The sequence below is a fragment of the Stenotrophomonas nematodicola genome (assembly GCF_009467805.1).
Taxonomy (GTDB): domain Bacteria; phylum Pseudomonadota; class Gammaproteobacteria; order Xanthomonadales; family Xanthomonadaceae; genus Stenotrophomonas; species Stenotrophomonas nematodicola.
Genome location: NZ_WIAY01000001.1, coordinates 314982 through 429996 on the forward strand (window position 1 = coordinate 314982; position 115015 = coordinate 429996).

The 115015-nt window shown below is 67.8% G+C and carries 107 protein-coding genes (1 of these 107 running past the window's edge); 77 read left to right on the plus strand and 30 right to left on the minus strand.

Annotated elements, in window-relative coordinates; genetic code table 11:
• Window positions 1-465: 465 nt before the first annotated feature.
• The 5 genes from GDJ08_RS01355 to GDJ08_RS01375 all read right to left on the minus strand — a co-directional run bounded on the left by GDJ08_RS01355 (window position 466) and on the right by GDJ08_RS01375 (window position 5883).
• Window positions 466-1236 carry a heme ABC transporter ATP-binding protein gene (locus tag GDJ08_RS01355; RefSeq protein ID WP_136004143.1) on the minus strand — a complete coding sequence of 257 codons (771 nt, stop codon included), beginning with the start codon at window positions 1234-1236 and terminating at the stop codon, window positions 466-468.
• Window positions 1233-2276 carry a FecCD family ABC transporter permease gene (locus GDJ08_RS01360; protein WP_136004141.1) on the minus strand — a complete coding sequence of 348 codons (1044 nt, stop codon included), beginning with the start codon at window positions 2274-2276 and terminating at the stop codon, window positions 1233-1235. Before GDJ08_RS01360 ends, GDJ08_RS01355 begins: the two co-directional genes overlap by 4 nt.
• Window positions 2273-3316 carry a heme/hemin ABC transporter substrate-binding protein gene (locus GDJ08_RS01365; RefSeq protein WP_136004139.1) on the minus strand — a complete coding sequence of 348 codons (1044 nt, stop codon included), beginning with the start codon at window positions 3314-3316 and terminating at the stop codon, window positions 2273-2275. The genes GDJ08_RS01360 and GDJ08_RS01365 overlap by 4 nt, the downstream gene beginning before the upstream one ends.
• 45 nt (window positions 3317-3361) lie before the next feature.
• Window positions 3362-4744, minus strand: coding sequence for a YncE family protein (locus GDJ08_RS01370; protein ID WP_153164124.1), 1383 nt, complete (start codon window positions 4742-4744; stop codon window positions 3362-3364).
• 119 nt (window positions 4745-4863) lie between these two features.
• A complete protein-coding gene (locus tag GDJ08_RS01375; RefSeq protein ID WP_229296420.1) occupies window positions 4864-5883 on the minus strand; it encodes an alpha/beta hydrolase in 1020 nt (339 codons plus the stop codon).
• Window positions 5884-6229: 346 nt separating this feature from the next.
• Here GDJ08_RS01375 and GDJ08_RS01380 point away from each other — a divergent pair, with 346 nt between their 5' ends.
• Window positions 6230-8704 (plus strand): autotransporter family protein, encoded by a 2475-nt coding sequence (locus GDJ08_RS01380; RefSeq protein ID WP_153164126.1) that lies wholly within the window; start codon window positions 6230-6232, stop codon window positions 8702-8704.
• A 57-nt stretch (window positions 8705-8761) separates the two neighbouring features.
• On the opposite strand, the gene GDJ08_RS01385 is transcribed toward GDJ08_RS01380, so the two are convergent.
• The 6 genes from GDJ08_RS01385 to GDJ08_RS01410 all read right to left on the minus strand — a co-directional run bounded on the left by GDJ08_RS01385 (window position 8762) and on the right by GDJ08_RS01410 (window position 16315).
• Window positions 8762-10000 (minus strand): hypothetical protein, encoded by a 1239-nt coding sequence (locus GDJ08_RS01385; protein WP_153164127.1) that lies wholly within the window; start codon window positions 9998-10000, stop codon window positions 8762-8764.
• On the minus strand, window positions 9997-12531 hold the full coding sequence (locus GDJ08_RS01390; RefSeq protein WP_153164128.1) for a TcfC E-set like domain-containing protein: 2535 nt from the start codon (window positions 12529-12531) through the stop codon (window positions 9997-9999). Before GDJ08_RS01390 ends, GDJ08_RS01385 begins: the two co-directional genes overlap by 4 nt.
• An 81-nt stretch (window positions 12532-12612) precedes the next feature.
• A complete protein-coding gene (locus GDJ08_RS01395) occupies window positions 12613-13113 on the minus strand; it encodes a CS1 type fimbrial major subunit (RefSeq protein WP_153164129.1) in 501 nt (166 codons plus the stop codon).
• A gap of 70 nt (window positions 13114-13183) precedes the next feature.
• Window positions 13184-13930: a CS1 fimbrial subunit B flags: Precursor gene (locus tag GDJ08_RS01400; RefSeq protein WP_206147281.1), complete on the minus strand. Its 747-nt coding sequence runs from the start codon at window positions 13928-13930 to the stop codon at window positions 13184-13186.
• A gap of 232 nt (window positions 13931-14162) precedes the next feature.
• A complete protein-coding gene (locus tag GDJ08_RS01405) occupies window positions 14163-15611 on the minus strand; it encodes an amidohydrolase family protein (protein ID WP_136004127.1) in 1449 nt (482 codons plus the stop codon).
• A gap of 98 nt (window positions 15612-15709) precedes the next feature.
• A complete protein-coding gene (locus GDJ08_RS01410) occupies window positions 15710-16315 on the minus strand; it encodes a glutathione S-transferase family protein (RefSeq protein WP_136004125.1) in 606 nt (201 codons plus the stop codon).
• A gap of 118 nt (window positions 16316-16433) precedes the next feature.
• Between GDJ08_RS01410 and GDJ08_RS01415 the strand changes: the two genes are divergently transcribed.
• The 4 genes from GDJ08_RS01415 to GDJ08_RS01430 all read left to right on the plus strand — a co-directional run bounded on the left by GDJ08_RS01415 (window position 16434) and on the right by GDJ08_RS01430 (window position 21560).
• On the plus strand, window positions 16434-17414 hold the full coding sequence (locus tag GDJ08_RS01415; RefSeq protein ID WP_153164130.1) for a helix-turn-helix transcriptional regulator: 981 nt from the start codon (window positions 16434-16436) through the stop codon (window positions 17412-17414).
• Window positions 17415-17484: 70 nt separating this feature from the next.
• Window positions 17485-18366: a LysR family transcriptional regulator gene (locus tag GDJ08_RS01420; protein WP_153164131.1), complete on the plus strand. Its 882-nt coding sequence runs from the start codon at window positions 17485-17487 to the stop codon at window positions 18364-18366.
• A 210-nt stretch (window positions 18367-18576) separates the two neighbouring features.
• Window positions 18577-19203, plus strand: a complete 627-nt coding sequence (locus tag GDJ08_RS01425; RefSeq protein WP_153164133.1) for a response regulator — start codon at window positions 18577-18579, stop codon at window positions 19201-19203.
• An 8-nt stretch (window positions 19204-19211) separates the two neighbouring features.
• Window positions 19212-21560 (plus strand): ATP-binding protein, encoded by a 2349-nt coding sequence (locus GDJ08_RS01430; protein WP_165699750.1) that lies wholly within the window; start codon window positions 19212-19214, stop codon window positions 21558-21560.
• Here the strand turns inward: GDJ08_RS01430 and GDJ08_RS01435 are convergent.
• The 4 genes from GDJ08_RS01435 to lolA form a co-directional block, all read right to left on the minus strand.
• Complete coding sequence (locus tag GDJ08_RS01435) at window positions 21505-21777, minus strand: hypothetical protein (RefSeq protein WP_038688374.1); 273 nt, start codon at window positions 21775-21777, stop codon at window positions 21505-21507. The two genes, GDJ08_RS01430 and GDJ08_RS01435, sit on opposite strands and share 56 nt — an antisense overlap.
• A 91-nt stretch (window positions 21778-21868) precedes the next feature.
• Complete coding sequence (crcB, locus tag GDJ08_RS01440) at window positions 21869-22267, minus strand: fluoride efflux transporter CrcB (protein WP_153164137.1); 399 nt, start codon at window positions 22265-22267, stop codon at window positions 21869-21871.
• A complete protein-coding gene (locus GDJ08_RS01445) occupies window positions 22264-23547 on the minus strand; it encodes a replication-associated recombination protein A (protein ID WP_229296463.1) in 1284 nt (427 codons plus the stop codon). Before GDJ08_RS01445 ends, crcB begins: the two co-directional genes overlap by 4 nt.
• Before the next feature lie 112 nt (window positions 23548-23659).
• On the minus strand, window positions 23660-24298 hold the full coding sequence (lolA, locus tag GDJ08_RS01450) for an outer membrane lipoprotein periplasmic chaperone LolA (RefSeq protein ID WP_153164140.1): 639 nt from the start codon (window positions 24296-24298) through the stop codon (window positions 23660-23662).
• A 282-nt stretch (window positions 24299-24580) separates the two neighbouring features.
• Between lolA and GDJ08_RS01455 the strand changes: the two genes are divergently transcribed.
• Window positions 24581-24823, plus strand: a complete 243-nt coding sequence (locus GDJ08_RS01455; protein WP_153164142.1) for a hypothetical protein — start codon at window positions 24581-24583, stop codon at window positions 24821-24823.
• A gap of 8 nt (window positions 24824-24831) precedes the next feature.
• Here GDJ08_RS01455 and GDJ08_RS01460 read toward each other — a convergent pair whose 3' ends face one another.
• Both GDJ08_RS01460 and GDJ08_RS01465 read right to left on the minus strand, forming a co-directional pair.
• Complete coding sequence (locus GDJ08_RS01460) at window positions 24832-26763, minus strand: DUF3857 domain-containing protein (protein ID WP_229296421.1); 1932 nt, start codon at window positions 26761-26763, stop codon at window positions 24832-24834.
• Window positions 26764-26806: 43 nt separating this feature from the next.
• Window positions 26807-29167, minus strand: coding sequence for a DNA translocase FtsK (locus tag GDJ08_RS01465; RefSeq protein ID WP_136004111.1), 2361 nt, complete (start codon window positions 29165-29167; stop codon window positions 26807-26809).
• Window positions 29168-29435: 268 nt separating this feature from the next.
• Between GDJ08_RS01465 and trxB the strand changes: the two genes are divergently transcribed.
• The 5 genes from trxB (at window position 29436) to GDJ08_RS01490 (ending at window position 33306) form a co-directional block, all read left to right on the plus strand.
• Window positions 29436-30407 carry a thioredoxin-disulfide reductase gene (gene trxB / locus GDJ08_RS01470; RefSeq protein ID WP_153164144.1) on the plus strand — a complete coding sequence of 324 codons (972 nt, stop codon included), beginning with the start codon at window positions 29436-29438 and terminating at the stop codon, window positions 30405-30407.
• A gap of 79 nt (window positions 30408-30486) precedes the next feature.
• Window positions 30487-31614, plus strand: coding sequence for a GNAT family N-acetyltransferase (locus GDJ08_RS01475; RefSeq protein WP_153164145.1), 1128 nt, complete (start codon window positions 30487-30489; stop codon window positions 31612-31614).
• The gene (gene aat, locus GDJ08_RS01480) at window positions 31611-32345 is read left to right on the plus strand and encodes a leucyl/phenylalanyl-tRNA--protein transferase (RefSeq protein WP_153164147.1); all 735 of its coding nucleotides are present in this window, start codon (window positions 31611-31613) and stop codon (window positions 32343-32345) included. The genes GDJ08_RS01475 and aat overlap by 4 nt, the downstream gene beginning before the upstream one ends.
• Before the next feature lie 158 nt (window positions 32346-32503).
• Window positions 32504-32722, plus strand: a complete 219-nt coding sequence (infA, locus tag GDJ08_RS01485) for a translation initiation factor IF-1 (RefSeq protein WP_005409596.1) — start codon at window positions 32504-32506, stop codon at window positions 32720-32722.
• 218 nt (window positions 32723-32940) lie between these two features.
• On the plus strand, window positions 32941-33306 hold the full coding sequence (locus GDJ08_RS01490; RefSeq protein WP_017354417.1) for a hypothetical protein: 366 nt from the start codon (window positions 32941-32943) through the stop codon (window positions 33304-33306).
• Window positions 33307-33392: 86 nt separating this feature from the next.
• On the opposite strand, the gene clpA is transcribed toward GDJ08_RS01490, so the two are convergent.
• Window positions 33393-35675, minus strand: a complete 2283-nt coding sequence (gene clpA / locus GDJ08_RS01495) for an ATP-dependent Clp protease ATP-binding subunit ClpA (protein ID WP_017354418.1) — start codon at window positions 35673-35675, stop codon at window positions 33393-33395.
• A gap of 129 nt (window positions 35676-35804) precedes the next feature.
• Between clpA and GDJ08_RS01500 the strand changes: the two genes are divergently transcribed.
• A complete protein-coding gene (locus GDJ08_RS01500; RefSeq protein WP_153164599.1) occupies window positions 35805-36620 on the plus strand; it encodes an aminoglycoside phosphotransferase family protein in 816 nt (271 codons plus the stop codon).
• A gap of 15 nt (window positions 36621-36635) precedes the next feature.
• Here GDJ08_RS01500 and clpS read toward each other — a convergent pair whose 3' ends face one another.
• The gene (clpS, locus tag GDJ08_RS01505) at window positions 36636-36968 is read right to left on the minus strand and encodes an ATP-dependent Clp protease adapter ClpS (RefSeq protein WP_017354420.1); all 333 of its coding nucleotides are present in this window, start codon (window positions 36966-36968) and stop codon (window positions 36636-36638) included.
• A gap of 95 nt (window positions 36969-37063) precedes the next feature.
• Here clpS and GDJ08_RS01510 point away from each other — a divergent pair, with 95 nt between their 5' ends.
• The 6 genes from GDJ08_RS01510 to GDJ08_RS01535 all read left to right on the plus strand — a co-directional run bounded on the left by GDJ08_RS01510 (window position 37064) and on the right by GDJ08_RS01535 (window position 41421).
• Window positions 37064-37528 carry a hypothetical protein gene (locus tag GDJ08_RS01510; RefSeq protein ID WP_017354421.1) on the plus strand — a complete coding sequence of 155 codons (465 nt, stop codon included), beginning with the start codon at window positions 37064-37066 and terminating at the stop codon, window positions 37526-37528.
• A 1-nt stretch (window position 37529) separates the two neighbouring features.
• Window positions 37530-37991, plus strand: a complete 462-nt coding sequence (locus tag GDJ08_RS01515; protein WP_153164149.1) for an NUDIX hydrolase — start codon at window positions 37530-37532, stop codon at window positions 37989-37991.
• Window positions 37988-39127 (plus strand): tRNA 2-thiouridine(34) synthase MnmA, encoded by a 1140-nt coding sequence (gene mnmA / locus GDJ08_RS01520; RefSeq protein ID WP_017354423.1) that lies wholly within the window; start codon window positions 37988-37990, stop codon window positions 39125-39127. The genes GDJ08_RS01515 and mnmA overlap by 4 nt, the downstream gene beginning before the upstream one ends.
• A complete protein-coding gene (gene hflD, locus GDJ08_RS01525; RefSeq protein ID WP_017354424.1) occupies window positions 39124-39738 on the plus strand; it encodes a high frequency lysogenization protein HflD in 615 nt (204 codons plus the stop codon). Before mnmA ends, hflD begins: the two co-directional genes overlap by 4 nt.
• Before the next feature lie 94 nt (window positions 39739-39832).
• Window positions 39833-41023: a methyl-accepting chemotaxis protein gene (locus tag GDJ08_RS01530; RefSeq protein WP_017354425.1), complete on the plus strand. Its 1191-nt coding sequence runs from the start codon at window positions 39833-39835 to the stop codon at window positions 41021-41023.
• 104 nt (window positions 41024-41127) lie between these two features.
• Window positions 41128-41421 (plus strand): hypothetical protein, encoded by a 294-nt coding sequence (locus GDJ08_RS01535; protein WP_017354426.1) that lies wholly within the window; start codon window positions 41128-41130, stop codon window positions 41419-41421.
• A gap of 738 nt (window positions 41422-42159) precedes the next feature.
• Here GDJ08_RS01535 and GDJ08_RS01540 read toward each other — a convergent pair.
• Window positions 42160-44952: a bifunctional diguanylate cyclase/phosphodiesterase gene (locus tag GDJ08_RS01540; RefSeq protein WP_136004104.1), complete on the minus strand. Its 2793-nt coding sequence runs from the start codon at window positions 44950-44952 to the stop codon at window positions 42160-42162.
• 183 nt (window positions 44953-45135) lie between these two features.
• Between GDJ08_RS01540 and GDJ08_RS01545 the strand changes: the two genes are divergently transcribed.
• Both GDJ08_RS01545 and GDJ08_RS01550 read left to right on the plus strand, forming a co-directional pair.
• The gene (locus tag GDJ08_RS01545; protein WP_136004102.1) at window positions 45136-47244 is read left to right on the plus strand and encodes a sensor histidine kinase; all 2109 of its coding nucleotides are present in this window, start codon (window positions 45136-45138) and stop codon (window positions 47242-47244) included.
• A 4-nt stretch (window positions 47245-47248) separates the two neighbouring features.
• A complete protein-coding gene (locus GDJ08_RS01550; RefSeq protein WP_153164151.1) occupies window positions 47249-49006 on the plus strand; it encodes an EAL domain-containing protein in 1758 nt (585 codons plus the stop codon).
• Between the two features lie 193 nt (window positions 49007-49199).
• On the opposite strand, the gene GDJ08_RS01555 is transcribed toward GDJ08_RS01550, so the two are convergent.
• The 4 genes from GDJ08_RS01555 to flgA form a co-directional block, all read right to left on the minus strand.
• Window positions 49200-50423: an ATP-binding protein gene (locus tag GDJ08_RS01555; protein ID WP_026070497.1), complete on the minus strand. Its 1224-nt coding sequence runs from the start codon at window positions 50421-50423 to the stop codon at window positions 49200-49202.
• Between the two features lie 80 nt (window positions 50424-50503).
• A complete protein-coding gene (locus tag GDJ08_RS01560; RefSeq protein ID WP_484600336.1) occupies window positions 50504-50836 on the minus strand; it encodes a flagellar protein FlgN in 333 nt (110 codons plus the stop codon).
• Window positions 50837-50838: 2 nt separating this feature from the next.
• A complete protein-coding gene (gene flgM, locus GDJ08_RS01565) occupies window positions 50839-51141 on the minus strand; it encodes a flagellar biosynthesis anti-sigma factor FlgM (RefSeq protein ID WP_017354432.1) in 303 nt (100 codons plus the stop codon).
• Window positions 51142-51251: 110 nt separating this feature from the next.
• Window positions 51252-51902 carry a flagellar basal body P-ring formation chaperone FlgA gene (gene flgA / locus GDJ08_RS01570; protein ID WP_017354433.1) on the minus strand — a complete coding sequence of 217 codons (651 nt, stop codon included), beginning with the start codon at window positions 51900-51902 and terminating at the stop codon, window positions 51252-51254.
• A gap of 116 nt (window positions 51903-52018) precedes the next feature.
• Here flgA and GDJ08_RS01575 point away from each other — a divergent pair, with 116 nt between their 5' ends.
• From GDJ08_RS01575 to GDJ08_RS01765, 39 genes are all read left to right on the plus strand, one after another.
• On the plus strand, window positions 52019-52963 hold the full coding sequence (locus GDJ08_RS01575) for a chemotaxis protein (protein WP_017354434.1): 945 nt from the start codon (window positions 52019-52021) through the stop codon (window positions 52961-52963).
• A 213-nt stretch (window positions 52964-53176) separates the two neighbouring features.
• Entirely contained in the window at window positions 53177-53572 is a 396-nt protein-coding gene (gene flgB / locus GDJ08_RS01580; protein ID WP_017354435.1) for a flagellar basal body rod protein FlgB, read from the plus strand.
• 3 nt (window positions 53573-53575) lie between these two features.
• Window positions 53576-53983, plus strand: a complete 408-nt coding sequence (gene flgC / locus GDJ08_RS01585; protein WP_017354436.1) for a flagellar basal body rod protein FlgC — start codon at window positions 53576-53578, stop codon at window positions 53981-53983.
• Window positions 53984-54009: 26 nt separating this feature from the next.
• On the plus strand, window positions 54010-54693 hold the full coding sequence (locus tag GDJ08_RS01590) for a flagellar hook capping FlgD N-terminal domain-containing protein (protein WP_017354437.1): 684 nt from the start codon (window positions 54010-54012) through the stop codon (window positions 54691-54693).
• Window positions 54694-54725: 32 nt separating this feature from the next.
• On the plus strand, window positions 54726-55949 hold the full coding sequence (gene flgE, locus GDJ08_RS01595; RefSeq protein WP_017354438.1) for a flagellar hook protein FlgE: 1224 nt from the start codon (window positions 54726-54728) through the stop codon (window positions 55947-55949).
• Between the two features lie 32 nt (window positions 55950-55981).
• On the plus strand, window positions 55982-56734 hold the full coding sequence (locus GDJ08_RS01600) for a flagellar basal body rod protein FlgF (RefSeq protein ID WP_153164153.1): 753 nt from the start codon (window positions 55982-55984) through the stop codon (window positions 56732-56734).
• A gap of 128 nt (window positions 56735-56862) precedes the next feature.
• On the plus strand, window positions 56863-57648 hold the full coding sequence (gene flgG / locus GDJ08_RS01605) for a flagellar basal-body rod protein FlgG (RefSeq protein ID WP_017354440.1): 786 nt from the start codon (window positions 56863-56865) through the stop codon (window positions 57646-57648).
• A 23-nt stretch (window positions 57649-57671) separates the two neighbouring features.
• Window positions 57672-58364 carry a flagellar basal body L-ring protein FlgH gene (flgH, locus tag GDJ08_RS01610; protein WP_153164155.1) on the plus strand — a complete coding sequence of 231 codons (693 nt, stop codon included), beginning with the start codon at window positions 57672-57674 and terminating at the stop codon, window positions 58362-58364.
• Window positions 58365-58371: 7 nt separating this feature from the next.
• Entirely contained in the window at window positions 58372-59523 is a 1152-nt protein-coding gene (locus GDJ08_RS01615) for a flagellar basal body P-ring protein FlgI (RefSeq protein ID WP_136004094.1), read from the plus strand.
• Window position 59524: 1 nt separating this feature from the next.
• A complete protein-coding gene (gene flgJ / locus GDJ08_RS01620; protein ID WP_153164157.1) occupies window positions 59525-60751 on the plus strand; it encodes a flagellar assembly peptidoglycan hydrolase FlgJ in 1227 nt (408 codons plus the stop codon).
• An 8-nt stretch (window positions 60752-60759) separates the two neighbouring features.
• Window positions 60760-62640, plus strand: a complete 1881-nt coding sequence (gene flgK / locus GDJ08_RS01625; protein WP_017354444.1) for a flagellar hook-associated protein FlgK — start codon at window positions 60760-60762, stop codon at window positions 62638-62640.
• Complete coding sequence (flgL, locus tag GDJ08_RS01630; RefSeq protein WP_017354445.1) at window positions 62637-63839, plus strand: flagellar hook-associated protein FlgL; 1203 nt, start codon at window positions 62637-62639, stop codon at window positions 63837-63839. Before flgK ends, flgL begins: the two co-directional genes overlap by 4 nt.
• 468 nt (window positions 63840-64307) lie before the next feature.
• The gene (locus GDJ08_RS01635; RefSeq protein ID WP_153164158.1) at window positions 64308-65471 is read left to right on the plus strand and encodes a flagellin; all 1164 of its coding nucleotides are present in this window, start codon (window positions 64308-64310) and stop codon (window positions 65469-65471) included.
• Between the two features lie 72 nt (window positions 65472-65543).
• Window positions 65544-66740: a flagellin gene (locus GDJ08_RS01640; protein ID WP_153164159.1), complete on the plus strand. Its 1197-nt coding sequence runs from the start codon at window positions 65544-65546 to the stop codon at window positions 66738-66740.
• Between the two features lie 87 nt (window positions 66741-66827).
• Window positions 66828-67985, plus strand: a complete 1158-nt coding sequence (locus GDJ08_RS01645; RefSeq protein ID WP_153164161.1) for a flagellin — start codon at window positions 66828-66830, stop codon at window positions 67983-67985.
• 79 nt (window positions 67986-68064) lie between these two features.
• Complete coding sequence (locus tag GDJ08_RS01650) at window positions 68065-69237, plus strand: flagellin (protein WP_136004082.1); 1173 nt, start codon at window positions 68065-68067, stop codon at window positions 69235-69237.
• Window positions 69238-69688: 451 nt separating this feature from the next.
• A complete protein-coding gene (gene fliD, locus GDJ08_RS01655) occupies window positions 69689-71071 on the plus strand; it encodes a flagellar filament capping protein FliD (RefSeq protein ID WP_017354508.1) in 1383 nt (460 codons plus the stop codon).
• A 139-nt stretch (window positions 71072-71210) separates the two neighbouring features.
• Complete coding sequence (gene fliS, locus GDJ08_RS01660; protein ID WP_017354509.1) at window positions 71211-71627, plus strand: flagellar export chaperone FliS; 417 nt, start codon at window positions 71211-71213, stop codon at window positions 71625-71627.
• Window positions 71627-71935, plus strand: a complete 309-nt coding sequence (locus GDJ08_RS01665) for a hypothetical protein (protein ID WP_017354510.1) — start codon at window positions 71627-71629, stop codon at window positions 71933-71935. The genes fliS and GDJ08_RS01665 overlap by 1 nt, the downstream gene beginning before the upstream one ends.
• Window positions 71932-72513, plus strand: coding sequence for a PilZ domain-containing protein (locus GDJ08_RS01670; RefSeq protein ID WP_017354511.1), 582 nt, complete (start codon window positions 71932-71934; stop codon window positions 72511-72513). The genes GDJ08_RS01665 and GDJ08_RS01670 overlap by 4 nt, the downstream gene beginning before the upstream one ends.
• A gap of 87 nt (window positions 72514-72600) precedes the next feature.
• Complete coding sequence (locus tag GDJ08_RS01675; RefSeq protein ID WP_026070519.1) at window positions 72601-73233, plus strand: response regulator; 633 nt, start codon at window positions 72601-72603, stop codon at window positions 73231-73233.
• A gap of 264 nt (window positions 73234-73497) precedes the next feature.
• A complete protein-coding gene (rpoN, locus tag GDJ08_RS01680; protein ID WP_153164163.1) occupies window positions 73498-74907 on the plus strand; it encodes an RNA polymerase factor sigma-54 in 1410 nt (469 codons plus the stop codon).
• Between the two features lie 13 nt (window positions 74908-74920).
• On the plus strand, window positions 74921-75298 hold the full coding sequence (locus tag GDJ08_RS01685) for a response regulator (protein WP_026070520.1): 378 nt from the start codon (window positions 74921-74923) through the stop codon (window positions 75296-75298).
• The gene (locus GDJ08_RS01690; RefSeq protein ID WP_017354515.1) at window positions 75295-76788 is read left to right on the plus strand and encodes a sigma-54 dependent transcriptional regulator; all 1494 of its coding nucleotides are present in this window, start codon (window positions 75295-75297) and stop codon (window positions 76786-76788) included. Before GDJ08_RS01685 ends, GDJ08_RS01690 begins: the two co-directional genes overlap by 4 nt.
• Window positions 76789-77092: 304 nt before the next feature.
• The gene (gene fliE, locus GDJ08_RS01695) at window positions 77093-77455 is read left to right on the plus strand and encodes a flagellar hook-basal body complex protein FliE (RefSeq protein WP_017354516.1); all 363 of its coding nucleotides are present in this window, start codon (window positions 77093-77095) and stop codon (window positions 77453-77455) included.
• A 12-nt stretch (window positions 77456-77467) separates the two neighbouring features.
• Entirely contained in the window at window positions 77468-79111 is a 1644-nt protein-coding gene (fliF, locus tag GDJ08_RS01700) for a flagellar basal-body MS-ring/collar protein FliF (RefSeq protein WP_017354517.1), read from the plus strand.
• Between the two features lie 10 nt (window positions 79112-79121).
• Entirely contained in the window at window positions 79122-80108 is a 987-nt protein-coding gene (gene fliG / locus GDJ08_RS01705) for a flagellar motor switch protein FliG (protein ID WP_026070521.1), read from the plus strand.
• The gene (locus GDJ08_RS01710) at window positions 80105-80740 is read left to right on the plus strand and encodes a FliH/SctL family protein (RefSeq protein ID WP_017354519.1); all 636 of its coding nucleotides are present in this window, start codon (window positions 80105-80107) and stop codon (window positions 80738-80740) included. The genes fliG and GDJ08_RS01710 overlap by 4 nt, the downstream gene beginning before the upstream one ends.
• Window positions 80737-82119: a FliI/YscN family ATPase gene (locus tag GDJ08_RS01715; RefSeq protein WP_153164165.1), complete on the plus strand. Its 1383-nt coding sequence runs from the start codon at window positions 80737-80739 to the stop codon at window positions 82117-82119. Before GDJ08_RS01710 ends, GDJ08_RS01715 begins: the two co-directional genes overlap by 4 nt.
• 3 nt (window positions 82120-82122) lie before the next feature.
• On the plus strand, window positions 82123-82581 hold the full coding sequence (gene fliJ, locus GDJ08_RS01720) for a flagellar export protein FliJ (RefSeq protein WP_136004070.1): 459 nt from the start codon (window positions 82123-82125) through the stop codon (window positions 82579-82581).
• Entirely contained in the window at window positions 82578-83705 is a 1128-nt protein-coding gene (locus GDJ08_RS01725; RefSeq protein WP_153164167.1) for a flagellar hook-length control protein FliK, read from the plus strand. Before fliJ ends, GDJ08_RS01725 begins: the two co-directional genes overlap by 4 nt.
• A gap of 108 nt (window positions 83706-83813) precedes the next feature.
• Entirely contained in the window at window positions 83814-84344 is a 531-nt protein-coding gene (locus GDJ08_RS01730) for a flagellar basal body-associated FliL family protein (protein ID WP_017356078.1), read from the plus strand.
• 9 nt (window positions 84345-84353) lie between these two features.
• Window positions 84354-85361 carry a flagellar motor switch protein FliM gene (fliM, locus tag GDJ08_RS01735; protein WP_017356079.1) on the plus strand — a complete coding sequence of 336 codons (1008 nt, stop codon included), beginning with the start codon at window positions 84354-84356 and terminating at the stop codon, window positions 85359-85361.
• Entirely contained in the window at window positions 85358-85696 is a 339-nt protein-coding gene (gene fliN / locus GDJ08_RS01740; protein WP_136004066.1) for a flagellar motor switch protein FliN, read from the plus strand. The genes fliM and fliN overlap by 4 nt, the downstream gene beginning before the upstream one ends.
• An 11-nt stretch (window positions 85697-85707) precedes the next feature.
• Window positions 85708-86094, plus strand: a complete 387-nt coding sequence (gene fliO / locus GDJ08_RS01745; protein WP_026070776.1) for a flagellar biosynthetic protein FliO — start codon at window positions 85708-85710, stop codon at window positions 86092-86094.
• Window position 86095: 1 nt separating this feature from the next.
• The gene (gene fliP / locus GDJ08_RS01750) at window positions 86096-86878 is read left to right on the plus strand and encodes a flagellar type III secretion system pore protein FliP (protein WP_017356082.1); all 783 of its coding nucleotides are present in this window, start codon (window positions 86096-86098) and stop codon (window positions 86876-86878) included.
• Window positions 86879-86885: 7 nt separating this feature from the next.
• Window positions 86886-87155, plus strand: a complete 270-nt coding sequence (locus GDJ08_RS01755) for a flagellar biosynthetic protein FliQ (protein WP_017356083.1) — start codon at window positions 86886-86888, stop codon at window positions 87153-87155.
• 13 nt (window positions 87156-87168) lie between these two features.
• Complete coding sequence (fliR, locus tag GDJ08_RS01760; RefSeq protein WP_017356084.1) at window positions 87169-87960, plus strand: flagellar biosynthetic protein FliR; 792 nt, start codon at window positions 87169-87171, stop codon at window positions 87958-87960.
• A 203-nt stretch (window positions 87961-88163) separates the two neighbouring features.
• Window positions 88164-90317 carry a putative bifunctional diguanylate cyclase/phosphodiesterase gene (locus GDJ08_RS01765; RefSeq protein WP_153164169.1) on the plus strand — a complete coding sequence of 718 codons (2154 nt, stop codon included), beginning with the start codon at window positions 88164-88166 and terminating at the stop codon, window positions 90315-90317.
• Window positions 90318-90332: 15 nt separating this feature from the next.
• Here GDJ08_RS01765 and GDJ08_RS01770 read toward each other — a convergent pair whose 3' ends face one another.
• The 6 genes from GDJ08_RS01770 to GDJ08_RS01795 all read right to left on the minus strand — a co-directional run bounded on the left by GDJ08_RS01770 (window position 90333) and on the right by GDJ08_RS01795 (window position 94310).
• Complete coding sequence (locus tag GDJ08_RS01770) at window positions 90333-91100, minus strand: Imm52 family immunity protein (RefSeq protein WP_165699751.1); 768 nt, start codon at window positions 91098-91100, stop codon at window positions 90333-90335.
• Window positions 91097-91477 carry a Tox-REase-5 domain-containing protein gene (locus GDJ08_RS01775; protein WP_229296422.1) on the minus strand — a complete coding sequence of 127 codons (381 nt, stop codon included), beginning with the start codon at window positions 91475-91477 and terminating at the stop codon, window positions 91097-91099. Before GDJ08_RS01775 ends, GDJ08_RS01770 begins: the two co-directional genes overlap by 4 nt.
• 109 nt (window positions 91478-91586) lie before the next feature.
• Complete coding sequence (locus GDJ08_RS01780) at window positions 91587-92345, minus strand: Imm52 family immunity protein (protein WP_153164173.1); 759 nt, start codon at window positions 92343-92345, stop codon at window positions 91587-91589.
• Window positions 92342-93058: a Tox-REase-5 domain-containing protein gene (locus GDJ08_RS01785; protein ID WP_229296423.1), complete on the minus strand. Its 717-nt coding sequence runs from the start codon at window positions 93056-93058 to the stop codon at window positions 92342-92344. Before GDJ08_RS01785 ends, GDJ08_RS01780 begins: the two co-directional genes overlap by 4 nt.
• Window positions 93058-93906 (minus strand): DUF4123 domain-containing protein, encoded by an 849-nt coding sequence (locus GDJ08_RS01790; protein WP_153164174.1) that lies wholly within the window; start codon window positions 93904-93906, stop codon window positions 93058-93060. The genes GDJ08_RS01785 and GDJ08_RS01790 overlap by 1 nt, the downstream gene beginning before the upstream one ends.
• The gene (locus GDJ08_RS01795) at window positions 93903-94310 is read right to left on the minus strand and encodes a PAAR domain-containing protein (protein ID WP_136004059.1); all 408 of its coding nucleotides are present in this window, start codon (window positions 94308-94310) and stop codon (window positions 93903-93905) included. Before GDJ08_RS01795 ends, GDJ08_RS01790 begins: the two co-directional genes overlap by 4 nt.
• A 252-nt stretch (window positions 94311-94562) precedes the next feature.
• On the opposite strand from GDJ08_RS01795, the gene flhB reads away from it, so the two are divergent.
• The 18 genes from flhB to GDJ08_RS01885 form a co-directional block, all read left to right on the plus strand.
• The gene (gene flhB / locus GDJ08_RS01800; protein WP_153164176.1) at window positions 94563-95693 is read left to right on the plus strand and encodes a flagellar biosynthesis protein FlhB; all 1131 of its coding nucleotides are present in this window, start codon (window positions 94563-94565) and stop codon (window positions 95691-95693) included.
• 17 nt (window positions 95694-95710) lie between these two features.
• Window positions 95711-97792: a flagellar biosynthesis protein FlhA gene (gene flhA / locus GDJ08_RS01805; RefSeq protein WP_165699771.1), complete on the plus strand. Its 2082-nt coding sequence runs from the start codon at window positions 95711-95713 to the stop codon at window positions 97790-97792.
• Window positions 97793-97944: 152 nt separating this feature from the next.
• Window positions 97945-99651 carry an AAA family ATPase gene (locus tag GDJ08_RS01810; RefSeq protein ID WP_153164180.1) on the plus strand — a complete coding sequence of 569 codons (1707 nt, stop codon included), beginning with the start codon at window positions 97945-97947 and terminating at the stop codon, window positions 99649-99651.
• Window positions 99638-100525 carry a MinD/ParA family ATP-binding protein gene (locus GDJ08_RS01815; RefSeq protein WP_017357463.1) on the plus strand — a complete coding sequence of 296 codons (888 nt, stop codon included), beginning with the start codon at window positions 99638-99640 and terminating at the stop codon, window positions 100523-100525. The genes GDJ08_RS01810 and GDJ08_RS01815 overlap by 14 nt, the downstream gene beginning before the upstream one ends.
• Window positions 100522-101268 carry an RNA polymerase sigma factor FliA gene (locus tag GDJ08_RS01820; RefSeq protein ID WP_017357462.1) on the plus strand — a complete coding sequence of 249 codons (747 nt, stop codon included), beginning with the start codon at window positions 100522-100524 and terminating at the stop codon, window positions 101266-101268. Before GDJ08_RS01815 ends, GDJ08_RS01820 begins: the two co-directional genes overlap by 4 nt.
• A gap of 16 nt (window positions 101269-101284) precedes the next feature.
• Window positions 101285-101677, plus strand: a complete 393-nt coding sequence (gene cheY, locus GDJ08_RS01825; RefSeq protein ID WP_017357461.1) for a chemotaxis response regulator CheY — start codon at window positions 101285-101287, stop codon at window positions 101675-101677.
• Window positions 101677-102291, plus strand: coding sequence for a protein phosphatase CheZ (locus tag GDJ08_RS01830; protein ID WP_017357460.1), 615 nt, complete (start codon window positions 101677-101679; stop codon window positions 102289-102291). Before cheY ends, GDJ08_RS01830 begins: the two co-directional genes overlap by 1 nt.
• 4 nt (window positions 102292-102295) lie before the next feature.
• Window positions 102296-104107, plus strand: a complete 1812-nt coding sequence (locus GDJ08_RS01835) for a chemotaxis protein CheA (RefSeq protein ID WP_153164182.1) — start codon at window positions 102296-102298, stop codon at window positions 104105-104107.
• 115 nt (window positions 104108-104222) lie between these two features.
• Entirely contained in the window at window positions 104223-104963 is a 741-nt protein-coding gene (locus GDJ08_RS01840; protein ID WP_017357458.1) for a flagellar motor protein, read from the plus strand.
• Window position 104964: 1 nt separating this feature from the next.
• Window positions 104965-105969: a flagellar motor protein MotD gene (gene motD / locus GDJ08_RS01845; protein WP_136004051.1), complete on the plus strand. Its 1005-nt coding sequence runs from the start codon at window positions 104965-104967 to the stop codon at window positions 105967-105969.
• 5 nt (window positions 105970-105974) lie between these two features.
• Entirely contained in the window at window positions 105975-106757 is a 783-nt protein-coding gene (locus GDJ08_RS01850; protein WP_136004050.1) for a ParA family protein, read from the plus strand.
• Entirely contained in the window at window positions 106754-108055 is a 1302-nt protein-coding gene (locus tag GDJ08_RS01855) for a chemotaxis protein CheW (protein ID WP_153164183.1), read from the plus strand. Before GDJ08_RS01850 ends, GDJ08_RS01855 begins: the two co-directional genes overlap by 4 nt.
• Window positions 108056-108135: 80 nt before the next feature.
• Window positions 108136-108444: an STAS domain-containing protein gene (locus GDJ08_RS01860; RefSeq protein WP_136004046.1), complete on the plus strand. Its 309-nt coding sequence runs from the start codon at window positions 108136-108138 to the stop codon at window positions 108442-108444.
• A complete protein-coding gene (locus GDJ08_RS01865) occupies window positions 108441-108806 on the plus strand; it encodes a response regulator (protein ID WP_136004044.1) in 366 nt (121 codons plus the stop codon). Before GDJ08_RS01860 ends, GDJ08_RS01865 begins: the two co-directional genes overlap by 4 nt.
• Before the next feature lie 56 nt (window positions 108807-108862).
• Window positions 108863-110854, plus strand: a complete 1992-nt coding sequence (locus tag GDJ08_RS01870; protein ID WP_136004042.1) for a chemotaxis protein CheA — start codon at window positions 108863-108865, stop codon at window positions 110852-110854.
• 533 nt (window positions 110855-111387) lie between these two features.
• The gene (locus GDJ08_RS01875) at window positions 111388-113637 is read left to right on the plus strand and encodes a methyl-accepting chemotaxis protein (protein WP_153164184.1); all 2250 of its coding nucleotides are present in this window, start codon (window positions 111388-111390) and stop codon (window positions 113635-113637) included.
• A 172-nt stretch (window positions 113638-113809) separates the two neighbouring features.
• The gene (locus GDJ08_RS01880; RefSeq protein ID WP_017354389.1) at window positions 113810-114592 is read left to right on the plus strand and encodes a flagellar brake protein; all 783 of its coding nucleotides are present in this window, start codon (window positions 113810-113812) and stop codon (window positions 114590-114592) included.
• Window positions 114593-114688: 96 nt separating this feature from the next.
• Window positions 114689-115015, plus strand: the 5' portion of a protein-coding gene (locus GDJ08_RS01885; RefSeq protein ID WP_017354388.1) for a chemotaxis protein CheW. 165 nt of this gene lie beyond the right edge of the window; only the first 327 of its 492 coding nucleotides appear in the window; it begins with the start codon at window positions 114689-114691; the stop codon falls past the right edge of the window.

The window sequence follows — 115015 nt, forward strand, 5'->3', positions numbered from 1 at the left end:
TCGGCTGCTGTGGACGGTGATCGTGCGTCGGTGGCCACAGCCAGGCAGAGCCCGGCTCTACGGGGTTGGCGGCGCGTCGCGCTGGTGTAGAGCCGCCCTCTGGTCGGCTGCTGTGGACGGTGATCGTGCGTCGGTGGCCACAGCCAGGCAGAGCCCGGCTCTACGGGGTTGGCGGCGCGTCGCGCTGGTGTAGAGCCGCCCTCTGGTCGGCTGCTGTGGACGGTGATCGTGTGTCGGTGGCCGCAGCCGGGCAGAGCCCGGCTCTACGTGGGTGGCGGCGCGTCGCGCTGGTGTAGAGCCGCCCTCTGGTCAGCTGCTGTGGACGGTGATCGTGTGTCGGTGGCCACAGCCGGGCAGAGCCCGGCTCTACGGGGTGACGGTGCGCCGCGCCGTAGCGCCGCCCTCTGGTCGGCTGCTCTGGACGGTGATTGTGCGTCGGTGGCCGCAGCCGGGCAGAGCCCGGCGCTACGTGGGGTCTGCTACTACTACCAGGGGTACGCCGCGCTGCGGATGCTGCAGCACGATCACCGGTTGCTGGTAGACGCGACCCAGCGTCGCCTCGGTCAGTACGTCGGCCGGGGCGCCATCGGCCGCCACCCTGCCCTGCTCCAGCAGCACGATGCGGTCGGCATGGCCCGCCGCAAGATTCAGGTCGTGCAACACCACGATCACGCACGCACCGGCGTCGGCCAGGGCGCGCACGCTGCGCAGCGTGCGCTCCTGGTGGCGCAGATCCAGTGCCGCGGTAGGTTCGTCCAAAAGCAGCAACGGCGTCTGCTGGGCCAGGACGCGCGCGAAGGTGGTGCGTGCCGATTCGCCGCCCGACAACTGCTGCACCTCGCGCAGGCGGAGGGCCTGCAGTTCGGCGGCGTCGATGGCCTGCTCCACCTGCGCATCATCCACCACGGGATCCGGCGGATGCGGCAAGCGCCCCATCGCCACCACCTCCTCGACGCTGAAGGCGAACCGCACGCCGTGCTCCTGCGGCATCACTGCGCGCTCGCGGGCCAATGCGCCCGCCGTATAGCCGGCCAACGGCCGACCCTGCAGCAGCACCTCCCCCGCGTCGGGCCGCAGGTCGCCTGCCGCCACCGCCAGCAATGTCGATTTGCCGGCGCCGTTCGGACCCACCAGGGCGGTCACCGTGCCTGGCACGAAATCCAGCGCGATGCCGTGCAGAATCTCCCGCTGCTGGCGGCGCACGATCACTCCGCGCATCCGCAGCAGCGCGCTCATGGGGTGTCCTTGCGGCGCTGCTGCAGCACCAGCCACAGGAAGAACGGCGCGCCCAGCGCGGCCGAGAACAGTCCAAGCGGAATCTCCGCCGGCGGATCCAGCGTGCGCGCGGCGGTATCGGCAATCACGATCAGCACCGCGCCGAGGATGCCCGATACCGGCAACAGCCAGCGATGCCCCGGACCCACCAGCATCCGCGCCACGTGGGGCACCACCAGTCCAACGAAGCTCACCGAGCCCGCGAAGGCGACCGCCGCGCCAACCAGCAGTGCGCTGAAGGCCACCAGGCGCCGCCGCGTGCGTGCCACGTCCAGCCCCAGGTGCTGCGCCTGGCGCTCACCGAGGGCCAGCATGTCCAGCGGCGTCGCCAGACGTTGCAGGGCCAGCGCACCGATCGCGAAGAACGGCACCACCGCCACCACATCAGGCCAGCTTGCGCGCGCCAGTGAACCCATCTGCCAGAACACCAGCGACTGCAGCTCGCTTTCGCTGGCGATGTACGTAAGGAATCCGATCAGTGCCGAGCAGAACGCCGCCATCGCGATGCCCACCAGCAACAGCGTGGCATTGCCACTGCCCTTGCCCGGCCGCGCCAGCGCGTAGGTCAGACCGATGGCCAGCGCGCCACCGACAAAGGCGGCTACCGGCACGATCCACCCCGCCGCCCCGGCCGCGCCCAGCACGATGGCGGCCACCGCGCCCAGCGCCGCGCCCTGGCTGACACCCACGATGCCCGGATCAGCCAGCGGGTTGCCGAACAGGCCTTGGAGGCTCGCACCGGCCATCGCCAGTGCCGCGCCGACCATCGCGCCGAGCAACGCGCGCGGTATGCGCAGTTGCCAGACCACCGCGAGATCCCGGGCGCTGACCGATTGCGGGTCCGCCAGCCCCAGCTTCACGCCGATCGCCTGCAGCACCTCCAGCGGCGGCAAGCGCAACGGCCCCACCGCGAACGAGGCCAGCACGGCCAGCAGCAGCGCCGCGGCAGCCAGCAGCAGCATGCCGCGGCCCCGGCGACGACGGCGGTCGGCAGGACTCATGCCGGCGGCAGCGCCGCCAACGCCTTGGCCAGCGCAAGCGCCCCGACGCCCGACCCGACGCTCGCGTACTTGAGCTGCACGTCCGGCATCACCCAGACGCGATTGGCCTGCCCGGCCGGCGTCTGCCTGAGCGTGGGATACGCCTTCCACAGGCCCTCGGCGCCGCCGAACAGGGCCAGATCGTGCCCGGTCACCAGAATCACCTCAGGTGCCGCCGCGAGCACGCCTTCATTGCTCAATGCCGAGTAATTCGCCACCCCGGCCTCGGTGCCGATGTTGACCCCACCGGCCAGCGCGATCAGTCTGGCCGACGCGCTGTCCGCACCGGCGACGGTCGGTGCGCCACCGGCACCGGTCGCCGATACATGGATGACCCGCGCGGCGCGGCCGCTGGCCGTGCCGATGGCGGCGGCCTCGTCCAGCTGCTGCTGCACCTGACCGGCCAACTGCACACCCGCGTCGGCCAGACCGACGGCGGCGGCAATCTTGCGCACCTTGTCCGGCGCGGCCTGCAGATCGTCCACCACCACCGCCGGCTCACCGACCGCACGCAGCTTCTGCGCCAGTTCGGTATGGCGGCGCAGACTGTTGCCCAGGAACAGCGAGCCCTGCAGGCTCAGCACGCCCTCCACACCCGTGGTGCGGTTGAACAGGAACTGATGCGGCGCGGCGCGACCGCTTTCCGTGGTGGTGTTCTTCGGTGCGGCAAACACCTGCTTGCCCAGTCCCAGCGCATCGAGCACCGCGATCACGTCGTCGCCGCCCACAATGATCCTGCTGGTGTCGTCGACCGTGACCGTGGCACCGTCGTCGGACTGCACCGTGGCCGGCAATACGGCGGCCTGCCCTGCCAGGGTCGGCAGCGCCCCGCCGTCCACACGCGTCCAGCCCGCCGGCAAGGCGCCGGCATCCTCGGCCGTCGTCGCCTGGGGCGTGGCGGCAGCCGTGTCGGCCGCCGGCGGCGTCGCCGTTCCACCACAGGCCGTCAATGCGACTGCCAGCGCAAGCGGCAGCAGCCGCATGGAACCCATCGTTTTCATCATTGCTCCTTCGGCAGGGCGGCCGGCGGCCGCCCTGCACGGTAGTTACTGGCTGCGCAAAGCAAGGCGCGTGATGCGGTCACCCTTGGGGTCTTCGGCGCCACGCGACTTGTTCACAGCGAACACGTTGCCCTTGCCATCGGCACGCACATGGTTGGGGAAGGTGCCACCGTCGAGGTTGCCGACGATCCTGCCCTCGCCATTGACCACGGTCACCGTGCCGGCACCGCGATTGGTCACATAGGCCAGGCCGGAAACCGGCTCGAAGGCCACGTTGAGCGCGCCTGCACCCACCGGCACGTCATGCAGCACCTTGCCACTGGCGACATCCACGATCAGCAGGTTGTCGCTGCCCTGCGAGGCCACGAACAGGCGATCGTGCCTGGCGTCATAGGCGACACCGGAGGCGCTGATCGAATTGCCGAGCGCGATGACCTTGTCGACCTTGCCGCTGGCCACATCGATGACCGCCGCTTCCGGCGTGCCGATACTCACGGTGAACAGCTTGCCGCTGGCCTCGTCGAGCACCAGACTCATCGGCACGAACTTCGCGTCGTCCACGCCAGAGGCCAGCGTGATCGGCTCCAGCGCCTTGAAGGTTTTCGCATCGAACACCGACAGATGGTCTTCGCCGGTAGCCGAGGCGATCACCTTGCCGCGTTTGGTGTCCACGACCACGTCGCGGGCGTGCGGCACGGTGCCGACCGGGAACTGGTGCACCAGGCCCAGATCCGACTGCCGGTACACCGCCACAGTATCCTGGCGGGTATTGGTCACCCAGACATGTCCATTGGCATCGTCCACGCCCACGCCGTACACGGCGAACACGCTGCCGCCCTTGGCGTCGGGCACCTGCGCCGGGGTGATCGCCTTGATCACGTTCAGACGCGTCGGGTCCACCTTGAGCAGCTGCGACTGGGTGACCGGCGGGCGGCCGACTGCCGACGTGACGAACACGGCGTTGCTGGCCGGGCTGTATGCGCTCTGATACAGCCCCTGCACGAGCTTCGCCGACGACTGGTTGAATGCCTGCTGGCCACTCAACGGCAGGTTCGGCGACACCCGCAGCGACAGCACGGCCGCCGCATCGGGCTGGCTGGCGCGCACCACCACCGGGTGCTGGCCCGGCACTGCGTCGGCCGGGATGGCGATGGTGGCCTTGAAGTTGCCCTGCTCATCGACCACGTACGGGGTTGCGTTGAGCACGGTGTCGCCGCGCAGCAGGGTCACCCGCTGGCCCGGCACGAACTGGCGACCGGTCACATCGGCCTGGGTGCCAGGCACCACATTCTCGCCGCGGCTGCTGACCTGGCCGCGGAAGCCATTGGCAGGCGTGTCGAACACCGGCTGCGCGAATGCGCTGCTGGTGGCCATCGACAGCGCGAGCGCAAGGGTGGCCAGGCGCGGCAGGGAGTTGGGTTTGTACATGGCAGTAACCTTCTGTTGGGGGCGCGCATCCGGCGCGTTGTCACAGGGATTGCCTCGGCGTGGCCGCGATCCGTTGCGGCGGTGGCACGGGGCCACGGGTCTGCCTGGGTAGGAAAGACTCAATCGTCGGTGTGCGTCGCCGGCGTCGCCGCAGGCATCGCGCTGCGGTCGGCGATGCCGTACAGCGCGGTGAGCGCGGCCTTCAGGGATGCCGGCAACATCGGGCCGTGGCCGAGACCGGCGAACTCGCGATACGTGACGTGAAGGCCAGGCACCTCCTCCAGGCGTCGGCTCAGCTGGTAGGCCGCGTCCGGCGCGGCCCCCCCGATGCGGCGCAGGTGCGCCACCACGCGGGGGTTGGTGAGATCGCGCACACCGCGGTTCCCGCGGCGCTCATCACCGCCAAGCATCAGCGTGAGCTGCGCCGGCGTGCCGCGATAGCTCCCCAGGAACTGCTGCTCCATCGCACCCTGCGGTGCACCCTGGCTCCACCACAGCGAGGGGCTGGCACTGATGTAGTGCTGGAATGCGGTCGGGTGCGTGTACAGCGTGCTGAGCACGAACAGGCCGCCCAGCGAATGGCCCCAAAGCGACTGCTGCTGCGTATCGATCGGCGTGCGGCGCTGCACCTCGGGCTTGATGCGCTGCGCGATCACGTCGTAGAACGCGGCCGCGCCTCCCCCAACGGATTGCACGCTGCCGTTCCCGTCGTCGGCCGTATCGACCCAGGCCGTGTAATCGAGCGTGCGTGCCTGTGAATCGATGCGCAGGTGGTTGTCGTAGCCGATGAACACCAGTACGGGCGCCTTGCCCGCGGCCAGCTCGCTGAGAATGCCCTGGTCGAACACCATCGCTGCAGCGTTGCCGTCTAGCATGTACAGCACCGGCGCGGGTGCGGTCGACGATGCCGTCGGCACCCCCAGATGGATACGCCAGCGACGGGTGTGGTCGGCGTTGTCGATCACGAAACGCTCGAAACGATAGCTCTGCGCCGGCTCGTCCAATACGGTGTGGCCGACCTTCTGCAGCGGATTGCGCTGCTGGGCCGCAGCGGGGGTCGAAACCGACAGGCCGATGGCGCACGCCAGCACGGCAAAGCAGTGCCATGCGGCCAACGGGGCAATCAGGATTCTGGACACGACAGGACACTCGTTCAGGGGCGCGGATCGCACCGCCCGCCGTGACGCGCGAGCGGAATTCATGACGCCAGTGTAACCTACATGCGAATGGGTATCACTGGCATCGATGTAATCACGGTGGCGGCGTCATGCCGTGTTCACCCGTTCATCACGACGACGCGCGCATTAGTCTTCGCGCCTGCCGGGGGGAGGCGTGCCACACCTCGCTCATCTTCGAGCGACGCGGCACAGCATCGCGTCGCCGACATCACTGTGCACCGGTCGTTCTTGTCATCAGGAGCCCGTCGTCATGGTACCAGCGCACCCGCGTTCCCCCACACGCTCAATCACCCGGGACCTTCGCCCCATGCGCGGATGCACCGCGCTTGCCTCGGCCATTGCCCTGAGCCTCCTCTTCGCACACAAGGCAGCCGCCCAGGCAGTGGTGGTGCAACCCGGCCAGACGGTCACACTGGTACCGGGCAGCGCGAATGAAGGGCGCGACTTCAACGTGCTCGGCACCCTCACCGTTCGTGGCGCACGCGTCGGTGCGATCGAAACCATCAACGGCAGCGGCGCGGTTGTGACCCTCGATGGAGCCACTGCCAGTGGCAGGGTAGCGTCCTATCAGGCCACGGTGACCGTTCGGGATTCGGTCATCACCACCACCGACACCAGCCCCGGGATCAGCGGCTATGCCACCATCACCCACGGCCTGGCAAGCGGCGGCGCCGACGCGCCCAGAAGCGTCCTCACGCTGGTCAACAGCCAGATCACCGGCGGCACCGGCGGGCTGCAGTTCGCCGCCGGCGGAATCGTCAACGTGGCGGGCAGCACGCTGACCGGCGGCGTCAACGGCGCCCGTGCCATTGCAGGCTCCGCCGAGTTCCGCGCGGGCTCCAGGGTCATCGGCGGCACCAACGGCCTGCTGATGACGGTCACGGCCAGAAACCAGCCCATCAATTCCACGCCCGACGACTGGTACGTGCTCGTCGATGGAAGCACCGTGCAGGGACAGACGGGCAGCGCCATCCGGGTCAACCCGAACCTCACGCCGGAACTGGCGCGCATCACGGTGCAGAACGACGCAACACTGCTGGGCGGGAACGGCAACCTGGTCGAGGTGGCCGCCAATGCAGCGCTCGACTTCACGGCCCGCACCAGCACTCTCGCGGGCGATTTCATCATGGATGCCGCCGCCGGCGACACCACGCTGCGGTTTCTGGACGGTCTGCGGCTGACGGGCCGCGTGCGGGGTGGCGCAGACGTCATCGTCGACCAGGGCGGCCGCTGGCTGCTCAGCGGGAACAGCAACACCGGCAACCTGACCCTGGGCGCAGGCAGCGACATCCTGCTGGGCGACGCGGGCCAGTTCGCACAGCTCACCGTTGTCGGCAACTACATCGGCCAGGGCGGCACGCTGCATTTCAATACCGTGCTTGCCGACGATGCGGGCGACACGTCCACGTTGCGCGTGACCGGTGCGACGGGCGGCACCACGCAGGTCGCCGTGACCAACATCAACGGTGCCGGCGCACAGACCGTCAACGGCATCCGCCTGGTCCGGGTCGAAGGAGCCTCCAACGGTCGATTCGTGCTGCAGGGACGTGCCATCGGTGGCATGTACGAGTACTTCCTGCACAAAGGCACCGATGCCGCGCCGGCCAATGGCAACTGGTACCTACGCTCGACCTATACCGGCAACCCCTGCGATATCAACCCGGATGCGCCGGGTTGCGTGCCGGTGATACCTGTCGATCCGGTGGATCCCGTCGATCCGGTGGACCCGGTGGACCCCGTGGACCCCGTGGACCCCGTCGATCCAGTAGATCCGTCGGATCCGGTCATCCCGGTGGATCCCGTCGACCCCGTTGATCCGGTCGACCCCATTGACCCCGACCCTGCCGACCCCGTTCCGGTGCTCCGCCCCGAACCGGGGGCGTACCTGGCCAATCAGGCGGCCGCTGTGCAGATGTTCCAGCTGCGCCGCCACGACCGCGGCGCGCCGGGGCTGGATGGCGAAAGCAACGGCACCTGGATCCTGGGCAGGCGCGATCAGCTGCAGGCCACCATCGCCGGCCAGGTGGACACCACCACCCACACCGATGCAGTGCATCTGGGTACCGATCTCTGGCGGTGGGGCCAGCGCGGACGCGGCCAGATCGGACTGATGCTGGCCACCGGCCAGGCACGGACCGAGGCGCGCTCGCAGCTCTCCGGTTACCGCACCCGCGGCAAGGTCCGCGGCGACGCGGTCGGCCTGTACGCGGGCTGGGTGCAGGACAGCGACAGCCGTCGTGGCGCGTATGTGGATGCCTGGGCCCAGTACGCGCGCTTTGACAACGAGGTGCAGGGCGACAGCCTGACGAAGGAGACCTACGACGCCCGCAGCCGCAGCGCATCGCTGGAAGCAGGCTACGCCTGGCGGCTGCACGCCTCGGATGAGGGCGAACTGTATCTGCAGCCGCAGGTGCAGCTGGTCTATACCGACATCACCAGCGATCGCGTGCAGGAGGCCAACGGCACCCTCGTCGAAGACGACACCGCCGGTGGCCTGCAGAGCCGCGTGGGCCTGCGCCTGTTCGGCAATCGCATCGGTGCGGGCAACCGGGTCCAACCGTTCCTGGCGATCAACTGGCTGCACAGCGCCCGCGCTGAAGTGCTGCGTTTCAATGCCGAACGTCTCGATGCGGATCTGCCTGACAGCCGCTATGAGGCCCAGGCCGGCGCCCAGCTGCAGCTGGGTCAGCGGTGGCTGGCGTGGGGTGACCTGCGGGTTCAGCGCGGCAACAACGGCTATCGCGATGCCGCCGCGCAGATCGGCCTGCGGGCGGCATGGTGACGTGAACGGCCGGAGCGTGCGCGCTCCGGCCAACATCAGTGCGCAATCCAGACGCCGTTATGGATCCGCGTCGAAGATCACGGTGACATCACCCCGATAGTGGCTTCCGGGATGATCCAGCATCCGCAGTACAGGCGCCCCGTTGACAGCAAAATCCAGGCGCGAGGGCCGACGGATGACGAACGAATCGGCGGCAAACACCGGTGCGGTCATGATGCTCGTCAGGGGTACAAGCACAGCTTCCTCACCTGCGCCGAGGCGATGGAAGCCTGGCATTGTCAGCCGGATATCGAGCGGGACATCGTCAGCGGCGACCGTCTGGTTCCGCAGCGCGCATCGCCCGTCAGGGAACACGTGTTCGCATGTCAGCGAAACACTGAACCGGCCCGAGCTGCTGATCTGGAATGGAAGCTCTTTTTCCAGTGCCTTGGGCGCGATGCCGTGGTCGCTCCACTGGGTCCACCCTCCTCGCGGCATCAGAACGGCGCGGTCGCTGCCCGGCGCAAGATCGAGCTGGAAGGCGTGGCGGACCTCCAATGAAAAGTGGATGTTGACGACGGAATCATCGAGCACCACCCCGTCGCCGAGATCGAAGTCCGCGCCCTCCCCTGTGCCGCCGACCCGGAACGTCGTCTGTCCCGTATAGAGACCGCTACGCATCGACAACGGAGCAGGCGTGGTCAGGCTGTAGGTGATGTCGAACTGGTTCATGTCGTAGTTGTTCGCCGTGATCCAGTCCAGCCCACAGGCCACGCTCCCTTCGCCACCGTCGCGACGAAGCAGCATCCGCATGATCGTGCGGTTGTGCGAATTGGTATTTCTCAGCCCGAACGTGCAGTTGCGTGCGCCACCGGTCGATGCCGGCTCCGTCGGGCCATCGCCGTCCGTGTCCCGAAGTCGCATCGCTGCACCGATGATCCGGAAGGTAAGATCGAAGCTGTGGGCACCATCCTCCGACGTGACGCGTACGATGCGCGGCGGGGGCATGCCGATGTAGAACGACCCTCGACCATAGCCACTGCGCCCATCCCCCTGCTTGGTACCGCGGATCTTGGTGTCGATGCTCCACCAGTTGCTGGCGATGCAGGAGGGAAGATGCGTGCCCGCGCATACCCCCGACCAGGGGGTCGTGTTGACGAACTGACGCTGGTCGGGATTGCCGATGTCCGGCTTGAACTCGGCGCTGATGTAAATATCGGCCGCCTGTGCGGCAGTCAGGAACAAGCAGATCGGCAGGGCGACCAGCACGCGCGCCAGGCAGCGCATCAGCGTGCGGGATGGTTGGGGCCGGTTCATGGCAGCGCGTCTCCTCGGGAAGCATCGGATGCGACGGTGGTCGCGGTGAGGCGGTTGTCCGGACACTGGAGAATGCCGGCCATCCAGGTATCGTGAGGCGGTCGCGTGGCCGTTCCATCCAGCACGAACGTACAGTCCTGCACGCGCGGGTGGCGCACCTGCAGAGCAGGAGAACGCACACTCAACTCCAGTGTGAAGAAGCCATCGGCTTCGGCGACGCTGCGCCCGGCGTGGTTGTGGATGTGCGCGCCGGCGAGCGGCTGACCGCCAGCATCCTGCAGCCGTCCCATGACAGTGACGGTCGAGACGATATCGACCTTTCCATAGGCCACCCCACCCTTGTTGAGATGGTAGGACAGACGGCCGGGCTGGATAGCGGCGGCCGGCGCGGCGCGCCCCTCGAAGTCGATCTGAAGCGCGCCACTGCCGTAGGCGGCGACCGGCACGAAATTGCGTCCCGGCCGCAGAACATGCGAGCCACCCCGACTGTCGTCCGCGCGAAGCGCTACGTCGGGAAGGTCGGAGCTGACGTCCACGATCATGCCCGTGTCGGCGCTTCCGCCCGGTGCCGCGCCGATGACCGCCAGCCTCCCGGCACCGAGGGCGATGGTGCTCTCCAGATTGAGCCCACCCCCGACATGCCCTTCCTGCGACGTCCTCTGCGCGTACACATCGCCGTGCACGAGCGGGTGTTCAAACCGCGCGTTGCCGCTGAGCCCAAGGCCCTCGCGGTCCACCGTGGCCTGCCCGGCGAGACTGCGCAGCGTATGCGCCTCGAAGGTCTGCTGGACACCGGCAGCGGCGTACAGGTCCCGGCCGCCGGCGGTACCGGTGCGGCTGCCAAGGCTGCCGCTGTAGCGGCGCCCATGCTCGCCCAGCGCCAGACTGAGGGTGAAGTCAACGCCGCGATCCCGTCGCGCGCCGGTGCCGAGGTTGGCCGGGCGCTCGAAGATCGATGTCCGCCACGTCGCGTCCGTGCCGAACAGCTGCTGACGCCGGCTGAAGGACAGGTCCATCCCCACGCCCCTGCTCACACCCTGATGACGCGATACGCGGCCGGAGAGATGACTGCGGTCATCAACGCGATGGCTCACACCCACTGCACTGGTCTGCAGCCAACCCGCTCCGCGCTCCTGCACGGGCAGCGCCGCCGGGGATGGATCGTCTGATGACCGGCGCGCCTGCCAGCTGCGATTGTGTGATGCCGTCACGGTGCCACGCCGGTAGCGCAGCAGCCCGTGGATATCCAGCCCCCGCCCTTCGTGTCGCGTGGCGTAGGCATTGGTGTACAGGTTGGCCCAGTCGTTGGCGTGCCAATCCACCGACGCGGCCACTGCCGCGTGATCGCCCACCTGGTGGGCGGACAACCCGAGCACTGCCCGCGCATGGGCCAGATAGTTGACGATGGCACCTGCCGCCAGACGCCCCCTGTCCGGGTCTCCCGCACTGTCGAACAGGCTCCGCTGCTGTCCAACGAACGCGCTGTAGCGCCAACGCCGGCTCGGATCGCCCCAATGGCTCGGCTTGTGAATCAGCGCGGTTTCGCGGGAGGTTTCGCGCCCGTCTTCGATGATCCGCAGCTCGACGTCGTAGATGCCCCCCGGCAACCGGCGGGTGTCGACCTGCTGGAGGCCTGGCTGCAAGGCCTGGGACAGGATCAGGGCACCGTCGCGGTACACCTCGAGCGCGCCTTCACGACTGGCGGTGACATACACCGGATACAGGCTGGGCGCCCGGGTATCCACCACGAGGCTGTCCGAGGAGCCGGCCATGACACCGATGGCGGTATGGCGGCTGCTGCCAGGCCCCCGCGGCTGCCGGGTGACCCCTTGGTAGGTCGGCAGAAAGTAGCCCGCGCGCACGAACGCATCGCCCAGCTCGCGCTGGGCGTAGAGGCTCTGCACTGCATGGCGCATGCCGTTGCGCGCTTCACTGCCACGGTCCGCCTGGTAGGCACCCACCGTGGTCCATGCGCCGAGACTGCCCTGCAGATCCAGGGCATAGCGGCCTGCGGCATCGGCACCCTCGCCAGCGTGGACATTCAGCTGGTGCCGCAGGATAAGGCCGCGACTCCCGCCGTCCGGCAAGGCATGGTGCCGCGGCCGCTCCGATGCGCCACCCTCACGGGTCGCGATGGACACCAGCGAGCTTTCCAGGCTGTAGTGAAGCCGCTCCAGGCCTTCCCGGCAGTCCCGATGGCACGGACCGAGCGGTCGTGGATCGCGCAGGACGGCCAGCCAGCGGGCGCGTTCCGGCTCCGGCAAGGGGCTGTCGTGGCTCGCGGCGAAGTCGATCAGCGACAGGGTGCTGTCGCGCGAGACCAGTGCCCGCGCATCACCGAGATGGCGGCCATCCTTCTCCACACGCACCACCAGAGGGACGTCGAAAAAGTGATCGCGGAAGTCGTCGGGGAGCGTGCCGGCCTGGTCCATCACGCTGATGCTCTCCAATGCAGCCGGCGCCGCCTGTGCCGCCGCGCAGCCGCAATACAGGATCGCAGCGGTGGCAAGGGGACGAAGACGCAGCAGCATTGGAGTTCCTCTGAATGGAGGGAGGGGCGCATGCGCCCCTCCAGACGGGCAGCCGAAGCGGCCCGGGTGACGCGGCGTGCCTTACGGGGTGCCGCTTTCGAACATCATGAAAACGTTGCCCTGGTAGTTGCCCTGCGCGAACTCGGCACCAGCGGGTGCTGCGGCGGCGATGACCACGGCGGCGCGCTTGCTGGCCGATGCTTCGATCGCACTGGCGACCTCGACTGCGTTGGCCGCGCCGACCTCCAGCGCCTGACCGGCCACGGTCACGGTCATGTCGATGCTGTCACCGGCACTGACCAGCATCGCGTCGGTGCTGAGGTAGGCATTGATCGCCCCGAGGCCGCTCTTCATGTCGAGCTGCTGCTGGATCGGGTCCAGTCGCTGCGCGGCGATATCCCAACGCATGGCCTGGACCTGGCCCGCCCAGTCGCCGACCGGCGAAATCTGCAGGCCGGTGGCGGAAGGAACGATGGCTTCGACGGTGACCTGCAGCGGGAACTGCTCCGGTGCGGCCATTGCAGCGGACGGGGCCATGATCATGGCAGCCACGAGAGACAGGGTGGTGGTGTTGATACGCATTGCGGTGTTCTCCAACGGTGGAATGTGCCGCCGGTGCGTCCGGACGGCGGATGATGGTTCCTCCCGGAACCTACGGGTTGAGCAGGACGCGCTTACGTGCGTCCCCCTCGACGATCTCGAAGCGATGCGTCTGACCGGGACCGTGCGAGAAGGTCTCCACGCGCTGCGGCAGCAGGTGGATCCTGCGCGGCGGTGAGCAGGACTCGGCTTTGCCGTCAATGCCGCACTGACGCACGTCGTCAAGCACCACGGTGGTGTTGCCGGCATTGCGGACGACTGTCTGAGCGTCGCTGGCATCCACGCGCGTGTCGTAGGTCGTGCCATCGGGATGCACAATCACGAATACCCCGTATCCGGTAAGCACATTGACCCCGGCCAGCAACCCCTTGCGGTAGTCGTCGGCCTCGGCGTCGGTCAGCGCGAACTCGTCTTCGCGCTTTGGCATCACCGGAACGAAGCGCACCCGGTAGTAGCGTTCGGCGGAGCGATCACCCTGGAACAGCAGGCGGGTAGCCTGCTGCCCCTGCGCAGGGACGATCAGACGCGACGGGCTGGCAATCAGAGCGTTGCCCTGCCCGTCCACGCGCGCGGTATCGACCGGGACTTCGGTTGCCTTGCCATCGGGTCCGTAGCGCACCTCAGCAATCTCCACCCGCACGAACGCGGTGGCATTGCCGGTGTTGCGTACGCGCTTGAGCAACGCACCCTGTCCGGGAGCGGCGTACTCGTACATCGCACCGACATTGATCGACGGCGTGCCGGCAAGCGACGGCGCAGCCAGCACGGCCGAGGCCGCGAGCAGAAGGAGGCGCTTCATGGGTGGAAACTCCACGAAAGAGAAAGAAGTCGATGCAGGCCGGCGCACGGCGGCAGCCTTGCCAAGGAGCGCCACGTTACGCCCCGCCCCGGCGGGTGCGTATGCAATTTGTTTCAACGCGCACTGCAACTACTTGCAAGTCCGGCGAAGGCGTTCACGTCAGGCAGCCAGAAAAAGAAACGCCCCGCAATGCGGGGCGTTGGCGCGTTCCTGCGGCTGTGGCAGTCGTCGGCTATTGCGTGGCGTCCTTCTTCCATGCTGCAACGTCGGCACGCACTGCGGCGAGCAGCGCATCCAGTGCCTCGCGGTCGTACATCCGGCCGCGCAGGACCACCGAATCGATGGCACGCGTGGCGGAAATGTCCTGCAGCGGATTGCGCTCCAGCAGCACCAGGTCGGCGGCCTTGCCTGCGGCCACGCTGCCGTAGCGGTCCAGCCTGCCAAACCACGCCGGGCCGGCGCGGGTGGCGGCAGAGAGTGCCTGTGTCGGCGTCAATCCTTCCTTGACGAACAGCGCCAGTTCCTCGTGCAGTCCGATGCCCGGATAATTGAAGGAGTTGAGGAAGCCGGCATCGGTGCCGGCCATGAGCGTCACGCCGGCCTCCTGCAGCAGCGGCAGCACGGCGGCCACTTGGTGGTACTCCCGATGGCGCGCCTCGATCTGCGCCGGCGTCGCCTTGGCCGCACGCTCCACGCGCCAGGCATAGGTGGCCTGCAGCTTCGGGCCGATGTAGGCCAGATACGGATCGTGCGCGTGGTCGTCCTCATCCAGGAAGTCGAGAATGCGCCCGCCGTTGAGTGTCGGGGTGACATACACGCCCTTGGCGGCGAAAGCGCGATAGGCCGCCATTGCGGTGTCACGATCAAATCCGGCCGCGAGCCGGCGGTTGGCTTCCGCACGGTCGATGCGCTTGGCGGCAACGTCGGCCGCGATGGCCGCCTCATCCTTCACGCCCGCCTTGTACGCATAGTCGAGGTGCTCGATCGAGCTGATCCCGGCATCCACCGCCTGCTGCACGGTCAGCGCCATCGGGATATGGCCCGACGCACGCAGTCCGTTGGCGCGCGCGCCCCGGACGGCGGCCAGGAACAGGTCCGGGGTGAGCGTGCTGTCCGTGATCTTCACGAAATCCACCTGGTCGCGCTTGAGCCGCACGAATGCCGCATCGAGATCGGCCGGGCTGCCTACCTCGATCGTGCCCTTCCAGACCGGCTTGATGCCCTCGATCTTGGCGCCGGAGGTGAACAACTGCGGTCCCGCCAGCTCCCCGCGACGGATCTGCCCGCGCCACGCCAGCACCTGCCCGGGCAGATCGCCGGAGGCATCGCGCACGGTGGTGATGCCGTGCGCGATGTACAGCGGCAGCAACGCCTTGTTCTCTTCGATCAGCGCAGGACCGCCACCAAAGTGCACGTGCATGTCCCACAAGCCGGGAATCAGGTAGCGTCCCCTGCCCTCGACGCGGCGCGACGCCGTCCACTCCCTGGCGATGGCACGGTCTTCACCGACCGCCACGATGTCCTCCCCGCGCACCACCACGCTCTGGCCGGGGATCGTGCGGCCGTGTTCGACGTCCACGATCGTGGCGTGCTGGATCATCAGGTCGGCATGTTCGGCCGCGGCGGCCGAGGCGGACAGCGTGAGCAGGACAGGCAGGGCAAGGCGGAATGTGGCGTTCATGGCTACCGGGAAAGAAGACTCCCCGGCACCTTAAAGCGCCGGGGAGGCCATTCACCAGTTAAATTTTGCACTGCTGCATATTCAGCCAGCCACTGCGCTTACGCTTCGCCCTGCATCGCCGGGCGCGCCTGAACCTGCGCCAGCCAGGCCTGCACATGCGCATGCCCCTCCACGCCCGCCCCCACATACGTGCCATAGCCGACCACCTGCGCAACCACCAGATCCGCCAGCGAATAGGCCTGCCCGAGCATCCACGGCCTGTCTGCCAGGCGCGCGTCGAGGATGTCGAGCAGTTGCCGTGCGTCATGCAGCGCTACGGACGCGTGGTCGGCACTGCGCAAGGGGCCGTCCATCGTCGCCAGCCGCAGCGCGTGGATGGCGGCCATGTAGGTCACATAGGCCCATGCACACCAGGACATCGCCTGCAGCCGCTCCGGCGTGTCCTCGGCCGGCCACAATCCCTTGGCCACGCCAAATCGCGCGCCGAGCCACAGATGGATGGCCAGGCCTTCGAAGATCGGGGTGCCATCCACCACCAGGCAAGGCACCTTGCCGTTGGGATTGATCGCCAGATACTCCGGGGTGCGCTGTTCGCCGTTGCGGATGTCGATGCGCACACGGTCATGCGGCACATCCAGTTCGGCCAGCGCGCAGGCCACCGGGGTGGCGCTGGACATGGGGTGCCAATAGAAGACGAGGGACATGCAGAACTCCTGGGTCAGGAACGGAGGAAAGGTGCGCCGCCGATGGGCTTGCACCGCCAGCACAGGCTAGCGACCATTGCGGACAGCTTTTGTCCTCGATAGGCGGCACCCTGCCACCATGCTCACCACCTCCGCCCGCCTCCTGCGCCTGCTCGCGCTGCTGCAATCCCGCCCGCATTGGACCGGCGCCGGCCTCGCCGAGGTCATGACAGTGCACCCGCGTACCCTGCGCCGCGATATCGACCGCCTGCGCGCACTCGGCTACCCGATCCAGGCCAGCAGCGGAGTGGCGGGCGGCTACGCTTTCCGTGCCGGTCGCGCGCTTCCGCCGGTGCTGCTGGATGACGAAGAGGCGCTGGCGGCAGCACTGGCACTGCGCACCGCCGTCACCGGCACCATCAGTGGCATCGAGCAGACCGCGATCACCGCGCTGGTCAAACTGGAACAGGTGATGCCGCCGCGGCTGCGCCGGCGGCTGGACGCGCTGCGATCGACGATCCTGCCGCTGGGCCAGCGCGGCCCCGTGGTGGATGCCGCGCTGCTGGCCACCCTGGCCGGCGCCTGCCGCGACCAGCTGCACCTGCACTTCGACTACGCCGACAAAAAGGGCGACGCCAGCCATCGCTGCGTCGAACCGCACGGCGTGGTCAACGCCGAACGCCGCTGGTATCTGGTGGCCTGGGATACCGCCCGCACCGACTGGCGCACCTTCCGCATCGACCGCATCACCGCGGCCCCATCGGTCGGCGCACACTTCCGGCCCCGCCCCCCGCCCGACGATGGCGACCTGCGCGGATTTGTCGATCGTGCGCTGACGCTCGGCGGCCGCAGCGACGGTGCCGAGGTGATCCTGCATGCACCGCTGGCGGAGATGCGCCAGCGCATTCCCGCCTCGGCCGGCGTGCTCGACGCCGTGGATGCGCAGCGCTGCCGGCTGCGCTGCACGGCCTACCCGATGGGCGAAGTGGTGTATTGGCTGCTCGCCCTGGAGCTGGAGTTCGAGGTGGTGGGCCCACCGGCGCTGCGCGAGCGTCTGCGCGAGGCGGGTGACCGCGTGGCGCGCAGTCTCGCGGACGCCGCAACAGACGCCAGCCGCTAGCTGCGCCGCCATTTGCTGCCAGCCGGTGCCCATGCTAGAACGCAGGCCCATGCCGAAGTTGGATGCCACCATGTCCGCCAGTGCGAAAGCGAATCGAACGCTGTTCGACCTGGATCTGCTGCGGGCGATGGTCACGGTCGCCGACTGCGGCAGCTTCACCACCGCCGCCGCGCGCCTGCACTCGACCCAGTCAACCGTCAGCCAGAAGATCCGTCGCCTGGAAGACATGGCCGGGCATGCCCTGTTGATCCGGGCCAATCGCGACGTTCATCCCACCGACGCCGGCCAGACCCTGCTCGCACATGCCCGCCAGATGCTGGCCCTCAACGATCAGCTGCGCGAAGCGCTGGCCGGCGCCACCGTGGCGGTCACCGTCCGCCTCGGCGTGCCCGAGGACTTCGTCAGCGCCCGCGTCACACAACTGCTGGGGGCCTTCAACCGCCGGCACCCGCAGGTGAAGCTGGAGGTGACCAGCGGCCTGAGCCGGGATCTGGCCAACGGCTACGACCACGGCGAACTGGACCTGGTGCTGGTCAAGCAGCGCCGGCACGCCCGCGCCGCGAACGCCTGCTGGCCCGAGACGATGCGCTGGGTGGACAGTGCGCGCAGCCCCTGCTTCCAGCAGGATCCTGTGCCGCTGGTGACCTTTCCGCCGCGCGGCCTGTACCGTGACGAACTGATCGATGCGATCGAAGCGCTGGGACGCCGGTGGCGCATCGCCTTCACCAGTTCCAGCCTTGGCGGCATCCAGGGCGCGGTTGCCGACGGCATGGGCATCAGCCTGCTGCCGGCCCGCGCGGTCACCCGTGAGCACACTCCGCTTGGCGCCCGGCAGGGGCTGCGCACGGTGGACAGCATCGAAATCGCCATGCTGCACCGGACCAACGCCGACCCGCTGGTGCTGGCGCTGGCCGACCGGCTCGCCCGCCTGCTGGAACGCCCGTCACGCTGATGCGATCACGCATCTGCATCGTCCCGATGGGTGCGGATACGAAGTGCTTCCTGCACAAGGCGCAAGCACTTGGACAGTGACGGACACCTCCTTTAGCACATAGGAATCGTCCTAAAGTCGCTATCGGGCGTCTCGGGGATCGGGCGGAAAAGGGAGAATGTGTCACCTCCCAGATCGCGCGACCCCCTTGTCCAACGACATCCTGATCGCATGAACGGACACCCTGCCGACGCCACACTCAAGATCGCCCTGCTGGACGATCACGACGTCGTCCGCCACGGCACCCGCATCCATCTGTCCAACGACTGGCGCTTCGACGTCGTCGGCAGCCACGGACACAGCAACGCACTGCTGACCACACTGGCAAGCCGCCCCGTGGATGTCGCCATCGTGGATTACGCGCTGTCGGCCACCGATGTCGAGGGGCTCGCGCTGGTCCGGCAGATCCGTCAACGCCATCCCCGGGTCGGCATCCTGGTGTTCTCGGCGCACGTCAACCGGGTGATCATCACCAGCGCACTGCACGCCGGCGCCAATGGCGTAGTGACCAAGAACGACCGCCTGGACGAGCTTGCCCGCGCGATCGTGCAGATCACCCAGGGCGAGAGCTACCTGCCGCCCGAGTATGGCTGCGACCCCGACGAGAGCCACCTGTCCAACGCCGAGCGCGAGGTGCTGCAACTGTGCATGACCGGCATGACAGTGTCGGAGATCGCACTCAAACGCCACCGCAGCATCAAGACCATCAGCACCCAGAAGCACGCCGCGTTCCGCAAGCTGGGGCTGCGCAGCGATGGCGACCTGTACACCCTGCGGCACCAGCTGGGCAACCTGTGAAACAGGCATTGGCCTGCTGGCTCCTGCTGCTGGCGGCAGGATGCTCGCGCGATGCGACCGAGACCACCACCGCCGGCCGGCGCGAGGTGAACGTGGCAGTGGACCCGGCGCAGCGCAACCTCCTGTCCGCGCCGGATGCGCCGGCCAGGCACGCCAACCTCGCTGACGGCTATGCACAACTGGTGGCAGCCCATACCGGCCTTCGCTTCATCGAACGACCTCAACCGGATTTCAACAGCGCCGTGCAGTCCATCTGCGACGGGACGACCGATGTGATGCTCCTGGTGGGCCCGCTCGACGAGCACCCGTGCAGCGGCCTGCTGTTGTCCACCCCGTACTACCGTGGACGCGCGGTGCTGGCCGTCCGGCGCGGAACCACCGTGCCTGCGTCGCTGGAAGCGATGACCACACAGCGGATCAGCGTGGTCAAAGGCGGCCGGCACGAAGCATGGCTGCGACGGCACCACCCCGCTGTCCAACGGGTTCCGCTACCCGACCTGCGCGCAACGCTGGCGGCGGTGGAGGCCGGCGCCGTGGATGCGAGCATGGGCCTGGACGCAACCACCCATCCGATCGTGCGCCGCGACTACGCCGGCAGCATGACGCTGGAGCTTCTGCCCGATACGGTGCCGGCGAGCCTGTACCTGCTGATGCACGACCGCAACAGGGACATCAAGCGACGCATCGAGGTGGCAATGGCCGCCATCACCCTCGAACAGCACACCGGACTGCTGCATCACTGGTCGCAGGCCACGCACATGATGCCGCCGACCTCGACGGCGGTACTGCATCATTTCCGTTGGGCGCTGATCAGCATCGTCTGCGCGGTCCTGCTCCTCGCTGCGGCCACCCTGTGGCTGCATGTCACCCAGCGTGCCGCGCTGCGCTCGCAACGCCGCCAGGCACGCTTCATCGGCGTGATGAGCCACGAAGTGCGCAACGCCAGCCAGGCACTGGTCAGCACGATCGACCTGCTGGGGCAGTCGCGGCTGGACCAGACGCAGCGGCAACTGGTGGATGCCGCCCACGCCGCAGGCGCCGGCCTGCGCAGCCTGCTGGGGCATGCCCTGGACTATTCGCGCATGCGCAGCGGGCGATTCCAGCCGTCCCTCGGCAATCATGACGCGCAGGCGCTGGCCCGGCAGTGCGTGATGTCGGTGCGCCCGCTCGCCGAGAAGAAGGGGTTGATCCTCACATTGAATGTGAAGCCCGATCCCCTGCCCACGCTGAAGCTGGACGCCGACAGCCTTCGCCAGCTCCTGAACAACCTCCTCGGCAATGCCCTCAAGTTCACCCATCAGGGCCGGATCGTGGTGAGCCTGGCACTGCAGTCGCCAACCACCGGCATGCAACTGCGGCTGAGTGTGAGCGACACCGGCATCGGCATCGCGCCGGACCGGCTGCCCCGCGTATTCGAGGCATTCACCCAGGCGCACGATTCGGATGCACTGACCAGCGGCGGCTCCGGCCTGGGCCTGTCGATCTGCCGCGACCTCGCCCGCGCGCTCGGCGGCGAAATCCTCGCCCACAGCGAGCCAGGCCAGGGCAGTCGCTTCGACGTCGTCCTGCCGGTGTCGCTGGCCAGCGACGCCCTCGAAGCCACCCCGGGACCGGACCTGTCGCTGCCGCTTTCGATGCGCACACTGCTGCTGGTGGAAGACCACGCCATCAACCGCGCGGTCGTGGCCGAGCAGCTGGCGGCGCTCGGCGCCCGCGTCACCTCGGTGGGCGAAGGCACGGCTGCGTTGGCCGCGTTCGCGGTCACCCCGTTCGCTGCGGTCCTGCTCGATTGTGGCCTGGCCGACCTCAGCGGGTACCACGTCGCCACCACCATGCGCGAGATCGAGCGTCGCCTGGATCGTGCGCCGTGCCGGATCGTGGCCTTCTCGGCTGCGCGCTCCTCCCGCCACACCACACGCTGCGAGGATGCCGGGATGGACGCCGTGCTGTGCAAGCCACTGCATACCGCCGACCTGCTGGCGGCGCTGCAGTTGGCCGACAGCGACAATCCCGCGGCCGCATGCCTGCACCCGCAGACCCAGCTGCTGGCGCGTTATGCCGCGTCGATGGAGGAGGATGCGGCGTCACTGGCCCAGGCGGTGGAAACAGGTACGCTGCCGCTTCTTCGCTACCGCGCCCACCGGCTGGCGGGCGTGCTGCGCATTCTGGGGCATCCCGATCTGGCCGATGTCGCCAACGACCTGCATGAGCTGGATGCGGACGACCCGGCGTTGTGGGCCGAGTCGGCGCGCCTGTGCAGCTATCTGCAGCCGCGCATCGCCGCGCTCGCGGACGGCGCGATCACTTCAGCTGCAGCGGGTACCGCTGCCACAGCACATGTACCAGAAACCCCGTGAGTTCCGGGTCCTTGCTGCTGATCGCTGCGCGGATCTTGTCGAGCAGAACCATGTCGCTGCAGCTGCGCACATCCGCGTGATCGGCCTGGCCGGCGCGGCGCGCGCGGTAGCGTGCCGCACGCTGGGCATCGGTCATGGCGTAGCCGAACGTGGGCGGACGGCCGCGCTTGCGCGGCAGCATCAGCTCCAGGGTGCCGGGGTCTTGTTCATCGCGCATGACGGACGAGGATGCGAACGGGGGCGCGCACGATATCGTGAGACATCACTTTAATCCAGCGTTTCGCGCGCTTTTTTTCATCCCGCCGCCGTCAACGCCATGTCTCGGCCACGCGCGCGCCCGCCCACACCAGCAGCATGCCGCCGGCCAGGCTGATGCCGAGGTACAGCGGCACCATCGGACTGCGGTCGGCGCGGACGAAAACCAGACTTTCCAGCATCATCGAGGAAAACGTGGTCAGCCCGCCGACCATGCCCACGATCAGGAACGCGCGCCAGTACAGCGCCGCACTGCCGCGGCTCTGCAGCCAGATCATGACGTAGCCGGCCACGAATGCACCCACCAGGTTGACCGTCAGCGTGCCCCACGGAAAGCCGGCACCAAACTGCCTCAGCAGCGCATCGCCGAGCATGAAGCGCAGTGCGGCGCCGAGAGCGCCGCCCGCCATCACCAGCCCAAGCTGCTGCCACCACACGGACATGCCACTCATTGCCCCGCCTCCCTGGCGGCGCGCGCCTCGGCACGCGCGGCGCGCAGGCGGTCGAGCTTATCCTTGAGTTTGATCTCCAGCCCGCGCGGTACCGGCTCGTAGTACACCCGTTCGCCCATCGCGTCGGGGAACCCGGTCTGGTCCAGCGCGATACCGCCCTCGGCGTCGTGGTCGTACTGGTAGGTCTTGCCGTAGCCCAGTTCCTTCATCAGCTTGGTCGGCGCGTTGCGCAGGTGCAGGGGTACTTCCTGGGTGCCGGATTCCCGGACGTCCTGCCGGGCACGGTTGAAGGCGGCGTAGCCGGCGTTCGACTTGGCGGTGCTGGCCAGGTACAGCACCAGCTGCGCGAAGGCCAGCTCCCCTTCCGGACTGCCCAGGCGCTCGTAGATATCCCAGGCCTCCAGCGCCATCGACTGCGCACGTGGGTCGGCCAGGCCGATGTCCTCGATCGCCATGCGGGTCAGGCGGCGCGCCAGGTAGGACGGATCGCAGCCACCGTCCAGCATGCGCGTCAGCCAGTACAGGGCCGCATCCGGGTTGGAGCTGCGCACGGACTTGTGGAGTGCCGAGATCTGGTCGTAGAACTGCTCACCGCCTTTGTCAAAGCGCCGCGTGCGGTCGGCCAGCACCTGCAGCAGCATCTCCGGCGTGATCCGCCCGTCGTCGCCGACCGCCAGTTCGGCCGCGATTTCCAGCAGAGTGAGTGCGCGGCGGACATCGCCGTCGGCGGCCGTGGCAATCTCCAGCAGGGCGTCGGGCGATACGTCCACGGCCTCGCCACCGAGGCCGCGCCGATCGTCGCGCAGGGCGCGCTCGAGCGCGTCGACGATGTCGCCCGGCGACACCGCCTCAAGCACATGCACGCGGCACCGCGAGAGCAGCGCCGAGTTCAGTTCGAACGAGGGGTTTTCAGTGGTGGCGCCCACGAACACGATGGTGCCGCGTTCGATGTGCGGCAGGAACGCGTCCTGCTGGGCCTTGTTGAAGCGGTGCACCTCGTCGACGAAGAGCACGGTGCGACGGCCGTCGGCGAACCGCTGCGCGGCCTCCGCCAGCACCTGACGTACCTCCGGCAGCCCGGACAGCACCGCTGAGATCGCCCGGAACTCGGCGTCGGCATAGTGCGCCAGCAGCAGCGCCAGCGTGGTTTTGCCGCATCCCGGCGGCCCCCACAGAATCATCGAGTGCACGTGACCGGACTCGACAGCCCGGCGCAGCGCGCTGCCAGGCGCGAGCAGCCGCTTCTGCCCGACCATTTCGTCCAGTGTCTGGGGGCGCATCCGCTCGGCGAGCGGACGCAGCGTGTCCCGATCCACGGTCAGCAGATCGGGTCCATTGAATGTCGTTCGGTTTCTGGCCACGCCCCATTCTACCGTGGCAGGCCAGAGACCCTCACTCGCCGATGACGTCGGTACCCTTGGCTGGCGTGAAGCTGAAGGTGCCGGCGGCAAAGCCCGGGTTGCGCTTCCAGCCGCTGAAGGTGATCACCGTCCGCTGCCCCACCGCGTCGACCACTTCCATCCGTGCCAGGCCCTGGGTGTTGAAGCCGAGCGCGGCGTACTGGAAGGCGGTGTCGGTTTCACGCTTGGGGGTCAGCGACAGCCACTGAAGGCCATCGCGTGCGACCGCTTCCTCGCTGACGTCGTACTGGCGGTCCAGCAGCGCCGGATTGATCAGCGCGGTCAGCGGGCTGTTCTGCTCTTCCTGGCCCTGCGCACGCACCGTCGCCTGTTCCAGGTCCGGCTCGTAGACCCATACCTTCTTGCCATCGGCCACGATCAGCTGTTCGTGCGGCTTGATGTACTCCCAGCGGAACAGGCGCGGAGCCGACAGCGCCACGCGGCCACTGGTGGTTTCCTTGACCTTGCCCCTGCTGTCGAACACCTGCTGGCTGAACTGGCCATCCAGCCCCTTCAGGCCTTGGGTGAACCGGTTGAGGTCGTCGCGGGCACCTGCCCATGCAGTGGCCGAGCCTACGCTGGCGCAGACCAGGGTGGCGGCGACGAGGTAGCGACGGAGCGTGGTATGCATGCGGGTATCCGGACGTGTGAATGGGTTGGGGCCAGTGTGCCCATTCCATCCTGAATGGGCGATCAGGCGGTCATTATGCGCTGCGCCGGCAGTGACGTCTCGTCTCCGCGCGCCACCGCCCTGACGCGCTTTGCTGCAACGCAACATATTGCATGGCCCACCGCGTGATGTCGCGGCACCCTGCTCTCCCCGCCGCGCTTTACCCGCGCAGCCGCACGCCCACAGACGCCAGCCCCCCACGCAGTGCAGAGCATCCTCGATCGACTTGACGCCCAGGAGCAGATGCTCCACGCCCTCCGGGGACACATCGCCGGCCTGGACCACGCGTTGCGCCTGCTGCTGGCCGGCTGCCCCGACATTCACATCATCCGCGCGGCGTGGGAGGAGATCGCGATCGAGATGCTGGCGCGCGCCGATCCCGCCGAACCCGCGCTCTACCGCCATGCGCTGGACCAGTGCATGGCCCGCATCGCCGATCAGCTCAATGTCGCCACGCTGCAGCGCACGACCGGCACCGACGCCTGAGCCGGCTCTCAGGGCGAGGCCTGCACCGTCCCCAGGTCGCCATACACCACCTGGCCGCGGAAGCCGCGCCGCACCTGCTGGTACAGCGCGCGGAACGCCGGATAGTCCGCCGGCTGGCAGAGCGCGTCGGCACCGCGCACCGCGCGCTGGTGCAGGCGGTGGTGCACACGGATGACCTGGCCCTCGCGCGACCAGTCCACCTGGTACTCCCCCGCTGCATTGCCGAACTGCTGGCTGCGCGGGATCGCCACGATCGGCACGCCGTCCGGGAACACCAGCCGGTAGGTCTCCTCGCGCAGGCTGTCGTTGCAGTAGAACGGCGTTGCATTCTGCGCCGCAGAGGTATTGGCATACAGGTCGCGGAACGATTCGCCACCTGGGGCATCGGGGAGTTTCATGCCGCCGACCACACTGAAGTCCACGTAGTCCTCGGCCTTGAAGTCGTAGCGGTAGTTGAACGGCCGGGCCAGGTCCTGCGGATCGCCCAGCAGGGTCAGCGACCCGCTGCCGTCGAAGCCGGATGCCGCCATGATCGATTCCTCCACCCGCGTGCGGTTCTGCGCGTTGAGCCGCGCGAACGAGCCGCGCATGGCAATTTCGGCCACCTCGCCGGGCACCTGCTGCGTCTGCCCGACCAGGTTTCCGTGGCGGTCGAACTGGAACGCCACCGACATCGCCAGGCCATTGCGGCGCGCGTCGTTGTCCGGCGTGCGCGCCAGTACCGCTTGGCGGGTGTGCAGCACCGGCGCCCCCAGGTCCCCCTCCGGCAACTGGCCGAAACGCGCGTAGGGCGTGGTCGAGTCGAGGTACAGGTCGAATTCGGGCACGTAAGTGATGGCGTGGTTGAAGCGGCCGAGCAACGGAATCTCCGGCAGGCTGGGCCCTCCGCCGGCGCCGATCAGCACCGGCGTGCTGTCGATGCCGCGCGCGGCCAGCAGCGCCTCCAGGATCACCACGTGGTCCTTGCAGTCGCCGTAATGGTTGTCGAGGATGCTCTGCGCCGGGTTCGGCTCCAGCCCGCCGTTGCCCAGGTACACGGCGACGTAGCGGATGTTCTGCGCCACCCAGCGGTAGAGGGTGGCCGCCTGCTCACGCCGGTCGTCGATGCCGGCGGTGAGCTGGTCGGCCAGCGCTTGGATGCCCGGGGTGACCGCCGCCGCCTCACCACTTTTCATCTGGTAGGCCCGCCCCACCTGCGCCCACTCCTGGTAGGTGCTGGCCATGATGGTGGGACTGAACTCCCACGCGGCCGCCGACCAGTTCTGCGCCTGCAGCGCCTCGGCACGCTGGTAACGCCACTCCCAGCGCGCGACGCCATCGCGGACGACCGGCGCCTGGCTGCCCTGCACGCCCAGCTGGCGCACCTGCATCGGCAGGGCGGCCGGTGCCGTGAGCGTGACCCGGGCATCGTCGTACTGGGCAAACACGCTGAACGTCTCCCACAGGCCGAAATAACCCGGGAAGTACGGCGTATTCTGCACACGCCGGGTGCGGTAGACCACGCGCGTGCCGGGCGCCAGGTTGGGGAACACCACCACCCGCACTTTGCGGTCGGCGTACATCGCCGCGGCGGCGCTGGAATAGCTTTCCTGGGTGTAGATGCGGTCGGCGGGCACATCGCGGCGCTGGCCGTCAGCGGTGAGCGTATAGGCCTCCAGCACGTCCAGCGTTTCCATCTTTTCGCTGTAGCTCAGGCGCACCTGGCTGAACTGCTCGACCGCGGCCTTGGTCTTGAGCAGGATCTCGTACGCCTCGGTCTGGGTGCTGCCGGCGTCGGCACGCACCTCGTAATCGGCGCGGTACCGCACGAAGCTGAAGCTGGTGGTTGCCTCGGCATCCTGGCCGGCAACGGGCGCCCCGGCGGCCGGCGTCGCGTCGGCCGCGGCCGGGAACGACAGCGTCACCAGCAGGCCCAGCGCTGCCCACGACATGCTCGTCATGACGACATCCTTTCGCGGCCACCGGGCCGCCGCCGTGCTGCGGTTACTTCGGAGGGGGCGGCGCCAGCACGCTGCGATCGCCATTGTGTTCGGGCGGGCTGACCACACCAGCCGCTTCCATCGCCTCGATCAGGCGTGCGGCCCGGTTGTAGCCGATCTTCAGTCGCCGCTGCACGCCGGAGATCGAGGCGCGGCGCGTTTCGGTCACGATCCGCAAGGCCTCGTCGTACAGCGGGTCGGACTCGTCGCCGGCACCGCCACTGGCCTCGGGCAGGCCGCCGGGGCCCACCACCACGCCATCGCCCATCATCTGCACTTCGTCGAGCACGCCGCTGATGTAGTCGGCCGGACCGCTGGCCTTGAGGTGCTCCACCACGCGATGCACTTCCTCGTCGGAGACGAAGGCGCCGTGGACACGGTCCGGCAATGCCGTGCCCGGCGGCAGGTACAGCATGTCGCCGTGGCCGAGCAGGGTTTCGGCGCCGGACTGGTCCAGGATGGTGCGCGAATCGATCTTCGAGCTGACCTGGAAACCGATGCGGGTCGGGATGTTGGCCTTGATCAGGCCGGTGATGACGTCCACCGACGGGCGCTGGGTCGCCAGGATCAGGTGGATGCCGGCCGCACGGGCCTTCTGCGCCAGGCGCGCGATCAGCTCTTCGACCTTCTTGCCGACAATCATCATCATGTCGGCGAATTCGTCGATGAAGATCACGATGAACGGCAGCGTCTCCAGCGGGCGCGGCGCTTCGCCCAGCTCCGGGTTGGGCTTGAACAGCGGGTCCATCAGCGGCTGCCCGGCGTCCTGCGCATCCTTGACCTTCTTGTTGAAGCCGGCCAGGTTGCGCACGCCCACCGCGCTCATCAGCTTGTAGCGGCGCTCCATCTCGGCCACGCACCAGCGCAGGCCGTTGGCGGCCTCCTTCATGTCGGTCACCACCGGCGCCAGCAGGTGCGGAATGCCCTGGTAGACGCTCAGTTCGAGCATCTTCGGGTCGATCATCAGCATCCGCAGGTCTTTCGGCGACGCCTTGTACAGCAGGCTCAGCACCATCGCGTTCACCGCCACCGACTTGCCCGAGCCGGTGGTACCGGCGACCAGCAGGTGGGGCATGCGCGCCAGATCGGCCACGGTCGGGCGGCCGGCGATATCCTTGCCGAGCGCCAGGGTCAGCACGCTGGCCGACTTGTCGTACTCCTTGGAGCGCAGCAACTCGGACAGATAGATCATTTCGCGGGTGACATTGGGGATTTCCAGCCCCACCACCGACTTGCCCGGAATCACATCGACCACACGCACCGACTTCACCGACAGGCCGCGCGCGATGTCCTTGTCCAGCGAGCTGATCTGGCTGACCTTGATGCCCGGCGCGGGCTCGATCTCGAAGCGCGTGATCACCGGCCCCGGATAGGCGCCGACCACCTGGGCCTCGATGCGGAAGTCCTTGAGCTTGAACTCGATCTGGCGCGACAGGGTTTCCAGCGTTTCCTCGTCATAGCCCTTGGGCTGCGGCTTGGGATCGTCCAGCAGCGCCAGCGGGGGCACGTCCGACCCATCGCCGTTGACGCCGCGGAACATCGGGATCTGGGTTTCGCGTTTGGCGCGGTCGCTCTTCTCCAGCACCGGCTCGGGACGCGGCTCGATCTTGACCGGCTCACGCTTGGCGCGCACCTCGGCATCGACCTTGCGCACTTCCTGGCGCTCCTCGCGCAGCGCACGGGTCTGCTGCCATTCGCTGGCCTGCTCTTTTTTGCGGTTGAGCAGCGGCGGCAGCGCCAGCACGGCCCGGCCGATCTTCTCCATCACCGTGAACCACGACAGGCCGGTGGCCAGGGTGATCGAGGCCAGCAGCAGCACCAGCACGAACAGGTTCGCGCCCAGTTCGCCGAACCCAACGGTCAGCGAGGTGCCGACCAGCTTGCCGAGAATGCCGCCGGCGCTGGCCACATCCACCTGGTTGTACAGCCGCAGGTGCATGAAACCGGTGCCGGCGATCAGGAAACCGACCAGACCGATCAGGCGCAGCGCCGGGTCCAGGTCGTGCTCGCCCTTGCCTTCGCGCTTGAGCCCGAACATGGCGATCCACGCCAGCGCGCCCAGCACCACCGGCAGCACGAACGCGATGTAACCGAACAACTGCAGCAGCACATCGGCCACCCAGGCGCCCACCCGGCCGCCCATGTTGTGCACCGGCGCGACCACGCTGCCGGTATGCGACCAGCCGGGATCGGTGGCCGAATAGGTAAACAGACTGGCCACCAGATACAGCAGCGCCGGCGCCACGGCGATCACGCCAAGATCCCGCCACAACCGCTGCCGGCGCGGATTGTCCGCGCTCGCGGCCTTGCGCGACGGCGCCTTGTTGTCGGGAGACTTGGATCGTTCCGGGACCTGTTTCGCCACCTTAGACCAGACCTTGGGAATGCACTGTTAGTGCTTGATAATAAACGACTCACCGCCCTGTCGATAGGTGCAGATCCAGGGTCGGCACCGTAGAGCGGCCTCCAGACCGTCAAATCCCCGGCGCAGGGCAAGGAGGACACCTCCCCTGGCCCGCGCCGTTCCATCGGCCGCCTTGAATCGCCCCGCCCCTGCCGCCACTCTATGGCGTGCCACGGACGCTAGGCAATCATCGCCCGCGTACCGTCCCATCACCTCAACGCGAGTCTACATGAGCAATTCCACGCCCTCCCGCCACCAGAAGCTCGTCATCCTCGGCTCCGGCCCCGCCGGCTGGACGGCCGCCGTCTACGCTGCCCGCGCCAACCTCAAGCCGGTGGTCATCACCGGCCTGCAGCAGGGTGGCCAGCTGATGACCACCACGGAAGTGGACAACTGGCCGGGCGACGCGCATGGCCTGATGGGTCCGGACCTGATGGCGCGCATGCAGGCACATGCCGAGCGCTTCGAAACCGAGGTGATCTTCGACCACATCCATACCGCCGACCTGTCCCAGCGTCCGTTCAGGCTGATCGGCGACAGCGCCGAGTACACCTGCGATGCGCTGATCATCGCCACCGGCGCCACCGCCAAGTACCTGGGCATTGCCAGCGAAGAGGCGTTCAAGGGCCGCGGCGTGTCGGCCTGCGCCACCTGCGACGGCTTCTTCTACCGTGACCAGGATGTGGTCGTGGTCGGCGGCGGCAACACAGCCGTCGAAGAGGCGCTGTACCTGTCCAACATCGCCCGCAAGGTCTACCTGGTCCACCGCCGCGACACCCTCAAGGCGGAGAAGATCATGCAGGACAAGCTGTTTGCCAAGGTTGCCGCCGGCAAGATCGAGACCGTGTGGCACCACCAGGTCGACGAAGTGCTGGGCAATGATGCCGGCGTCACCGGCGTGCGCGTGAAGTCCACGCTGGACGGCAGCACCCGCGACATCGAGGCGCACGGCTTCTTCGTGGCGATCGGCCACCATCCCAACACGAGCCTGTTCGAGGGCCAGCTGAGCATGAACAACGGCTACCTCGACATCCGGTCGGGCCTGGGTGGCAACGCCACGCAGACCTCGGTGGAAGGCGTGTTCGCCGCAGGCGACGTCGCCGACCAGCACTACCGCCAGGCGATCACCTCGGCCGGGTTCGGCTGCATGGCCGCGCTGGACGCAGAGCGCTACCTGGATGCGAAGGGCGACCTGACCTGATCGGCAACGCCGCATCCCGGGCCACCCCACGAGGCCGACGGAACCTCCGTCGGCCTTTTTTGTACCCTATCCTCTGACCATGCCCGCCCCCCGCTTCCTGCACCGCCTGTCCGATGTCTCCCCGGCCGCCTGGGACGCACTGCACGATGGGCGGAACCCGTTCGTGTCCCACGCGTTCCTGCACGGCCTGGAGGCGCACGGCTGCCTGCGCCCGGAATGGGGCTGGCGTCCGCGCCATTTCACCTTGTGGGAGGGCGACTCCCTGGTGGCGGCCATCCCCGGCTACCTCAAGGACAATTCGCACGGCGAGTTCGTGTTCGACCATGCCTGGGCGCATGCCTACGCGCAGTACGGCCGCGATTACTTCCCCAAGTGGCTTGGTGCGGTGCCGTACTCGCCGGTGACCGGGCCGCGCCTGCTGGCGCATGACGATGCACATCGCGCCGCCCTGCTGGCGGCGCTGACCGTCGAGGTGGGGCGCAGGGGCTGGTCCTCGGCGCATCTCAATTTCCATCCCGATGCGGAAAACGCCGTGTTCGGCGCTGACTGGATGCGCCGTGAGGACATCCAGTTCCAGTGGCACAACCCTGGCCACTGGCACTGCTTCGAGGAGTTCCTCGCGGCAATGGACCACAAACACCGCAAGAACATCCGCCAGGAACGCGCCAGGCTGGCCCGCCGTGGCGTCACGTATCGGATCGTGCACGGCGACGAGGCGAGCGAAGACGACCTGCAGGCCATGCATGGCTTCTATCTGCAGACCTTCGCCGAGTACGGCAACTCCCCGGCGCTGACGCTGCCGTTCCTGCGTCACCTGGCCCGGACGATGCCACGCCACCTGGTCATCTTCCTGGCCCTGCACGACGGGACGCCCATTGCCGGCGCCCTGTGCCTGCGCGGCGCGGACACGCTGTATGGCCGCTACTGGGGCGGTGCCACCCTGCCCGGCCTGCATTTTGAAACCTGCTACTACCAGGGCATCGAGTACTGCCTGCGCGAAGGCGTGGCCCGGTTCGAGCCCGGCGCGCAGGGCGAGCACAAGCTCGCGCGCGGCTTTCTGCCCCGGCGCGTCTACAGCCACCACTGGATCGCCGAGCCGGCCTTCGCCGCGGCGTTGGCCGACTGGTGCGCGCACGAGCGCGCCGAGGTCGATCGTTATGCACGCACGCTGGTCGCACACAGCCCATTCAAGGCGCCGGACGCATGAGCCGACGCCTGCCCTGGCAGCTGGACCCGCGCCCTGATGCCCCTTTCCCGCCGGCCGAGACCGCGCTGCGTGAGCCGGATGGCCTGCTGGCCATCGGCGGCGACCTGCACCCGGTGCGCCTGCTCAATGCCTATGCCAGCGGTGTGTTTCCGTGGTTCTCCGACGGGCAGCCCCTGTTGTGGTGGTCGCCGGACCCGCGCATGGTGTTCCGCACCGATGGCGTGCACCTGTCCAGCCGGTTCCGCCGCAGCGCGCGCGGCAGCGGCTGGGTGGTGCGTGCCGACACCTGCTTTGCCGACGTGATCGCGGCCTGCGCAGCCAGCCCACGCCCGGGGCAGGACGGCACCTGGATCACGCCATCCATGCAGGAGGCCTACGTGGCCCTGCACCGGCTGGGCCATGCGCATTCGGTCGAGGTGTTCGCCGGCGACCGCCTGGTCGGTGGCATCTACGGGGTTGCGATCGGCCGGATGTTCTTTGGCGAAAGCATGTTCAGTGCAGCCAGCGGCGGCTCCAAGGTGGCTCTGGCCGCACTCGCCCGGCAACTGGCCCTGTGGGGCTGGCCACTGATCGACGCGCAGGTGGAGAACGATCATCTGCTGCGCATGGGCGCCGAGCATTGGCCGCGCGCGCGGTTCCTGGAAGTGGTGCGCAGACAGGTGACTGTTCCAGAGCCCCCCGGGTGCTGGACCGAACGCTTTGGGGTGCTGGCAGCGTCTTCACTGGTGTAACGCTGTCGCCAGGGTGCCTGGCATTTGCCAGGAGCCGGCGAGGCGCCGGCACTGCCGGGGCGGCGCGATTAACACAAACTTTGCATCCAGGGGGAAGAGCGCGTAAAATGCCCGCTCTTAAGGCCAGCTCGGCCGTTTACAGAACTGCACAGGACTACATGTCGAAAGACGACTCCATCGAGTTCGAAGGCACCGTCAGCGAGACGCTGCCGAACACCACTTTCCGCGTCCGCCTGGAAAATGGGCATGAAATCATCGCCCACATCTCCGGCCGCATGCGCAAGAACTACATCCGCATCCTGACGGGCGACCGTGTCAAGGTCGAAATGACGCCCTACGACCTGACCAAGGGTCGCATCACGTACCGCATGAAGTAAGCGGTTCGGGGCGGCTTCACTAAAGAAGCCCCGCCAGAAGGCCAGCCAGGAGCTGGCCTTTTTGCGTGGGCGCAATTCAGGCCGTCACCCCTGCCATGCGGCACCCTGACCGTACGCACCCTGACATCGGTCAGCCTGCCTTGCTGCAGATTCGCCCTGGCGGGAAACGGCCGAAGCTGGCAGCCGGTCCAGTCCGGACCGCCACCCCTGCCCCTGCCATGAAGACCCTGATCGCCACCTGCCTGCTCGCCCTTGCCGCCATCGCCCCGGCGCAGGCCGCCGAACCCGCCGCCGCGCCCGCGGACTGCATCACCCTGTCGGCCGACCAGCAACTGGTGCGCGCCGGCGCCAGCCGCAGCATCCTGCTGCGCAATGCCGACCAGCATTTCGTGGTGCACTTCCGCAACAGCTGCGACAGTGCCGCCATCTCCCCCACGCTTGTCTTCGAGACGCCCGGCCAGGAAGGCCAACTGTGCAGCGCTGCGGGCAGCGTGCTCAAGACCCGCACCCAGAGCTGCGAGATCGCCTCGCTTGAGCCGATCTCGGCCGAGAGCTACGCCCGCAAGGCCCGCAACCGCCGCTGACGCGGGCTGGCGAAAAAGCAGAAGCCCCCGCAGAGCGGGGGCTTCGCTGTCCTCACCGACAGCCAACGGCCGTCGTCATGCCACTCTTACTCCACCGTGGCCGGCAGGCGCCGCTCCGGTTCGGCCTGGGTTTCGATGAACAGCTCGTCGTCGCGCACGTCGATGCTCACCTTGCCGCCGTTGATCAGCTTGCCAAACAGCAGCTCGTCGGCGAGCGGACGCTTGATCTTGTCCTGGATCACGCGTGCCATCGGGCGGGCACCCATCAGCGGATCGAAGCCGTGGTGGGCCAGCCAGTCGCGCGCGGTCGGCGTGGCCGACAGGCTGACGTGCTTCTCCTGCAGCAGCATCTCCAGCTCGATCAGGAACTTGTCCACCACACGCAGGATGTGCTCGAAGCCCAGCGGCTGGAACTGCACGACCGCATCCAGGCGGTTGCGGAACTCCGGCGTGAAGCTCTTGCGGATGACCTCCATCGCGTCGGTGGCGTGATCCTGGCGGGTGAAGCCGATCGAGCGCCGGGCGGCCTGGGCCGCGCCCGCGTTGGTGGTCATCACCAGCACCACGTTCTTGAAGTTGGCTTCGCGTCCGTTGGTATCGGTGAGCACGCCGCGATCCATGACCTGCAGCAGGATGTTGAAGATGTCCGGGTGAGCCTTCTCCACCTCGTCCAGCAGCAGCACGCAGTGTGGAGTCTTGACGATTTTTTCGGTGAGCAGGCCGCCCTGGTCGAAGCCGACATAGCCCGGAGGAGCGCCGATCAGGCGGCTGATCGAATGCGGCTCCATGTACTCGCTCATGTCAAAGCGCACCAGCTCGATGCCCAGCTGCAGCGCCAGCTGCTTGGTCACCTCGGTCTTGCCGACGCCGGTCGGGCCGGCAAACAGGAAGTTGCCGATCGGCTTTTCCGGATTGCCCAGGCCCGAACGGGCCAGCTTGATGGCCGAGGCCAGCGACTCGATGGCCGGGTCCTGCCCGAAAATCACCATCTTCAGGTTGCGCTCCAAGTGCTGCAGCACATCCTTGTCGGTAGCACTGACCTGCTTGGCCGGGATGCGCGCCATCTTGGCGATGATCGTCTCGATCTCCTCGATGTCGATCAGCTCCTTGCGCTGCCCCTCGGGCATCAGGCGCTGGCGGGCGCCGGCTTCGTCGATCACGTCGATGGCCTTGTCCGGCAGCAGCCGGTCGCCGATGTGCTTGACCGACAGGTCCACCGCCGCCTGCAGTGCATCGTCGGCGTAGGTCACGCCGTGGTGCGCCTCGTACTTGGGCTTGAGGCCCTGCAGGATCTCGTAGGTTTCACCGACGGTGGGCTCGACGATATCGATCTTCTGGAAGCGGCGCGCCAGGGCGCGATCCTTCTCGAAGATGCCGCGGTACTCCTGGAAGGTGGTCGAGCCGATGCAGCGCAGCTCGCCCGACGCCAGCGCCGGCTTGATCAGGTTGGAGGCATCCATCGTGCCGCCCGACGCCGAACCGGCACCGATGATGGTGTGGATCTCGTCGATGAACAGCACCGCGTTGGGGAGCTTCTTCATCGCGGTCAGCACGCCCTTCAGGCGCTTCTCGAAATCGCCGCGGTACTTGGTGCCGGCCACCAGCGCGCCCAGGTCGAGCGAGTAGATGACGGCATCGGCCAGCACGTCGGGCACCGAGCCTTCCACGATGCGCTTGGCCAGGCCTTCAGCGATCGCGGTCTTGCCCACGCCGGCCTCGCCCACGTAGAGCGGGTTGTTCTTGCGGCGGCGGCACAGGACCTGGATGGTGCGCTCGATCTCGTCGGCACGGCCGACCAGCGGGTCGATCTTGCCACTGCGGGCCTGCTCGTTGAGGTTGCTGGCGAACTCGGCCAGGGCATCGCCCTTGCTTTCGCCCTCGCCCCCTTCAGCCCGGCCCTCGCCATCGGCCGACGGCGGCACCTCGCCCTCCTCGCCCAGCTTGGCGATGCCGTGGGAGAGGTAGTTGACGATATCCAGCCGGGTGACGTCCTGCTGGTTGAGGTAGTAGACCGCGTGGGAGTCCTTCTCGCCGAAGATGGCGACCAGCACGTTGGCGCCGGTGACCTCCTTCTTGCCCGAGGACTGCACGTGGTACACCGCGCGTTGCAGCACGCGCTGGAAGCCAAGGGTAGGCTGGGTATCGCGCCCATCGTCTTCGGCCAGGCGCGAGACAGAGGCCTCGATGGCCTGCTCAAGCTCCTGGCGCAGGCGCTCGGCATCGGCGCCGCAGGCCTTGAGCACGGCCTGGGCGGAAGGATTGTCGAGCAGTGCCAAAAGCAGGTGTTCCACCGTCATGAACTCATGCCGGGCCTCACGGGCGCGCTTGTAGCACTGTCCGATGGTGTGTTCGAGGTCTTTACTGAACATGATCAACTCCGGCGGCAGTTGGGAACAATATGCGGCCAACCTTCACGATTTCCATCACCCTAGCGGATCGGTGCGTTCAGACGGCGTTAGCACTCCACCGATCGCCCTTCTCTGCCTGCGAGACCCATGATGCCCGAACTTCAGCTCACGAAATGGCAGCTTGCACGTGATGGCGACGTCATCACCACCCCGCATGCCCGCGTGTGGCCGGTCCGCCTCCCCGACGGAATGCCGGCAATGTTGAAAATGAGCACGTGTCCAGAGGAACAGAACGGCCACCGGCTGCTGCGCTGGTGGGACGGCGACGGTGCGGTACGGGTACTGGCATGGCAGGACGAGGCGCTGCTGATGGAGCGCGCCGTACCCGGCACCTCGCTGAGGGAGATGGCCCGGCACGGGCAGGACGCGGCGGCAACGGCGCGCCTGTGCGACGTGCTGGCCCGGCTGCATCGCCCGCGCGGCGCACCGCCACCCGGGCTGGTGACACTGCAGGCCTGGTTCGCCGATCTGCTGGCGCCGACCCTGCCACTGTCGCCATTGCTGGAACAGTGCAGATCACTCGCGATCCATCTGCTGGCCAGCCAGATCGAGCAACGGCCCCTGCATGGCGATCTGCACCATGACAATGTGCTGGATGGCGGTGCGCGCGGCTGGCTGGCGATCGACCCCAAACGGCTGCTGGGCGATCGCGCCTTCGACTACACCGTGCTGTTCTGCAACCCGGACCTGTGCGGGCCGGACATCCACGTGGCCACCCGGCCGGAGATATTCGACGCCCGGGTCAGCCAGGTCTGCGTCCTCGCCGGGATCGAGCGGCGCCGCCTGCTGGCCTGGATCGCTGCCAGCGCTGGCCTGTCGGCGGTATGGTTCCTGGCCGATGGCGACGACGCGGCGGTGGATCTGGCGGTCGCGGACCTGGCGCTGCAGCGGCTGGCGCAGGCCTGAGCACGGGCCGGTGGCTCAGGCGCCGGTCTTTTCCATCGTGCACAGCAGCGGATGCTGGTTCATGCGCGAGAATTCATTGACCTGGGCGACCTTGGACTCGGCCACCTCGCGGGTGAACACCCCGCATACCCCGCGACCCCGGGTATGGACGTGCAGCATCACCTGGGTGGCCTTGTCCAGGTCCATCGCGAAGAAATGCTGCAGTACCGTCACCACGAAATCCATCGGTGTGTAGTCGTCGTTCAACAGCATGACCTGGTAGAACGGCGGCGGTGCGACTTCCGGGCGCGCAGGCTCCAGCAGTACGCCGTGGTCGTGGTGGGGGTCGTGGGAAGGCTCTCGTGGCATCTGGCCATTATAGGGCCCTGCCTGCAGGATTGGACGTTGCCCCCCGTGGCCCTTCACAATCTGCACCTTCCCACACCCGCTTTCACAGGACTTTCATGAAAAGGATTGCAGCCGCGCTGTTGCTGACCGCCGCCACCTTCGGTGCCCACGCAGCCGACCCCGACAAGGTTGTCGGCGCCACCCTGGATACGCTGGAGTACACCTACGAGGTTGACGAGGACGGCGACTACAAGCTGGTCTTCGATGTCGAGGACGGCCGCAGCCAGCTGGTCTACGTGCGCTCGGCGGTCGAGGAGTTCGGCAGCCACAAGATCCGCGAGATCTGGTCGCCGGGCTACACCTCTCCGGGCAAGCAGTTCCCGGCCGCCGTGGCCAACCGCCTGCTTGAGGATTCCCAGGACGCCAAGCTGGGCGGCTGGGTCAAGCAGGGCGAGCTCGCCATGTTCGTGGTCAAGGTCGACGCCAACGCCTCCTCCGATGCCTTGAGCGACGCCATCGACGCGGCGATCCGCACCGCCGATGCGATGGAAAAAGAGCTCACCAAGAAGGACGACTACTGAGGTGACTGCCGTGCCGGTCCCCCGCTGGGCGCCCCACGTCACCGTGGCCACGATCGTGGTCCGCGACGGGCACCTGCTGCTGGTGGAAGAGCGGATCGACGGGCGGGCCGTGCTCAACCAGCCCGCCGGCCACCTGGAGCCCGGCGAGTCGCTGGCCGAGGCGGCGGTCCGCGAGACCCTGGAGGAGACCGGCTGGCAGGTACACCTGACCCACTTCGTCGGGGCCTACCAGTGGACCGCGCCGGATGGCACGCCCTTCGTGCGGTTCGCCTTCGCCGCCGAGCCCCTCGCCCATGACCCGGCCCGTCCGCTGGACACCGGCATCGAGCGTGCCCTGTGGCTGTCCCCGGACGCGCTGCGCGCCGACCCGGCGCGGCTGCGCAGCCCACTGGTGTGGGAGGTCGTGGCCGACTACCTCGGCGGACAGCGCCATCCGCTGTCGCTCGTGAAGGTGACCGCATGAGCGCACCGCGGATCATGGTCGGGGTCTCCGGCGGCGTGGATTCGTCCGTGGCCGCGTGGCGGCTGGTGCAGCAGGGGGAGCCGGTGGCCGGCCTGTTCATGCAGAACTGGGCCGACGACGGCAGCGGCGACTGCCGCGCCGAGGACGACCGCCGCGATGCGGTGGCCGTCTGCGGCCTGCTCGGCATCCCGTTCCACTTCCGCGACTTCTCCAGCGAGTACTGGCAGGGCGTGTTCGAGCACTTCCTCGCCGAGTACGCGGCCGGACGTACCCCCAACCCGGACGTGCTGTGCAACCGCGAGGTGAAGTTCAAGCACTTCCTGGACGCGGCACGCGAACTGGGCGCCGAGCGCATCGCCACCGGGCACTACGCGCGGATTGCCCGGCAGGGCGGACGCTGGGCGCTGCTGCGCGGCGCCGACCGCAGCAAGGACCAGAGCTACTTCCTGCACCAGCTGGGACAGGAACAGCTGGCCGCCACGCTGTTCCCGATCGGCGACCTGCAGAAGAACGACCTGCGCCGGATCGCCCGCGACGCGCGCCTGCCCACGCACGCCAAGAAGGACTCCACCGGGATCTGCTTCATCGGCGAGCGCGACTTCCGCGAGTTCCTGGGCCGCTATCTGCCCGCCCGCACGGGCGAGATCCGCGACCCGGACGGCGTGGTCATCGCCGAGCATCCCGGCGTCTTCTATTTCACCCTGGGCCAGCGCGAAGGCCTGAACATCGGCGGCGTGCGCGGCCGCCCGGCCGCGCCGTGGTATGTGGTCGGCAAGGATGTGGCCAGCAATGTGCTGTATGTGGACCAGGACCGCGACAGCCCGTGGCAGCAGTCCACCCGCCTGCACTCGGAGGTGGCGCACTGGATTGCCGGCGCCCCGCCCGCCCGCCGGTTCGACTGCACCGCGCAGACCCGCTACCGCCAGCCGGACGAGCCGTGCACGGTGCAGGTGCGCGACGACGGCACCGTGGAGGTGCGTTTCGTGCGCCCGCAGCGCGCCGTCACCCCCGGTCAATCACTGGTGTTGTATGACGATGAGGTCTGCCTGGGTGGCGCGGTGATTGCCGCCACCGACGCGCCGCTGGAGCAGCGCCTGCGCACCACCCCTTCTCCTTTCGAGGTATCTGCTGCATGAGTTTTTCCATCGACGACCGCGTTCTCGCACTGGCCGGCATTGCCCAGGCCCTGCAGCAGGTGCGCCGCATCGCCGAAACCGGCCACTCCGAAGCGGCTGTGGTCCGCACGGCGGTGGACAGCGTGTTCCGCATTGATGCCGACAGTCCCCAGGAGATCTACGGGAGCGCGGCCAACGTCGCTCCCGGCCTGCGCCTGCTGCACAACTACCTGCGCAGCCAGGGCCAGGACGAGATGCTGCCCCGACTGGCGCTGGCGGTGCTGCAGCTGGAACGCCGGTTCGTGCGTGAGCACGAGGTGGTCGAGAAGGTCAGCGCCGGCATCGAACGCGCCCAGGCCCAGGCCGTGTCGCTGGGCGACAGCGCCCACCCGGATGTGCTGGCCACGCTGGGCGGGGTGTATGCCGACACGATCAGCAACCTGAAACCACGGGTGATGGTCCAGGGCAATCCGCACTACCTCGGCCAGGCCGGCGTGGTGGCGGAGATCCGCGCACTGCTGCTGGCGGCCGTGCGATCGGCGGTCCTGTGGCGCCAGACCGGCGGCCAGTACTGGGACTTCCTGTTCTCGCGCAAGGCGATGATCGAGGCGGTGGACCGGCAGCTGCGCTGAGGACAGCGCAGTCACATCGATGAATGTGCGTGTGACGGCTAAAGCAAACGGGGGTACGGCCGATACATTCTCCGTGCACTTCCCGAGAACGTCCATGTACTCACGCATCTTCATTCGTCTGGCCGCCCCCCTGGTCCTGACCCTTCTGCTTCCTTTCGCCATCGGCTTCGAGTGGCCGGCCGCCCTGCGTTGGGCGATCCTGACCACGATGACGCTCAGCTGGCTTGGCTTTGCCTGGTGGACCACGCGGGCGCAGACCCAACGGTCGCCGGAACACGCCCGCATCCTGCGCGAGCAGGATCAACTGCTGACCGAGCTGCGCTCGTTCGTGGCCAACGAGGTCGAAGGCTCGCGCGGCGAAGTCGAGCGCGCCCGCGATCTGATCCGCCACGCGGTCAGCGGCCTGGGTGGCAGCTTCGATGCGATGAACCGCAAGTCCCGCCAGCAGAGCCAGGCACTGGCCCGCATCGTCGACCGCGCCGGTGAAGACGGTGGCGCCGGCGTCGACGTGGCCCGTTTCGCCCAGCACGCCAGCCACCGCATGGAACAACTGGTGGAAGCGCTGGAGCAGGTCAGCGGCCAGAGCAGCAACACCGTGCAGCACATCGACCAGATGGCGCAGCACCTGGACGGCATCTTTGCCCTGCTGGAAGACGTCAAGTCGATTGCCGACCAGACCAATCTGCTGGCACTCAATGCCGCCATCGAAGCCGCCCGTGCCGGTGAAGCCGGTCGCGGCTTCGCGGTGGTCGCCGACGAGGTGCGCAACCTCTCCGAACGGTCCACCACCTTCAACGAGCAGATCCGCAAGCTGGCGCACAGCTCCAAGGACGCCATCGCCAAGGTGCGCGAGACGGTCTCGCACATGGCCTCGCGCGACATGGACCGGTCCCGCGAAGCCCGCCATGAAGCGGCGCAGATGCTGGACAACGTGGCCCAGATCAATGCCTCGCTCGGCGACGGCATGCGCGAGATCTCCGAGTGCGGCCGTGCCATCGACAGCAGCGTGGCCGAGGCCGTCCGCGCCCTGCAGTTCGAGGACATCGCGACCCAGGCGCTGGGCGGCGTGCACACCCACCTGGACCGCCTGACCGCGATCAACCGGGAGGCGGTGGCCCTGCAGGAACTGCTGCACCGTAACGGCGGCGTGTTCGACGAGGAAGTCGTCACTGCCCTGCAGCGCACCGGCAGCCGCCTGCGCGAAATGCGCAGCGAGTGGGAGCGCCCGCCGCACAAGGCGGTGGCCCAGCAGAGCATGGCCGCCGGCGCGGTCGAACTGTTCTGATCGACATGTCGCGTGCCGGCCCCCATACCGGCACCTGCAACGGCCCCGGCATCCCCGGGGCCGTTGCGCTTGCATCACCCGCCCACGTTGCAGATGATCGTCCGATGCTGTTGAACGCCTCCGTAGCTGCCGTCGCGTCCCTCCCCACCACCGATCCCGGCCCGGTGGCGCAGCCCCTCATGGGCGGCGACCCGCGCCCTGCCCCGGCAGCGCCCTCGCCGCCGCAGGGCCGCGCCCTGATCGCCTGTCTGGAACAGCTGGCGCAGCGGGAGCTGGCCCAACTGGCCACCCGCTCCATGCCCGGACCGGCCGCACTGCCACATGCCCTCGACCCGGCACATGCCAGCCTGGCCTGGGACCTCGGCCTGACCGGCGACGCACTCGACGCCACCCGCTGAACCGTACCGCCGGGCGCGGGGCTGTTTTCGTGCACGATGCGCGGATGCTCCTGGTGCCGTACCAGGACCGCTCACGCCATCAACTACCCGCCTGAAGCGGCGGGCGCTGCATATCGGGGACTGGGCGCGGAGGCGGGGTTCGGCACCGGTGTCGACGGCACCCACCAGGCCATTGCGCATCTCGGCCAGGTCCAGATCGACACGCTGTCCGTGGTCCAGCGGGCACACCCCCACGTGCTGAGGAACCGGGTGCCCGAGGACGATCCGTCCGGTCCGAGCCGCCTGGTCGGCGACAGGATGATCGTCGAGTACGGTTCCACGCTGCGCCCATGCGCGACGACCGTTGCGCGCTGCCACGGCCGGCCCTGCGCGATGTTGTCCGTGAGTGGCTGGACGCCTGCATCGTCCAGCGGCTGCAGGGGACCGGCGATCTGGACGTCCACGTGGACGGCTGCCGCAAAGCGCACGCCGGCCCTCCCCGGGCGCGTCACGATCCTCCCGCGGTTGGACAACCGGATCATCCATCGCGAACGTCTGAGCGCGCTGTTCGGCTTCGACTACCGGATCGAGCGCATACCCCGGCGAACAGACGCAGGTTGGGCTGCTTCTGCCTGCCGGTTCTGTATGGCGAGGGTCGGGTGGCGCGCATCGACTGCAACGCGCAACGCCGCGAAGAGCGCAGCGCCTGCGGCGTCGAAACGGACGGCAGACGCCTGCGGCGCGCCGTGTTGCCGGCGATCAGGTTACTGCGTGCGCCGCTGGCTGCAGGCGCTCGCGCGGGGCGATCTGCGCTCCGCCCTGCTTGAGCCATTGGGCCAGGTCGCGCGGTGTGAGCGGACGGGAATACAGGTACCCCTGGATTTCGTCGCACCCTTGGCGGCGCAGCATGGCTTCTTCCTGCTCGGTTTCCACGCCTTCGGCCACGACCTTCATGCCCAGCGCGTGGCCCAGGTGCACGATGGCCTGGGTGACCTCGGCGGTGCCGGCGTCGTGCAGCATGCCCTGCACAAAGCTGCGGTCGATCTTCAGGCGGCCGACCGGGAACCGGTTGAGGTAGTGCAGGTTGGAGAAGCCGGTACCGAAGTCATCCACGGCCAACGGTACGCCGTGGCGCTCCAGCACGTCGAAGCAATGGCGCAGCAGGTCGGTGTCACGGATCAGCGCCGATTCGGTCAGTTCCAGCTCCAGCCGCTGCGGTGGCCAGCCGTGGGCATGGCAGATGTCGATCACGCGCTCGGCAAACCCGCGATCACGCAGCTGCACCGCCGAAACGTTCACCGCCACGCGATCAAATTGCAGCCCGGCCTGGTCCCACGCCGCTGCCTGACGACAGGCTTCGGCAAGGACCCAATCGCCGATCCGTACGATTTCCCCGCACTTCTCGGCGATGGGGATGAACTCGGCCGGACTGCAGTAACCAATACCGGGCCGATGCCAGCGCAGCAGCGCTTCGATCGCCGGCGGTGCGCCGTGGTCGGCGTGCAGCAGCGGCTGATAGGCCAGGCTGAACTCCTCCCGCTCGATCGCCCCCAGCAGGGCATGTTCGATCTCCAGCTTGCGCTGGATCCGCAGCAGCGCGTCCTGGCTGTAGTACTGATACGTATTGCGCCCCGCCTCCTTGGCCGCATACATCGCCGCGTCGGCTGCGCGCAGCAGCGAATCGAAATCGCAGCGTCCGTCGTCGAGCATCGCGATGCCCACGCTGGCGCCCACCTTCAACGTGGTCTCGCCGCGGTGCAGCGGTTCGGCCAGCGAAGCGATCAGCTTGCGTGCGACATGGCCGGCATCTTCCGGGTCGGCAAGGTCGCGCAGCACCACGATGAACTCGTCGCCACTGAAGCGCCCGAACAGATCGCTGTTGCGCAGGTTCTGGTGCAGGCGCGCGGCGGCCGCCTTGAGCAGCGCATCCCCGGTGGCATGGCCGAAGGTGTCGTTGATGGTCTTGAAACCGTCCAGGTCAATGAACAGCATCGCCAGCGGCGCGTCGCGATCGCGGGCCTCTTCGATCGCATCGGCCGTCTGCTCGCGCAGCAGCATGCGGTTGGGCAGGCCGGTCAGCAGGTCGTAGTGGGCCAGCAGCTCGATGCGCTCGTTGGCCTCGCGCTCGCGGGTGATGTCACGGAACAACACGACAAAGCGCGTCGGCAGGCCGTCGCGGTGGTCAAGCTCGATCAGCACCTGTACCCAGATGCGCAGTCCGGACTGGCGGTAGAAACACAGGTCCAGCTGCTCGGGCAGGCCGCCACCGGCGATGCGCTCCAGCGCCGCCTCGAAGGCGTCGCGCGAATCCTGGGTGTACAGCGCCAGGGCCTGGTCGAGGCTGATCGGCTCCTTGCGCAGGCCGTGGATGCGATAGCACTCCTCGGTCCACTGCATGCTGCGCGTGGCCACCTCGATCTCGCAGCCACCGATGCGTCCCAGGGCCGAGACGCGGTTGAGCAGTTCGGTGCGCCAGCGGATCAGCGCGTCGGTCTGATGCTGCTCGGTGATGTTCTGGACCTGGCCCAGCAGGCGCTGCATGCGCCCGTCCGGCCCGACCAGGGGCTGCATCCAGACCCGCAGGTGCAGCGCGCCCTCCCGCGGCCGGGGCAGTTCCAGTTCCAGCGTGGTGGCACGTCCATCACGCCACATGCGCCGCCAGGCGCTGCGCAACTGGCCGCGCGAGCGTGGCTCGAGCCGGCGCAGCCAGTGGCGGCCAACCGGCATGGGATCGTCGCCCTCGCCCACCAGCGCGCGGAACTCCGGCGACCACCAGAACTGGCGCGCCTCGGGGTCCCAGGACCAGCTGCCCATGCTGGCGATGCGCTGCGCTTCGCGCAGGTGCACCTGCTGTTCGCGCAGCTGGGTTTCCATCTGCTTCTGGGCCTGGATGTCGGTGTGGGTGCCCACCATCCGCAGCGGCTGGCCGTCGGCCGTACGGCTGACCACACGGCCACGGTCGAGCATCCAGCGCCAGTCGCCATCCGGGTGGCGGACGCGGAACTGCGCGCTGTAGACGGCGCCCTCGCCACGCAGATGCGCGTCCAGCGCGGTGCGGACATGCGCCTGGTCATCCGGGTGCACGTGGTCGAGCAGCGCGCCGGCGGCGTCGCCGCGGCCCTGCTCGTCATCCATCGGCCCGCCGTCCCACCGCCGCGAGCGGGTCACCGTGTCGCTGGGCAGGTCCCAGTCCCACAGCCCATGTCCGGCATGCTCCAGGGCCAGCTCCCAGCGACTGCCCGCATAGGCGGCCACCGGCTCGGGCACGCTCAGGGTGAAGGCCAGCAGCTGCCCGTCGGCATCGTGGACCGCGCGCATCCAGCCGTCGAACCGGCCGCGTGGCCCGCCGGGAAGCTGGCACGGCACCAGGCCACCGTCGGCAGCGAGCAGCCGCAGGTCTTCCAGTACCTCGCCGTACGCGGCCAGGGTTGCCGGCAGGCCGTGCTCGCGCGCGGCCGGATTGGCCGCCAGTGGGCGACCGGCACGGTCGAGGATGACCAGTGCCGAGGCCAACGGGTGCTGCAGCAGACTGGCGATGATCCCTTGGTCCACGCGGTATGACTCCGAAAACGCACCCGACAACCGGGAACGCAATCGTTAGCGGCGGGTTTGGCCGATTATTGAGTGCCCCCCCCCGCATAGGGACCCGCCCAAGGCGTCCTCACCCCCTCACCTCAAAGCCCTCCGCACCCTCTAAGATGGTTGCCGCCCTCGCCACCGTCTCCCGCCGTGCCCATGCCTGTCGACGCCTCCGGCCACTCACCGTCGCCCCCGCCCGAACGCCCGCTTGCGCGCGATCTGCGCCGCGACCGCTGGCGGGTGGTGGGGCTGTATCTGGTGCTGGCGCTGGTGTGGATCCTGTGCAGCGACGCGGCAGTACAGGTGCTCGCCGGGGACATGCATACCGCCGCCCGCTGGCAGACCTTCAAGGGTGCCTTCTTCGTGATCGCCAGCGCCGCGCTGATCTACCTGCTGCTGCGCCCGCTTGCCCAGCACGTGCTGCATACCCACGCGCTGCTGGAAGGCTCGGAAGCCCGCCATCGCCAGATGTTCGAGGGCAACCCGGGGCCGATCCTGGTGTACGACCTGGCCACACTGGCGATCCTGGATGTAAACCCGGCCGCGTGCAGTCTGTTCGGCTGGTCGCGTGACGAGTTCATGGCGCTGCCGGTGGATGCGTTGTGGCCGCCCGGCCAGGATGCCGCACTGACGGACAAACTGGCCCAGATCCGCGACCAGCCCGAGCAGTTGTGCGTGATCACCGCCGACCTGCGGCTGAAGGATGGCAGCCACCGGCGCATGGAGATGCGCAGCAGTGCGATTGACTACGACGGCCACCAGGCCCGGCTGCTGATCGCCATCGACCGCACCCGCGAGGACCAGGCGCTGCAACGCCGCGACCAGGCCCTCGCCCGCGTCGAAGAGGCGCACGAGATGGCCCGCATCGGCGCGTGGGAGCTGGACCCGGCCAGTGGCCAGGGCCGCTACTCCAACCAGGTCTATCGGCTGCTGGGCCGCCGCCCGCCGGAGGCACGGCGCTGGCACCGCTTCGAGGAACTGCTGGTTCCTGCCGATCCGGCCACTGCGGCGCTGAGCGAGCAGCTGCTGGTCGACATGACCTCCGGCGAGCCGGTGCAGATCGACGTGCTGCTGCCCCTGCTGGCGATGGATGGCCGCGCCCTGATGGTGCATCTGCGCGCGCAGAGCGGCCTGGACGACGCCGGCCGGCCACGGGTACTGGGCACTCTGCAGGATGTGACCGAGCGCGAGCAGTCGCGTCGCCTGCTGCGCGAACGCGAGGAACAGTTCCGTGAGCTGGTGCGGGTGCTGCCGGACGGCGTGGTGATCCTCTCCGACGAACACGTGCTCTACGCCAACGCGTGTGCCGCAGCGCAGTTCGGCTATGCCAACCACACCCTGCTCGGCGAACCGCTGGCGGTGCTGGTGGCCAGCGCCGATCTGGCGCGGGTACGGGCCCAGCTGTTCGCGCCCATCCCGGTGCCATCGACCGGCGCCGGCGAAGTGATCGGCATGCGCCGACTGGATGGCCAGCATTTCCAGGCCGGCCTGGCCGTCGGCGATGTGCGATATGGCGGTCGGAACTGCAAACTGCTGATCGTGCGCGACCTGAGCGAACCCGAACGCATCCGCGCGGCGCTGGAAACCAGCAACCGCGAGCTGCAGGCGATGGCGGGCCGATTGTTCTCGCTGCAGGAAGACGAGCGCCGGGCCATCTCGCGCGACCTGCACGATGACATCGGACAGGCAATCACCGCGATGAAACTGTCTGCCTACGCGGCGCAGGACGAGGCCGACCCGCTGCGCCGTGACGAAGACCTGGTGCAGATCATCCAGCTGGCCGACACCACGGTGGCAAAGCTGCGCGACCTCTCCACCCTGCTGCGCCCACCGCAACTGGACGCGCTCGGGTTGGAGGCGGCCCTGCGCTGGCAGGCCGGGGTACTGTTCCGATCGGCGGCCATCGACCTGTTGCCGGACATCCAGTCGCTGCCCCGCCGCCCGGCCGGCGACATCGAACAGGCCTGCTTCCGCATCGCCCAGGAGAGTCTGACCAACGTGCTGCGCCACGCGCGCGCCAGCCAGGTCAGCCTGCAGCTGCGCGACGTGGACGATCACGGCCTGCACCTGCAGATCCGCGACGACGGTGAAGGCTTTGACCCGGACGGCCCGCGCGGGCTGGGCCTGATTGTGATGCGCGAACGTGCGCAGAGCGTCGGCGGCACCCTGAAAATCGAGTCGGCGCACGGCGCCGGCACCCTGATCGACCTGTACCTGCCCTACCGCGCCACCGGCGTGAGGGCCGCTGAACTCCTGGAACACTGAGCCCATGTGGAACCCTTCCCTGCCCCTGGTCAGCATCGAGGATGCCCCGGACCGCCTTGGCGCCGGCAACCCCGAGCTGCAGGCGATGGTGGCCGAGGCCGCCTCCGGCGGCACCCCGCTGATGCTGATGCACGTGGACATCGACCATTTCGCATCGGTCAACGAGAACATGAGCGCCGAGGTGGGCGACCAGGCCCTGGTGCTGGTCGCCCAGCGCCTGCAGCACCACCTGCGTGGCCGCGGCAAGCTGTGGCGGCATGGCAGCGATGAGTTCCTGATCGCGGTGCAGCGCACCGCCGATGTGCCGCTGCCCGAGGACCTCGCCGAGGAAATCCGCCAGCAGCTGGAGCTGCCGCTGTCGGTGCTGCCCTATACGCTGTTCATGACCGGCAAACTGGGCGTGAGCCTGTGCCCCGAACACGCCAGCGGTGCGTCGCGGCTGCTCGACCATGCCGAGGACGCGCTCTACCAGGCCGCCCGCGAAGGCGGCAATGCGGTGCGCATCCATGCGGTGGATACGCCATCGAGCGCGCACAGCGAGAGCATCATTGCCCGGCAGATCGTCGATGCCATTCCCAACGGTGAACTGAAGCTGCGCTACCAGCCGCTGGTCAGCGCACGCGACGGCCACGTGGTGGGCATGGAAGCGCTGCTGCGCTGGCAGTCGCCGACGCTGGGCATGCTGGTGCCGGAGCGCTTCATGCGCACGGCCGAGCGCCTGGGCATCATCGTGCAGATCGGCACGTGGGTGCTGGAAGGCGCACTCAAGCAGGCGCGGTTGTGGCGCGACCAGGGCTTCGACGATTTCACCATCGCGGTGAACGTGTCCACCCTGCAGCTGCTGCGCCCGAATTTCTTTGCCGAGGTAATGGCGCTGATGCAGACCGCCGGGGTGCCGGCGCACATGCTGACGCTGGAGATCAACGAGAGCGCGCTGACCAACAACGTCAATTTCGTGCACGAAACGCTGGTCAACCTGCGCAATGAAGGCATCAGCCTGAGCCTGGACAACTTCGGCACCGGCGACTCCAGCCTGAGCGCGCTGGTGCGCTACCCGGTCGACAAGCTCAAGATCGACCGCAGCTTCATCAAGAGCGCGCCGGCCGGCAACCGCGAGGCGGCCATCGCCCGCGCGATCATCGCGATGGGTCACCAGTTGGGCATGACCGTCATCGCCAATGGCGTGGAGTCGCAGGCACAGCTCGGCTTCCTGCGCCGCAACGACTGCGATGTGTTCCAGGGCTATCTGTTCGGCGAGCCGATGTCGGCCGATGCGGCCGGGATGACGCTGCGCCGGCGCTACCTGCGCCCGGAGGCCTTCGCCGAAACCCGCCCGGACCGGACGCTGCTGCTGCTGGACGACGAAGAGAACGTGCTGCGCTCGCTGGTGCGCCTGTTCCGCCGCGACGGCTACCGCATTCTGGCGGCCGGCAACGTGCGCGATGCCTTCGACCTGCTGGCGATCAACGACGTGCAGGTGATCCTGTCCGACCAGCGCATGAGCGACATGAGCGGTACCGAGTTCCTGGGCCGGGTGAAGATGCTCTACCCGGACACGATCCGGCTGGTGCTGTCAGGCTACACCGACCTCAACACCGTCACCGACGCGATCAACCGCGGCGCGATCTACCGCTTCCTGACCAAGCCGTGGAACGACGATGAGCTGCGCAAGCACATCCACCAGGCGTTCCGCACGCACGAAGAGCAACGCCGCGCCAACACCGCCCCGCCGGTAGCGATTGCAACGCCGGAAGACGAGTGACCTGACGCCAGCGCGAACAGCCCCCGGCATCTGCCTGCCGCTGGCTGGGCCGACGGGGACGGGCTTACGGCACACCCGCACCCGTCAGCACCGCACGGCCATCGGCCACAGGCTGTTCGCGCAGACCCCGCCCACCCGGCCATCGCCGGGCGTCACGCAATCACCCGATCACCCGATCTCGCCAGCGCCGGGTTCAGCGCGGCTGTTTGATCGGCAGTACCACGCGGAAACGTGCGCCCTCGCCCGGGGTGCTGTCCAGGTCGATGCGGCCGTGGTGCTTGTTGATGATGCTGTAGGAGATCGACAGGCCCAGACCCGTGCCGCTGCCCACCGGCTTGGTGGTGAAGAACGGGTCGAAGATGCGCTGGCGCAGTTCCGGCGAAATGCCGCCGCCGGTGTCCTCGAACTCCACCCAGACCGTGTCGCCGTCCACGCCCGTGCGCACGGTGATCGTGCCGCGTTCGGCGATCGCGTGGCCGGCATTGAGCAGCAGATTCATGTAGACCTGATTGAGCTCGGACGGCAGGCATTCCACCAGCGGGAGCTGGCCGAACTCGCGGTGCAGCGTGACCTTGTACTTGAGCTCGTTCCAGATGATGTTGATCGTCGATTCCAGGCCCGCGTGCAGGTCCACCAGCTTCCACGACTCGTCGCGGCCGGAGTACGAGAAGTCCTTCAGATCGCGCACGATACGTGTCACCCGCTCGATGCCCTCGCGCGACTCGGCCATCAGCTGCGGCAGATCGCGGCTGATGAAGTCGATGTCGAACCGGTTGCGGATGTCGTCGATTTCCGGGATCAACGCCTTGGGGTCGGGCGCACGCAAGGCACGCTCGTAGGCTTCGATCACCGTGAACAGACTGCGCAGGTATTCCTGCAGGCTGCCCAGATTGGAGTGCACGTAGCCGATCGGATTGTTGATCTCGTGCGCCACGCCGGCCGCCAGCTGGCCGATGGACGCCATCTTCTCCGACTGCAGCAGCTTTTCCTGCGTGCCGTTCAAGCGCAGGTAGGCCTGCCGCAGCTCGGCGTGACGCTGCTGCAGCTCACGCTCATAGTCTTCCTGGCCTTCGATGCGGTGGAACAGGGCCAGATAGTGGCGCTCACCTGCCGCCTCATGATGGTAGACGTGGGCGATGACCATGCGCTCGCCGACCGGCAGGCTGCCATTCCAGTGGCCCTGCTGCCGTGCATGCTCCAGCGCGTCCGGCGGCAGGCGTTGCCGCAGCCACTGGGTCGCGCTCAGGCCGGCATCGGGCTCGGCCTGGCCGACGATGGCGCGCAGGGCCGCGTTGGCCACTGCCACGCTGCCGTCCTCGCGAAACAACAGCACCCCTTCACGGGTGTGCTCGAACAGGGCGAGCAGGACCGGCTGGGGCGGCAACGGCGCGGTAACAAACGAGATATCGGCGGTCACGGTCACATCGGGCAGGTGAAAACAGGCGCCCAATATACGCGAACCGGAAACCCCGGCCCGGCAGGTGCTGCCCGGGCCGGTCAGGCGACGGCCAGCGGCCGGCGCGTGTGAAGCGTGCTGGATTGGCCCTTGGCGTCATATGCCGACGCCTCCTCACTGCGGCCCAGCTGGCGCAATGCCCAGTTGACCTCGCGGCGGCGGCGCGCCAGCAGCACGCCGTTGGCGCGATTGCGCTCGGCCAGTTCCTGCAGACGCTCGCCCTGGCCGACCGGCAGCGCCGCTTCGAGCGCACGCAGCGCCTCCAGCTTGGCGCCGGTCGCCTGAATCAGCGCGTGGACATCATGCTCGACCAAGGCCAGGCGTTCGACGTCCAAGGCATCGCTGAGGCGCTGCAACGGCTCGCTCATCGCCAGCGTCATCCCTGCAGCTGCTGGTCCAGCTCAAGCATCCGCGAGGCAATGGCGTCAGGGTTGATCGTGTAAGTGCCGTTCTGCAGCGACTCGCGCACGGCCTGCACGCGGGCCGCGTCGATCGCCGGGGCCGTGCTCAGCTCGCGCTGCATGGCCTGCAGCGAGGTGGCTTCACCGGTCAGCCGCAGGCTGTCCACGGCTTCCACCGGGCGCGCCTGGGGATCGGTACCCGCGCTGGGCTTGGTGCCGAGGGCGACACTGCGCAGATGGGCGGTGGCCTGCAGGTTGCCGTCGATTTTCTGGCTCATGGAGATGTCCTGGGTGTTCGGTTCACAAGGGATAACGGCACAGAGGCCGCCACCTTTAGGGGGAAATGGCAGGGTTTTTCAGCACAAACGGATGCCGGTCAGCATTGTGATCAACGCGTCACTAAAACGTCGCCACTGGCGTCCACGGTACCTTGAACGATCTTGCGTGACGACAGGTTCTCCACCGACACCCGTTCGTGCTCGCCCGCGTCGGCCATCGCCCGCCCGGCCACCCGCACCTCCACCCCGCCCCGGCGCGAGACCAGGGCGACGCTGTCGCCCCGGCGCACCAGGCGCTGGGCGACCAGGTCGTTGGCCGACAGCAGGCTGCCGGCGCTCAGGGTCCGGCGGGCTACCCGGCCGACCGCCACCTGGGGGTCGGCCAGTGCGGCGCCGGCAATGCGCGCCACGTCACGCTGGGCAGTGGTGATATCGGCCGCCGTCAACGTTTCTCCAGCGGCGATCCCGCGGTTGAGGACCAGCACCTGCTGGTTGCGGCGGACCTTGACCGGCACGAACAGCCGCCAGCCGCCGGCATCCGGGCAGCTCACCTCCACCGTACTGGTACCGGTCGGCTGGGCGCGCAGGGCTTGACCGCAGGCCGGCAGGCGCAGCGCCGAGTCCAGCGACGTGTCGCCTTCGGTGCCGGCCGGCAGCGTCGACAACGCCGCACCGCGGATGCTCTCCACCGGCTGCCAACCGGCGGCAGCCCCGGCCGGGAATGCCAGCAGCAGGGACAGAACGACCAGGACAGAACGCATGCAGACTCCAGGGGCAACGGACATGCGCAGGGCGATGCAAGGTGCATGCCGCAACCCACCGTCGCTCCCGGGCGCGCCGCGCTCAAGTCGCGCCGGGTGGCGCCGATACCAGACCCATGTCCCATGACCTGCTCAACCGCATCGACCAGCGTACGCGACTGGCCGGCCACAATCGTCTGGCCCTGCTGCTGTTCCGGCTTGGCGGACGTCAGCTTTTTGGCGTGAACGTGTTCAAGGTACAGGAGGTGCTTCGGCGCCCGTCCCTGTTCCAGGTCCCCGGCCTGCCCAGCCAGTTCGCCGGCGTTGCCGACGTGCGCGGCCGCTCGGTGCCGGTGCTGGACCTGGGCCTGGCCATCGGCCACCCCGAACGCGAACCGGATGCCGATACCGCGCCAGGCTATCTGGTGGTGACCGAGTTCAACCGCTCGATCCAGGGCTTCCTGGTCAGCGGCGTGGAACGGATCGTCAACATCGCGGTGGAGGACATCCACCCGCCGCCGGAACTGGGTGCCGAATCGAGCTACCTGACCGCCGTCACCCGTTTCCAGGGTGAATTGATCCAGGTGATCGACGTGGAAAGCGTCCTGGCCGATATCGCCCAGGTGCGCGGCGAAGCCGTGCTGGACCCGTCGATGGCCCTGCCGGCCGATGCCCCGCCGATGCAGGTACTGGTTGTGGACGACTCGCGCGTGGCCCGCCAGCAGATCCGCAGCGTGCTGGACCAGCTGGGCGTGAGCGCGACCCTGCTGTCGGACGGCAAGCAGGCGCTGGACCATCTGATCCAGATCCATGCGGCCGGGGAGAATCCCGCCGAGCGCTACGCGATGGTGATCTCCGACATCGAGATGCCGGCGATGGACGGCTACACCCTGACGACGGAAATCCGGCGCCACCCGGGTCTGGCCGGCCTGTACGTGCTGCTGCACACCTCACTGTCGGGCGTATTCAACAACGCGATGGTCGAGCGGGTGGGCGCCAACGCCTTCGTGGCCAAGTATTCCCCGCACGAACTGGCCGATTTCGTGCTGGACCGGTTGCGCAAGGTGGCAATGGCCGCCTGAGACACGGCGGTCGCACGCGACCGCCGACGTCCACGCTCCCCCGGGAAGGCCGGAGCGGCATCGTTCATCCTCACGCCCAGCACCTGCTGGGCTTTTTTGTGGGCGTCAGGGCCGCCTTGCCCGCGCGCTGTCGACCCGGGCCATATGCCCCGACGCCATACCGATTGGCACAGCCCTTGCAGCCTCCCCCGCATCGTCCCGTGGGAGCGCGCCATGCCCAATCTGATTTCCGACTATCTGGGGGTCCATGCCCAGGCCATGCCGTTGCGCGAGCAGCGGATGAAGCTGATCGCCAGCAACCTGAGCAATGCCGACACCCCCGGCTACAAGGCCCAGGACCTCGACTTCGACGCCGCCCTGCGCCACGCCCAGGGCCTGGACGCCAACGGACTCATGAAAACCACCAACGAACAGCACTTCGCCATCGGCGGCGGCCTGAACCCCTTCCAGATTGCCAAGGACGGGGTGCAGCCCAGCATCGACGGCAACACCGTCGACCCGGACGCCGAGCGTGCCGCCTACGGCCGCGCCGCGCTGGAGTACCGCGCCTCGCTGAGCTTCGTCGAATCCAAGGTGCGCTCCATGCTCACCGCCATCACGGGCCAATAAGCCATGAGCAATCTGCCGATCTTCGACATCGCCGGCTCGGCCCTGCAGGCCCAGTCGGTGCGCATGAGCACCATCGCGTCCAACCTCTCCAATGCCGATACCGTCGCCGGGTCGGCCGATGCGGTCTACAAACCGCTTGAACCGATCTTCCAGTCCGTCACCAGCCGGACAGACCCGAACATCACCACCGTCCAGGTCAAGGAAATCAACCAGAGCGACGCGGCACCCATCAAACGCTACGAGCCCGGCCATCCGCTGGCCGATGGCGATGGCTACATCTACCAGCCCGACGTCGATCCGGTGGCGCAGATGGTCAACCTCATTTCCACCTCGCGCAATTACCAGGCCGGCGTGGAGATGCTGACCACCGCCAAGGAACTGGCACTGGCCACCCTGAGCATGGGTCGCTGACCCCCACTTTTGCAGGACATACCGTCATGAGCAGCACCAGCGGCGTCGGCCAGGGCAGCGATATCTATACCGCGCTCGGCCTCAACGCACCCAACAGTGACACCAGCAAGAAAAAAAGCACCCTGGACCAGGCCGACTTCCTGCGCCTGATGACCGAGCAGCTGCAGCACCAGGACCCGCTCAAGCCGATGGACAACACTCAGATGGTGGCGCAGATGGCGCAGCTGTCGCAGGTGCAGGGCATCACCGACCTCAACGCCACGGTGAAGGGTTTCCAGGACCAGATGTCCGGTGACCAGATCCTGCGCGGGGCTGCACTGGTGGGCCACGACGTGCTGGTTCCTTCGACCACGTGGTCGCTGGAAAGCGAAGGCAGCACCAGCGGCATGGTCGCGGCACCCGGCGCCGGCTTCGTCAATGTGGACATCACCGACGCCAACGGCGTCAAGGTCAACACACTGAGCGTGGAGGCCAAGGCCAGCGGCGAAGTCACGTTCGAGTGGGACGGCAAGGACGCCAACGGCAACCGCATGCCGCCCGGCAGCTACACCCTCGCCGCCACCTTCACCGACAGCGCCGGCGCCAAGACCAAGGCCAATACCTACGTCGAAGCACCTGTGGAAAGCGTCACGGTCGGCTCCGACGGGCTGTACCTCAACCTCAAGGGCCTGGGTACGGCCCCGATCGACTACGTGCTCCGCATCAGCTGAGCCGCCCCACCCCGCATACCAGGAGCAATCTCATGGGCTTCAATGTCTCGTTGTCCGGCATCAACGCCGCCAATGCCGATCTGAACGTCACCGCGAACAACATCGCCAACGTGAACACCACCGGCTTCAAGCAGTCGCGCGCCGAGTTCGCCGACCTGTTCTCGGCCACCAGTTACGGTCTGTCCAAGAACGCCATCGGCCAGGGCGTGCGCCTGACCAACGTGGCCCAGCAGTTCTCGCAGGGCAACAACGAGCAGACCGGGCGCAGTCTGGACATGGCCATCTCCGGTGAGGGCTTCTTCACCATGACCATGAACGGTGCGCGCGTGTACTCGCGGGCCGGCAACTTCCAGACCGACCAGGCCGGCTACGTGATCAACCCGCAGGGTGCGCGCCTGCAGGTGTTCGCCCCGAACGCGGACGGCACCAGCTTCGACGCCGGTCGCCTGGTCGACCTGCAGCTGCTCACCACCGACAGCCCGCCCAAGCAGACCAGCAAGGTCAACGTCAGCTTCACCCTGCCGGCCGACGCCAAGGAGCCTACGGTCACTCCGTTCAGCCCGACCGACTCCAACAGCTACAGCCAGTCCACCGGCGGCATCACGGTGTACGACTCGCTCGGCGTGAGCCACACCCAGACGTCGTACTTCGTCAAGGGTGCCGCCGCCAACGAGTGGCAGGTCTACAACTATGTGGACGGCCAGGCACAGGGTGCGCCCACCACGCTGACCTTCAACAATGCCGGTGCACTCACCTCGCCCGCCAACGGCCAGATCACCCTCACGCCGTTCACCCCCAGCACCGGCGCCGGCCAGCTAGCGCTGACCCTGGACATCTCCGGGTCCACCCAGTACGGCGAGAAGTTCGCGCTGCGCAATACACAGCAGGACGGTTACGCGGCCGGCAAGCTCAACGAGATCACCGTGTCTGAAGAAGGCGTGGTGTACGCGCGCTATTCCAATGGCGATGACAAGGCGCTGGGCCAGGTGGCACTGACGACCTTCAACAATACCCAGGGCCTGGAAGCCAAGGGCAACAACCTGTGGGTGGAGACCTTCGGCTCGGGCACCCCCCGCACCGGGGCACCGGACAGCTCCAACCTCGGCAAGGTCCAGGCCGGTTCACTGGAAGCCTCCACGGTCGACCTGACCGAGCAGCTGGTCAACATGATCACCGCCCAGCGCAACTTCCAGGCCAACTCTCAGATGGTCTCGACCATGGACCAGATCACCCAGACCATCATCAACATCCGTTGATGAGCCACTGACCGCATCACGGGACGACAACGATGGACAAGGCGCTCTACGTAGCGATGACCGGTGCACGCGCGTCGCTGCAGGCCCAGGGCACGCTTTCGCACAACCTGGCCAACACCGATACCCCTGGCTTCAAGGAAGCGCTCGCCAACACCGAGGCGTTCCCGGTCAAGGGCACCGGCTACGCCTCCCGCGTGGACGCCCTGCACGTGGACGCCGGGTTCAACCGGCGCATGGGTGCCCAGCAGATCACCGGCAACCCGCTGGACCTGTCGCTGCAGTCGGGCAACTGGCTGGCGGTGCAGCCGCCGGCCGGTGGCGGTGAAGCCTATACCCGCGGTGCGGCACTCTCGATCACGCCCAATGGCCAGCTGGTGACTGCCGGCGGCCATCCGGTACTGGACGAGAACGGTGCGCCGATCGCCATTCCGCCTCACCAGGCGATGGACATCGGCAACGACGGCACGATCTCGATCATTCCGCTCGGCGAAGGCCCGCAGACGATGGCCAATATCGGCCGGATCCGCGTGGTGGCCGCCGCCGACGACCGCCTGGAACGCGGCCTGGATGGGTTGATGCGCAACATCGATCCGCAGCAGCCGTTTGTGCAGGCCCAGGGCAAGTCGCTGGAAAGCGGCCAACTGGAGGGCAGCAATGTCGATGCCGCCGGTGCGCTGGTGCAGATGATCCAGCTGCAGCGCCAGTACGAAATGCAGGTGAAGGTGATCAAGCACGGCGACGACAACGCCCGCAGTGCCAACAGCCTGTTGCGCCTGGGCGGTTGATCGCCCTGTCGGCGGCGCGGTGACGCACCCCCGACGGAATTCCGGCGCGGTTCTGGCACGCGCCATGCATTGCCTCTTGTAACGGCCGCCCCCCTGCGGCCACCCGCAGAACACAAAGGAACATCGCCATGAACCAGGCATTGTGGATCGCCAAGACCGGACTGGATGCGCAGCAGACGCGCATGTCGGTGGTGTCCAACAACCTCGCCAACACCAACACCACCGGGTTCAAGCAGGACCGCGCCAGCTTTGAAGACCTGCTGTACCAGCAGGTGCGCCAGCCTGGCGGTGCGTCTTCAGCGCAGACCCAGCTGCCGACCGGCCTGCAGCTGGGCACCGGCGTGCGCGTGGTGGCCACCTCGAAGAACTTCGAGCAGGGCAGCCAGCAGCAGACCGGTCGCGCGCTCGATGTGATGGTCAATGGGCGTGGCTTCTTTGAAGTGCAGATGCCCGACGGTTCCTCGGCCTATACCCGCGACGGCTCGTTCCAGCGCAACCAGCAGGGCGAACTGGTCACCAACAGCGGCTATCCGGTGCAGCCGGGCATCCAGATTCCCGAAGGTGCACAGTCGCTCACCATCGGTACCGACGGCACGATCAGCGTGAAGATGGCCGACGACGCCGCCTCGGTGGAGATCGGCGCACTGACCCTGACCGACTTCGTCAATCCGGCCGGTCTGCAGGCACGGGGTGAAAACCTGTTCCTGGAAACCACCGCCTCCGGCCCCGCGCAGAACGGCAACCCCGGTCTCAACGGCCTGGGCAGCGTGGTGCAGGGCGCGTTGGAAGGCAGCAACGTCAACGTGGTCGAAGAGCTGGTGTCGATGATCGAAACCCAGCGCGCCTACGAAATGAACGCCAAGGCGATCTCCACGACCGACGCGATGCTCGGTTACCTCAACCAGAACGTCTGATCGGCCGAACCGGAAGCCCTGCCATGTCGCCCCTGCGCCCTACCCTTCGCCTGCTGTTTGCCGGCTCCCTGGTTGCCCTGCTCGGCGGCTGCGTCATCGCTGGCGATGTCCGGCCCTATCCGCCGATGGCGCCGGTTGTCCCGATCGCAGCGCCTACCCCTCAGGCCACCGCCGGTGCGATCTACGCCGCCGGCCCTGGCCTGCAGCTGTATTCGGATCGACGCGCGCGTGATGTCGGCGACCTGCTGACCATCACCTTGACCGAAAACACCACCGCGCAGACCACCGCCAATACCACGACGGCCAAGGAATCGGACCTGAGTATCGGCACCCCGACGGTCTTCGGCGCACCGGTCACGCTGGGCGGCAAGGACATCCTGAGCGCCAGCGCCAAGGGTTCGCGCGACTTTGCCGGCAAAGGCACCAGCGCACAGAGCAATCGCCTGCTCGGCAGTGTCACCGTCACCGTGGTGCAGCGCCTGCCCAACGGCAACCTGGTGGTGCAGGGTGCCAAGAACCTGCGGTTGAACCAGGGCGACGAACTGGTGCAGGTGCAGGGCATCGTGCGTGCCGCGGACATTTTCCCCGACAACACCATTCCGTCCAGCCGCGTCGCCGATGCCCGCATCGTCTACGGCGGTCGCGGTCCGGTCGCCCAGTCCAATGCAATGGGCTGGCTGAGCCGCTTCTTCAACTCGGCGTTGACGCCGTTCTGAGCCTGACATGACCTTTTCCTTCTTCATTGCTGGGCAGCGACGCACCGCGTCGCGCTACGCGCTGCGTGCGGCGGCGACGCTGCTGGCGGTGTTCGCCCTGGCTGCCCCCGCTTACGCCGAGCGCATCAAGGACCTGGCGCAGGTGGGCGGCGTGCGCACCAACGCGCTGGTCGGCTACGGCCTGGTCGTGGGTCTGGACGGCAGCGGCGACCGCACCAGCCAGGCGCCCTTTACCGTGCAGAGCCTGAAAAACCTGCTTGGCGAGCTGGGCGTCAATGTGCCTGCCAACGTCAACCCGCAGCTGAAGAACGTGGCCGCCGTGGCCATCCACGCCGAACTGCCGCCGTTCGCCAAGCCGGGTCAGCCGATCGACATCACGGTCTCTTCGATCGGCAACGCGGTGTCGCTGCGCGGCGGCTCGCTGCTGATGGCCCCGCTGCGCGGCGCCGACGGCCAGGTGTATGCGATCGCGCAGGGCAACCTGGTGGTCGGCGGCTTTGGGGCGCAGGGCAAGGACGGCTCGCGGGTGTCCGTGAACGTGCCCAGCGTGGGCCGCATTCCCAACGGCGCCACGGTGGAACGGGCGCTGCCGGACGTGTTCAACGGCGGCGGCGACATCACACTGAATCTGCACAAGAATGACTTCACCACGGTGTCGCGCATGGTCGCCGCGCTCAACCAGGCGTTCGGCGATGGTGCGGCACGCGCGATTGACGGGGTGACGGTGTCCGTGCAGTCGCCCAGCGACCCTGGCGCGCGCATCGGCCTGCTCGCCCGCATCGAGAACCTCGAACTCACCCCCGGCAGCGCGCCGGCCAAGGTGGTGGTCAATGCGCGGACCGGCACGGTGGTGATCGGCTCGCAGGTTCGGGTGGGCGCAGCGGCCATTTCACATGGTTCGCTCACTGTGACCATCAACGAGAACACCAACGTCAGCCAGCCCAATGCGTTCGGCAACGGCCAGACGGTGGCCACGCCGCAGTCCACCATTACCGCCACCAACGATGGCAGCCGCATGTTCAAGTTCACTGGCGGCACCACGCTCGATGAAATCGTGCATGCGGTGAACGCGGTGGGCGCCGCCCCCGGCGATCTGATCGCCATCCTGGAAGCCCTCAAGCAGGCCGGCGCGCTGAGCGCCGAACTCGAGGTGATCTGACATGCGCATTACACCCGCACTGGAACTCAACCCGGCCCAGGCCAACAGCCCGGCCAAGGTCGACAAGGTGGCACGCCAGCTGGAAGGCCAGTTTGCGCAGATGCTGGTCAAGAGCATGCGCGATGCCAGCTTCGGCGATTCGCTCTTCCCTGCCGAGAACACGATGTTCCGCGAAATGTACGACCAGAAGATCGCCGAGGCGATGACGCGGGGACGTGGCCTGGGCCTGTCGGCGATGATCGCCCGCCAGCTTGGGGCCGCCGAAGGCGAGGCGGCCGCGCCGGTCGATACCGCGCTGAACCCGGCCGCCGCCCTGCGCGCGTACCGGCTCAATGCGCCATCGGCCGCGCCGATGGCGTTGCCGGCGGGCACTGCGCCGACTGCCGTGCCCAGCGAGGTGGACGTGCTTCAGCACCTGCGTGGCGCTGATCCGTCAGCAGTACTGCAGCCTATGGAGCGTGCGCTGGACCTGATCGCCGGGCGCGAAAGCAGCCAGATGCACGAAGCGCTCGGGCGGAACGATCCGTATGCCACGCCGCCGGCCGTGAGCGGGTCCGCCGGGGAAAACTGGGCCGCGTTGTCCAACGACCGCTGGAGCGGCGTCAATGACGGTGCCACGCGTACCACCGGTGCCGTGGACACGCTGGCCGCCAGTACGGCGGCCGCCACGCTGGGTCCGCACACCCCGGAAGGCTTCGTCGCCAGCATCTGGGGCCATGCCCAGCAGGCGGCGCGCGAGCTGGGCGTCGATGCCAAGGCCCTCGTCGCCCAGGCGGCCCTGGAAACCGGCTGGGGCCGCAAGCTGGTGCAGCGCAATGGCGGCGGCAGCTCGCACAACCTGTTCGGGATCAAGGCCACCGGGTGGAGCGGTGAGCGTGCCAGCAGCGGTACCCACGAATACGTTGACGGCGTTCGCCGCAACGAAACCGCCAGCTTCCGCGCGTATACGTCGGTGGGCGACAGCTTTGCCGACTACGTGAAACTGCTCAAGAACAGCCCGCGTTACCAGAACGCGCTGCAGGCCGGCGGCGATGTCCGCGGCTTTGCGCAGGGCCTGCAGAAGGCCGGCTACGCCACCGATCCCGGCTATGCGGCCAAGATCGCCGCAATTGCCGGCGGCCCCACCATCGAGCGCGCCATCGCCGCCGTGGGCGACGCCAGCCGGCGCTTGGGCCAGACCTTTGCCAGTACCGCCAGCCCGACCGGGCTGGGTGTCATCCGTCGTTGAGGTAACCCATGTCCAGCGTACTTTCCACCGGCACCAGTGCCCTGCTCGCGTTCCAGCGGGCGTTGGCCACCACCAGCCACAACGTCGCCAATATCAACACCCCCGGCTATAGCCGGCAGAAGGTCGACTTCGCCACCGCCAACCCGCAGAACTTCGGCTATGGCGATGTCGGCAACGGCACCCGCATCACCGACATCCGGCGCGTCGCCGACCAGCTGGCGATATCGCGGCTGCTCGACGGCAGCGGCGAACTGGCGCGCCTGAAGCAGCTGTCGACGATGGCCGACCGCGTCGATGCGATGTTCTCCGACACGGCCACCAATGTGGCCGGGGTGTGGTCGAGCTTCTTCGATACGGTCAGCGGCCTGTCCTCCAATGCCTCGGGCACCGCCGACCGGCAGAACGTACTGGACGGTGGCAAGACCCTCGCCAACCGCTTCCAGCAGCTCAACGGTCAGCTCAACACGCTCAACGGTGAGGTCAACAACGGCCTGATCGCCGGTGCCAGCGAGATCAACCGGCTGGCCAAGGAGATTGCCCAGCTCAACGGCGCCATCGGCGGCAATGCGGCCAATGCCGCGCCGGATCTGCTGGACCGCCGCGACCAGCTGATCGCCAACCTGGTCGGCTACACCGGCGGCAACGCGGTGATGCAGGACGGCGGCATCATGAATGTCTACACGGCCGGTGGCCAGGCACTGGTGGTGGGCACCACCGCGTCCAAGGTCACTACTGTGACCGACCCGTACATGCCCGAGCGCCTGCAGCTGGCATTGGAAAGCGCCGGGCAGAAGATCACCCTGGAATCGAAGACCCTGGGCGGCCAGATCGGCGGCCTGCTCGAGTTCCGCGATACCGTGCTCACCCCCACCCAGGCCGAACTGGGCAAGCTGGCGATCGGCATGGCCAGCAGCTTCAATGACGTGCACCGCCAGGGTGCGGACCTGTATGGCAACCTCGGCGGCGATTTCTTCAACATCGGCGCGCCGCGCATCACCGGCCACGCCGGCAATGCAGGCACGGCCAGCATGGCCGCCAGCTTCGGCGACCTGTCCAAGCTGGACGGGCAGAACGTCGTGCTGAAGTTCGACGGCACCCAGTGGCAGGCCAGCCGCGCCGATACCGGCGTGGCGGTGGCCATGACCGGTACCGGTACTGCCGCTGACCCGCTGGTGCTCAATGGCGTGGAGCTGGTGATGACCGGCACGCCGGCGCTCAACGACCGCATGCTGCTGCAGCCCACGGCGGGCGTGGCCGGCACGATGTCCGTAGCGATCACCGATACCTCGCGGATTGCCGCCGCCGCTCCGATCAAGGGCACCGCAGCACTGTCCAACAGTGGCACCGGCAAGCTCAGCGGTGTCAAGGTGACCGACCACGGCAACGCCGCGCTGCGCAACCCGGCGGCGATCGTGTTCACCAGTGGCACCCAGTACACCCTGGATGGCGCCGGCCCGTTCACTTACACCGCAGGCCAGACCATCAGCGCCAATGGCTGGAGCTTCGTGCTCGACGGCGCGCCGAAGACCGGCGACACCTTCAGCATCGGTCCGACGCCGGCCGGCTCCTCGGACAACAGCAACGCATTGCTGCTGGCCAAGGTGGAACAGGCCAAGGCCTTCAACGATGGCACCGTGACCCTGAGCGGCGCTCTTGGCGGGCTGACCACCCAGGTCGGCGCCGCCGCCCGCTCGGCCGACTACTCCCTGCAGGCCCAGCAGGTGATCACCGACCAGGCGCAGTCCGCGCGCGATGCAGTGTCAGGGGTGAACCTGGATGAAGAAGCCGCCGACATGCTGCGGCTTCAGCAGGCCTACCAGGCCGCCTCGCAGCTGATCTCCACTGCCGACACCATGTTCCAGACCATCCTCGGAGCCGTAGGCCGATGAACAACCGTATTTCCACCGGCATGATGTTCAACCAGTCGGTCTCGTTGATGATGGCCAAGCAGGCCAAAATGAGCCACCTGGAGCAGCAGATCGCCACCGGCCGCCGCCTGGTGACCGCCAAGGACGATCCGGTCGCCTCCGGCGCCGCCGTGGGCCTGGACCGCACCCTGGCTTCCCTGGAGCGCATGCAGCTCAACGCCGGCAATGTGCAGAACCGCCTGGGCCTGCAGGAGAACGCGCTGGCCCAGGTTGGCGACATGATGGGCCGCATCACCGAACTGACCATCTACGCCAACAACCCGGCGCTGGCGGCGTCGGACAAGCAGTCGATGGTGACAGAGATCGAGGCCATCCGGGGCAACCTGCTCGCGCTTGCCAACAGCACCGATGGCACCGGCCGCTACCTGTTCGGTGGCACGGCCGACGGCAGCCCTCCCTTCAGCCAGATTGACGGGAAGGTGGTCTACAACGGCGATCAGAACCAGCGCCAGGTGGAGGTGGGCCCGGACACCTACGTGCTCGATGCCCTGCCCGGCAGCGAGATTTTCCTGCGCATCGGCACCGGCGACGGCCATGTGGATGGTGCCGCGGCCAGCGGCAACACCGGTACCGGCGTGCTCACCAATGTCACCCGCGATGGCAGCAACAGCTGGGACGGCAAGGCCTTCAGCGTGCGCTTCACCGCCGCCGACCAGTATGAGCTGGTCGACGACACCGGTACGGTGGTGTCCAGCGGCACCATGAAGGCCGGCGACGACCTGGTGCTCAACGGCGTGCGCCTGCACGTGGATGGCAAGCCTGCTGCCGGTGATACCTTCAACGTGGCCCCGGCCACCAGCCGCGACATCTTCAGTACCCTGGACAGCCTGATCGGCTCGCTGAAGATGGATACCGGCAGTGCCAGCCAGTCCGCCGCCCAGCAGAACCTGCTGCAGAGCGGACTGCGCGACATCGCCCGAGCCTCCGAACGGATGATCGACTCGCGCGCCGCTGGCGGTGCCCAGCTCAAAGCGCTGGACAATGCCGCGGACATGCGTGAATCCAACACCGTCACCCTCAAGGGCACGCTGTCGCAGATGCGCGACCTGGACTACGCCGACGCCATCAGCCAGTACCAGCTGGAAAGCACTGCCCTGCAGGCCGCGCAGACCCTGTTCTCACAGATGCAGCAGATGTCGTTGTTCAACACGCTGCGCTGACGGCGCGTCATCCCGTAACGGAAAGCCTCGAAGGCCGCGATGCGAACAGCATCGCGGCCTTTTTCGTTATGCGTCGCCAAACACGCCCGTCGCACGCGCCCCACTGGCAGGGGCGCGCGCCGGAGAGCGTGAGCCGGGGCCGCCGCGGGGCGCCCTGTCTCCGCGATCCGGCGCGGTGGCTGCCGCTGTGAGCGTGGCCGGGACCTTGACCCCGGGGCCGCCAGGCAGAGCCCGGCTTGACGGGAAAAAAGCCCTTCAATCTCCACCTCCGGTGCCGTTAACCCTTCTATCGGGGAGCTCAGCCACGGCCCCGGACGGCAGCACCGGCACCCCGGCGAGATTTCCGCCTAAAGGTTGTTGACAAAGCGCCGTTATTGATTTGGCAACAGCGAAGCACACAGCCAAACAAAAAAAAACGGCGGCGCTTCGTTCCATCAACCACCGGGATTCCAATAAGGGAGACGACCCATGGCACAGGTAATCAACACCAATACGATGTCGCTCAACGCTCAGCGCAACCTGAGCACCAGCGGCAGCTCGCTCGCTACCACCATCCAGCGCCTCTCGTCCGGTCTGCGCATCAACAGCGCGAAAGACGACGCCGCCGGTCTGGCCATCAGCGAGCGCTTCGGCACCCAGATCCGCGGCACCGACGTCGCCATCCGCAATGCCAACGACGGCATCTCGCTGGCCCAGGTCGCCGAAGGCTCCCTGAGCGAAATCGGCAACAACCTGCAGCGCGTCCGCGAGCTGGCCGTTCAGGCCTCCAACGCCACCAACTCGGCCAGCGACCGCAAGGCCCTGCAGGCTGAAGTGACCCAGCTGGTCAGCGAGATCGACCGCGTCGCCAAGCAGTCCGACTTCAACGGCACCAAGCTGCTCGACGGCAGCTTCACCAGCCAGCTGTTCCAGGTCGGCGCCAATGCCGGCCAGGCCATCGCCATCAACAATGTCGTCGACGCCAAGGCCAGCTCGCTGGGCAACGCCAAGTTTGCCGCCCCGGTCAACGGCACCGACATCGGCACGATCACCGACCTGAGCGACGTTGTCATCAACGGCGCCACCATCGGCACCATCTCCGGCAAGACCACCGCCGAATTCGCCGCCTCCGCCGCTGCCCAGATCAACAGCAAGATCGGCGAAGCCGGTGTCTATGCCGAAGTGGTCACCACCGCTGGCACCCCCGACACCCACAGCCTGAAGCTGACCTCCGTACAGGCCGACCGCGACCTCGTCATCGACGGCGCCACCCAGCTTGGCCTGGCTGACTCCACCGCCGCCGCGCCCAGCTCGGTTGCTGCCACCGCCACCTCCAGCTTCGTGGAGGATCTGGACGTCTCGTCCTACGTCGGCGCCCAGAAAGCGTTGGAAATCGTTGACAAGGCACTGGAATCGGTCAACAGCGTTCGCGCCGATCTGGGTGCCATCCAGAACCGTTTCACCTCCGTTGTCGCCAATCTGCAGACGTCCTCGGAAAACCTGTCTGCCTCGCGCAGCCGTATCCGCGATACCGACTTCGCCAAGGAAACCGCAGAGCTGACCCGCACCCAGATCCTGCAGCAGGCCGGTACGGCCATGCTGGCCCAGGCCAACCAGGTGCCGCAGAACGTGCTCAGCCTGTTGCAGCGCTGACATAAGCCGCTCCTGAAGCACGTCATGAGCGTCTAACCCCAATCACGTGCAACCGCTCAAGGACCTCTTCCCATGGCACAAGTCATCAATACCAACACGATGTCGTTGAATGCTCAGCGTAACCTGAGCACCAGCGGCAGCTCCCTGGCCACCACCATCCAGCGTCTGTCGTCCGGTTCGCGCATCAACAGCGCCAAGGACGACGCGGCCGGCCTGGCCATCTCCGAGCGTTTCGGCACCCAGATCCGCGGCACCGACGTGGCCATCCGCAATGCCAATGACGGCATCTCGCTGGCCCAGGTCGCCGAAGGTTCGCTGACCGAAATCGGCAACAACCTCCAGCGCGTCCGTGAGCTGGCTGTCCAGGCCTCCAACGCCACCAACTCGGCCAGCGACCGCAAGGCCCTGCAGGCCGAAGTGACCCAGCTGGTCAGCGAAATCGACCGCGTCGCCAAGCAGTCCGACTTCAACGGCACCAAGCTGCTGGACGGCTCGTTCTCCAGCCAGCTGTTCCAGGTCGGTGCCAACGCCGGCCAGGCCATCGCCATTGACAAGGTGGTGGACGCCAAGGCCAACGCACTGGGCGGCGCCAAGTTCGACAGCAACGCGCTGGCCCTGGCCGACCCGGCCGCCAATGCCGATTTCAAGATCACCGGCATGAAGATCAACGGGGTCGACATCGCCACCGTGGAAGTCAAGCAGGGCGCCGACGAGGCCGCCACCGGCAAGGCTTCGCGCGAGGCCGTGGTCAGCGCAATCAACGCCAAAATCGGCGAAACCGGCGTCTACGCTGAAGTCAACGCCGCCGGAAACGCGGTTACCCTGACTTCGGTCAAGGACAGCGTCGACGCCAATGGTGCCTTCAAGGCCATCACCGCCACCCCGGGCGCCTGGACCGGCGGCGCCACCACCCCGACGTTCGTCCCCACGCTGGCCGCCGCCGCACCGGCTGCCAAGTACGCCAGCGACCTGGACGTCAGCACCGTCAAGGGCGCCCAGCAGGCGCTGGAAATCGTCGACAAGGCGCTGGGTTCGATCAACAGCACCCGTGCCGACCTCGGCGCCGTGCAGAACCGCTTCACCTCGGTCGTTGCCAACCTGCAGACCTCCACGGAGAACCTCTCGGCCTCGCGCAGCCGCATCCGCGACACCGATTTCGCCAAGGAAACCGCAGAGCTGACCCGCACCCAGATCCTGCAGCAGGCCGGTACGGCCATGCTGGCCCAGGCCAACCAGGTGCCGCAGAACGTGCTCAGCCTGCTGCGCTGATCCACGCCTGCCCTGTCGGCGCCGGTGTGACCGGCGCCGCCATCGATACCGACGTCCAACGCTCCACCCACGCCTGAAGGAACTTCCATGGCACAAGTCATCAACACCAACACGATGTCGTTGAATGCTCAGCGCAACCTGAGCACCAGCGGCAGCTCGCTGGCCACCACCATCCAGCGCCTGTCGTCGGGTTCGCGCATCAACAGCGCCAAGGACGACGCCGCTGGCCTGGCCATCTCCGAGCGTTTCGGCACCCAGATCCGCGGCACTGACGTGGCCATCCGCAATGCCAACGACGGCATCTCGCTGGCCCAGGTCGCCGAAGGTTCGCTGACCGAAATCGGCAACAATCTGCAGCGCGTCCGTGAATTGGCGGTGCAGTCGTCCAACGCCACCAACTCGGCCAGCGACCGCAAGGCCCTGCAGGCCGAAGTGACCCAGCTGGTCAGCGAAATCGACCGCGTCGCCAAGCAGTCCGACTTCAACGGCACCAAGCTGCTGGACGGCTCGTTCTCCAGCCAGCTGTTCCAGGTCGGTGCCAACGCCGGCCAGGCGATTGCCATCGACAAGATCGTCGACGCCACGACCGCCAAGCTGGGTACGTCGACCTTCGCCACCGGCAAGGTCGGCGACGCGGCTGCGCCGCTGGCCGCTGATGCCACCCTGACCGGCACCATCAAGGTCGGCACTGCCACCGTCACCCTGGACAAGATCGAACTGAAGAGCGGCGCCACCGTGGCCGACCAGAACAAGGCCGCCGTCACCGCCATCAACTCCAAGCTCGGCGAAACCGGCGTGCTGGCAGAGCTGGACGACACCGGCAAGATCGTGGTCACCCAGGTCAAGGACGGCGTGGCAATGGCCGACGCCGACATCACCCTGACCGGCGCCGCCGGCTTTGCGCAGACCGCCGATGCCGTGGTCACCACCGCCAACGTCGCCAACCTGGACGTGTCCACCGTGACCGGTGCGCAGAAGGCACTGTCGCTGGTCGACAACGCGCTGAGCTCGATCAACAACACCCGTGCCGACCTCGGCGCCGTGCAGAACCGCTTCACCTCGGTCGTTGCCAACCTGCAGACCTCCACGGAGAACCTGTCCGCATCGCGCAGCCGCATCCGCGATACCGACTTCGCCAAGGAAACCGCAGAGCTGACCCGCACCCAGATCCTGCAGCAGGCCGGTACGGCCATGCTGGCCCAGGCCAACCAGGTGCCGCAGAACGTGCTCAGCCTGCTGCGCTGATCCTGCGTGAATCGAAGGCGCCGGGCGACCGGCGCCGCTTCCACCGCACCACGCTCCACGCACACCCGAAGGAATTCTCATGGCACAAGTCATCAACACCAACACGATGTCGTTGAATGCTCAGCGCAACCTGAGCACCTCCGGCAGCTCGCTGGCCACCACCATCCAGCGCCTGTCGTCCGGTTCGCGCATCAACAGCGCCAAGGACGACGCCGCCGGCCTGGCCATCTCCGAGCGCTTTGGCACCCAGATCCGCGGCACCGACGTGGCCATCCGCAATGCCAACGACGGCATCTCGCTGGCCCAGGTCGCCGAAGGCTCGCTGACCGAAATCGGCAACAACCTGCAGCGCGTCCGCGAGCTGTCGGTGCAGGCCTCCAACGCCACCAACTCGGCCAGCGACCGCAAGGCCCTGCAGGCCGAAGTGACCCAGCTGGTCAGCGAAATTGACCGCGTCGCCAAGCAGTCCGACTTCAACGGCACCAAGCTGCTGGACGGCTCGTTCTCCAGCCAGCTGTTCCAGGTCGGTGCCAACGCCGGCCAGGCCATCGCCATCGACAAGGTGGTGGACGCCAAGACCAACGCACTGGGCGGCGCGCAGTTCGCTACGGCCACCGTGGCCAAGGTGACCGGCGCCAACAACACCGACGTGGCCATCGATGCCTTCAGCATCACCGACAGCAAGGGCACCGAAGTCAAGTTCGACGCCCTGGACGTGAAGAGCGTCGGCACCGCCGCCCAGAACGAAGCGGCCGCCGGCAAGGCGCTGGCCACCCACATCAACGCCAAGATCGGCGAAACCGGCGTCTACGCCGAAGCCGATGCCACCGGCGCGGTGACCCTGACCTCGGTCAAGGACAGCGTGGACAAAGACGGCGTCGCGACGGTCTTCTCGACCGACGTGGACGGTGCCGGCACCGTCACTATGGGCACCAAGCAGTTTGCCGATGCGATCGACGTGTCCACCGTGAAGGGCGCCCAGCAGGCCCTGGAAATCGTCGACAAGGCCCTGGGTGCGATCAACAGCACCCGTGCCGACCTTGGCGCCATCCAGAACCGCTTCACCTCGGTGGTCGCCAACCTGCAGACCTCCACGGAGAACCTGTCCGCATCGCGCAGCCGCATCCGCGATACCGACTTCGCCAAGGAAACCGCAGAGCTGACCCGCACCCAGATCCTGCAGCAGGCCGGTACGGCCATGCTGGCCCAGGCCAACCAGGTGCCGCAGAACGTGCTCAGCCTGCTGCGCTGATCCACGCGTCCACGCCGCCGGCAACAGCCGGCGGCGCGGGCAAACCCCGAAACATCCGTTCAAACCTCACGCAGGAACGGGCCATGTCCATGCGCCGGATTCTCTCTCCCGGCAGCCACATCCCCGTGGACATGGCCCGCCCCTGCGGCAGAACCGTTATCAGCGCGGTTAGTTTGACTGAACATCCCGGGTGGCTTCGTCTCCCCCCGCTTTTTCAGTAGCCTGAGCCCTCCTCTACATTGGAGGAGGGTTTTTTACAGACCCCCGGCCGGACCGGTACTGCGTCCCGCCCCGATTCCCCTGCAAAGCGCGTGCCATTCTTCCGCGCCGAGCCAGTGGCACAACTCCTGCATCAACGTGGTTCTAAAGACCCGGCGGCTACGGCCGCTACATTCGTTGACGGCACGGCCACGCGGTATGACCGCGACGGCACACAGACAGGAGAAACAGCGTGGCTGACTTTGGTTATGGTGGCATCGGTTCCGGACTGGACATTTCCGGCATGGTGGCCAGCCTGGTCGCGGCCGACCGCAAGCCGGCGGACAACGCCCTCAACCTGCAGCAGTCCAAGGCCAAGATGCAGCTGTCGGCGGTGGGCACGGTCAAGTCCGCGTTCGACCTGCTGACCAGCTCGCTCAAGACGCTCAAGGCCTCCACCGCCTTCGATGCCCGCCTGGTCAGTGCGTCCAAGAGCGGCACCGACGAGATCCTGACGGTCTCCAGCACCAACGCCGCGGCGACCGGCAGCCACGAAATCAAAGTTACCCAGCTGGCCACGGCCAACAAGTGGATCGCCGACACGTCGGTGCCCAAGACCAAGACCTTCGGCGCCGGAACCCTGACGCTGGACGTCGGCGTGGGCGACAAAAAGAAGACGCTGGAGATCCAGGTCGACGCCGACGACACCCTCACCTCGATCCGCACCAAGATCGAAAAGGCCGGCCGCAGCCTGGGCGTGCAGTCCACCCTGATTGCCTCGGGCGACAACCAGTACCTGTCGATCTCGCAGGAAAAGGCCGGCACCGCCAACGCCATCAAACTCAGCGCGGGTGCCGGCAATGCCGACCTGACCGCGCTGGCAGCCAGCCTGTCCGAGCGCACCCCCGCGGCCGATGCCAAGCTCACCATCGATGGCGTGGAGGTGGTGTCCAGCGAGAATACCGTCACCGACGTAGTGCCCGGCCTGACCCTGAACCTGAAGAAGACCGGCGACAGCACCGTGACGGTCACCACCGACGTGGCCGCCGCACGCAAGGTCATGCAGGACTTCGTGACGGCCTACAACGGCGCCATCAGCGCCATCAACACGGCTACCAAGTACGACATCGAGAACAAGGAGCCGTCGTCGCTGACCGGCGATGCGCAGATGCGCGGCGCCTCCAGCCAGCTGCGCGCGATGATGGGCGGCGTGCTCAAGGACCTGGCCGCCGCCGGCCTGGACCCGAAAACACTGGGGCTGCAGACCCGCGCCTACCCCAATGCCGATGGCAGCCTGGTGCTGGATGGTGCCAAGTTCGAAGCGGCCCTGGTCAACCAGGCCGGCGCGGTGCGCCAGGCCCTGACGGGCGATGATGGCGCGGCCGCCAAGCTGTTCAGCATGGTCGAGGGCTACACCAGCACCGCAGTGGGCAAGGAAGGTGCCTTCGTATCGCGCACCAAGAGCATCAACGCCACGCTCACCGACATCGACAAGCGTCGCAAGGCACTGGATGTGCGCATGACCGGCGTCGAAGAACGGTACAAGAAGCAGTTCCTGGCACTGGACGCGCTGATGGGCAAGATGAGCCAGACCATGAGCAGCCTGAGCAGCCAGTTGTCCCAGCTCACCGGTTGACCACGTCGCCCGCGTAGACCCACTCAAGTTGCGCGCGCCCGCTGCCGATATGGATAGCAACGCATCACCCGCCGCAGCACTCCACCCGGTGCCGCAGACCTCGCGAGGCATGCGGCCCCGCACGAAGGAGACATGATTGATGTACGGTTCGAACCGTCAATTCACCGAGCAGTACCGCCAGGTCGGCGTGCAGAGCGCGATCAGCGATGCCGATCCGCACAAGCTGGTGGCGCTGCTGCTGGCCGGCGCGCTGGAGCGCGTGCGGCTGGCCCAGGCCTGCCTGGAAGGCGGCGACCAGGCCCGCAAGGGCAAGGCGATCGGCGAAGTCTGCGCGATCGTCGGCCACCTCAACGGCTCGCTCGACCACGAGGCCGGCGGCGAAATCGCCGCCAACCTGTCGGCGCTGTATGACTACGTGATGCAGCGGCTGACCGAAGCCAATCTGCACAACGACCCGGACGCCCTGCGCGAATCGCTGGAGCTGCTGGGCGAGATCGACGCCGCCTGGAACGCGATCCCGCGCGACCAGCGGGTGCCTGCGCAGGCAGCGGTGTAATGGCTGACACCCTGCTCACGCTGGCGCACCTCAACGCCGAGCTGGACGCGCTGGAAACCGCGCTGCTGGCCGACGACCACGAGCGTGCCGGCGACTGTCTGGACAGGCTGCACCTCAACCAGGCGCGGTTCCTGGCCATGCCCGGTGCGCTGGACGACGTGGCTGGCCTCAGCGCCCTGGAGGGCCGTCAACAACGCATCATGGTAATGATGATGAGCCAGCGCGACGAAGCCGGCCGCCACGTGCGCCACGGCGCAAGCGCCAACCGCGCCGCCCATGCCTACCTCACCGCAGAGTCGCTGGCATGAACGACGAGCGCGCCGCAGCCATCCATCACCCGGCCGAAAGCGAGCTGTTCGATGAGACGCTGAGCTGCGAGGTCGCGCTGCCCGCCGAGTTCCGCCTGGGCACGGCGGTGATCCGTCCCGGCAGCGCCGAGACGCTGCTGCGCAGCGTGGCGCTGGTGGAAGACTCGCGCGGCGACGACGGGCACGACGAGCGTGGCGACGCCACCCTGCAGCTGCAGCGGCTGGAAGCCAAGCTCGACCTGACGATGGTGCTGCTGGGCCGCCTGGTCCGCCAGCAGACCCAGGACCTGCCCCTGCGCCCGCTGCGCTGGTCCCGGCGCGGCATCCGCCTGGAACTGGGCGTGCGCAGCGGCGCCAGCCCCGGTGCCCTCGGCGTGATCCGCCTGCAGCCGTGTGACTGGTTGCCCGACCACATCGATCTGCCGGTAGCGGTACTGGCCGAGGCGGCCAACGGCTCGGGGGCCCATTACCTCTGGCTGCGTTTCGAAGGGCTGAGCGATGGCCTGGAGATGGCGCTGGAGCGCCATCTGTTCCGCCTGCATCGCCGCCAGATCGCCGAAGCACGCCGTCTGCGCTGACCATACGGTCCCGACCGTTACCGATGGACCTTGGCGGTTTCACGCCACTCCGTTAAGGTGGCGCATCCCCCGCTTCCCTGCCTGCCTGTGCGCGTTCTCATCGTCGACGATCACACCCTGGTCCGCGCCGGCCTCGGCCGCCTGCTGCAGGGCTTTGCCGGCGTGGAGGTGGTCGCCGATGCCAGCAATGCAGAGCAGGCCCTGCAGATGGCCGTGCAGCATTCACCGGACGTGGTCCTGATGGACCTGTCCCTGCCCGGCCGTACCGGTCTGGAGGCGCTCAGCGACATCCTGCTGCGCGCGCCGGGCTCGCGGGTGGTGATGATGACCATGCATGACGATGCCGTGCACGTGCGCGATGCGCTTGATCGCGGTGCGGTCGGGTTCGTGGTCAAGGATGCCGCCCCGCAGGAACTGGAACTGGCCCTGCGCGCCGCACATGCCGGCCAGGTGTTCCTCAGCCCGCAGATCTCGGCCAAGATGCTAGCGCCGATGCTCGGCCGCGAGAAGCCGGTCGGCATTGCGGCGCTGTCGCCCCGCCAGCGCGAAATCCTGCGTCAGATCGGCAAGGGCGAAAGCAACAAGGAAATCGCGGCCGACCTCGGCATCAGCGTCAAGACCGTGGAAACCCACCGCGCCCGCATGATGGAGTCGTTGGGCTGCCGCCGCGCCAACGATCTGCTGCTGCTGGCCGCCCGCCACCAGCACGAACTGGAGTAGACCGGCGACGGCTCTCCGTCGCCAGGCGTCCTGCCCGCGTTCCCGCGTCGATTTATTGAACCAGCCTCCCCCCTTCCGCCTTGGCCAGAGCCCCCGGAACGGCACAGACAGCGTCAAATAACCCGACACCTGTCAGGAGAATCCCTACACGCTGTCGGGAGTTTGACGACCCCACTCAGGAACCCCCTGATTCCGGTGCTGCCGGAACAAAAGCAAGATGTGTTCCAGATCGCGCCGGGGAGTCGGCGCCGACGGGGAACGGACTTGAAAGCCAATCTTTCGACCCAGATGGGTCAGCAGCTTCACCTCACACCGCAACTGCTGCAGTCGATCCGACTGCTGCAGCTCAACGGCATGCAGCTTGAGCTGGAGATCCAGCGTGCGCTGGAGACCAACCCGCTGCTCGAACTGGACGAGGCCGCCGAAGAGCGTGCCGATACCACCGACGTCGCGGCCACCACCCAGGACGTGGCCGCGTTCGACGAGCTGCCGGAAAGCTCGATGTGGGACGTGGCCGGCAGCAGCTGGCAGGACGGCGACGATGACCGCATGCAGCGTGTGGCCGCCGGCGAGTCCAGCGACCCCCAGCTGCGCGCCCTGCAGCGGCTGTCGCTGGAGCTGGCACCGCGCGAACTGGCCGTGGCCGCCTTCTGGCTGGAACACTGCGACGATGCCGGCTACCTGGACGCACCTCTCGCACAGCTGCAACTGCTGGCCAGCGCACTCTGCGACGTGGATGCCGAGGGGGTCGAAGCGGTCCGCCAGTACATCCTGCACGGCGACCCGGTCGGCCTGGCTGCACAGGACCTGCACGAGTGCCTGTGCGTGCAGCTGCGCGCCCTGCCCGGCCGCGTGCCGGCCCGGCACCTGGCCCTGCGCGTGCTCGATGAGGGCCTGGTCACCCTGGCGACCCACGACTACGCCGCGCTGGCGCGCGAACTGGACGCGGAGATCGCCGACATCCACGAAGCGGTACGCCTGATCCTCTCGTTGCAGCCGCGCCCGGGCGAAAGCCTGCTGCCGGATACCAACGGCGCGGTCATCCCCGACGTCGTCGCCTGGCATGCCGACGGGCAGTGGCGCGTGGCCCTCAACCCGGCCACCAGCCGCCGCCTGAGCATCAACCCGCACTACGAACAGGCAGTGGGCGAGGCCGGCGACGGCGCCCAGCCGCTGCGCGACATGCTGCAGGAAGCCCGCTGGCTGACCCGCGGCCTGTCCATGCGCTACGACACCCTGCTGCGCACCGCACGGGTGATCATCGAGCGCCAGGCCGGCTTCCTGACCCGCGGCGAAGAGGCGATGGCGCCGCTGACCCTGAAGGAAGTGGCCGATGCGATCGGCATGCACGAATCCACGGTATCGCGCATCACCACCGGCAAGTACCTGCAGACCCCGCGTGGCACGCTGGAGCTGAAGCACTTCTTCGCGGTACGGCTGGAAGGCGCCAGCGTCTCCGGGCAGGCGGTAAAGGCGATGGTCCGGCGCCTGATCGACGCCGAACCGGCCGGCCGGCCGCTGGCCGACGAGGCCATCGCCGGCCTGCTGTCGCGCCAGGGCGTGAACATCGCCCGCCGTACCGTTGCAAAATACCGCGAACAACTGGACATCGCCCCGGCGCGTGAACGTCGCCGGGCCAATGCCAGGGCTCCGCAGCTGGCCCGGGTGGGCTGAAGGAATGAACGACATGAACAAGCTCACCGTCCTGCTGGTCGACGACCACGAGGGCTTCATCAACGCCGCCATGCGCCACTTCCGCAAGGTCGACTGGCTGGACGTGATCGGCAGCGCCGGCAATGGCCTGGAGGCCATCGAGCGCTCCGAGTCGTTGCGCCCGAAGGTGGTGCTGATGGACCTGGCCATGCCCGAAATGGGCGGCCTGCAGGCCACCCGCCTGATCAAGTCGCAGGACGACGCACCGTACATCGTCATCGCCAGCCACTTCGATGACGCCGAACACCGTGAACACGCGCTGCGCGCCGGCGCCGACAACTTCGTCAGCAAGCTGTCCTACATCCAGGAAGTCATGCCGATCCTGGAAGGCCTGAAGGGGAATGGATCATGAGTGAGTCGCGCATCCTGGTACTGGACAACGACGCCGTCCGCGCCGAACGCACCGTCGCCCTGCTGGAATTCATGGACTTCAACCCGCGCTGGGTGGCCGACGCGGCTGACATCGACACCGCCCGCCACCGCCAGAACGACTGGATGGCGGTGATCGTCGGTGCGCTGGACGCCAATGAGCGCAGCGACGCCCTGTTCGCCTGGCTGGGGCGCAGCTCGCTGCCGCCGCCGGTGATGCTGATCGATGGGGATACCACCGCATTCGCCCGGCAGCACGGCCTGCACGAAGCCACTGTGTGGCCGCTGGAAGCACCGCTGCGCCATGCGCAGATGGAAGGCCTGCTGCGCCGCGCCAGCCTCAAGCGCCTCGATGCCGAGCACCAGGCCGGTGCGGTGCAGGAACAGGGCCCGACCGGCGACGGCGCTGCCGTGAGTGCGTTGCGCCAGATGATCGACCAGGTGGCCGCGTTCGACACCACCGTGCTGGTGCTGGGCGAATCGGGTACCGGCAAGGAAGTGGTCTCGCGTTCGATCCACCAGCGCTCGCCGCGCCGCGATGGTCCGTTCGTGGCCATCAACTGCGGTGCGATCCCGGCCGACCTGCTCGAGAGCGAACTGTTCGGTCACGAAAAAGGCGCGTTCACCGGTGCGCTGAGCGCGCGCAAGGGTCGGTTCGAGATGGCCGAGGGCGGCACCCTGCTGCTCGACGAGATCGGCGACATGAGCCTGCCGATGCAGGTCAAGCTGCTTCGCGTGCTGCAGGAGCGCAGTTTCGAGCGCGTCGGTGGCAACCAGACCATCCGCTGCAATGTGCGGGTGATCGCCGCCACCCATCGCGACCTGGAGTCACGCATCGCCGACGGCAAGTTCCGCGAGGATCTGTTCTACCGTCTCAACGTGTTTCCGATCGACGTGCCGGCACTCCGTGAGCGCAGCGAGGACCTGCCGGCGCTGGTCACCACCATCGCCGGTCAGCTGGCCCGTACCGGCCGCGGTGAAGTGCGTTTCAGCGCCGAGGCCCTGCAGGCGCTGGCCAGCTACGAGTGGCCGGGCAACGTGCGCGAGCTGACCAACCTGGTCGAGCGCCTGGCCGTGCTGCATCCGGGCGGCAACGTGCGCGTGCAGGACCTGCCCGCCCGCTACCGCGGCGACTTCAGCCCGGCCGCCGTTCCCGCCGCCGCGCCGGCGCCGGCAGCGGACGAACGTCTGGACCTGCGTAGCTTCTCCTTCCATACCCCGGCACCGGGCAATACCGCGCCGCTGGAGAACAGCATCGGGCCGGTCACCCGTGCGCCGGCCCTGCCCGACGCCGGACTGGACCTGCGCAACCACATGGCCAACATCGAACTGAACCTCATCAACGAAGCCTTGGAGCGCACCCAGGGCGTGGTTGCCCACGCCGCCCAGCTGCTCGGCCTGCGCCGCACCACGCTGGTGGAGAAGCTGCGCAAGTACGGTATCGAGCGCGACCACACCGAACTGGCCAGCTGACCCACCGACGGTCACCGCACCCTTGAAGCCCGGGCCCGTCCCGGGCTTCTGCGTTCCGGGGCCATCGCGACGCCTCGCGGGGGTGCCCGTCGGTTTTCCGACGCCGGGCATCCGACGCCGGTCACCGCGCCATCGCGCCGGAGCGACATTCCGTCGCACCGCCACGGCCCGGCACGGGAGATCAACGCCGCGCTGAATGCGTAAGTGCCCGCCACCACGACAAAACTGAACCAATGGCCGGTTTCGGCACGGGGCTTGCAACGTATTCACTCGAAACCCCATCCCCAGATTCGGAACGTTCCAGATGTCGCACTCCGTTACCTCCGTCCTTTCCCAGATCCGTTCCTTCCAGACCCAGATGGGTCAGTCGGCCGTCAGTCCGCTGACGGAAGCGCCGAAGAGCAATGCCATCCAGGGGCTGGTATCGCCGCAGGAAGTCCAGGGCCCGAGCTTCACCGAAACGCTGCGTGGCGCCATCGCCGGCGTCAACGACGCACAGCAGAAATCCGGCGCCCTGGCCAAGGCCTTCGAGCTGGGCGATCCCAGCGCCGACCTCGCCAAGGTCATGGTTGCCTCGCAGCAGTCCCAGATCGCCTTCCGCGCCACCGTGGAAGTCCGCAACCGTCTCGTCCAGGCTTACCAGGACGTGATGAACATGCCGCTGTAAGGATAGAAACGCATGGCCCTGTCGCTTACCAAGGAATCCCTGAACGCCGAGAAGGCGGGCCAGTGGTTCGACCGGCTGCAAAGCCTGCAGATCACCCGTCGGCTCGGACTGATGGCGATGATCGCCGTGGCCGTGGCGGCAGGTCTGTTTGTGTTCTTCTGGTCGCAGAAGCCCGGCATGGTGCCGCTGTACACCGGGCTGGACCAGAAGGCCACCGCCGAAGCCACCGACCTGCTGCGCGCCGCGCAGATTCCGTTCGAGCTGGATGCCGCCACCGGCGGCATCACCGTGCCGGAAAAGAACCTGCACGATGCCCGACTGAAGCTGGCCGGCTCCGGGCTCACCGACAGCGGCCGGCTCGGCTTCGAGCTGATGGAACGCGATCCGGGCTTCGGCGTCAGCCAGTTCATGGAGAACGCCCGCTACCAGCATTCGCTGGAAACCGAGCTGTCGCGCACCATCAACACCCTGCGCCCGGTGCGCGATTCGCGCGTGCACCTGGCCATTCCCAAGCCGAGCGCCTTCACCCGCCAGCGCGATGTGGCCAGTGCCTCGGTGGTGCTGGAACTGCGTGGCGGCCAGCAGCTTGAGCGGGGGCAGATCGATGCCATCGTGCACATGGTCGCCGCCAGCATCCCCGACCTGGCGCCGGAACGGGTGACGGTGGTGGACCAGAGCGGCCGGATGCTGAGCGTGTCCGATCCGAACAGCGATGCGGCGATGAATGCCGCGCAGTTCGAACAGGTGCGCCGCCAGGAAACCTCGTTCAACCAGCGCATCCGCGAACTGCTGGAGCCGATGACCGGCCCGGGCCGGGTCAATCCGGAAGTCAGCGTGGACATGGACTTCTCGGTCATCGAAGAGGCCCGCGAGCTGTACAACGGCGAGCCGCAGAAACTGCGCAGCGAACAACTGAGCGAAAACAGCAGCAACGTGCCGGGGCCGCAGGGCATTCCGGGCGCCACCAGCAACACCCCGCCGGGACCGGCGGCGGCACCGGCCACCGCACAGGCACCGACCGAGTCGTCCAAGAACGCGACCCGCAACTACGAGCTGGACCGCACCCTGCAGCACACCCGCCAGCCGGCCGGCCGGATCAAGCGCGTGTCGGTGGCCGTGCTGCTGGACAACGTGCCGCGCGCCGGCGCCAACGGCAAAACCACCGAGCAGCCACTGTCGGCGGCCGAGCTGACCCGCGTTGAAGCCCTGGTCAAGCAGGCGGTCGGCTTTGATGCCGAGCGTGGCGACACCGTATCGGTGATGAACGCGCCCTTCGTCCGTGAGGTCACCCCGGTCGAGGGCCCGAAGTGGTGGGAACTGCCCCAGGTGCAGGACGGCCTGCGTCTGCTGCTCGGCGCGATCGTGGTGCTGGCGCTGGTGTTCGGCGTGCTGCGCCCGGCGCTGCGCTCGATCACCGGCACGGCCAGCAAGCCGGATGAAGACGAACTGGAACCGCATGGCGCCGACGTACACCTGGTCGAGGACGGCGATGCGCTGCCCGCGCTGGGCAACGATCGCAACCACGCGGGCGGACATGAAACGCTGGCATTGCCGGTGGACTCCTACGAGGAACGACTGCGCATGGCGCGTGAAGCTGTAAAGACCGATTCCAAGCGTGTGGCGCAGGTCGTCAAGGGCTGGGTGGCCAATGACTGACGCCCCTCCCCTGACCGGTGTGCAGCGCGCCGCCGTGCTGCTGCTGTCGCTGGGCGAACTGGACGCAGCCGAAGTGCTGCGCCACATGGAACCCAAGGAAGTGCAGAAGATCGGTATCGCGATGGCGACGATGACCGATATCACCCGTGAGCAGGTCGAGCGCGTGATGGACCAGTTCGGCAGCGAGCTGGGCTCCAAGACCTCGCTCGGTGTCGGGTCGGACGACTACATCCGCAACATGCTGGTGCAGGCACTGGGCAGCGAGAAGGCCGGCAATCTGATCGACCGCATCCTGCTCGGCCGCAACACCACCGGCCTGGACGCGCTGAAGTGGATGGACCCGCGTGCCGTGGCCGACCTGGTGCGCAACGAGCACCCGCAGATCATCGCGATCGTGATGGCGCACCTGGAAACCGACCAGGCCGCCGACGCGCTCAAGCTGCTGCCCGACCGTACCCGGGTGGATGTGCTGCTGCGCATCGCCACCCTGGACGGCATTCCGCCGAACGCGCTCAACGAACTCAACGAGATCATGGAGCGCCAGTTCGCCGGCAACCAGAACCTGAAGTCGTCCAACATCGGCGGCGTCCAGTGCGCCGCCAACATCCTCAACTTCATGGACAGCGGCCAGGACCAGGCGATTCTCGGCGAGATCGCGCGCATCGACGCGCCGCTGTCCGGGCGCATCCAGGACCTGATGTTCGTGTTCGACGACCTGGTGGACCTGGAAGACCGCGAACTGCAGCTGGTGCTGCGTGAAGTCAGCGGCGAGCGCCTGGGCCTGGCCCTGCGCGGCGCCGACATCAAGGTGCGCGACAAGATCACCCGCAACATGTCCCAGCGTGCCGCCGAGATCCTGCTCGAAGACATGGAGGCCCGTGGCCCGGTGCGCCTGTCGGATGTGGAAACCGCGCAGCGCGAGATCCTGGCGATCGTCAAGCGCATGGCCGATGAAGGCACCGTCACCATCGGCGGCAACGCGGAGGCGATGCTGTGAACAACGCCGTGCGCTGGCTCGCCCCGGACCTGCTGGCGGTTCCCGAACCGCCGGTGGAGGAGACCGTCGAACTCACCGGGCCCGATCCGGAGCACGAACCGGAGCCGGTCCTGCAGCTGCCGACGCTGGAGGAGATCCAACAGATCCAGGACGAGGCCGAGAAGGACGGCTTCGAGCGCGGCCACGCCGACGGGCAGGCCCAGGGCCAGGCCGAAGTGCGCCGCCTGGCGGCGCAGATCGAAGGCATCCTCGACAACTTCAGCCGGCCGCTGGTGCGGCTGGAGAATGAAGTGGTGGCCGCGCTCGGCGAACTTGCGGTCCGCATTGCCGGCACGCTTGTCGGGCGTGCCTACGAGGCCGACCCGGCGCTGCTCGCGCAACTGGTCGGCGAAGCCATCGATGCGGTCGGCGGGGCCACGCGCGAGGTGGAAGTGCGCCTGCACCCGGACGATATCGCCGCCTTGACCCCGCTGCTGCAGCTGGCCCCGCACCAGCGCCTCAGCCCGGACCTCAGCCTGAGCCGCGGCGATCTGCGCGTCCATGCCGAGGCCGTGCGCATCGACGGCACCCTGGAAGCCCGCCTGCGCGGCGCGCTCGATGCGGTGATCCGCAAGGCTGGAGCCAGCGCATGAGTACCGACCCCGTTCCCGCGCCCGCCGCCGACTGGGCCGCCGCGCGCAACCTGCGGCTGGCCGCTCGGCTGGACGGCATCCAGCCCGATACCGCGCACGGGCGCGGCCTCATCCGCGAAGGCGTGCTGCGCCGCGCGGTGGGCCTGACCCTGGAAGCGGTGGGCTGCGAATCGCCGCTGGGCGCCAGCTGCAAGGTCGAAGTCATGGACGGCGGCTGGGTGGATGCCGAAGTGGTCGGCTTCGCCGGCGAACGTACCTATCTGATGCCCAGCGCCGAGCTGCACGGCCTGCTGCCGAATGCCCGCGTGATCCCTGCACTGGGACGGGGTGGCGTGGAAGTGGGCGAAGGCCTGCTCGGACGCGTCATCGACAGCGACGGCGTGCCGCTGGACGGCAAGGGCCCGATCCGTGCCGAAGGTACTGTGGGCATGGCCGGCGTCTCGATCAACCCGCTGGCGCGCGAGCCGATCACCCAGCCGCTGGACGTCGGCGTCCGCGCCATCAACGCGCTGCTGCCGATCGGCCGTGGCCAGCGCGTGGGTCTGTTCGCCGGCTCCGGCGTGGGCAAATCCACCCTGCTGGGCATGATGACCCGCTACACCGCCGCTGACGTGATCGTGGTTGGCCTGATCGGCGAGCGTGGCCGCGAAGTGCGCGACTTTGTCGAAACCACGCTTGGCGAAGAGGGGCTGCGCCGCGCCGTGGTCGTGGCCAGCCCGGCCGACCGGCCTCCGCTCGCCCGTCTGCACGGTGCCTACCGCGCCACCGCCATTGCCGAGTGGTTCCGCGACCAGGGCCTGAATGTCCTGCTGCTGATGGATTCACTGACCCGCTTCGCGCAGGCCCAGCGTGAGATCGGCCTGTCGGTGGGTGAGCCGCCGACCACACGCGGCTACCCGCCGTCGGTGTTCGCCAAGCTGCCGGCCCTGGTCGAGCGCGCCGGCAATGGTGCCAAGGGGCGCGGCTCGATCACCGCGTTCTACACCGTGCTGACCGAAGGCGATGATCCGCAGGACCCGATCGCCGATGCGGCGCGTGCCATTCTCGACGGCCACATCCTGCTCTCGCGCCGCGTCGCCGACAGCGGTCTGTACCCGGCCATCGACGTGGAGTCCTCGGTCAGCCGCGTGGTCACGGAAATCGCCGATGAACCGTGGCGCCTGCGCATCCGCAAGCTCAAGCGCCTGATCTCGGCGTACTCGACCAACCGCGACCTGATCGCCATCGGCGCCTATCAGCGCGGCAACGACCCCGCTACCGACGAAGCACTGGAACGCTGGTCGGACATCGTTGAATTCCTCGGCCAGGACGTCGGCAAGGCAGCCGACCTGCCGCACAGCCAGGCCGCACTGAAGCGGCTGGTGGAACCAGAGACTTAAGCCATGATCCAGTCCAAGCGAATCGACCCCCTGCTCAAGCGCGCCCAGGACCACGAAGACGAGGTCGCCCGTGATCTGGCCGAGCGCCAGCGCATGCTCGACACCCATCTATCGCGCCTGGACGAACTGCGTCGCTACGCCGAGGAATACGCCAGCGCCCAGATGGCGGCCACCAGTCCGGCCCAGCTGATGAACCGCCGCGCCTTCCTGGACCGCCTGGACAGCGCCGTCGCGCAGCAGCGCCAGACCGTGGACACCAACCGCGAGAAGGTCGAGGCCGAGCGCGCACGCCTGGTCCTGGCCAGCCGCGACAAGCAGGTGCTGGAACAGCTGGCCGCGAGCTACCGGGCGCAGGAGAAAGTGCTGACCGACCGCCGCGACCAGCGCGAGATGGATGACATCGGCGCGCGCCGCAGCCGCCAGGCGCAGCGCGGCGACGGCGACAACGGAGGCACGCCGTGACGCCCGCCTCCGTGCTCGGCGGCAGCCCCGCCACCGCCACCGCCGGCAAGAGCGGTGGCACCCCGCGCAGCGGGACCGGTGACGGTGACGCGCGCCGGGACTTTGACACCCTGCTCAAGAACGACGCGGGCAGCGCCAAGCGCGTCGGCGCCAGCGACGGCAAGCCCGCGCCAGCCACGCCGACGGCCGACGACGGACGCGGCACCGGCGCCGACCGCCCCACACGCGGCAGCCGCGAAACGACTCCCCCGACCGACGGCGACACCGCCAGCGAGGCGACCGCCAGCACCCCGTCGACGCCTGATGCGCAGGACAGCATCGACCCGGCTGACACCGCACCGTGGCCACCGCTCGGGCTGGCCGGCCTGGCGCTGGCCGGCGTCGAGCCGCAGCCCAGCGTCCCGCCGCCGACCACGCCGGCCACAACCACCCTGCCCGGCGCCGTGGTGGCACCTGCAGCGGCAACGGGGGCCCCGACCGGCCCTCTCGCCGTGCCCGCCGATGCCGGCACCGGTCCAGCCGCGCTGCTGCTCCCGGTTGATGCCGAGCCGACCCCCGACGCGGAACTGTTGAAGACCGTTACCGATGCGATCACCGCCGCTGGCGACGGAGCCGATGCGCCGCCGACGCCCCTCCTGCACGCGCTGAACGCTGCGGCCGAGCTGAAGACCTCAGCCCCCGCGGCCCCCTTCACCGGGGCGCCGACGGCCACCCCCCACCTGGGCGGCGACGACTTCGAAGACGCTGTCGGCGCACGCATCGGCTGGCTGGCCGACCAGAAGATCGGTCACGCGCACATCAGGATCACCCCGGACGACCTGGGCCCGATCGACGTACGTCTGCACCTGGACGGCGACAAGGTGCATGCGTCCTTCACCAGTGCGCACGCCGACGTCCGCCACGCGCTGGAAAGCAGCCTGCCGCGCCTGCGCGAGATGCTCAACGAGCAGGGCTTCCAGCTGGGCAACGCCGACGTGGGCCAGCAGCAGACCGCCCAGGACGGCAAGGCGGGCGACGGTCGCTCCGGCCTCGCTGGTGACGACGGCGAACCGTCACTGGCGGACGCCACCGTTTCCCCGGCGCAGCTGATGCGCCAGCGTGGGCTGGTCGACGCCTACGCGTGAGGCGTATGCGTACCGGCCAACGGCCGGTGCGCACCCCCGTCAATTTTCCGGCAACCGCAGCCGGAGCCATTCAGGCACAGCGTTTGCATGTAGCCAGGAAGCAATCCAATGGAGCTTCCCCCCGTGGCCGCAGCCGCCGACAAAACCAAGAAATCCGCCGAAAAGGACAAGGCCGCCAAGCCGCGCAGTCCGCTTCTGATCACCGCCCTGGTTGCGGTGCTCGCCGCCGGTGCCGCCGGCGGTGGTGTGTGGTACTTCACCCAGTCCAAGCACGACGAAAAGCCGGCCAAGGCCACCGCCAGCAAGGGCGTGCCGGCCCCGGCGCAGTACTTCGGCCTGGAGCCGCCGTTCGTGGTCAACCTCAACGGGTCCTTCGACGGTCCGCGCTACCTGCAGGTGGAGGTGCAGCTGATGACCCGCGATCCGGCCGCGATGGAAGCGATCAAGGTTCACGCCCCGGCCATCCGCGCCAAACTGCTGATGCTGTTCTCGCAGGTCGAGCCGGCGCAGATCGCCGACCGCGCCGGCAAGGAGCGCCTGCAGGCCGACTCGCTGGCCGAAGTGCAGAAGCTGCTCAAGGCCGAGACCGGGACCAAGGGCGTGGACGAACTGCTGTTCACCAGTTTCGTGACCCAGTAAGGGCATGCCATGAATGACCTGCTTTCCCAGGACGAGATCGATGCCCTGCTGCACGGCGTGGACTCCGGTGCGGTGGAAACCGATATCGACGCAGCGCCCCCCGGCGAGGCGCGCTCCTACGATTTCGCCAGCCAGGACCGCATCATCCGCGGTCGCATGCCGACCCTGGAGATGGTCAACGAGCGCTTCGCCCGCCTGTGGCGGATCGGCCTGTTCAACCTGATCCGGCGTTCCGCCGAGCTGTCGGTGCGCGGCATCGAGCTGATCAAGTTCAACGATTACATGCACTCGCTCTACGTGCCGACCAATCTGAACCTGATCCGCTTCAAACCCCTGCGTGGTACCGGGCTGATCGTGTTCGAGCCGACCCTGGTGTTCGCCATCGTCGACAACTTCTTCGGCGGCGACGGGCGTTACCCGACCCGTATCGAAGGGCGCGAATTCACTGCCACGGAAATGCGGGTCATCCACCTGCTGCTCAAGCAGACCTTCGCCGACCTGCAGGAAGCATGGGCGCCGGTGATGGACGTCGAGCTGGAGTACATCAACTCCGAGATCAACCCGCACTTCGCCAACATCGTGACGCCGCGCGAGTACGTGGTGGTCTGCCGGCTGCACGTCGAACTCGACGGCGGCGGCGGCGACATCCACGTCACCCTGCCCTACTCGATGCTCGAACCGATCCGCGAGCTGCTCGACGCCGGCATCCAGAGCGACCGCAACGACCGCGATGCCAGCTGGGGCGTGATGCTGCGCGAACAGCTCAACATCGCCGAAGTCACCCTGTCCAGCGTGCTGGCCAGCAAGCGCATGAGCCTGCGCGAACTGACCCGCCTGAAGATCGGCGACATCCTCCCGATCGAGCTGCCGGCGCAGGTGCCGGTGTGCGTGGAGAACATCCCGGTGTTCACCGGCGAGTTCGGCATCGCCAACGGCAGCAACGCAGTGAAGATCACCGCCACCCACCCCCCGGGCGTCCGCCCGCGCGTTCCCGTAATCCAGGAAGACCCGCAATGAACGACATCGACACCAACGCGCCGGCACCGGCCCAGTTCACCAACCTGCAGTCCGACGAGATCCCCGGCAGCACCGACCTCAACCTGGATGTGATCCTCGATGTGCCGGTCACGCTGTCATTGGAAGTGGGTCGCGCGCGCCTGCCGATCCGCAACCTCCTGCAGCTCAACCAGGGCTCGGTGGTGGAACTGGAGCGTGGTGCCGGCGAGTCGCTGGACGTCTTCGTCAACGGCACCCTGATCGCCCACGGCGAAGTGGTGGTCATCAACGATCGCTTCGGCGTGCGCCTGACCGACGTGGTCAGCCCGAGCGAACGGATCCGGAGACTGCGTTGAGCGCCTGGGCGCTGATCGCCGCCGGCACCACCACCGCCAAGGTGGGCCAGCACGCCGCTGCCGCACCGAGCATGTTCGGTGCCGTGCTGGCGCTGCTGGCGGTGCTGGCCCTGATCGTCGGCCTGGGCTGGGTGCTCAGGCGCATGCCGGGCAGCGGCTTCCGCCCTGCCGAGGGCCTGCGCGTGGTGGCCAGCCTGACCGTCGGCGCCAAGGAACGCGTGGTGGTCGTGGAGGTCAACGGCGAGCAGTTGCTGCTCGGCGTCACCGCCGGTGGCATCAACGCCCTGCACCGCCTGCCCGAACCGTTGCCGACGCCTGCCCCGGCGCGGCTGCCGGACTTCAAACACTTGCCGAATTTCGCGCAGATGCTGCAACAGCGGCTGCGCAAGGACTCCTGACATGCGTGGCCCTCGTAACCCCTGGACCCATTACCTGCCCCTGCTGATGCTGCTGGCGCTGTGCGCGCTGCCGGCACTGGCCTGGGCCGCCCCCGGCCTGCCCGGCACGCCGGCGCTGCCGGACGTGAACGTCGGCAAGATCGGCGGCCAGCCGGTGAGCCTGCCGCTGCAGACGCTGCTGCTGATGACGGCGATCACGCTGATTCCGTCGATGCTGCTGGTGTTGACCGCTTTCACCCGCATCATCATCGTGCTGGGTCTGCTGCGCCAGGCACTGGGCACCGGGCAGACCCCGTCCAACCAGGTGCTGCTCGGCCTGGCCCTGTTCCTGACTGCAATGGTGATGCTGCCGGTGTGGCAGAAGGCCTGGGGCAGTGGCATGGCGCCCTACCTCAACGGTGAGATCGACTTCCAGACCGCCTGGACGCTGACCACCCAGCCGCTGCGCGCCTTCATGCTGGCGCAGATCCGCGAGACCGACCTGATGACCTTCGCCGGCATGGCCGGCCACGGCACCTACGCCAGCCCGGATGCGATTCCGTTCCCGGTGCTGGTGGCCTCGTTCGTCACCAGCGAGCTGAAGACCGCCTTCGAGATCGGCTTCCTGATTTTCATTCCGTTCGTGATCATCGATCTGGTCGTGGCCAGCGTGCTGATGTCGATGGGCATGATGATGCTGTCGCCCATGCTGGTCTCGGCCCCGTTCAAGATCCTGCTGTTCGTGCTGGTCGACGGCTGGGTCCTGGTGGTCGGCACGCTTGCCGCCAGCTTCAACGCGGTCTGAGGTCGCCATGACGCCCGAACTTGCCCTTACCGAACTGCGCGGTGGCCTGATCACCGTGCTGTGGGTTGCCGGCCCGCTGCTGCTCACCGTGCTGATCGTCGGCGTGGTGGTCGGCGTGGTGCAGGCCGCCACCCAGCTCAACGAGCCCACTATCGCCTTCGTGGCCAAGGCCGCCGCGCTGACCGCCGTCCTGTTCGCGCTCGGCAGCCTGCTGATCGGCCACCTGGTGGAATACACCACGCTGCTGTTCCAGCGCATTCCCCACCTCATCGGCTAGGCAGGCACGCACGATGGATTCGGCCACTCAGATGGCTGCCGATGGCCTGCAGGCCTTCGGCATGATCGGCACCATCCTGTGGACCATGCTGCGCATCGGCGCGATGGTCATGGCGATGCCATTGATCGGTACCCGCGCGGTGCCGCAACGGGTGCGGGTGATGCTGGCCGGTGCGCTGGCCATCGCCCTGTCGCCGATGCTGCCGCCCGTGCCAGCCTGGACCGGGTTCGACGCCGCCACCGTATTGAGCATCGCGCGCGAACTGGCCATCGGCGTGTCGATCGGCTTCCTGCTGCGGCTGGTGTTCGAGGCCGGGGCGATGGCCGGCGAACTGGTCGCCCAAGGCACCGGCCTGGCGTTCGCGCAGATGAGCGATCCGCTGCGCGGCGGCAGCTCCGGCGTGATCGGACAATGGTTCTACCTGCTGTTCGGCCTGCTGTTCTTCACCTCCAACGGGCACCTCGCGCTGATCTCGCTGCTGATGGACAGTTACAAAGCCGTGCCGATCGGTGCCGAGCTGCCCAATGTCGATGCGTTTCTCAGTGCCGCCCCGACCTTTCTGCTGCAGGTGTTCCGCGGCGCGCTGACCCTGGCCCTGCCGCTCACCGTGGCGATGCTGGCGGTCAACCTGGCCTTCGGTGTGCTGGCCCGGGCGGCGCCGGCGCTCAACCCGATCCAGCTTGGCCTGCCGGTGGCCCTGCTGCTCGGCCTGTTCCTGCTGACCGTGCTGGCCGGTGAAATGGGCCCGCCGGTGCAGCGCCTGTTCGACGCCGCGTTCCAGGCTGCCGACGGCGTGACGCACTGAGCCGGGTCGCGATGCACGTTCCGTCACGGATTCGTGCTGCGGCTCTTGCGAGACCCCCCGGGCATCGCGGTAGTCTTCACGGGTAGCGTTCGTTTCATCGGAGTCATGGGGAGACTGCCGGTGAGGGTGCCATTGCGCATCCTCGGTGATCACGGCGGTGTACGCCATGCCATCGCATTCGTGCAGGCCAGGGAGAGTCACCCATGCTCGTCGGCAGCTACGCCCCGTCCCTCGTACTGATCTCGCTCCTGGTCGCCGTGATGGCGTCCTTCACCGCGCTGGACATGGCCGCACGGGTCACCACCGCGCCGAGCCGGCGCCAGACCGCGCTCTGGCTCGCCGGCGGGGGATGTGCGATGGGGCTCGGCATCTGGTCGATGCACTTCATCGGCATGCTGGCCTTCCGCCTGCCCATCCCGCTGGGCTATGACATCGCCATCACCGGGACGTCGCTGCTGGCCGCGATCGCCTCTTCCGTATTCGCCCTGTGGCTGGTCTCACTGCCCACCCTGCCGCACACGCGGCTGGCACTGGGGGCCCTGCTGATGGGCATCGGCATTGCCTCGATGCACTACCTGGGCATGGCCGCGATGCGCATGCAGCCGGGGATCGTGTACGACCCGGCCTGGTTCGTGGCCTCGGTGCTGATCGCCGTGGCCGCCTCCTGGACCGCCCTGTTCGTGGCCTTCCGCCTGCGCGGCAGCCAACGCCGCCTGCGCGACCGGCTGGCGCCGGCGGTTCTGCTCGGCACCGCCATCGTGGGCATGCATTACACCGGCATGGCAGCCGCGCGATTTCCCGCCGGCAGCATCTGCGGCGCGGCCGGTCGGGACGGGCTGCAGACGCAGTGGCTGGCGGCGATCGTGCTGGTGCTCACCATCTCGATCCTGACCATCGTGCTGGTGGTGTCCTGGCTGGACCAGCGCATGCAGTCGCACCTGCTGCGGGTGCGCAACTCGGACCTGCGCACCTCCCTTTACGACGCCCAGGCCGAACTGACCCAGGCCGCCCTGCACGATCCGCTCACCCGCCTGCCCAACCGGCTGCTGCTCCAGCAGCACATCGAGCAGTCGCTGAGCCGGGCCGAGCGCAACGGCACCCGGTTTGCCGTGATGTTCATGGATCTGGACGGATTCAAGCAGGTGAACGATGCGTATGGCCACCAGACCGGCGACGCCCTGCTGGTCGCCGTGGCCGAGCGCACCCGCCAGCTGCTGCGCCCCGATGACGTGCTCGCACGGTTGGGCGGCGACGAGTTCGTGCTGGTGGTCGGCATCGACAACGGCGAGGACATCGCCGCCCTGGCCAGCCGCATCATCCAGACCATCGGCCACGAGCCGCTGCTGCCCGACCACGAGCTGCAGGTCACCGCCAGTATCGGCATCGCCATCTGCCCCGATCATGCCGCCAGCGAGCGGCAGCTGATGGCCTTCGCCGACGCGGCGATGTACCAGGCCAAGGAAGCCGGCCGCAATGCGCAGGTGCTGTTTTCAGACTGGATGAACGACAGCGCCGAGCAGCAGTTCCAGCTGCTCGCCGATCTGCGCCGGGCGATCGGCACCGACCAGCTGTTCCTGCATTACCAGCCCAAGACCCGCGTGGCGGCCCACACCGTCTGTGGCGCCGAGGCCCTGATCCGCTGGCGCCACCCGCAGCACGGACTGGTGCCCACCGAACGTTTCATCCGGCTCGCCGAACGCAGCGGCGTGATCAACGAGATCGGCCGCTGGGCGCTGGACGAAGCCTGCCGGCAGCTGCGCGAGTGGCACGACGCCGGCCACGACAGCTGGACCGTGTCGGTCAACCTGTCGCCGGTCCAGTTCAGCTCGCCGGACCTGCTGCAGGACGTGCGGCGCGTGCTGCAGACCCATCGCATGGACCCGCGCCGGCTGATCCTGGAGATCACCGAGAACACCGTCATGCGCGACACGGAAGCCAGCCTGCGCCTGCTGCAGTCACTGGCCACGCTGGGGGTCGGCATCTCCATCGACGATTTCGGTACCGGCTATTCCAGCCTGCTGTACCTCAAGCGGCTGCCGGCCAGCGAGATCAAGATCGACCATGCGTTCGTGCGCGACCTGGAGAACAGTTCGGAGGATGTGGTGATCGTCTCGGCGATCGTCGCCCTGGGCCATGCGCTGGACATGGACATTGTCGCCGAAGGCGTGGAGACCACCGGCCAGCGCGCGTATCTGGAACGGCTGGGCTGCGACTACCTGCAGGGCTATCTGCTCGGCCGGCCGGTGGACGCGCAGCGCTTCATGCAGCTGCATGACCATCCGCGGCCACGGGTGGTAGTGGCGCCGGAGTGGAACGCGGACGAAGACCTCTCCCCACCCGGCCACCCGGCCGACTGACGGCACCCCGCCGGTTCAATCGAGCAGTGTCGCGTCTGTGACATCCAGCAGCCCCAGCTGCGCCATCCGCGCTTCCACCTCGTGCACCTGGCGCAGTTGCGCCTTGTTGCGCAGGTCCAGACAGCCCTCTACGGACACGATGATCGTGCCGCAGCCCGTGACCACATGGACGGCGGCAGCTTCGGGGAGGTAACGATGCGGAACCAGTTCGGGGACAAACCCCATCCAGCCGAGCCAGCGGCGATGGGGGAACAGGCGATGGTCGAGTGCGTACGTGTCGTATCCCTCTTCATTCTGACGCCACGCGTACAAATCAGCCGCGATGAACGACGTATCCAGCGTCTCGGCCAGGGCCGCGATACAGCCGCGGACCACGACGGGCGCCAGACGTTCGCCGAATGCACCCACGGGATCCTTGATGTCCAGCTCCAGGCGACCGCACCACGGCGTATAGCTGATGATCGTGCGACCGGCCTTCGCCCAGTCCGCATCGGTACGGGCATTTCTCAGACTCGCTTCGGCACCCCCAGCCGTGGGCAGCGTTGGGTAGGAATGCGCATCCTCAGCCGCGTTCCGCTCGATTCGTCTCTTGAACCTGCTTGCATCGGCAAGCTCGACTGCACCAGGGTCGCCCCGGCGTGGAGGCTCCACCCACGCCCGAAGAAGCGGGTGGACAGAGGAGAGGCTATCGGCGAGAGCGCTCATGCGCTCGTACACCTCGGTCGCGCTCAGCGCCTCCTCCCGTATCACGGCATTGATTGTGCTTCTGAACATTACGCTCATGGTGAGTATCTGCAGATGGCTGCCAATGCGTCGAACGCTTTCTGCGCCGCCTTGAAACACCCTGGTTCCAGAAAGTGCCATTCCAGTCTGCCGGGAGGACCCAACGCGACAACGTGCGCGTACTGGGTTCTGGACTGTCTAAGCCAGCTGTCGAGGATCGAGGGCGTACGACGCGCCGCCCATGCATGAAGCTGTCCTTCTCTGTCGAAAAACTGCTGGTAATGCCCCTTCGCCTCGATCACCGTACAGCGCGATCGCCAGAACCCGTCGAAGCGGATCGCGCCGCGCCGCCATTCGGTGATCGTAATTTCGGTTCTGGATGTCGGCACCCTGGCCAGAACCGGGTCCATCGTCCCGTTGGACGCGCAGCGCTTCATGCAGCTCCATGTCCATCCGCGGCCACGGGTGGAAGTGGCGCCGGAGTGGAACGCGGACGAAGACCTCTCCCCACCCGGCCACCCGGCCGGCTGACGGCACCCCGCCGGTTCAATCGAGCAGTGTCGCGTCGGTGACATCCAGCAGCCCCAGCTGCGCCATCCGCGCTTCCACCTCATGCACCTGGCGCAGGTGCGCCTTGTTGCGCAGGTCCAGACAGCCCTCTACGGACACGATGATCGTGCCGCAGCCTTTCACCACATGGACCGAGGCAGCTTCAGGGATGTACCGGTGCGGAACCAGTTCGGGGACGAACCCCATCCAGCCTAGCCAGCGGCGATGGGGAAACAGGCGGTGGTGCTGGACGTAAGTGTCGAAACCCTCTCCATCAGGGAGAGCGCATGTCACGTCGGTAGCAATGTGAAGGACATCCAACACCTCTGCAAGTGCCGCCACGACGCTGCGCACCATCTGCAGCGTGCCATCACGTCCGAACGCTTCCACAGGCTGATACAGGGAGATCGTACAGACGCCAAACCAGGGCCTGAGCGCAATCTCCACACGGCCGGGGGACAACCATGCAGCGGGGGTGTGTGCTGTCGTGATGACACCCTCGACCGTGCTGGGCAATGTGCCGTAGTCAACGCGATCGGCGTCTGCGTAGCGCTGCATCCTCTCCATGAACCCGCGCGGATTGGAAAGTGGCATCAGACCGCGATCCGGCGCTCGAGGCAGGGAGACCCACGCTGACGGGGGCGGAAACACGCCCTGCAGCTTTTCGAGCATACGCACGAGGCAATCATGCACAGCCTCGGACGTCATCGAACGTTCGGGGAGAATGGCCTCGACGAGCACACTTCTCATCGTCATGGGGAGTACCGGCAAGCGGATGACAACGGTCCAAATGCCTTGGAGGCTGCTTCATAGCAAAGGCGCTGCAGAAAATGCCACTCCAGCTTTGCGGGAGCACCTTGTCGATGGACATGCAGCGACTGGGCGCTCAATTGACGCATCCAGCTTTCAACTACATTCGGCGACCTGAATCTGGCCCAGCCTTGCAGTTCTCCGTCACTCTCAAAGAACTGCTGGTAGTGCCCCTTCGCCTCAACCACCGTGCACCGCGAACGCCAGAATCCATCAAACCGGATCGCGCCGTGCCGCCATTCGGTGATCGTAATTTCGGTCATGGACTTGGGCACTCTGGCCAGCATCCGGTCCAGTGCCGTTCCGCCGTAGGTGTAGTCGAAGTGCTCCGGCGCCGCGTACAGGTTGGCGATACGTCGCTGGTAATCGAAATCACGGAACTGCCTGTACGGAATGGTGTAGTTGGCCGGCGTCAGATAGCCCTGCGCCAGCTTGCACGTCGTGCAGGCGTTCTGATTGCTGGTCTGCGCGCAGTCGGTATCGCGCGCCTGCACCGACGGCTCCACCACGGTATCGGTACCGATACCCAAGGCGCGCTGGATGTCCGCCCAGACCTGGCCGATGCTCGGCCCGGTGGGCACCTCGCGGGTCGGGTCCCAGCCGCCGGGATGAGCCGGGGGCGGCGGCGGAAGTGGCAGGGGCAAGGGAAGTGCACCCATCAACGCTCCTTTCGGTGGGACAGGTGTGGCGAGGCAAGCAACGCGAGCAGGTCGGCAGCCGTCACGTTGGGCTGGTCGGTGCTGTTGAACCACACGCCGGTCACGGCGTGGTCGCGCAGCGTGCGTGCCCAGGCCACGTCCGCTTTCACCCAGCGCACCAGCGTGGGCAGATGGGTGATGCGCAGTGCACGCACCGCGTGCCGGTAGCTGTCGTGCACGGTCGCCCGCAATGCATCGTCGGCGACAGCGAACGTGGCGTCAGGGTAATCGTGGCGGACTTCGGCCGCCATCGCGGGCGCCCAGTCCGCTGCATCGGGCAGGCTCAGCGAGGCGTACTGTCCTGCAGAGAGCTGCAGCGGGCCGGTGCCCGACGGTTCGGTTTCCGGGTCCGCCCGCACCGTGACGGGGCGCCCCTGCAGGGTCGTCTCCCACACTCGCACGGGGCCGAGCAGGTCGCGCTGCTGAGCCGGGGTCAACACGTCTCCATAGCGCCGCCAAGCACGCGGGCAGTAGACGCGCATCAACGCACGCTGGCCATCCGGGAGGCGCAGTTCGAGGCACGCCTGCAGGTGGTTGAACAGCGCGTCGAACCCGCCCGCCGCCCAGACCCGGGTGACGCCGGCCGCCGTGCCGCCCAGCGTCACCCGCCAGCGTTCCACCGGCTGCTGGAGCGCGCCCCGCGGCAGCGCCACCAGCCAGGGCGCCGCGTCGGCATGGATGGCCTCGGGACGGCCGGCGAACAGGCATCGCGCGACCACCCCCGCACTGGCGACGTGGTGGCGCAGGTCGCCGATGCGCCCGGGTGACGCGGCACAGTCAACCAGGGCGTAGTCCTGCAACGCACTCATTCCAGGCGCACCATCGGCGTGCCGGACCGTGCGGCGTCCATCAGGCACTCCAGACAGACCGGCGGCGCACTGGACGCGGCTGCCGGCGCGCAGACAACTGCCGGTCCCGCGACGTCTTCCTTCGCCGGCGCGGGCGCCGCCTCCACGTACACCAAACGCTGCACGGTCGAGCGCAGATGGCAGCCACACGCAAGCAGATCCCCGTCCAGCGCGACAGGCTGGCCATCCACGCGCAGGGTCGGATCTCCACCGACGATGGCGAACGCGCCCCCGTGCAGCGGACAGGTGGCGTAGTCGCCCACGCGCGCCACTGCAGCGCCCTCGATATCGGTGAACGGCGAGCCGGTGATCACCCGGCCGCACCTGCTGGTGGTGTCACCAACAACGATCCAGTATCTGCGCATGGCCCTCTCCTGTGCCTTCCCTGGGGCCAGGACTGTCCCCCGCGCAGCGCCGGCGTCGCCATCGGAATCGACCGAATCTGCCGGCGCGCCCGATGCTCCCCTGTGACACGGGCGATGGCGGGCAGGCGGCCTGCCCCGCCGGATGTCGCGACTGCCCTGCCCCGCGGCCTGCCCCCGCCCTGGCCGGCGTCGAAACGAAACGGAACGGATCTTGCACGCACTTGGAGGAATCCTCCCCCGTGTCGTGCCCCGATGTCCGAGAACGAACAAGCCGGCGAAAAAACCGAACAACCGACCGAGAAACGGCTGCGCGACGCCCGCGAGCAGGGCAACATCCCGCGCTCGCGCGAGCTGGCCACGGCAGCGGTGTTCGGCGCCGGTGTACTGGCGCTCATGGCCTTCTCCGGCAGCATTTCACGCAACGCGCAGGCCTGGATGAAGCAGGCGCTGAGCCCCGAACCCGGTCTCCGCCAGAACCCGATGGCCCTGTTCGGCCATTTCGGCGAGAGCCTGGCCCAGCTGCTGCTGGCGCTGTGGCCGCTGGTGGTGGTGTGCCTGCTGGCCAGCTTCCTGTCACCGGTGGTGATGGGCGGCCTGCGCTGGTCCAACAAATCCCTGATGCCCGATGTGAAGCGGCTCAGCCCGATGGCCGGGATGAAGCGCCTGTACGGCCCCGAGGCGATCGCCGAGTTCACCAAGTCGCTGCTGCGCATCGCGTTTGTCGGCACGGCGGCCGGACTGGTGGTCTGGGGGGGTATCCAGCCGTTGCGCGCCCTGCTCCACCAGCCGCTGGAAGCGGCGATGGTGCATGGGCTTGGCTTTACCCTGAAGCTGATGCTGGCCACCGGCGGCGCGATGCTGCTGCTCGCGGCGATAGATGCGCCATACCAGCGCTGGAACTGGATGCGCAAGCTGAAGATGACCCGGGAAGAGCTGCGCCGGGAAATGAAGGAGAGCGAGGGCAGCCCCGAGGTAAAGGGCCGCATCCGCCAGCTGCAGCAGCAGATGTCCAACCGACGGATGATGGAAGCGGTGCCTACCGCTGACGTGGTGGTGGTCAACCCGACCCACTACGCCGTGGCCCTGAAGTACGACGGCGGCAGGATGGGCGCCCCCACCGTGGTGGCCCTGGGGGTGGATGAAACCGCCTTGCGCATCCGCGAAGTGGCCGACGGCAACAAGGTCGCCATTGTCTCCGCGCCGCCTTTGGCACGCGCCTTGTATCGGGAAGGCCAACTCGGCAAGGAAATCCCCGTGAGATTGTATTCGGCCGTCGCCCAGGTCCTGTCCTACGTCTACCAGCTGCGCAGCTGGCGTTCCGGCCCGATGCCGGCCTCGCCGCGCATCGACATTGAAGAATTCACCAATGGAGCCCGCCCGTGAGCGCCCAGCCTGCAGGAATGAACGTGCGCAAGGCGCTGGATATGATCCGCCACGGGCTTGGTGCCCCGCTGATCGTGCTGGCGTTGCTGGCAATGGTGGTGGTGCCGCTGGCACCGCCGGTCCTGGATGCCCTGTTCACCTTCAACATCGCCATCTCGCTGATGGTGCTGCTGGCGGTGGTCTATGTGAAGCGGCCGCTCGACTTCACCATCTTCCCGATCGTGCTGCTGATCACCACCATGCTGCGCCTGGCGCTGAACGTGGCCTCCACCCGCGTGATCCTGCTCAATGGCCAGAACGGCCACGAGGCGGCCGGCAAGGTGATCGCCGCGTTCGGCGAGTTCGTGATCGGCGGCAACTACGCGGTGGGCATCGTGGTGTTCGCGATCCTGACCATCATCAATTTCGTGGTGATCACCAAGGGCGCCGGACGCGTCTCGGAAGTGACCGCGCGCTTCATCCTCGATGCCATGCCCGGCAAGCAGATGGCCATCGACGCCGACCTCAACGCCGGTTTGCTGACGCGTGAGGAGGCCAAGGCCCGTCGTGAGGAAGTCCGTGAGGAAGCCGACTTCTACGGTGCGATGGACGGCGCCAGCAAGTTCATCCGCGGCGACGCCATCGCCGGCATCCTGATCCTGTTCATCAACATGCTCGGCGGCCTGGCCGTAGGCGTGTTGCAGCACGGCATGCCATTTGGCGAATCCGCGGCCACCTACACGCTGCTGTCCATCGGCGACGGCCTGGTGGCGCAGCTGCCGGCACTGCTGGTGTCCTCGGCGGTGGCGATGCTGGTCACCCGCGCCTCGCGGTCGCAGGACATGAGCCAGGCGATGATGGGCCAGGTGTTCGGCCAGCATCGCGCGCTCACCATCGCCGCGGCCATCCTCGGCGTGGTCGGGCTGGTCCCGGGAATGCCCAACGTCGCCTTCTTGACGCTGGCCGCCATCCTCGGCTTCATCGCCTGGAAGCTCTGGAAGAAAAGCTCCGCGGCTGCCCGCGCCGCTGAAACCGCAAGCGCCGGCCGCCCCGATGCACCGGGCCTGCCCGGCGCCACGCCCTCGCCCACCGCCGAGCTGACCTGGGATGAACTGCGTCCGGTCGATCCGCTGGGCCTGGAAGTGGGCTACCGGCTGATCCCGCTGGTGGACAAGAACCAGGGCGGCGAGCTGATGGCACGGATCAAGGGCGTGCGCCGCAAACTCACCCATGACATCGGCTTCCTGATCCCTTCGGTCCACATCCGCGACAACCTGGAGCTGCCGGCCACCGGCTACCGCCTGCTCATCCACGGCGTGCCGGTAGCGACGGCGGAAATCCACCCGGACCGCGAGCTCGCCCTGGACCCGGGCAGCGCGCTCGGCGCGCTGGACGGCATCGCCGGCAAGGACCCCGCGTTCGGCCTGGACGCCACCTGGATCCAGCCGCATCAGCGCGCCCATGCCGAGTCGATGGGCTACACCGTGGTCGACCCCGCCACCGTGGTGGCGACCCACCTGTCGCACCTGATCCGCGAGCACGCCCCGGAACTGCTGGGCCACGAGGAAGTGCAGCAGCTGCTGGCCAACCTCGGCAAGAGCGCCCCCAAGCTGGTGGAGGACCTCACGCCCAAGTCGCTGCCGCTGTCGGCGGTGGTGCGGGTGCTGCAGAACCTGCTGATCGAGCGCATTCCGATCCGCCAGCTGCGCAAGATCGTCGAAGCGCTGGTGGAGAACGCGCCCAACAGCCAGGACCCGTCGGTGCTGACCGCCGCCGTGCGCAACGCGCTGGGCCGCTTCATCGTGCAGGAGATCGCCGGCATGTCGGCGGAGCTGCCGGTGTTCACCCTCAACCCGCAACTGGAACGCGTCTTGCAGGAGTCCACGCAGGGCAACGGCGCCGCGCTGGAACCCGGACTCGCCGAGCGACTGCACCAGAGCCTGGCCGACTGTGTCGGCAAGCAGGAAGCGAAGAACGAGCCGGCGGTTGTGCTGGTACCCGGCCCGGTACGTGCCGCGCTGGCACGGCTGGTACGCCACAGCGTCCCCTCGCTGTCGGTACTGGCCTACAGCGAGGTGCCGGAGGACAAACGGTTGAAGCTGGTCGGCACGATCAGTTGAGCCGGTACTCCGACGGCAACGCGCCAGAAAACAGACACCCCCACTTTTGACATCACCGCAGCAGGACACAGAGGGAAACCCGGACCGTGCAGACCACCGACAACCAGCGCTTCCCTTCCACCACCCCGCCGCCCCAGTCCCGGTACCACAGCATGAAAATCAAACGCTTCGTCGCCTCCGATATGCGCTCGGCCATGAACCTGGTGCGCAAGGAACACGGTCCTGACGCGGTGATCCTGTCCAACCGCCGGATCGAGGAAGGCGTGGAGATCGTGGCTGCGGCCAACTATGACGAAGGCGCCGTGCAGCGCGCCCTGGAAGCCTCGCGCAAGGATGTCGCGCCGCCGCCGGTGCCGCGCCCGCGCAGCGCCGCCGATGCGGTGATCGCCGCCGTCACGCGCCGCAAGGCCCCGGTCGTCGCCCCCGAACCGGTCGCGGCCACCACCTCGGCCGTGGCCGCCCTGGCGCGCGCGGCCGTTGGCGCCACCGGCCGCACGCTGGATACCGCCAACGAAAACGTGCCCCCGCCGGGCAGCGCCGGCTTTGCCGCCACGCTGTCGCGGGCCAGTGTGGCCACCCCCGTCAATGAACCGTCGCTGCCGGAGCAGATCTTCGCGCCGTTCAATGTCGAACAGGCGGCCGCTGCTGCGCCCGCGCCGATCGCGGCCCCGGCCACACCGGCCGCCGCGCCGATCAACCGCGCGCGCTTCGTGATCGACCCGCCGATGGACGATGCCCCGCACATCCAGATGTATGCACCGCCGGCCCAGGCGCCGGTGACGATGCCGCCGCTGCCGGTCGCCGCCGTGGCCGCGCCGGTGTCGGCGGTCCTGGACCCCGTGCCGGTGGCGCAACCGCCGGCACTGCCGGTCGCGGTCGCCGCTGCTGCAGCCGACATCGCGGCCGATGCGGTTGCGCGCCCCGCACCGGAACTGACCGTGGTGCCCCGGGACGACGAGGAAATCCGCCAGCTGCGTCACGAAGTGGCCGGCATGCGCCATGTGATCGAGCGCGAAATGCATCGCTTCACCGACGAGCGTCTGCGTGGCTCGCCGGTCCGAGCGGCCGCGTTGGACCTGATGGAGGAGTACGGCTTCGATGCCGGCATCAGCCGCGACGTGGCCCTGCAGATCCCGCTGGATACCGAAGCCCATCGCGGCCGCGGGCTGATGCTGGGCCTGCTGTCCAAGAAGCTGCCGATCGCCCCGGTCGATCCGCTTGACGCCGGTGGTGTGATCGCCCTGGTCGGCCCGACCGGTGCCGGCAAAACCACCACCATTGCAAAGCTGGCCTCGCGCTTCGCCGAGAAGCACGCCGCACGCGACGTGGCCCTGGTCACCACCGACACCGGCCGCATCGGCGCCCGCGAGCAGCTCTACGGGTTTGGCCGTCAGCTTGGCATCGCCGTGCATGAAGCCAACAGCGGCACCGATCTGAGCCAGCTGCTGGAGCGTCTGCAGGACTACAAGCTGGTTCTGATCGACACCGCCGGCCTTGGTCCGCGCGACCGTGCCCTCGCCGCCCAGCTGCAGTGGCTGCGGGCCGCCGACCGCATCCGCACCCTGCTGGTGCTGCCGGCCAACACCAGCTTCGGCGACATGGACGAAGTGGTCCGCCGCTTCAGCGCTGCCAACCCGCAGGGCGTGGTGCTGAGCAAGCTGGACGAGACCGGCCGCTTCGGCACCGCCCTGTCCGTGGCGGTAGACCACTGCCTGCCGATCACCTGGGTGACCGACGGCCAGGACGTCCCGGAGGACCTGCACCGCGCCAGTGCGGCCAATCTCGTCCTTCGCCTTGAAGATTTGCGCCGCGCGGCCGATATGCCCTGCAACCCGGAGTTCAACCATGCCGTCGCGTGAGTACGCCAAGCTGACCAAGACCTTCCCGTTGTCGGCTACCCGCAGCCAACCGCTGGGCCCTGTCCGCACCATCGCCGTCACCGGCGGCAAGGGCGGCGTGGGCAAGACGAACGTTTCGGCCAACCTGGCCGTAGCGCTCGCGGACATGGGCAAACGCACGCTGCTGCTGGACGCCGACCTCGGCCTGGCCAACATCGATGTGATCCTCGGCCTGCAGCCGAAGGTGACCCTGGCCGACCTCGTCGCCGGGCGCTGCACGCTGGAGGAAGTGATCATGGAGGGCCCGGGCGGCGTGCTGGTGGTGCCGGCCGCGTCCGGTCGCCGCCACATGGCCGAACTGCAGCCGGCCGAACACGTGGGCCTGGTCAACGTGTTCTCCGAGCTGGAGCGCGAGCTGGACATCATGGTGGTGGACACCGCCGCCGGCATCACCGATGGCGTGCTCACCTTCTGCCAGGCCGCACAGGACACCGTGGTGGTGGTCTGTGACGAGCCGGCCTCGATCACCGACGCCTACGCACTGATCAAGGTGCTCTCCCGCGAGCGCGGCGTGGACCGCATCCAGGTGGTGGCCAACATGGTGCGCGACCCCAACGAAGGCCGCGTGCTCTACGAGAAGCTGACCCGGGTCTGCGAGAAGTTCCTCGCCGACGTGTCGCTCAACTACCTCGGCTGCGTTCCGCAGGACGACTGGCTGCGTCTGTCGGTGCAGCGCCAGCAGCCGGTGGTCAAGGCCTACCCGTCCAGTCCGTCGGCGCTGGCGATCACCGAGATCGCCCGCCGGACCGCCCGCTGGCAGGCCCCGACCGAGCCGCGCGGCGGCGTCGAGTTCTTCCTGGAACGCATCCTCAAACAACGCGGGGTGGCCGCATGAAAGGCGCCGCACAGTACAAAGAGGTCCAACGTACCGCCGCCAACGAGTGCATCGCCCAGCATTCGGACCTGGTGCGGCGCATCGCCCACCACCTGGCCGCGCGCCTGCCGGCGAGCGTGGAAGTGGATGACCTGATCCAGGCCGGCATGATGGGCCTGATCGAGGCCTCGCGCAGCTACGACGCCGACCAGGGCGCCTCGTTCGAGACCTACGCGTCGATCCGCATCCGCGGGTCGATGATCGATGAGATCCGTCGTGGCGACTGGGTGCCGCGATCGGTGCACCGCCGTGCACGCGATGCGGCCGCCACCATCCGCCGCCTGGAGCAGAGCACCGGCCGTGCCGCCAGCGCCACCGAAGTGGCCAACGCGATGGACATGCCGCTGCCGGAATACCTGCGACTGATGGAAGACGCCGCACGCGGCCAGGTACTGAGCCTGGAATCGCGGATCGAGGACCAGGGCGAGCTGGATACCGTCGCCCAGGGCGGCCCGACCCCGCAGCAGGTCCTGGAGCGCGGCGAGTTCGGCCGTGAGCTGGGCAATGCGATCGGCCTGCTCCCCGAGCGCGAACAACTGGTGCTGTCGCTGTACTACGAACAGGAATTGAACCTGAAAGAAATCGGCGCGGTGCTCGGGGTGAGTGAATCCCGGGTGTGCCAGATCCACGGCCAGGCGGTATTGCGCCTGCGCGGCCGACTGAAGATCTTCGAGGCGGCCGACGCCGGCCTCGAAAACCCTTGAAATCGAGGAAAGTGCTTTGAACAAGAACATGCGTATCCTGATCGTCGACGATTTTTCGACCATGCGTCGTATCGTCAAGAATCTGCTGGGCGATCTGGGCTTCACCAATACGGCCGAAGCCGAGGACGGGCATGCCGCGCTGGCACTGTTGCAGAGCCAGCCGTTCGACTTCGTGGTCACCGACTGGAACATGCCGGTGATGACCGGCATCGACCTGCTCAAGGCGATCCGTGCCGACGCCAAGCTGAAAACCCTGCCGGTGCTGATGGTGACGGCTGAAGCCAAGCGCGAGCAGATCATCGAAGCGGCCCAGTCCGGCGTCAACGGCTACATCATCAAGCCGTTCACCGCACAGACGCTGGAAGAGAAGCTCGGCAAGATCTTCGAACGCCTGGCAGCGAGCGCCTGATGGAAACCCTCAGCGACAAATCGGCGCTGGTGCAGCGCCTGCAGGACGCCCTGGCCGCGCTGGAAGGCGGCGACGAGGCCGGCTGGCGCCGGGAAATCGACGCGCTGGCGGCCCTGCGCACGCAGCCGATGATGGCCGGCCTGAACCGGCTCGCCCGCGAGCTCGGCCAGGCACTGGGCGAACTGCCCAGCCTGCCCAGCGAAGCCGGCGAACTGGACGACGCCTGCGCGCGCCTGGACCACGTGGTGGCGATGACCGAACAGGCCACCCACCGCACCCTGGACCTGGCCGAAGAATGCCGCGCGTTGACCGAACAACTGCGCGCCAACGGGCTCAGCCCGGACCAGGACCTGCAGCTGGACCGCATCCGCCACAACCTCACCGAGATCGCCCTGACCCAGAGTTACCAGGATCTGACCGGGCAGATCATCCGCCGCGTGGTCGGCATCGTGCGCCGCGTGCACGAAGGCTTCGGCGCGCTCGGCCTGCCGCCGCAGGAAGACGACGCGCGCCGGCGCGACACCGGCCTGGCCGGCCCGGCCGTCACGGGCCTGGACCGCCACCAGGTTTCCCAGGTCGACGCTGACGACCTGCTCTCCGATTTGGGGTTGTAAGACGATGAGTGCTGTTCCGGACGACATTGCCGCCGATTTCATTCTCGAGGCCCAGGAGATCCTGGATCGCCTCGGCGAACAGCTGGTGTCGCTGGAGCAGTCGCCCCAGGATACGGATCAGCTCAACGCCGTGTTCCGCGGCTTCCACACCCTCAAGGGCGGTGCCGGCTTTCTCGGCATCCAGGCGATGGTGGAGCTGTGCCACGCCGCCGAGGAGACCCTCGGCATGGCCCGTTCCGGCCAGGCCACCCTGCAGGCGCACCACTTCGACGCCGGCCAGCAGTCGCTGGACTACCTGCAGTCGATGCTGGACTCGGTCTCGGCCGGCACCGAGCCGGGGTACGCCCCGCCGGAGCTGATCGCCCAGTTCGATGTAAACGGCCCGGCCACGCCCGCACCGGTGGCGGCCCCGGCGGGCAATGGTGAGCTGATCACCGAGGACGAGTTCGAGGCCCTGCTGGACCAGCTGCATGGCGGCGCGGCGCCGACGGCGGTGGCCAAGGCCGCCGATGGCCTGATCGGCGAAGACGAGTTCGAAGCACTGCTCGACCAGCTGCATGGCGGCGCCGCCCCCGGTGCCCAGCCCGTGGCCGCCGTCGCCGCACCGGCCCCGCGTGCACCCGCCGCCCCGGCCCCCGCCGCCGCGAAGCCAGCCGCCAACAAGCCGGTCGCCGAAGCCGAGCATACGGTGCGCGTGGACACCAAGCGCCTGGATGCCATCGTCAACCTGATCGGCGAACTGGTGCTCTCGCGCAACCGTCTCAAGACCCTGCGCGCCCGCCTGCACGATGAAGAGCTGGACCGCGCCGTCTCCACCCTGGACATCGCCACCGCGCGCCTGCAGTCGGCGGTGATGCGCACCCGCATGCAGCCGGTGGGCAAGGTGTTCTCGCGCTTCCCCAAGGTGGCCCGCGACGTTGCCCGCTCGCTCAAGAAGGAAGTGGACCTGGAACTGGTCGGTGCCGAGACCGAACTGGACCGCAACCTGGTGGAGGCCCTGGCCGACCCCCTGGTGCATCTGGTACGGAATGCGATCGACCACGGCGTGGAAATGCCCGACCTGCGCGAAGCGCAGGGCAAGCCGCGCGGCGGCCACGTCCGGCTGTCGGCCCAGCAGGAAGGCGACTACGTCAGCATCGAAGTGCAGGACGACGGTGCCGGTATCGATCCCGAGCGCCTGCGCGCCAAGGCCCGTGAAAAGGGGCTGATCGACCCCGAAGCGGCCGCCCGCCTGACCAGCGAGGAATGCCTGCACCTGGTGTTCCTGCCAGGCTTCTCCACCAAGCAGCAGGTCACCGACATCTCCGGCCGCGGCGTCGGCATGGACGTGGTCCAGTCGCGCATCCGCGAGCTGAGCGGCCAGATCCAGATCCAGTCCGAGCTTGGGCGCGGCAGCCGCTTCATGATCCGCGTGCCGCTGACCCTGGCGATCCTGCCCACCCTGCTGGTGCAGGCCGGCGAGGACGTCTACGCGCTGCCACTGGCACGCGTGATGGAGGTGCTGCACGCCCCGAACACCTCGCTGGGCTGGTTCGACGGCCGCGCGGTGCTGGATCGCAAGTCGCATACCCTGCCACTGGTGGACCTGCGCCATTGGCTGGAGGTCGACCCGGTTCCCTCGCCCCTGCTCACCATCGTTGTTCTGCAGGCCGGTGAAGCCCGCTTCGGGCTGGTGGTGGACCAGGTGCGGGGCCGCGAGGAAGTGGTGATCAAGCCGCTGCCCAAGGCATTGCGCGGTCTGCGCGGCTACGCCGGGGCCACCCTGATCGGTGACGGCCGCATGTCGCTGATCCTCGACGTGGACGGCCTGCGCTGACCACCGGTAGCGCCGGGTGCTGCCCGGCGGCTTTCCCCCTCCAAAAGTGTGACCGCCGCATCACCCTGTTCCGTCGGCGTCTCAAGTCCCATTCACACAAGCCGATACCGGACTCATGGATAGACTCAGCCTCATTGGACTTTTTCTCGCCCTGGCCTCACTGGTCGGCGGCAGCATCCTCAAAGGCGCGGGGCTGGCCTCGCTGTGGTCGCCGGCCGCCTTTGTGATCGTGATCGTGGGCACCCTCGCCGCGATCCTGCTGCACACCTCGCCGGCCGTGTTCAAGCATGCCTTCAAGATCGTGCGCTGGGTCGTGCGCCCGCCGAGCAGCGACCGCCGCGAACTCATCCAGCAGATCGTCGAGTGGAGCAACATTGCCCGCCGCCAGGGCCTGCTGGGCCTGGAAGCCCAGGTTGAAGCCCAGGACGATCCGTTTCTGCGCAAGGGGCTGCAGCTGCTGGTGGACGGCGTGGAGCCGGAAACCATCCGCCACATGATGGAAATCGAACTGGGCAGCCAGGAGAGCCAGGACCTGGCCGCCTCCAAGGTGTTCGAGGGCATGGGCATCTACGCGCCCACCCTGGGCATCATCGGCGCCGTACTGGGCCTGATCGCGGTGATGAAGAATCTTGCCGACCCCAGCAAGCTGGGCCACGGCATCGCTGCGGCGTTCACCGCCACCATCTACGGCATCGCCTCGGCGAACCTGCTGTTCCTGCCGGTGTCGGCCAAGCTCAAGAGCGTGATCCACCACAACAGCCGCGACCGCGAGATGATCATCGAAGGCCTGATCTCGATCGCGCAGGGCGAAAACCCGCGCAACATCGAAACCAACCTGTCCGGCTTCCTGCACTGACATGGCCCGTCGCAAGCACCACGAAGAGCATGCCAACCACGAGGCCTGGGCGATCCCCTATGCCGATCTGATGACGCTGCTGCTGGCTTTCTTCGTGGTGATGTACGCCATCTCCTCGATCAACGAGGGCAAGTACCGGGTCATGGCCGATGCCCTGACCACCGCCTTCGGGGGCGCGCCGCGCACCATCAACCCGGTGCAGGTGGGCAACCAGCAGGTCCAGGGCGGCGGCTGGGACAGTCCGTCGGTGATCAAATCGGGGACCAGGATCGGCCCGTCCGCACCGGCGCCGTCCAACGACCCCACGCTGCTGCCGGCGATGGCCTCGCAGATGCGCATGCCGGTCTCGGTGCACAACCAGGAGCAGCTCAAGCGGGCCGAGCGCCAGCTCAACGGCATCGCCGACCGTCTCACCGCCACGCTGGCGCCGCTAATCGAGCGCGGCATGATCACCGTGCGCCGCACCGAACTGTGGATCGAAGTGGAGATCAACAGCGACATCCTGTTCACCACCGGCTCGGCCACGCTGGACGTGCATGCACGCGACACGCTGTCCAGCCTGGCCAAGGTGCTGCATGACGCACCCAACGGGGTGCGCGTGGAAGGCCACACCGACAATGTGCCGATCGCCACCGCGCTGTTCCCGTCCAACTGGGAACTCTCGGCCGCGCGCGCCGCCAGCGTGGTGCATCTGTTTGCCGACCAGGGCCTGCAGCCCTCGCGGCTGGCGATGGTCGGCTATGGCCAGTTCCGTCCACGCGAAGACAACGCCAGCGCCGAAGGGCGCAACCGCAATCGCCGGGTGATGGTGATCATCCTGGCCGACACCTCCCAGGGCGTGGACCCGATCGGCCCGCAGCTCACCGCCGATACCGAACGCGCCGCACCGGCCACCGCTGCCGCGCCCTCCCGCTCCACCGTTTCCCCCATCGCGCCGGTGCAGTTGCCACCGGTGCCGGCTGGCAGCCGCGTCGGCGCCGCCGCCCCCCCTGCAATGAAGGAGTGAACCGCATGCGTATCTGGGCCATTGCCAATCAGAAGGGCGGCGTGGGCAAGACCACCACCACCCTCGCGCTCGGTCGCGGCCTGGCCGCGCTCGGCCACCGTGTGCTGCTGATCGACCTGGATCCGCACGCCTCGCTGACCCGCGCGTTCGGTGTGGCGCTCGATCCGCCGCCGCAGGGCGTGCTGGAACTGTTCGCCACCCCGCCGGCCGAGCTGTCCGCGCTCGCCCATGCCACCGCCATTCCGGGGCTGGACCATGTCTGCGCCCAGGCGGCGCTGGCCACCCTGGAGCGCCGCAGCGCCAATCAGCCCGGGCTCGGGCTGGCGTTGCAGCAGGCGCTGACCCGGCACCACGGCCAGCACGACTACATCCTGCTCGACTGCGCCCCGACGCTGGGCCTGCTGATGATCAACGCGCTGGCCGCCGCCGACCGCCTGATCATCCCCACCCAGGCCGAACCGCTGGCGCTGCACGGCCTGGACGGCATGGTGCGGACCGGTGAGATGGTCGAGCGCTCGCGTCGCCGCACGCTGCCGATGTCGATCCTGCCGACGCTGTTCGACCGCCGCACCCGCGCCGGCCACGAGACCGTCAAGCTGATGCAGGAACGCCACGGCCAGCGTGTCTGGGAAGATGCGATCCCCGTGGATACCCGCATCTGCAACGCCGCCAGCCTGACCGTGCCGTCGCAGTCGGACGACTACCCCGGCCGCGGCCTGGCCGCCTATCGCCGCGCGCTGGAATGGATCCTGGCCGACGACGCCCAGCAGATGGAGCGCGCGGCATGAGTACCACCGGCGTGCTCGACGACTATCTGGAGCAGCTGCTCGGCGACGCCGTCCCCACCGCGCCCGTCGTGGCGGCAGCGGCTCCGCCCGCCGTGGAGGAGGACGATGCCGGCGGCGTCGCGCAGGCGATCAGCGCCGAGTTCGCACGCCCCGAGGCGGAAGACGACGTCCTGGCCACCGCTGCCGCATTCGAGACCCCCACCGCGCCCGGCGCACCGGCCAACCTCGCACTGCTCGACGAGCTGATGAACGATCCCGCGCTCGGACCGGTCCAGGCCGCACCCGCGCAGGACACCCCCACCTCGCCCGGCGCACCGGCCAACCTCGCACTGCTCGACGAGCTGATGAACGACCCCGCGCTCGGACCGGTCCAGGCCGCGCCCGCGCATGACACCCCCACCGCGCCCGGGGCACCGGCCAACCTGGCGCTGCTCGACGAGCTGATGAACGACCCCGCGCTCGGACCGGTCCAGGCCGCGCCCGCGCATGACACCCCCACCTCGCCCGGCGCACCGGCCAACCTGGCGCTGCTCGACGAGCTGATGAACGATCCCGCGCTCGGACCGGTGATGTCGCCTGCACCCGAGTCGGCCGCGCGTCCGGGCTGGGACGACCTGCCCGACGAGGTCCTGCACGACAGCGCGCCGCCGGCCGTGGTCGCGCGTGCAGCCGAACCGGCTCCCGCGCCCACGCCGACCCCACCGCCACCGCCGCCATCTGCGGTACCGGCCCCGGTCGCACGCGCGACGCCGACGCCCCTGCCACGCCCGGCCGCGCCGCCGGCGCCGCGCGGCGGCCGCCCCAACAGCTGGGAGGAACTGCAGGCGCAGGCACGCGACCCCGCCTCCAGCCCGCGCGAGAACCGCCGCGCCAGCGAACGCACCTCGCGCTGGCTGCGCCTTCGCTGTGGCACCCAGGCCTATGCACTGGAACTGCTGAAGGTGCAGGAAGTGGTGCTGCCCGTGCCGCTGCTGCCGTTGCGCGGCACCGCGCCGGCGATGCTGGGCATCATGAACCTGCGCGGCCAGGTGGTCCCCGTGATGGACCTGGGCATCCACCTGGGCAGCGGCCCGGCCGCCAACGATGCCAATACCCGCATCGTGGTGCTCGAGGAAGACGGCGAAACGATGGGGCTGCGGGTCTCGGCGGTGGAAGACGTCGCCAACCTCACCGACTCGCAGATCGAACCCCCCGACACGGCCCGCATCTGCCAGATCTCCAACGACCTGTTCCGTGGCGTCGCCCGCGTCACCGCCCAGCCGATGATCCTGCTCGATGCCACGCAGCTGCTGAACTGACGGCAGGCCCGACGCACCGGGCCTAAAGGTTCCCCTCACGGGGCCGTTATCAACCTCGGAACCGTTTGTCCGGAGCAACGATGAGCACTGTGGCCCTGGGTGGTGATCTCGGTATCGAGACCAGCACCGAGCTCAAATCCCGCCTGGCCCCTTTGGTGGACCAGGCTGGCGCACTGACGCTGGATGCCAGCGAAGTCAGCCGTATCCATACCGCAGCAATGCAGGTCCTGTGCGCATTCGTCGACGCCCGCCGCCAGGCGGGCCATGCGACCGGATTCGACGGTTGCACTGCAACCTTCCGTGACGCCGCGCGCCTGCTCGGCGTCACCCAGGCCCTGGGCCTGGATGCACCCCATGACAACCTGAAATCTGTGGAGAACGCTGCATGAGCGCACGTATCTTGGTGGTGGACGATTCGGCGTCAATGCGCCAGATGGTCTCATTCGCCCTCACCTCGGCCGGCTTCACCGTCGAAGAAGCCGAAGACGGTGCGATCGCACTCGGCCGGGCCAAGGGTCAGCGCTTTAATGCGGTGGTCACCGACGTCAACATGCCCAACATGGACGGCATCTCGCTGATCCGCGAACTGCGCCAGCTGGCCGACTACAAGTTCACGCCGATGTTGATGCTGACCACCGAGTCGGCCGCCGACAAGAAGTCCGAAGGCAAGGCCGCCGGTGCCACCGGTTGGCTGGTCAAGCCGTTCAATCCCGAACAGCTGGTCGCCACCGTACAGAAAGTGCTCGGCTGAGCCTCAGCCCGCTTCGCTTCCGCCCTCCCCCTACCCGCAACCGGACCCAACGCACCATGAGCATGGATCTGCAACGTTTCCACGCCACGTTCTTCGAAGAAAGCCGCGAAGGGCTGGATGCGATGGAGGCCGGACTGCTGGCACTCGAATCAGGCCAGCAGGACCCGGAGATCATCAACTCCGTGTTCCGCGCCGCGCATTCGATCAAGGGCGGCGCAGGCACCTTCGGCTTCGACGCGATTGCCGGGTTGACCCACGTGCTGGAAACGCTGCTGGATGAACTGCGCGCCGGCAAGCGCGCACTTGAACCGGCCGCCGTGGACGCCATGCTGTCCTCGGTGGACGTCCTGCGGGCCCTGCTGCGCGAAGCCGAACATGGCCAGCCCGCCGATCCGCAGGCGGTGGCCAACGTCAAGGCGCGACTGGAAGCTGTGCTGTCCGGACAGGCCGTGGCCACTGCCGCCCCGGTTGCCGCCGCGCCGGTGGACGATACGCCGGAAGCCTGGCAGATCGGCTTCGTACCGGCGCCGTCGCTGTTCATGAGCGGCAATGATCCGCTGCGCATCATCCGCGAGCTGGAGCACCTGGGCTCGCTGCAGGTCGCCGCGCGCATGGAGCGCCTGCCCGGGTTTGCGCAGCTCGATCCGCTCGAAGCCCACCTGGCCTGGGACCTCGGGCTGGTGGGCAAGGTCCCGCGCAGCAAAATCGAAGACACCTTCGCATGGGTGGTGGACGACTGCGAACTGGACATCCGTCCGGCTGCGCCGCCGAGTCTGGCCACCAGCGCCCCGACGGCACCGGCAGCGGCCACCGCCCCCGCAGCGGCAGCCGCACCTGTGGCCGCCGCTGCCGCAGCGCCGGCCGCCGCCGCGCACGAAGCGGAAACCTCGATCCGCGTCGCCGTGGAAAAAGTCGACGCCCTGATCAACCTGGTCGGCGAACTGGTCATCACCCAGGCCATGCTCAAGCAGGTCTCGCACGCCCTGGACCCGGTCCACGCCGAGCAGCTGTTCGCCGGTCTGGACCTGCTCGAGCGCAACACCCGTGACCTGCAGGAAGCCGTGATCGGGGTGCGCATGCTGCCGGTGGACGCGGTGTTCCGCCGCTTCCCGCGCCTGGTCCGTGATCTGTCCTCGCGTCTGGGCAAGCACGTCCGCCTGCGCACCATCGGCGAAGGCACCGAACTGGACAAGGGCCTGATCGAAAAGATCGCCGACCCGCTCGTGCACCTGGTCCGCAACTCGATCGATCACGGTCTGGAAATGCCCGACGTCCGCCGCGACGCCGGCAAGGACGAGACCGGTACGATCACCCTTGCCGCCTCGCACCAGGGCGGGCACATCGTCATCGAAGTCAGCGATGACGGCCGCGGCCTGAACCGCGACAAGATTCTGTCCAAGGCCGTCGAACGCGGCCTGAGCGTGCCGGACAACCCCACCGACGCCCAGGTCTGGGACCTCATCTTCCAGCCCGGCTTCTCCACCGCCGATGCCGTCACGGATCTTTCCGGGCGCGGCGTGGGCATGGACGTGGTCCGCCGCAACATCCAGGCACTGGGGGGCGAAGTGCAGCTGGAAAGCCAGGCCGGCAACGGCACCCGCGTGCTGATCCGCCTGCCGCTGACCCTGGCCATCCTCGACGGCATGACCGTGTCGGTGGCCGGCGAAACCCTGATCCTGCCGCTGGCCTATGTGCTCGAAGCCCTGCAGCCGCAGGCCGAGGACGTCCGCACGATGGCCGGCGAAGGCCGTGTGCTGCGCGTTCGCGGCGAGTACCTGCCGATCCTTTCCCTCAGCGAGTACTACGGCTACAGCGGTCGCACCAAGGACGATTCGCTGGTGGTGGTGGTCGAAGGCGATGGCCAGAAGATCGCGCTGGAAGTGGACGAACTGGTCGGCCAGCAGCAGGTGGTGGTCAAGAACATCGAGAACAACTACCGCCGGATCAGCGGTGTTTCCGGCGCCACCATCCTGGGCGACGGCCGCGTCGCGCTGATCGTGGATATCGGCGGCCTGGTGCGCTCGCTGCGGATGCCGCAGGCGGCGTAACGCGCGCGTATCACCGGTGAATGCACGCCCCCGCCACGCGCGGGGGCGTTCTTGTTCTTCGCGCCCGGGGCGACGGCATCACGCGCCCCGTGATCGCCCCACGGAGCGCCGGCCGCTGGCCGGCATCACACGTTCTCTGACGCGCCGGGCAGCGTCCGTCGCTCGACGTTGCCCGCCCGCGTCCTGACGGGGCGGGGTGCGACCGCTGGCCGGCACAACGCATTCCGGGAGGACGTTCTCTGCTCGCCTGGAAGTGTGACGTTGATTGGCATCGATACGTTGGCGTACAGACGCGCCGTCGCCAGCCGCGCCGCCGATTCCCCGCCGTTGCTGGCGCCTGCACCGACTGCGATACCCACAGCGCGCCGAAAAAATGTGACATCCAACACTCAAGTTGCGGCGGCACAGCGCCGTTATCCCGGAAGAGCGTTGACACCGTCGTCACACCGCCCGCGCCCCACCCCACGTTCCGCCACGCCCCTTGCGCCCAGCACCCCACGGCTGTGCACCCCGCCCTGCCCGGAGTTCCGACCATGAAGTGGTTCCACGATCTGCCCATCGCCCGCAAGCTGGCGGTGGGATTCACCCTCACCACCCTGATGACCGTCGTTCTCGGCGTGTTCGCCCTGGTCCGCCTCAACGGTGCCAATGCGCAGTTGGCCGCAATGGCAGGCAACGACATCCCGTCGGTGCAGCACCTGGGTGAAGTGCGCTCGCAGCTCGGCGAATTCCGCACCTATGAAATGGCGCAGGTCAGCATGTTCGACCAGCCCGAAAAGGTCGCCGACTACAACACGCGGATGGACAGCACCGCCAAGATCGTGCGCGATGAACTCGCCGCCTACGCCGCGCTGCCGGCCGGCGACCGTGAGCGGGCGCTGTTCAGGAAAGTGTCCGCCGATGTGGACGCCTACTTCCACGCCAATGCCGAACTCCGCGCCGCGGTGGCCGCCGGTGACGGCGCGCTTGCGCGGCAGATCTCCGACGAGAAGTCGCGCCCCGCCCGACGCACCCTGTTCGATGACCTCAAGGAGCTGGGTGCGTTCAGCAACAGCCTGATGGAAAGCAAGATCGCCAATGCCAATGCCGTCCATCGCACCAGTGTGATCGCCATCATTGCCTGCATGGTGCTGCTGTCGCTCGTGGCCGTCGCGCTGGCCCTGGTGATCTCGCGGGCGATCACCCGTCCGCTGTCGCAGGCGGTGCATGCGATCAAATCGGTGGCCCGCGGCGACCTGAGCGTCACCATCCGCGCCACCGGTGCCGATGAAGCCGGCCAGATGCTGGCCGCCACCAGCGACATGACCACCATGCTGCGCCGTTACTCCGACGAAACCCGCCAGATGGCCGCGATGCACGCCGGTCCCGACATCTCCCATCGCATGCCGGTCGATTTCCCCGGCGTCTACGGTGAGCTGGCCGTCGGCACCAACACCGTGGTGTTCGACCACCTGGATGCCATCAAGGACGCCATCGACATCCTCAACCAGTACGCCGCCGGTGACCTGTCGCAGAATGCGCGCCGCCTGCCGGGCAGCCGCGCGATCCTGCACGAATCGATGGACGCGGCCAAGGCCAGCCTGCTGGCGATCAATACCCAGATCCAGACCCTGGCCCAGGCAGCGGCGGCCGGCGATTTCAGCCAGCGCGGCGACAGCCTGCGTTTCGAGCACGACTTCCGGGTCATGATCGACAACCTGAACACGATGATGGAAGTGGCCGACGGCAATCTGTCGCAGTTGTCGCAGCTGCTGCAGTCCATCGCCAACGGCGACCTGACCGCCCGCATGCACGGCGAGTTCCACGGCGTCTTCGCCAGCATGCGCGACGATGCCAATGCCACGGTTGCCCAGCTGACCCAGATCGTCGGACGCATCCAGCAGGCCTCGTCCAGCATCAGCACGGCAGCCGGCGAGATCGCGTCGGGCAACAACGACCTGTCGCGCCGTACCGAGCAGCAGGCGGCCAACCTGGAGGAAACCGCCGCCTCGATGGAGGAACTGACCTCCACCGTGCGCCAGAACGCCGAACACGCCCGCCAGGCCAACCAGCTCGCCATCGGCGCGCACACCGTGGCTTCGCAGGGCGGCGACGTGGTCGGCCAGGTGGTCAGTACCATGCACGAGATCGACGCGTCCTCGCGCCGTATCGCCGACATCATCACGGTCATCGACGGCATCGCCTTCCAGACCAACATTCTGGCGCTCAACGCGGCCGTGGAAGCGGCGCGTGCCGGTGAGCAGGGTCGCGGTTTCGCCGTGGTCGCCAGCGAAGTGCGCACCCTGGCGCAACGCTCGGCCAGCGCCGCCAAGGAGATCAAGGGTCTGATCGACGAGTCGGTCGGCAAAGTCGCCGAGGGCTCGCAGCTGGTCAACCAGGCCGGCGCCACGATGGGCGAAATCGTCGCCTCGGTGCAGCGTGTGACCGACATCATGGCGGAGATCTCGGCAGCCTCGCAGGAGCAGTCCGCCGGCATCGAGCAGGTCAACCAGACCGTGGTGCAGATGGACGAAACCACCCAGCAGAACGCCGCGCTGGTGGAAGAAGCCACCGCCGCCGCGCGGGCGATGGAAGAACAGGCCGGCCATCTGACCGATGCGGTGGCGCTGTTCAAGCTCGACGGCCAGGCCGCCTCCGCGCCTGTGGCACGCCCGACGGTGGTCGCTGCGTCACCGGCACGCCCGGCCGGCGCCGCGCGTCCGCGCCCGGCCGCTGCCCCACCGCGCCGCGCGCCGGCCCGCGAGCCGGCACTGGCCAACGACACGGAGTGGCAGGAGTTCTGACGCCGCACCGATCCTCGCATCGCGTCTGATCCGACACCCCGCCCCGGCGGGGTGTCGTCGTTCCGATCCAGCCCTGTCGATATTCGCCCTACATAAATGTGATCTGATGCCGATAAACGGACTGAGCCCCGGGATCGTGTGATGCCGGCATCCGCCCAACCCAGCAGATTCCATGTCCGAAGGCAGCCTTCCCGCACACGACGGAACCCATGCCGCGCCCGACCCGGGTACGGATGACAAGTACCTGGTCCGCAACCCCCGGCAGATCCGCCAGCTGCTGCAGGCGCTCATCGACCAGCGGTCGCTGATCAATGCGCACATCGACGGCCGCGACCAGTCGTTCCCCACGGCGGTACTGGAACTGGACGAGGACGAGGACGAACTGCTGCTCGACGGCAGTCCCTCGGAAACCTCCAACCGCGCCGCCGAGGCGGCCGATCACCTGCTGTGCTTCGGCCAGCTTGAACGGGTAATGGTCCGCTTCCGCCTGGATGGCCTGGTCCGCATCCACAATGAAGGCCACGTCGGCTTCCGCGCCCCGTTCCCGACCGAACTGGTGCACCTGCAGCGGCGCGAGCTGTACCGCCTGGAGACGCCGATCACCGACTCGCCCAAGCTGGTCCTGCCCGTTGATGACGACCGCAGCGAAGCGCTGACGATGCGCGTGGTGGACATCAGCGGTGGCGGCCTGGCCGTCACCGTGGCCGAAGACTGCCCGGTGTTCGGCCTGCAGAAGCGCTACGACGGCTGCCGCCTGGAGCTGCCCGACAGCAGCCCCATCAACGTGTCGCTGGTGGCCTGCAACATGCGCGCGCAGAAACTGCCCAACGGCGTGGAGATGAAACGCGTCGGCCTGCGCTTCGACGCACTGCCGCGCGGCGCGGACAGCGCGATCCAGCGCTACATCTTCCGCATCGACCGCCAGCGCAAGGCACGCAGGAACGGCGAAAGCTGAACGGCGGCAGCCCCCGCTAAAGTCGTTCCGTCCCAGGCCGATATCCAGCGTGACGCCCGGTTTTTCGACCGCCACGCCCGACCCAGGATTGCCTCCATGAACGACAAGAACAGCAGCGCCGCCAGCTCCGGTGGCGAGTACCTCAGCTTCACCCTCGGCGCCGAGCACTACGGCGTGGACATCCTCAAGGTGCAGGAAATCCGCGGCTACGACTCGGTCACCCGCGTGCCGGATGCCCCGGACTACATCAAGGGCGTGATCAACCTGCGCGGCACCATCGTCCCGGTCATCGACCTGCGCCTCAAGCTGCGCCTGGAAAACGCGCGCTATGACGCCTTCACCGTGATGATCGTGCTCAACGTCGAAGACCGCGTCGTCGGCATCGTCGTGGACAGCGTCTCCGACGTCATCCCCCTGAGCGCC

Coding starts and splice junctions, on each gene's coding strand:
- GDJ08_RS01355 (WP_136004143.1), bottom strand. CDS start 1,236: ATGAGCGCGCTGCTGCGGATGCGCGGAGTGATCGTGCGCCGCCAGCAG.
- GDJ08_RS01360 (WP_136004141.1), bottom strand. CDS start 2,276: ATGAGTCCTGCCGACCGCCGTCGTCGCCGGGGCCGCGGCATGCTGCTG.
- GDJ08_RS01365 (WP_136004139.1), bottom strand. CDS start 3,316: ATGAAAACGATGGGTTCCATGCGGCTGCTGCCGCTTGCGCTGGCAGTC.
- GDJ08_RS01370 (WP_153164124.1), bottom strand. CDS start 4,744: ATGTACAAACCCAACTCCCTGCCGCGCCTGGCCACCCTTGCGCTCGCG.
- GDJ08_RS01380 (WP_153164126.1), top strand. CDS start 6,230: ATGCGCGGATGCACCGCGCTTGCCTCGGCCATTGCCCTGAGCCTCCTC.
- GDJ08_RS01385 (WP_153164127.1), bottom strand. CDS start 10,000: ATGAACCGGCCCCAACCATCCCGCACGCTGATGCGCTGCCTGGCGCGC.
- GDJ08_RS01390 (WP_153164128.1), bottom strand. CDS start 12,531: ATGCTGCTGCGTCTTCGTCCCCTTGCCACCGCTGCGATCCTGTATTGC.
- GDJ08_RS01395 (WP_153164129.1), bottom strand. CDS start 13,113: ATGCGTATCAACACCACCACCCTGTCTCTCGTGGCTGCCATGATCATG.
- GDJ08_RS01400 (WP_206147281.1), bottom strand. CDS start 13,930: ATGAAGCGCCTCCTTCTGCTCGCGGCCTCGGCCGTGCTGGCTGCGCCG.
- GDJ08_RS01405 (WP_136004127.1), bottom strand. CDS start 15,611: ATGAACGCCACATTCCGCCTTGCCCTGCCTGTCCTGCTCACGCTGTCC.
- GDJ08_RS01410 (WP_136004125.1), bottom strand. CDS start 16,315: ATGTCCCTCGTCTTCTATTGGCACCCCATGTCCAGCGCCACCCCGGTG.
- GDJ08_RS01415 (WP_153164130.1), top strand. CDS start 16,434: ATGCTCACCACCTCCGCCCGCCTCCTGCGCCTGCTCGCGCTGCTGCAA.
- GDJ08_RS01420 (WP_153164131.1), top strand. CDS start 17,485: ATGTCCGCCAGTGCGAAAGCGAATCGAACGCTGTTCGACCTGGATCTG.
- GDJ08_RS01425 (WP_153164133.1), top strand. CDS start 18,577: ATGAACGGACACCCTGCCGACGCCACACTCAAGATCGCCCTGCTGGAC.
- GDJ08_RS01435 (WP_038688374.1), bottom strand. CDS start 21,777: ATGCGCGATGAACAAGACCCCGGCACCCTGGAGCTGATGCTGCCGCGC.
- crcB (WP_153164137.1), bottom strand. CDS start 22,267: ATGAGTGGCATGTCCGTGTGGTGGCAGCAGCTTGGGCTGGTGATGGCG.
- GDJ08_RS01445 (WP_229296463.1), bottom strand. CDS start 23,547: ATGCGCCCCCAGACACTGGACGAAATGGTCGGGCAGAAGCGGCTGCTC.
- lolA (WP_153164140.1), bottom strand. CDS start 24,298: ATGCATACCACGCTCCGTCGCTACCTCGTCGCCGCCACCCTGGTCTGC.
- GDJ08_RS01455 (WP_153164142.1), top strand. CDS start 24,581: ATGCTCCACGCCCTCCGGGGACACATCGCCGGCCTGGACCACGCGTTG.
- GDJ08_RS01460 (WP_229296421.1), bottom strand. CDS start 26,763: ATGACGAGCATGTCGTGGGCAGCGCTGGGCCTGCTGGTGACGCTGTCG.
- trxB (WP_153164144.1), top strand. CDS start 29,436: ATGAGCAATTCCACGCCCTCCCGCCACCAGAAGCTCGTCATCCTCGGC.
- GDJ08_RS01475 (WP_153164145.1), top strand. CDS start 30,487: ATGCCCGCCCCCCGCTTCCTGCACCGCCTGTCCGATGTCTCCCCGGCC.
- aat (WP_153164147.1), top strand. CDS start 31,611: ATGAGCCGACGCCTGCCCTGGCAGCTGGACCCGCGCCCTGATGCCCCT.
- infA (WP_005409596.1), top strand. CDS start 32,504: ATGTCGAAAGACGACTCCATCGAGTTCGAAGGCACCGTCAGCGAGACG.
- GDJ08_RS01490 (WP_017354417.1), top strand. CDS start 32,941: ATGAAGACCCTGATCGCCACCTGCCTGCTCGCCCTTGCCGCCATCGCC.
- clpA (WP_017354418.1), bottom strand. CDS start 35,675: ATGTTCAGTAAAGACCTCGAACACACCATCGGACAGTGCTACAAGCGC.
- GDJ08_RS01500 (WP_153164599.1), top strand. CDS start 35,805: ATGCCCGAACTTCAGCTCACGAAATGGCAGCTTGCACGTGATGGCGAC.
- clpS (WP_017354420.1), bottom strand. CDS start 36,968: ATGCCACGAGAGCCTTCCCACGACCCCCACCACGACCACGGCGTACTG.
- GDJ08_RS01510 (WP_017354421.1), top strand. CDS start 37,064: ATGAAAAGGATTGCAGCCGCGCTGTTGCTGACCGCCGCCACCTTCGGT.
- mnmA (WP_017354423.1), top strand. CDS start 37,988: ATGAGCGCACCGCGGATCATGGTCGGGGTCTCCGGCGGCGTGGATTCG.
- hflD (WP_017354424.1), top strand. CDS start 39,124: ATGAGTTTTTCCATCGACGACCGCGTTCTCGCACTGGCCGGCATTGCC.
- GDJ08_RS01530 (WP_017354425.1), top strand. CDS start 39,833: ATGTACTCACGCATCTTCATTCGTCTGGCCGCCCCCCTGGTCCTGACC.
- GDJ08_RS01535 (WP_017354426.1), top strand. CDS start 41,128: ATGCTGTTGAACGCCTCCGTAGCTGCCGTCGCGTCCCTCCCCACCACC.
- GDJ08_RS01545 (WP_136004102.1), top strand. CDS start 45,136: ATGCCTGTCGACGCCTCCGGCCACTCACCGTCGCCCCCGCCCGAACGC.
- GDJ08_RS01550 (WP_153164151.1), top strand. CDS start 47,249: ATGTGGAACCCTTCCCTGCCCCTGGTCAGCATCGAGGATGCCCCGGAC.
- flgM (WP_017354432.1), bottom strand. CDS start 51,141: ATGAGCCAGAAAATCGACGGCAACCTGCAGGCCACCGCCCATCTGCGC.
- flgA (WP_017354433.1), bottom strand. CDS start 51,902: ATGCGTTCTGTCCTGGTCGTTCTGTCCCTGCTGCTGGCATTCCCGGCC.
- GDJ08_RS01575 (WP_017354434.1), top strand. CDS start 52,019: ATGTCCCATGACCTGCTCAACCGCATCGACCAGCGTACGCGACTGGCC.
- flgB (WP_017354435.1), top strand. CDS start 53,177: ATGCCCAATCTGATTTCCGACTATCTGGGGGTCCATGCCCAGGCCATG.
- flgC (WP_017354436.1), top strand. CDS start 53,576: ATGAGCAATCTGCCGATCTTCGACATCGCCGGCTCGGCCCTGCAGGCC.
- GDJ08_RS01590 (WP_017354437.1), top strand. CDS start 54,010: ATGAGCAGCACCAGCGGCGTCGGCCAGGGCAGCGATATCTATACCGCG.
- flgE (WP_017354438.1), top strand. CDS start 54,726: ATGGGCTTCAATGTCTCGTTGTCCGGCATCAACGCCGCCAATGCCGAT.
- GDJ08_RS01600 (WP_153164153.1), top strand. CDS start 55,982: ATGGACAAGGCGCTCTACGTAGCGATGACCGGTGCACGCGCGTCGCTG.
- flgG (WP_017354440.1), top strand. CDS start 56,863: ATGAACCAGGCATTGTGGATCGCCAAGACCGGACTGGATGCGCAGCAG.
- flgH (WP_153164155.1), top strand. CDS start 57,672: ATGTCGCCCCTGCGCCCTACCCTTCGCCTGCTGTTTGCCGGCTCCCTG.
- GDJ08_RS01615 (WP_136004094.1), top strand. CDS start 58,372: ATGACCTTTTCCTTCTTCATTGCTGGGCAGCGACGCACCGCGTCGCGC.
- flgJ (WP_153164157.1), top strand. CDS start 59,525: ATGCGCATTACACCCGCACTGGAACTCAACCCGGCCCAGGCCAACAGC.
- flgK (WP_017354444.1), top strand. CDS start 60,760: ATGTCCAGCGTACTTTCCACCGGCACCAGTGCCCTGCTCGCGTTCCAG.
- flgL (WP_017354445.1), top strand. CDS start 62,637: ATGAACAACCGTATTTCCACCGGCATGATGTTCAACCAGTCGGTCTCG.
- GDJ08_RS01635 (WP_153164158.1), top strand. CDS start 64,308: ATGGCACAGGTAATCAACACCAATACGATGTCGCTCAACGCTCAGCGC.
- GDJ08_RS01640 (WP_153164159.1), top strand. CDS start 65,544: ATGGCACAAGTCATCAATACCAACACGATGTCGTTGAATGCTCAGCGT.
- GDJ08_RS01645 (WP_153164161.1), top strand. CDS start 66,828: ATGGCACAAGTCATCAACACCAACACGATGTCGTTGAATGCTCAGCGC.
- GDJ08_RS01650 (WP_136004082.1), top strand. CDS start 68,065: ATGGCACAAGTCATCAACACCAACACGATGTCGTTGAATGCTCAGCGC.
- fliS (WP_017354509.1), top strand. CDS start 71,211: ATGTACGGTTCGAACCGTCAATTCACCGAGCAGTACCGCCAGGTCGGC.
- GDJ08_RS01665 (WP_017354510.1), top strand. CDS start 71,627: ATGGCTGACACCCTGCTCACGCTGGCGCACCTCAACGCCGAGCTGGAC.
- GDJ08_RS01670 (WP_017354511.1), top strand. CDS start 71,932: ATGAACGACGAGCGCGCCGCAGCCATCCATCACCCGGCCGAAAGCGAG.
- GDJ08_RS01685 (WP_026070520.1), top strand. CDS start 74,921: ATGAACAAGCTCACCGTCCTGCTGGTCGACGACCACGAGGGCTTCATC.
- GDJ08_RS01690 (WP_017354515.1), top strand. CDS start 75,295: ATGAGTGAGTCGCGCATCCTGGTACTGGACAACGACGCCGTCCGCGCC.
- fliE (WP_017354516.1), top strand. CDS start 77,093: ATGTCGCACTCCGTTACCTCCGTCCTTTCCCAGATCCGTTCCTTCCAG.
- fliF (WP_017354517.1), top strand. CDS start 77,468: ATGGCCCTGTCGCTTACCAAGGAATCCCTGAACGCCGAGAAGGCGGGC.
- GDJ08_RS01715 (WP_153164165.1), top strand. CDS start 80,737: ATGAGTACCGACCCCGTTCCCGCGCCCGCCGCCGACTGGGCCGCCGCG.
- fliJ (WP_136004070.1), top strand. CDS start 82,123: ATGATCCAGTCCAAGCGAATCGACCCCCTGCTCAAGCGCGCCCAGGAC.
- GDJ08_RS01730 (WP_017356078.1), top strand. CDS start 83,814: ATGGAGCTTCCCCCCGTGGCCGCAGCCGCCGACAAAACCAAGAAATCC.
- fliM (WP_017356079.1), top strand. CDS start 84,354: ATGAATGACCTGCTTTCCCAGGACGAGATCGATGCCCTGCTGCACGGC.
- fliN (WP_136004066.1), top strand. CDS start 85,358: ATGAACGACATCGACACCAACGCGCCGGCACCGGCCCAGTTCACCAAC.
- fliP (WP_017356082.1), top strand. CDS start 86,096: ATGCGTGGCCCTCGTAACCCCTGGACCCATTACCTGCCCCTGCTGATG.
- GDJ08_RS01755 (WP_017356083.1), top strand. CDS start 86,886: ATGACGCCCGAACTTGCCCTTACCGAACTGCGCGGTGGCCTGATCACC.
- fliR (WP_017356084.1), top strand. CDS start 87,169: ATGGATTCGGCCACTCAGATGGCTGCCGATGGCCTGCAGGCCTTCGGC.
- GDJ08_RS01765 (WP_153164169.1), top strand. CDS start 88,164: ATGCTCGTCGGCAGCTACGCCCCGTCCCTCGTACTGATCTCGCTCCTG.
- GDJ08_RS01770 (WP_165699751.1), bottom strand. CDS start 91,100: ATGAGCGTAATGTTCAGAAGCACAATCAATGCCGTGATACGGGAGGAG.
- GDJ08_RS01775 (WP_229296422.1), bottom strand. CDS start 91,477: ATGAAGCGCTGCGCGTCCAACGGGACGATGGACCCGGTTCTGGCCAGG.
- GDJ08_RS01780 (WP_153164173.1), bottom strand. CDS start 92,345: ATGACGATGAGAAGTGTGCTCGTCGAGGCCATTCTCCCCGAACGTTCG.
- GDJ08_RS01785 (WP_229296423.1), bottom strand. CDS start 93,058: ATGGGTGCACTTCCCTTGCCCCTGCCACTTCCGCCGCCGCCCCCGGCT.
- GDJ08_RS01790 (WP_153164174.1), bottom strand. CDS start 93,906: ATGAGTGCGTTGCAGGACTACGCCCTGGTTGACTGTGCCGCGTCACCC.
- GDJ08_RS01795 (WP_136004059.1), bottom strand. CDS start 94,310: ATGCGCAGATACTGGATCGTTGTTGGTGACACCACCAGCAGGTGCGGC.
- flhB (WP_153164176.1), top strand. CDS start 94,563: ATGTCCGAGAACGAACAAGCCGGCGAAAAAACCGAACAACCGACCGAG.
- flhA (WP_165699771.1), top strand. CDS start 95,711: ATGAACGTGCGCAAGGCGCTGGATATGATCCGCCACGGGCTTGGTGCC.
- GDJ08_RS01810 (WP_153164180.1), top strand. CDS start 97,945: ATGAAAATCAAACGCTTCGTCGCCTCCGATATGCGCTCGGCCATGAAC.
- GDJ08_RS01815 (WP_017357463.1), top strand. CDS start 99,638: ATGCCGTCGCGTGAGTACGCCAAGCTGACCAAGACCTTCCCGTTGTCG.
- GDJ08_RS01820 (WP_017357462.1), top strand. CDS start 100,522: ATGAAAGGCGCCGCACAGTACAAAGAGGTCCAACGTACCGCCGCCAAC.
- GDJ08_RS01830 (WP_017357460.1), top strand. CDS start 101,677: ATGGAAACCCTCAGCGACAAATCGGCGCTGGTGCAGCGCCTGCAGGAC.
- GDJ08_RS01835 (WP_153164182.1), top strand. CDS start 102,296: ATGAGTGCTGTTCCGGACGACATTGCCGCCGATTTCATTCTCGAGGCC.
- GDJ08_RS01840 (WP_017357458.1), top strand. CDS start 104,223: ATGGATAGACTCAGCCTCATTGGACTTTTTCTCGCCCTGGCCTCACTG.
- motD (WP_136004051.1), top strand. CDS start 104,965: ATGGCCCGTCGCAAGCACCACGAAGAGCATGCCAACCACGAGGCCTGG.
- GDJ08_RS01850 (WP_136004050.1), top strand. CDS start 105,975: ATGCGTATCTGGGCCATTGCCAATCAGAAGGGCGGCGTGGGCAAGACC.
- GDJ08_RS01855 (WP_153164183.1), top strand. CDS start 106,754: ATGAGTACCACCGGCGTGCTCGACGACTATCTGGAGCAGCTGCTCGGC.
- GDJ08_RS01860 (WP_136004046.1), top strand. CDS start 108,136: ATGAGCACTGTGGCCCTGGGTGGTGATCTCGGTATCGAGACCAGCACC.
- GDJ08_RS01865 (WP_136004044.1), top strand. CDS start 108,441: ATGAGCGCACGTATCTTGGTGGTGGACGATTCGGCGTCAATGCGCCAG.
- GDJ08_RS01870 (WP_136004042.1), top strand. CDS start 108,863: ATGAGCATGGATCTGCAACGTTTCCACGCCACGTTCTTCGAAGAAAGC.
- GDJ08_RS01875 (WP_153164184.1), top strand. CDS start 111,388: ATGAAGTGGTTCCACGATCTGCCCATCGCCCGCAAGCTGGCGGTGGGA.
- GDJ08_RS01880 (WP_017354389.1), top strand. CDS start 113,810: ATGTCCGAAGGCAGCCTTCCCGCACACGACGGAACCCATGCCGCGCCC.